At 58.0% G+C, this 112,767-nt stretch carries 94 protein-coding genes; 41 read left to right on the forward strand and 53 right to left on the reverse strand.

The window, feature by feature from the left end:
* Positions 1-246: 246 nt before the first annotated feature.
* The 4 genes from GRPL_RS02670 to GRPL_RS02655 are packed head-to-tail and all read right to left on the reverse strand — an operon-like array spanning position 247 to position 3,222.
* Positions 247-1,008, reverse strand: coding sequence for an amino acid ABC transporter ATP-binding protein (locus tag GRPL_RS02670; RefSeq protein ID WP_032700608.1), 762 nt, complete (start codon positions 1,006-1,008; stop codon positions 247-249).
* Positions 1,001-1,666, reverse strand: a complete 666-nt coding sequence (locus GRPL_RS02665) for an amino acid ABC transporter permease (protein ID WP_032689007.1) — start codon at positions 1,664-1,666, stop codon at positions 1,001-1,003. Before GRPL_RS02665 ends, GRPL_RS02670 begins: the two co-directional genes overlap by 8 nt.
* A gap of 14 nt (positions 1,667-1,680) precedes the next feature.
* Positions 1,681-2,322: an amino acid ABC transporter permease gene (locus GRPL_RS02660; RefSeq protein WP_032689008.1), complete on the reverse strand. Its 642-nt coding sequence runs from the start codon at positions 2,320-2,322 to the stop codon at positions 1,681-1,683.
* A 48-nt stretch (positions 2,323-2,370) separates the two neighbouring features.
* Positions 2,371-3,222, reverse strand: coding sequence for a transporter substrate-binding domain-containing protein (locus GRPL_RS02655; RefSeq protein ID WP_032689009.1), 852 nt, complete (start codon positions 3,220-3,222; stop codon positions 2,371-2,373).
* A gap of 232 nt (positions 3,223-3,454) precedes the next feature.
* On the opposite strand from GRPL_RS02655, the gene pdxR reads away from it, so the two are divergent.
* Positions 3,455-4,921, forward strand: coding sequence for a MocR-like pyridoxine biosynthesis transcription factor PdxR (gene pdxR / locus GRPL_RS02650; protein WP_032689010.1), 1,467 nt, complete (start codon positions 3,455-3,457; stop codon positions 4,919-4,921).
* Between the two features lie 142 nt (positions 4,922-5,063).
* Here the strand turns inward: pdxR and GRPL_RS02645 are convergent, their stop codons facing one another.
* The 7 genes from GRPL_RS02645 to GRPL_RS02615 are packed head-to-tail and all read right to left on the reverse strand — an operon-like array spanning position 5,064 to position 13,113.
* The gene (locus tag GRPL_RS02645; RefSeq protein ID WP_032700609.1) at positions 5,064-6,332 is read right to left on the reverse strand and encodes a Zn-dependent hydrolase; all 1,269 of its coding nucleotides are present in this window, start codon (positions 6,330-6,332) and stop codon (positions 5,064-5,066) included.
* The gene (locus tag GRPL_RS02640; protein WP_032689012.1) at positions 6,322-7,506 is read right to left on the reverse strand and encodes an amidase; all 1,185 of its coding nucleotides are present in this window, start codon (positions 7,504-7,506) and stop codon (positions 6,322-6,324) included. Before GRPL_RS02640 ends, GRPL_RS02645 begins: the two co-directional genes overlap by 11 nt.
* Before the next feature lie 30 nt (positions 7,507-7,536).
* Positions 7,537-8,547: an ABC transporter ATP-binding protein gene (locus GRPL_RS02635; protein WP_032689013.1), complete on the reverse strand. Its 1,011-nt coding sequence runs from the start codon at positions 8,545-8,547 to the stop codon at positions 7,537-7,539.
* Positions 8,537-9,580, reverse strand: coding sequence for an ABC transporter ATP-binding protein (locus GRPL_RS02630; protein WP_032689015.1), 1,044 nt, complete (start codon positions 9,578-9,580; stop codon positions 8,537-8,539). The genes GRPL_RS02635 and GRPL_RS02630 overlap by 11 nt, the downstream gene beginning before the upstream one ends.
* 2 nt (positions 9,581-9,582) lie before the next feature.
* On the reverse strand, positions 9,583-10,476 hold the full coding sequence (locus GRPL_RS02625) for an ABC transporter permease (RefSeq protein WP_032689017.1): 894 nt from the start codon (positions 10,474-10,476) through the stop codon (positions 9,583-9,585).
* A gap of 2 nt (positions 10,477-10,478) precedes the next feature.
* A complete protein-coding gene (locus tag GRPL_RS02620) occupies positions 10,479-11,432 on the reverse strand; it encodes an ABC transporter permease (protein WP_004859222.1) in 954 nt (317 codons plus the stop codon).
* 16 nt (positions 11,433-11,448) lie between these two features.
* Entirely contained in the window at positions 11,449-13,113 is a 1,665-nt protein-coding gene (locus GRPL_RS02615; protein ID WP_032696449.1) for an ABC transporter substrate-binding protein, read from the reverse strand.
* 333 nt (positions 13,114-13,446) lie between these two features.
* Between GRPL_RS02615 and GRPL_RS02610 the strand changes: the two genes are divergently transcribed.
* Both GRPL_RS02610 and GRPL_RS02605 read left to right on the forward strand, forming a co-directional pair.
* Entirely contained in the window at positions 13,447-14,562 is a 1,116-nt protein-coding gene (locus GRPL_RS02610) for a YbdK family carboxylate-amine ligase (RefSeq protein WP_032700610.1), read from the forward strand.
* Positions 14,563-14,639: 77 nt separating this feature from the next.
* Complete coding sequence (locus tag GRPL_RS02605) at positions 14,640-15,368, forward strand: phosphodiester glycosidase family protein (protein WP_032696451.1); 729 nt, start codon at positions 14,640-14,642, stop codon at positions 15,366-15,368.
* Between the two features lie 79 nt (positions 15,369-15,447).
* Here GRPL_RS02605 and GRPL_RS02600 read toward each other — a convergent pair whose 3' ends face one another.
* Genes GRPL_RS02600 through GRPL_RS02590 form a run of 3 tightly spaced genes read right to left on the reverse strand, consistent with a single transcriptional unit; the run spans position 15,448 to position 22,417 of the window.
* Complete coding sequence (locus tag GRPL_RS02600) at positions 15,448-18,540, reverse strand: efflux RND transporter permease subunit (RefSeq protein ID WP_032700611.1); 3,093 nt, start codon at positions 18,538-18,540, stop codon at positions 15,448-15,450.
* 13 nt (positions 18,541-18,553) lie between these two features.
* Positions 18,554-19,633: an efflux RND transporter periplasmic adaptor subunit gene (locus GRPL_RS02595; RefSeq protein WP_032700612.1), complete on the reverse strand. Its 1,080-nt coding sequence runs from the start codon at positions 19,631-19,633 to the stop codon at positions 18,554-18,556.
* A 60-nt stretch (positions 19,634-19,693) separates the two neighbouring features.
* Entirely contained in the window at positions 19,694-22,417 is a 2,724-nt protein-coding gene (locus GRPL_RS02590; protein WP_032696454.1) for a cation-transporting P-type ATPase, read from the reverse strand.
* A gap of 501 nt (positions 22,418-22,918) precedes the next feature.
* Between GRPL_RS02590 and GRPL_RS0126075 the strand changes: the two genes are divergently transcribed.
* Entirely contained in the window at positions 22,919-23,167 is a 249-nt protein-coding gene (locus GRPL_RS0126075) for a DUF1158 domain-containing protein (protein WP_032689025.1), read from the forward strand.
* Here GRPL_RS0126075 and GRPL_RS02585 read toward each other — a convergent pair.
* Positions 23,096-24,718 carry an alpha/beta hydrolase-fold protein gene (locus GRPL_RS02585; protein WP_032700613.1) on the reverse strand — a complete coding sequence of 541 codons (1,623 nt, stop codon included), beginning with the start codon at positions 24,716-24,718 and terminating at the stop codon, positions 23,096-23,098. The genes GRPL_RS0126075 and GRPL_RS02585 overlap by 72 nt on opposite strands.
* A 154-nt stretch (positions 24,719-24,872) precedes the next feature.
* Between GRPL_RS02585 and GRPL_RS02580 the strand changes: the two genes are divergently transcribed.
* Positions 24,873-27,014: a TonB-dependent siderophore receptor gene (locus tag GRPL_RS02580; RefSeq protein WP_032689164.1), complete on the forward strand. Its 2,142-nt coding sequence runs from the start codon at positions 24,873-24,875 to the stop codon at positions 27,012-27,014.
* 42 nt (positions 27,015-27,056) lie between these two features.
* Here the strand turns inward: GRPL_RS02580 and GRPL_RS02575 are convergent, their stop codons facing one another.
* Together GRPL_RS02575 and GRPL_RS02570 are read right to left on the reverse strand one after the other, a co-directional pair.
* The gene (locus GRPL_RS02575) at positions 27,057-27,398 is read right to left on the reverse strand and encodes a RamA family antibiotic efflux transcriptional regulator (protein WP_004859189.1); all 342 of its coding nucleotides are present in this window, start codon (positions 27,396-27,398) and stop codon (positions 27,057-27,059) included.
* Between the two features lie 30 nt (positions 27,399-27,428).
* The gene (locus GRPL_RS02570) at positions 27,429-28,529 is read right to left on the reverse strand and encodes an MBL fold metallo-hydrolase (RefSeq protein ID WP_032689029.1); all 1,101 of its coding nucleotides are present in this window, start codon (positions 28,527-28,529) and stop codon (positions 27,429-27,431) included.
* Positions 28,530-28,719: 190 nt separating this feature from the next.
* On the opposite strand from GRPL_RS02570, the gene GRPL_RS02565 reads away from it, so the two are divergent.
* The 3 genes from GRPL_RS02565 (at position 28,720) to nfsB (ending at position 30,463) form a co-directional block, all read left to right on the forward strand.
* Positions 28,720-29,301: a TetR/AcrR family transcriptional regulator gene (locus GRPL_RS02565; protein ID WP_032689030.1), complete on the forward strand. Its 582-nt coding sequence runs from the start codon at positions 28,720-28,722 to the stop codon at positions 29,299-29,301.
* The gene (locus GRPL_RS02560) at positions 29,301-29,681 is read left to right on the forward strand and encodes an MmcQ/YjbR family DNA-binding protein (protein ID WP_032689032.1); all 381 of its coding nucleotides are present in this window, start codon (positions 29,301-29,303) and stop codon (positions 29,679-29,681) included. Before GRPL_RS02565 ends, GRPL_RS02560 begins: the two co-directional genes overlap by 1 nt.
* A 128-nt stretch (positions 29,682-29,809) precedes the next feature.
* Positions 29,810-30,463: an oxygen-insensitive NAD(P)H nitroreductase gene (gene nfsB, locus GRPL_RS02555; protein ID WP_032689034.1), complete on the forward strand. Its 654-nt coding sequence runs from the start codon at positions 29,810-29,812 to the stop codon at positions 30,461-30,463.
* On the opposite strand, the gene GRPL_RS02550 is transcribed toward nfsB, so the two are convergent.
* Together GRPL_RS02550 and GRPL_RS02545 are read right to left on the reverse strand one after the other, a co-directional pair.
* Positions 30,460-31,503, reverse strand: coding sequence for a hypothetical protein (locus GRPL_RS02550; protein ID WP_032700614.1), 1,044 nt, complete (start codon positions 31,501-31,503; stop codon positions 30,460-30,462). The genes nfsB and GRPL_RS02550 overlap by 4 nt on opposite strands.
* Positions 31,504-31,518: 15 nt before the next feature.
* Positions 31,519-32,400, reverse strand: a complete 882-nt coding sequence (locus GRPL_RS02545) for a helix-turn-helix transcriptional regulator (protein ID WP_032689038.1) — start codon at positions 32,398-32,400, stop codon at positions 31,519-31,521.
* A 109-nt stretch (positions 32,401-32,509) separates the two neighbouring features.
* Between GRPL_RS02545 and GRPL_RS02540 the strand changes: the two genes are divergently transcribed.
* Positions 32,510-33,934 carry an MFS transporter gene (locus tag GRPL_RS02540; RefSeq protein WP_032696459.1) on the forward strand — a complete coding sequence of 475 codons (1,425 nt, stop codon included), beginning with the start codon at positions 32,510-32,512 and terminating at the stop codon, positions 33,932-33,934.
* A 77-nt stretch (positions 33,935-34,011) separates the two neighbouring features.
* A complete protein-coding gene (locus GRPL_RS02535; RefSeq protein WP_032689040.1) occupies positions 34,012-35,256 on the forward strand; it encodes a mechanosensitive ion channel family protein in 1,245 nt (414 codons plus the stop codon).
* A gap of 3 nt (positions 35,257-35,259) precedes the next feature.
* On the opposite strand, the gene GRPL_RS02530 is transcribed toward GRPL_RS02535, so the two are convergent.
* Positions 35,260-36,240, reverse strand: a complete 981-nt coding sequence (locus tag GRPL_RS02530; RefSeq protein WP_032689042.1) for a LacI family DNA-binding transcriptional regulator — start codon at positions 36,238-36,240, stop codon at positions 35,260-35,262.
* A gap of 244 nt (positions 36,241-36,484) precedes the next feature.
* Between GRPL_RS02530 and GRPL_RS02525 the strand changes: the two genes are divergently transcribed.
* Complete coding sequence (locus tag GRPL_RS02525) at positions 36,485-36,901, forward strand: Exc2 family lipoprotein (RefSeq protein ID WP_032689043.1); 417 nt, start codon at positions 36,485-36,487, stop codon at positions 36,899-36,901.
* Positions 36,902-36,939: 38 nt separating this feature from the next.
* Here GRPL_RS02525 and GRPL_RS02520 read toward each other — a convergent pair whose 3' ends face one another.
* From GRPL_RS02520 to GRPL_RS02490, 7 genes are all read right to left on the reverse strand, one after another.
* Positions 36,940-38,091 (reverse strand): Gfo/Idh/MocA family protein, encoded by a 1,152-nt coding sequence (locus tag GRPL_RS02520; protein ID WP_032700615.1) that lies wholly within the window; start codon positions 38,089-38,091, stop codon positions 36,940-36,942.
* A complete protein-coding gene (locus tag GRPL_RS02515; RefSeq protein ID WP_032700616.1) occupies positions 38,088-39,116 on the reverse strand; it encodes a sugar phosphate isomerase/epimerase family protein in 1,029 nt (342 codons plus the stop codon). Before GRPL_RS02515 ends, GRPL_RS02520 begins: the two co-directional genes overlap by 4 nt.
* A 15-nt stretch (positions 39,117-39,131) precedes the next feature.
* Positions 39,132-40,373, reverse strand: coding sequence for an MFS transporter (locus GRPL_RS02510; RefSeq protein WP_032696461.1), 1,242 nt, complete (start codon positions 40,371-40,373; stop codon positions 39,132-39,134).
* A gap of 152 nt (positions 40,374-40,525) precedes the next feature.
* On the reverse strand, positions 40,526-41,902 hold the full coding sequence (gene pheP / locus GRPL_RS02505; protein ID WP_032689048.1) for a phenylalanine transporter: 1,377 nt from the start codon (positions 41,900-41,902) through the stop codon (positions 40,526-40,528).
* Positions 41,903-42,065: 163 nt separating this feature from the next.
* Positions 42,066-44,261, reverse strand: coding sequence for a TonB-dependent receptor (locus tag GRPL_RS02500; RefSeq protein WP_032700617.1), 2,196 nt, complete (start codon positions 44,259-44,261; stop codon positions 42,066-42,068).
* Between the two features lie 57 nt (positions 44,262-44,318).
* Positions 44,319-45,401 carry a YncE family protein gene (locus GRPL_RS02495; RefSeq protein WP_032689050.1) on the reverse strand — a complete coding sequence of 361 codons (1,083 nt, stop codon included), beginning with the start codon at positions 45,399-45,401 and terminating at the stop codon, positions 44,319-44,321.
* Positions 45,402-45,808: 407 nt separating this feature from the next.
* Complete coding sequence (locus GRPL_RS02490) at positions 45,809-47,302, reverse strand: aldehyde dehydrogenase family protein (RefSeq protein WP_162180124.1); 1,494 nt, start codon at positions 47,300-47,302, stop codon at positions 45,809-45,811.
* 150 nt (positions 47,303-47,452) lie between these two features.
* Between GRPL_RS02490 and GRPL_RS02485 the strand changes: the two genes are divergently transcribed.
* From GRPL_RS02485 to GRPL_RS02470, 4 genes are all read left to right on the forward strand, one after another.
* Positions 47,453-48,754, forward strand: a complete 1,302-nt coding sequence (locus GRPL_RS02485) for an NAD(P)/FAD-dependent oxidoreductase (RefSeq protein ID WP_032689053.1) — start codon at positions 47,453-47,455, stop codon at positions 48,752-48,754.
* Positions 48,755-48,767: 13 nt separating this feature from the next.
* Positions 48,768-49,133 (forward strand): cupin domain-containing protein, encoded by a 366-nt coding sequence (locus GRPL_RS02480; protein ID WP_032689054.1) that lies wholly within the window; start codon positions 48,768-48,770, stop codon positions 49,131-49,133.
* A gap of 191 nt (positions 49,134-49,324) precedes the next feature.
* Positions 49,325-50,824 carry an APC family permease gene (locus tag GRPL_RS02475; RefSeq protein WP_032700620.1) on the forward strand — a complete coding sequence of 500 codons (1,500 nt, stop codon included), beginning with the start codon at positions 49,325-49,327 and terminating at the stop codon, positions 50,822-50,824.
* Complete coding sequence (locus GRPL_RS02470) at positions 50,802-51,359, forward strand: DUF3156 family protein (RefSeq protein WP_032700621.1); 558 nt, start codon at positions 50,802-50,804, stop codon at positions 51,357-51,359. The genes GRPL_RS02475 and GRPL_RS02470 overlap by 23 nt, the downstream gene beginning before the upstream one ends.
* Before the next feature lie 76 nt (positions 51,360-51,435).
* On the opposite strand, the gene GRPL_RS02465 is transcribed toward GRPL_RS02470, so the two are convergent.
* The 3 genes from GRPL_RS02465 to GRPL_RS02455 all read right to left on the reverse strand — a co-directional run bounded on the left by GRPL_RS02465 (position 51,436) and on the right by GRPL_RS02455 (position 54,541).
* Positions 51,436-52,551: a class II histone deacetylase gene (locus GRPL_RS02465; protein ID WP_032700622.1), complete on the reverse strand. Its 1,116-nt coding sequence runs from the start codon at positions 52,549-52,551 to the stop codon at positions 51,436-51,438.
* 1 nt (position 52,552) lies between these two features.
* Entirely contained in the window at positions 52,553-53,740 is a 1,188-nt protein-coding gene (locus tag GRPL_RS02460) for an MFS transporter (RefSeq protein ID WP_032700623.1), read from the reverse strand.
* A 117-nt stretch (positions 53,741-53,857) separates the two neighbouring features.
* The gene (locus GRPL_RS02455; RefSeq protein WP_032689061.1) at positions 53,858-54,541 is read right to left on the reverse strand and encodes a helix-turn-helix transcriptional regulator; all 684 of its coding nucleotides are present in this window, start codon (positions 54,539-54,541) and stop codon (positions 53,858-53,860) included.
* A gap of 478 nt (positions 54,542-55,019) precedes the next feature.
* On the opposite strand from GRPL_RS02455, the gene GRPL_RS02450 reads away from it, so the two are divergent.
* From GRPL_RS02450 to GRPL_RS02435, 4 genes are all read left to right on the forward strand, one after another.
* Complete coding sequence (locus tag GRPL_RS02450; protein WP_032700624.1) at positions 55,020-56,207, forward strand: anaerobic sulfatase maturase; 1,188 nt, start codon at positions 55,020-55,022, stop codon at positions 56,205-56,207.
* Positions 56,208-56,283: 76 nt separating this feature from the next.
* Positions 56,284-58,017, forward strand: coding sequence for an arylsulfatase (locus GRPL_RS02445; protein WP_032700625.1), 1,734 nt, complete (start codon positions 56,284-56,286; stop codon positions 58,015-58,017).
* Positions 58,018-58,102: 85 nt separating this feature from the next.
* The gene (locus tag GRPL_RS02440) at positions 58,103-58,879 is read left to right on the forward strand and encodes an SDR family NAD(P)-dependent oxidoreductase (protein ID WP_032700626.1); all 777 of its coding nucleotides are present in this window, start codon (positions 58,103-58,105) and stop codon (positions 58,877-58,879) included.
* Between the two features lie 25 nt (positions 58,880-58,904).
* Positions 58,905-59,696, forward strand: a complete 792-nt coding sequence (locus GRPL_RS02435) for a MoaF C-terminal domain-containing protein (protein WP_032700627.1) — start codon at positions 58,905-58,907, stop codon at positions 59,694-59,696.
* Positions 59,697-59,736: 40 nt separating this feature from the next.
* Here GRPL_RS02435 and GRPL_RS02430 read toward each other — a convergent pair whose 3' ends face one another.
* From GRPL_RS02430 to GRPL_RS02420, 3 genes are all read right to left on the reverse strand, one after another.
* Complete coding sequence (locus GRPL_RS02430) at positions 59,737-60,690, reverse strand: aldo/keto reductase (protein ID WP_032689070.1); 954 nt, start codon at positions 60,688-60,690, stop codon at positions 59,737-59,739.
* A gap of 132 nt (positions 60,691-60,822) precedes the next feature.
* A complete protein-coding gene (locus tag GRPL_RS02425; protein WP_032689073.1) occupies positions 60,823-61,599 on the reverse strand; it encodes an ABC transporter substrate-binding protein in 777 nt (258 codons plus the stop codon).
* A gap of 19 nt (positions 61,600-61,618) precedes the next feature.
* A complete protein-coding gene (locus GRPL_RS02420; RefSeq protein ID WP_032689075.1) occupies positions 61,619-62,797 on the reverse strand; it encodes a M20 aminoacylase family protein in 1,179 nt (392 codons plus the stop codon).
* Positions 62,798-63,370: 573 nt separating this feature from the next.
* On the opposite strand from GRPL_RS02420, the gene GRPL_RS02415 reads away from it, so the two are divergent.
* Positions 63,371-63,961, forward strand: coding sequence for a lipid-binding SYLF domain-containing protein (locus tag GRPL_RS02415; protein ID WP_032689076.1), 591 nt, complete (start codon positions 63,371-63,373; stop codon positions 63,959-63,961).
* Between the two features lie 99 nt (positions 63,962-64,060).
* Here GRPL_RS02415 and GRPL_RS02410 read toward each other — a convergent pair whose 3' ends face one another.
* Complete coding sequence (locus tag GRPL_RS02410) at positions 64,061-64,576, reverse strand: RcnB family protein (protein WP_032689077.1); 516 nt, start codon at positions 64,574-64,576, stop codon at positions 64,061-64,063.
* A gap of 200 nt (positions 64,577-64,776) precedes the next feature.
* Complete coding sequence (locus GRPL_RS02405) at positions 64,777-65,166, reverse strand: hypothetical protein (protein WP_032689078.1); 390 nt, start codon at positions 65,164-65,166, stop codon at positions 64,777-64,779.
* A 366-nt stretch (positions 65,167-65,532) separates the two neighbouring features.
* Between GRPL_RS02405 and cscK the strand changes: the two genes are divergently transcribed.
* The 5 genes from cscK (at position 65,533) to GRPL_RS02380 (ending at position 72,082) form a co-directional block, all read left to right on the forward strand.
* Positions 65,533-66,456 carry a fructokinase gene (cscK, locus tag GRPL_RS02400; protein WP_032700628.1) on the forward strand — a complete coding sequence of 308 codons (924 nt, stop codon included), beginning with the start codon at positions 65,533-65,535 and terminating at the stop codon, positions 66,454-66,456.
* A gap of 166 nt (positions 66,457-66,622) precedes the next feature.
* Positions 66,623-68,140: a carbohydrate porin gene (locus GRPL_RS02395; RefSeq protein WP_032696475.1), complete on the forward strand. Its 1,518-nt coding sequence runs from the start codon at positions 66,623-66,625 to the stop codon at positions 68,138-68,140.
* Positions 68,141-68,276: 136 nt separating this feature from the next.
* Positions 68,277-69,647: a sucrose-specific PTS transporter subunit IIBC gene (locus tag GRPL_RS02390; protein WP_032689082.1), complete on the forward strand. Its 1,371-nt coding sequence runs from the start codon at positions 68,277-68,279 to the stop codon at positions 69,645-69,647.
* The gene (locus tag GRPL_RS02385) at positions 69,647-71,047 is read left to right on the forward strand and encodes a sucrose-6-phosphate hydrolase (protein ID WP_032700629.1); all 1,401 of its coding nucleotides are present in this window, start codon (positions 69,647-69,649) and stop codon (positions 71,045-71,047) included. Before GRPL_RS02390 ends, GRPL_RS02385 begins: the two co-directional genes overlap by 1 nt.
* 30 nt (positions 71,048-71,077) lie before the next feature.
* Positions 71,078-72,082: a LacI family DNA-binding transcriptional regulator gene (locus GRPL_RS02380; protein ID WP_032696477.1), complete on the forward strand. Its 1,005-nt coding sequence runs from the start codon at positions 71,078-71,080 to the stop codon at positions 72,080-72,082.
* Between the two features lie 276 nt (positions 72,083-72,358).
* On the opposite strand, the gene licT is transcribed toward GRPL_RS02380, so the two are convergent.
* From licT to GRPL_RS02360, 4 genes are all read right to left on the reverse strand, one after another.
* Positions 72,359-73,198 carry a BglG family transcription antiterminator LicT gene (gene licT / locus GRPL_RS02375; protein WP_032689086.1) on the reverse strand — a complete coding sequence of 280 codons (840 nt, stop codon included), beginning with the start codon at positions 73,196-73,198 and terminating at the stop codon, positions 72,359-72,361.
* The gene (locus tag GRPL_RS02370) at positions 73,195-74,619 is read right to left on the reverse strand and encodes a glycoside hydrolase family 1 protein (protein ID WP_032696479.1); all 1,425 of its coding nucleotides are present in this window, start codon (positions 74,617-74,619) and stop codon (positions 73,195-73,197) included. Before GRPL_RS02370 ends, licT begins: the two co-directional genes overlap by 4 nt.
* On the reverse strand, positions 74,616-76,496 hold the full coding sequence (locus GRPL_RS02365; RefSeq protein ID WP_032700630.1) for a beta-glucoside-specific PTS transporter subunit IIABC: 1,881 nt from the start codon (positions 76,494-76,496) through the stop codon (positions 74,616-74,618). Before GRPL_RS02365 ends, GRPL_RS02370 begins: the two co-directional genes overlap by 4 nt.
* 211 nt (positions 76,497-76,707) lie before the next feature.
* The gene (locus GRPL_RS02360; protein WP_032689091.1) at positions 76,708-77,637 is read right to left on the reverse strand and encodes a LysR substrate-binding domain-containing protein; all 930 of its coding nucleotides are present in this window, start codon (positions 77,635-77,637) and stop codon (positions 76,708-76,710) included.
* 171 nt (positions 77,638-77,808) lie between these two features.
* On the opposite strand from GRPL_RS02360, the gene GRPL_RS02355 reads away from it, so the two are divergent.
* From GRPL_RS02355 to GRPL_RS02320, 8 genes are all read left to right on the forward strand, one after another.
* Positions 77,809-78,759: a branched-chain amino acid ABC transporter permease gene (locus GRPL_RS02355; protein ID WP_032689093.1), complete on the forward strand. Its 951-nt coding sequence runs from the start codon at positions 77,809-77,811 to the stop codon at positions 78,757-78,759.
* A 10-nt stretch (positions 78,760-78,769) separates the two neighbouring features.
* Positions 78,770-79,876, forward strand: coding sequence for a branched-chain amino acid ABC transporter permease (locus tag GRPL_RS02350; RefSeq protein ID WP_032696481.1), 1,107 nt, complete (start codon positions 78,770-78,772; stop codon positions 79,874-79,876).
* Positions 79,873-80,640, forward strand: a complete 768-nt coding sequence (locus GRPL_RS02345) for an ABC transporter ATP-binding protein (protein ID WP_032689098.1) — start codon at positions 79,873-79,875, stop codon at positions 80,638-80,640. Before GRPL_RS02350 ends, GRPL_RS02345 begins: the two co-directional genes overlap by 4 nt.
* Positions 80,633-81,352, forward strand: a complete 720-nt coding sequence (locus GRPL_RS02340; protein ID WP_032700631.1) for an ABC transporter ATP-binding protein — start codon at positions 80,633-80,635, stop codon at positions 81,350-81,352. Before GRPL_RS02345 ends, GRPL_RS02340 begins: the two co-directional genes overlap by 8 nt.
* A gap of 25 nt (positions 81,353-81,377) precedes the next feature.
* A complete protein-coding gene (locus GRPL_RS02335; protein ID WP_032689101.1) occupies positions 81,378-82,535 on the forward strand; it encodes a branched-chain amino acid ABC transporter substrate-binding protein in 1,158 nt (385 codons plus the stop codon).
* Between the two features lie 17 nt (positions 82,536-82,552).
* Positions 82,553-83,035, forward strand: a complete 483-nt coding sequence (locus tag GRPL_RS02330; RefSeq protein WP_032689103.1) for an L-2-amino-thiazoline-4-carboxylic acid hydrolase — start codon at positions 82,553-82,555, stop codon at positions 83,033-83,035.
* Positions 83,032-84,258: a Zn-dependent hydrolase gene (locus GRPL_RS02325; protein ID WP_032696484.1), complete on the forward strand. Its 1,227-nt coding sequence runs from the start codon at positions 83,032-83,034 to the stop codon at positions 84,256-84,258. The genes GRPL_RS02330 and GRPL_RS02325 overlap by 4 nt, the downstream gene beginning before the upstream one ends.
* A 308-nt stretch (positions 84,259-84,566) precedes the next feature.
* A complete protein-coding gene (locus GRPL_RS02320; RefSeq protein WP_032700632.1) occupies positions 84,567-86,264 on the forward strand; it encodes a GGDEF domain-containing protein in 1,698 nt (565 codons plus the stop codon).
* A gap of 97 nt (positions 86,265-86,361) precedes the next feature.
* Here the strand turns inward: GRPL_RS02320 and GRPL_RS02315 are convergent, their stop codons facing one another.
* The 6 genes from GRPL_RS02315 to GRPL_RS02290 form a co-directional block, all read right to left on the reverse strand.
* Positions 86,362-87,384, reverse strand: coding sequence for an ABC transporter permease (locus GRPL_RS02315; RefSeq protein ID WP_172619965.1), 1,023 nt, complete (start codon positions 87,382-87,384; stop codon positions 86,362-86,364).
* Between the two features lie 19 nt (positions 87,385-87,403).
* On the reverse strand, positions 87,404-88,888 hold the full coding sequence (locus tag GRPL_RS02310; protein ID WP_032689108.1) for a sugar ABC transporter ATP-binding protein: 1,485 nt from the start codon (positions 88,886-88,888) through the stop codon (positions 87,404-87,406).
* Positions 88,889-88,921: 33 nt separating this feature from the next.
* Entirely contained in the window at positions 88,922-89,845 is a 924-nt protein-coding gene (locus GRPL_RS02305) for a sugar ABC transporter substrate-binding protein (protein WP_004858977.1), read from the reverse strand.
* A 763-nt stretch (positions 89,846-90,608) separates the two neighbouring features.
* Positions 90,609-91,022 (reverse strand): DNA breaking-rejoining protein, encoded by a 414-nt coding sequence (locus GRPL_RS02300; protein ID WP_032689111.1) that lies wholly within the window; start codon positions 91,020-91,022, stop codon positions 90,609-90,611.
* A 62-nt stretch (positions 91,023-91,084) separates the two neighbouring features.
* Positions 91,085-92,044: a LysR substrate-binding domain-containing protein gene (locus GRPL_RS02295; RefSeq protein ID WP_032696486.1), complete on the reverse strand. Its 960-nt coding sequence runs from the start codon at positions 92,042-92,044 to the stop codon at positions 91,085-91,087.
* Between the two features lie 156 nt (positions 92,045-92,200).
* Positions 92,201-92,695, reverse strand: a complete 495-nt coding sequence (locus GRPL_RS02290; protein ID WP_032689114.1) for a DUF1097 domain-containing protein — start codon at positions 92,693-92,695, stop codon at positions 92,201-92,203.
* A 257-nt stretch (positions 92,696-92,952) separates the two neighbouring features.
* Here GRPL_RS02290 and GRPL_RS02285 point away from each other — a divergent pair, with 257 nt between their 5' ends.
* The 6 genes from GRPL_RS02285 to GRPL_RS02260 all read left to right on the forward strand — a co-directional run bounded on the left by GRPL_RS02285 (position 92,953) and on the right by GRPL_RS02260 (position 99,887).
* On the forward strand, positions 92,953-93,558 hold the full coding sequence (locus GRPL_RS02285; RefSeq protein ID WP_032700633.1) for an ankyrin repeat domain-containing protein: 606 nt from the start codon (positions 92,953-92,955) through the stop codon (positions 93,556-93,558).
* A gap of 39 nt (positions 93,559-93,597) precedes the next feature.
* Positions 93,598-94,461, forward strand: coding sequence for an oxamate carbamoyltransferase subunit AllH family protein (locus GRPL_RS02280; RefSeq protein ID WP_032700634.1), 864 nt, complete (start codon positions 93,598-93,600; stop codon positions 94,459-94,461).
* Positions 94,451-95,998 (forward strand): acyl-CoA synthetase FdrA, encoded by a 1,548-nt coding sequence (gene fdrA / locus GRPL_RS02275; protein ID WP_032700635.1) that lies wholly within the window; start codon positions 94,451-94,453, stop codon positions 95,996-95,998. Before GRPL_RS02280 ends, fdrA begins: the two co-directional genes overlap by 11 nt.
* Positions 95,998-97,416, forward strand: coding sequence for a YlbE family protein (locus GRPL_RS02270; RefSeq protein WP_032700636.1), 1,419 nt, complete (start codon positions 95,998-96,000; stop codon positions 97,414-97,416). The genes fdrA and GRPL_RS02270 overlap by 1 nt, the downstream gene beginning before the upstream one ends.
* Before the next feature lie 100 nt (positions 97,417-97,516).
* A complete protein-coding gene (locus GRPL_RS02265; RefSeq protein ID WP_032700637.1) occupies positions 97,517-98,467 on the forward strand; it encodes a carbamate kinase family protein in 951 nt (316 codons plus the stop codon).
* A gap of 31 nt (positions 98,468-98,498) precedes the next feature.
* Positions 98,499-99,887: an amidohydrolase family protein gene (locus tag GRPL_RS02260; RefSeq protein ID WP_032700638.1), complete on the forward strand. Its 1,389-nt coding sequence runs from the start codon at positions 98,499-98,501 to the stop codon at positions 99,885-99,887.
* Between the two features lie 512 nt (positions 99,888-100,399).
* Here GRPL_RS02260 and lysS read toward each other — a convergent pair.
* From lysS to cadC, 5 genes are all read right to left on the reverse strand, one after another.
* Positions 100,400-101,917: a lysine--tRNA ligase gene (gene lysS, locus GRPL_RS02255; RefSeq protein ID WP_032689122.1), complete on the reverse strand. Its 1,518-nt coding sequence runs from the start codon at positions 101,915-101,917 to the stop codon at positions 100,400-100,402.
* A gap of 348 nt (positions 101,918-102,265) precedes the next feature.
* On the reverse strand, positions 102,266-103,741 hold the full coding sequence (gene dtpD / locus GRPL_RS02250; RefSeq protein ID WP_032689124.1) for a dipeptide permease DtpD: 1,476 nt from the start codon (positions 103,739-103,741) through the stop codon (positions 102,266-102,268).
* A gap of 57 nt (positions 103,742-103,798) precedes the next feature.
* Entirely contained in the window at positions 103,799-105,946 is a 2,148-nt protein-coding gene (cadA, locus tag GRPL_RS02245) for a lysine decarboxylase CadA (protein ID WP_004858936.1), read from the reverse strand.
* An 82-nt stretch (positions 105,947-106,028) separates the two neighbouring features.
* The gene (cadB, locus tag GRPL_RS02240; RefSeq protein WP_004858934.1) at positions 106,029-107,366 is read right to left on the reverse strand and encodes a cadaverine/lysine antiporter; all 1,338 of its coding nucleotides are present in this window, start codon (positions 107,364-107,366) and stop codon (positions 106,029-106,031) included.
* A 365-nt stretch (positions 107,367-107,731) separates the two neighbouring features.
* Positions 107,732-109,267 carry a lysine decarboxylation/transport transcriptional activator CadC gene (cadC, locus tag GRPL_RS02235; protein ID WP_032700642.1) on the reverse strand — a complete coding sequence of 512 codons (1,536 nt, stop codon included), beginning with the start codon at positions 109,265-109,267 and terminating at the stop codon, positions 107,732-107,734.
* A 313-nt stretch (positions 109,268-109,580) separates the two neighbouring features.
* Here cadC and GRPL_RS02230 point away from each other — a divergent pair, with 313 nt between their 5' ends.
* The gene (locus GRPL_RS02230) at positions 109,581-109,763 is read left to right on the forward strand and encodes a hypothetical protein (protein ID WP_032700639.1); all 183 of its coding nucleotides are present in this window, start codon (positions 109,581-109,583) and stop codon (positions 109,761-109,763) included.
* A 42-nt stretch (positions 109,764-109,805) separates the two neighbouring features.
* Here the strand turns inward: GRPL_RS02230 and GRPL_RS02225 are convergent, their stop codons facing one another.
* Complete coding sequence (locus GRPL_RS02225) at positions 109,806-110,444, reverse strand: CatB-related O-acetyltransferase (RefSeq protein WP_032700640.1); 639 nt, start codon at positions 110,442-110,444, stop codon at positions 109,806-109,808.
* A 261-nt stretch (positions 110,445-110,705) separates the two neighbouring features.
* Between GRPL_RS02225 and GRPL_RS27915 the strand changes: the two genes are divergently transcribed.
* Positions 110,706-110,873 carry a hypothetical protein gene (locus tag GRPL_RS27915; protein ID WP_155274645.1) on the forward strand — a complete coding sequence of 56 codons (168 nt, stop codon included), beginning with the start codon at positions 110,706-110,708 and terminating at the stop codon, positions 110,871-110,873.
* Between the two features lie 40 nt (positions 110,874-110,913).
* Here the strand turns inward: GRPL_RS27915 and GRPL_RS02220 are convergent, their stop codons facing one another.
* On the reverse strand, positions 110,914-112,323 hold the full coding sequence (locus GRPL_RS02220) for an amino acid permease (protein WP_032696496.1): 1,410 nt from the start codon (positions 112,321-112,323) through the stop codon (positions 110,914-110,916).
* 11 nt (positions 112,324-112,334) lie between these two features.
* Positions 112,335-112,767 (reverse strand): aminotransferase class I/II-fold pyridoxal phosphate-dependent enzyme (locus tag GRPL_RS02215; RefSeq protein WP_032700641.1); only part of this gene is annotated, 433 nt, incomplete at its 5' end.

Raw genomic sequence — 112,767 nt, forward strand, 5'->3', positions numbered from 1 at the left:
CCGCATGCCCCCGTAGCCCCGGTAAGCGCAGCGCCAGCGGGGATTTTCCCGGCTAGCGGCACCAGCGCCTTATGCGGGCTACCTGACCGCACGACCCCGTAGCCCCGGTAAGTGCAGCGCCACCGGGGATTTTCCCGGCTAGCGGCACCAGCGCCTTATGCGGTCTATCCGATCGCACGACCCCGTAGCCCCGGTAAGCGCAGCGCCACCGGGGAGAGCGGCAGCAGGCGAGCGGGCCCCCTCTTATTAGCGGCGGCTCTGCAGAAACTGGCGTACGCGTTCAGAGTCGGGGTTGGTGAAAAATTTCTCCGGCGGCGCTTTCTCAATCAACAACCCTTTTTCGAGAAACACCACTTCATCCGATACCTGGCGGGCAAAGTCCATCTCATGAGTCACCACCACCATGGTGTAGCCCTCCGCCGCCAGCGCCTTCATCACCCCCAACACTTCGTTGACCAGTTCGGGATCCAGCGCCGACGTCGGCTCATCAAACAGAATCACCTCCGGCGACATCGCCAGCGAACGGGCTATCGCCACCCGCTGCTTCTGCCCGCCGGAGAGGGTAATCGGCCAGGCGTCGGCTTTGTGCGCCATCCCGACCTTTTCCAGCTGCTGTATGGCTATTACAGAGGCTGCATCGCGCTTCATCCCTTTGACGTGGAGCAGCGCTTCGCTGACATTCTGCTGCACGGTCAGGTGCGGCCACAGGTTAAAACTCTGGAACACCATCCCCACCCGCTCACGAATCTTCGACAGCTGGCGGTGGGACATGGCTTTGCCGTTCTGTTCATCAATCCCCAGCCGCTGGCCGCCGATATGAATCTCCCCGCGGTCCGGCTGTTCCAGCCAGTTCATGCAACGCAGCAGCGTCGATTTACCGGAACCTGACGACCCCAGGATACTGACCACCGACCCCTTTTCGACGGTCAGATTGATGTCTCGCAGAACTTCAATATTATCAAACTGTTTAGAGACGTTTTTAATGCTTACTGCGGTGGTATCAGGCATGACTCATTCCTCTTTTAGCTCCGAGGGCGCTCAGTCGCTTAATCAGCAACTCCAGCAAAATGCTGATCGCCCAGTAGAGTGCAATCGCGACGATAAAAGCGTTAAACGGGATGAACCAGGTCGCCTGCACGCTGTTGGCCGCGGCGGTAATTTCCTGAACGGTGATAATGCTGAGAAAAGCGGTATCCTTCAGGCAAATAATCAGCTGGTTGCCGAGCAGCGGCAGCGCCGATGAGACGATATTCGGCAAAATAATCCGCCGGTATATCTGGTAGCGAGAAAAACCCTGCGCCACCGCGGCCTCGATATATCCGGCGGAGAAGACCCGGCGCTGGCTGCGCAGGATTTCAAAGAAATAGGCGCCGTGGTAGATCATCAGCGCTACCAGACCTGCGCTCCAGGCGTCCATACTGATCCCCACTTCCGGCAGGCCGTAATAGAGCAGATAGGCGAGGATTAAGAACGGAATTGCACGCATCAGGCTGACAAAACCGATAATCACGCGGTTAAGCCAGCGCTTTTGATATTCGGTCAAATAGCACAGCACAATGCCAATGGCTAACCCCACAACGGCGGCCACAATGAATAGCTCAAGAGTGGCAATCAGGCCGGCAATAAAGCTGTCGCGCGCTGACCAGATAATGGCCCACTGATTCATAGATCCTCCTGTTGTTATCGTGCCAGGCGTTTTGCTTTACGTTCCGCCAGTCCCTGCAGCTTCAGCAGCATGCCGATGATCACGACATAAAGCAGACCCGCCGCGAGAATCGGCGACAGGGGCTCATAGGTGACGGATGAGATACGGTTGGTCACGCGGGTCAAATCGACCACGCCGATCACCGCAATCGCCGGGCTGCCTTTAATCAGGAAAGACATTTCGTTCACCAGCGCCGGCAGGCTTTCGATCCACATTTGCGGCAGCATGATGTAGCGAAAATAGGTCCAGCGGCGCATCCCCACGGATTCTGCCGCCTCGCGCTGCTCGCGCGGGAAGGTGCGAAACGCATTGCGCCAGATTTCGGCGTTAAAAGCCGAGGTGTTGAGGGTCAGCGCCACGATTGCCGCCACGTTTTTATCAAGATTAATCCCCACCGTGGGCAGCGAGAGAAACAGAAACAGCACCAGCGTCACCAGCGGCGTGGCGCGCGCCAGGCTGATATAGACCACCAGCAGCTGGTCGACAATCGGGAGACGCAGCATCCTCACCAGCGCGATCAGCAGGCCAATCACCACCCCAAAGGCGATAGCGATAGCCGAAATCCAGAGGGTCGTCCATGCGCCTTCAATCAATAACTGCCAGGAAATTGCATCCATATGGCCCTCCTGTGGATTAAAAACGCGGCGGTGACCCGCCGCAAACTGTTACAAACCAGCCAGTTTATGGAACTGTTCCGGGCTGGTAATCGCTTCCGTCGGGAGGTTATCGTAGGTTTCGCCAAACCATTTTTTCTGCAGCTCCGCAAGCTTGCCGGTTTCACGCATATGGTTGATAAACTTGGTCATGTAGGCCAAAAGCTGCGGGGAGTTTTTCGGAATCGGCCACGCCATATAGCCCGGACCGGACACCGCCAGCCCTTTGGCAAAGACCTTCGGTTTGGCTTTCGCCAGGTCGTTGACTGAAATCACCACGTTAATCACGTAATCGAGGCGCTTATTGGCAAGGTCGGCGTAGGCTTCCGGGTAGGAGGGATACTCCACCACCGGCCCGAGCTTGCCGCCGGTTTTTTCCAGCATCGCTTTCAGCTCAGGCAGTCGCGCCAGCAGCGCGCTGCCCGCCTGGACGCCCACTTTTTTGCCGCTCAGGTCGGCGATGGTATCGAGTGAATTATCCCCGGCGCGTTTTACGAAGTAGTGCTGCGCCGAAGCCCATGGCGGCGTGAAGTCAAAGACCTTCAGACGGTCATCGGTGATCACCGCGCCGGTTAACGCCATATCGTACTGGCCGGTGGAGACCGCCGCTAACAGGCCGGTCCACGGCAGGATGCTCTGGTCGACGTGGAATTTCGCATACTTGCGTAGCTCCTCCAGCATATCTTTGTTAAAGCCATCGGCCTGGCCGTTACTCATAAAGTTAAACGGCGCGTAATCATCTTCGGTCGCGACTTTCAGGGTGCCGGATTTTTCAATTTCCGGGAGATCTGCTGCCGCTGCGTGATAAGAGAAAGCCAGTGCCATAACGGCGCCCAGACACATTGAAGCCAACGATTTGTTCATCAAGCCACCCCTAATTAATTCGCCAGACGTGTTCATTCCCGAACATGAAAAGGTTTTGCAAAACTTGTGCCGACGGAAGTTCCGTTCCGCGACTGATGAATGCGTTTTTACTGTAGGGAGCGTTTTTGTTTTCCGGATAGAGCCAGTTTCGTTGCGTCCGTGTGTCAGACTTTTTCAGGGTGGTATGGAATTTGCTGCAAGGTAGTCAGAGTATTCACCTAAGGAGCCCCGCATGATCCGTCACCTTTTGCACGTCGAGTTCGACCAACGTCGCGGTTTACAGGAACAGGTGCGGGAGACGTTGGTTAACGCCATTCTGAGCGGTATCTTTTCCGCCGACACGCCGCTGCCATCCTGTCGTCAGCTGGCCAGCCAGCTGCGGGTGTCGCGCAATACCACGGCGCTGGTTTTTGAGAGTCTGGTCAGCGAAGGGTATCTCATCAGCCGCCCGCGCAGCGGATACTATCTGCATCCCGACTATCAGCATTCCGCCGCGACGGTTGCCGTGCAGGGTGCACCGGATGACGAGCGTACTGCACCACGCTGGGGCGCACGACTGCAAATCACCCCCAGCCAGCAGGAGTCGATACTGAAACCCGCCGGCTGGATGAACTATCGCTATCCGTTTATCTATGGCCAGCCGGATACCCGCCAGTTCCCGCTGACCACCTGGCGTTCGGCGGCCAACTGGCTGCACGGCGGCGTGCGCGATCCGGCCTGGGTCGTCGATCATATCGACCAGGACGTCCCGATGCTGATTGAGCAGATCCGCACCCGGGTTCTGCCCAAGCGCGGCATCGTCGCCGCAGCGGATGAGATCCTGATTACGCTCGGCTCGCAGAACGCGCTCTACCTGCTCACCCGCCTGCTGATGTCGTCCAGAACCCGGGTCGGCGTGGAGAATCCCTGCTTCCGCGAAGCGATTAATACCTTCCTGCTGGCGGACGCCGACATCGTGCCGCACCCGGTGGACGAAGAAGGGATCGTGCTCGACGATGCTCCCTGCGATTACTACTACGTCACCCCCGGCCACCAGGTGCCGACGGGGGTGGCGATGAGCCAGGCGCGGCGCAGCCAGCTGCTGGAACATGCGGCCCGCTACGATGCGGTGATCGTTGAAGATGATTACGACTCGGAAAGTAACTTTACCCTCAACCCGCTACCGGCACTGAAAGCCAGCGACCGTAGCGGGCGGGTGATTTACGTCAGCAGCCTGTCGAAGGCGCTCTCTCCCGGCCTGCGGCTGGGATTTATGGTGGCCGACCCGGACCTGATTGATGAAGCCCGCGCGCTGCGGCGGCTGATTTACCGCCACCCGCCCACCAATATTCAGTATCAGATGGCCCATTTTCTCGCCCAGGGGCACTATGAAACCCACCTGCGCCGCTACCACTATGACTCCGCCCAGCGCTGGGAGCGGCTGAATAATGCGCTGCACCGCTACCTGCCGGAGTGCCGAATTATTCCCGGGAGCGAACATGCCAATGCTTTCTGGCTGTCGACACCGAAACAGATCAATACGCAGCAGCTGACCTGGCGTGCCGCCCATGCCGGGGTGCTGATTGAACCCGGCGCGCGCCATTTCCTCAACGCCACGCCGCCGGAAAACTTTTTCCGCATGGGCTTTCACGCCATCAATCCCGATGCGATTGCGCCCGGCGTCGAAGTGCTGTGCCACCAGCTGGCGCAGCTGGAATAGGCAGGCTCCATGGCCTGCCCTCCCCCGGGTAGCGCCGCTTACGCCTTATCCGGGCTACCATCCCCACCGGTCCGTGGTCTGGGGCAGCACAACGCCGTAGCCCGGCTAAGCGTAGCGCCAGCCGGGGAATCCCGCTTCCGGGTTACGCCACCTGCGCGTATTGCAGCATGACCTGCAGCAGCACGTTTGCGCCGGCAGCAACGTGTTCCGGCGAGGCATATTCGATTTCGTTATGGCTAATCCCGTCTTTGCAGGGAATAAAGATCATTCCCGTCGGCGCCAGATAGCTCATATACACCGCATCATGCCCGGCACCGGAGACAATCTCCCGCGATGGATAGCCAAGCTGTGCCGCCGCCTCGGCAATGGCCTGCCGGCAATCGGGATGAAACGGCGCCGCCGGATAGTGGCTGACCTCTTTCAACTGTACCGTCAGCCCGCTCTCCTGCTGCACGCGCGCGATAAAGGCGCGCAGCTGGCGATCCATATCATCCACTGCCGCGTCGCTGAGATTGCGCATATCAATAGAGAACGTCACCTCGCCCGGCACCACGTTGCGACTATTGGGATAGACCTGCACCATCCCGACGGTGCCGCGGCCCTCTTCGCTCCGCCCGGCAATCGCCACCACCTCCTGCATAATCCGCGTCGCCACCTGCAAGGCATCCTGACGCAGACGCATCGGCGTCGGCCCGGCATGTGACTCCTGCCCCGTCACCACGCAATCGTACCAGCGGATCCCCAGCACGCCCTGCACCACGCCGATGATTTTCTCTTCATCTTCAAGGATCGGTCCCTGCTCGATATGGGCTTCAAAGTAGGCGCCGATCGGATGATCGCCGGGAGTCTGGCTGCCGATATAGCCGATACGCGCCAGCTCCTCGCCCACCGTTTTTCCCTGCGCATCCTGCGCGGCATAGATGGTTTCCAGCGGGAATACGCCGGCAAAAACGCCGGACCCCATCATCACCGGCACAAAACGCGAACCTTCTTCATTGGTCCAGAACACCACTTCAATCGGCGCTTCGGTTTCAATATCGAGGTCGTTCAGCGTACGCACGACCTCCAGCGCCGCCAGCACCCCGTAGTTGCCGTCAAATTTCCCGCCGGTAGGCTGAGTATCGATATGGCTGCCGGAGACAATCGGCGGCAGCAGCGGATTGCGCCCTTCCCGGCGCATAAACACGTTACCGATTTTATCAACGGTAACGCTCATCCCCGCCGCTTGCGCCCAGCCGATGACTAAATCTCGTCCCTGTCGGTCGAGATCGGTGAGCGTCAGGCGACAGCAGCCTCCTTTCGGCGTCGCGCCGATTTCCGCCAGCGCCATCAATGAATCCCATAACCGCTCACCGTTAATACGCCAACCCGTCGCCTCGGCAACCGGGGTGAAAAGAATCTCACTGCTCATTTTTGTCTCCTTGCGCGAAGGCAACGGCCAGCTCCACCAGCAGACGATCGCTGCCGCGCGGCCCTAAAAAAGAGATGCCCAGCGGCAGACCGCCGGCCTGGGCGACCGGCAGCGTCACCTGCGGGCGCCGGGTCATCACCGAAATCAACAATAAATCGTGGGAAAGGCGCCGGGTGGTCTCAATCTCCTCAGCCTGCGCCGTCAACAGCGGCGCGCCGTCGGGCACGGTGGGCAGAACCAGTATCGCGTCGCCCAACAGCGCATCCCACCAGTGGGTAACGTGCTCCCGCCGCTGGCAGGCGGCCTCATACTGCGCCGGCGTCACCGCTTTTCCCCATAAGAAGCGTTCACGCACATCCGGTCCCAACTGCAGGCCATAGCGTTCTATCGTCTCCCCCTGCGCCTGCCAGGCCTCGAATCCCTGAATCTGCCGGAAGGCGAGATAGATCTCATCGATGTCCGGCAGCGGCGCATTCAGCGGCGTGATGGCGCCAAACGCGCGCTCAAGCCGCTGCCGAACGGGCAACAATGCCTGCTGGCTGCGCAACGGCAGGCGGGAAAAGAGGGTGTCATGGCACGCCAGCGCCACGCCGGCAATTGCCGGAGGCTTCGCGTCCAGCAGGCAATCAGCGACCGCCCGAAAGACCTCCGGCGTTTGGGCGAAGAAACCGCAGGTGTCCATCGTGGCACACAGCGGCTGGCAGCCGTCGAGCGAAATGCGCCCGTGCGTGGGGCGCAGACCAAACAAGCCGCAGTAGCTTGCCGGGGTACGCACCGAACCGCCGGTATCGGTACCCAGCGCAAAATCGCACACGCCGTTCGACACCGCCGACGCCGACCCGGATGACGAGCCGCCGGGAATATGGTTCGGCGCGGCGCCGTTGCGCGGCGTCCCGTAATGCACATTGTGGCCGCTCATCGAGTAGGCCAGCTCGCTGGTGTGGGTTTTACCGATAAAACGTGCGCCGTTATCCAGCAGGCGCTGCACCACCGGAGCAGTGCGGCGTTTAATGCCGGAGAGCGCCAGTAAATGCGGGTTACCGCCGCCGGTGGGATAGCCCGCAACATCAAACAGATCTTTGACGGCAAAGGTCATCCCGCTGAGCGGCCCGCTCAGCGCGTGAGGTACCGGCTGCGGCGGGTAAGGCATAAATGCGTGATTATCATCCTGCATGCGTATCACCTCTTTTATTCGGCCGACCGTTCAGGCATACAGCGCCGGCTTTTCGACGGCCGTCGTCAGTTCTCGCCAGCGATGACAACTCACCACATGACGCTGGCCAACCTGTTCGGTCACAGGTTGAGTTTGCGTACAAACGGCTCTCGCATGCGGGCAACGGTCGGCGAACGCGCAGCCCGGCGGCAAGCGGGAAAGATCCGGCGGCGAACCGGGAATGCAGTGCAGCGCGTCGCCTTTTTTCAAGCCGTCTTTGGGACGACTGCCCAGCAGCACCTGGGTATAGGGATGGCGAGGACGGGACAAAATATCCGTCATCGAGGCCTCTTCGACGATCCGCCCGGCGTACATCACCGCCACCCGGTCGGCTATCTCCACCGCGGCGCCAATATCATGAGTCACAAAGATAATCGCCAGGTCGCGCTGCTTTTGCTGTTCGCGCAGCAGGATCAGAATCTGGATCTGCACCGTGGCGTCCAGCGCGGTCGTCGGTTCATCCGCCAGCAGCAGCTGGGGATTACACGACAGCGCCAGGGCAATCATCGCCCGCTGACGCATCCCGCCGGACATCTCATGCGGATAGGCGTCCAGCCGCCGTTCCGGGCTGGGGATCCGCACCTGGCGCAGCGCTTCCAGCGCCCGTTCTTTTGCCGCCTGACGCGATAGCCCTTCGTGGCGACGCAACCCTTCGACGATCTGCTGACCGACGGTATACACCGGGTCAAACGCCAACAGCGGCTCCTGGAAAATCATCGCGCAGCGGGCGCCGCGATAGGCCCGCAGCCGGGAAGCGCTCATCTTCAGCACCTCCTCATCGCCGACGCGTAGCGTCCCCGAGAGCACGCTGCTTGTTGGCGGATGCAGGCGCATCAGCGCCCTCAACGTGACGCTTTTACCGGACCCCGACTCACCGATCAGCGCCATCACTTCGCCTTTATGGACATCAAAAGAGACGCCGTTAACCGCATTCACCGTCTGGCCATCGCGGCGAAATTCCACCCGCAGATCGCGAATATGGACAAAAGCCTCATGCGACATGACTCACCTCCTGAATGGCGATGTTCTGATGCCAGGGCGACGACGGCTGGGCCATCAGGCAGGCGCTTTGATGCCCCTCGCCGACGCTTTCGAGCTTCGGTTTCACCTCGGAGCACACCGCTCTGGCGTGCGGACAGCGGGTATGAAACCGACAGCCCGCAGGCGGTGATATCGGGCTCGGCGGATCGCCGTTCAGTGGCGAGGTCAGGGTGCGGTTTTGCGGGTCCATCGATGGCATCGAGCTGAGCAATGCGCGGGTATAAGGATGAGCGGAGCGGGTAAACAACTGTTCCGCCGGCCCAATTTCCACCACCTCGCCGAGATACATCACCAGAATGCGATCCGACAACCAGCGCACCACGTGCAGATCGTGGCTGATAAACACATAGGTCAGCTCAAGGGTGCGCTTGAGCTCCTGCAACAGCTGCAGAACCTGCGCCTCTACCGATTTATCCAGCGCCGACACCGCCTCGTCGAGAATCACCAGCCGCGGCTTCATTGCCAGAGCGCGGGCGATGTTGACGCGCTGACGCTGGCCGCCGGAGAGCGCATGTGGATAGCGGTGAGCAAAACGTTCGGGTTCGAGGCCAACGTGGGCCAGCAGATAGCGCGCATATTCGCTGGCATCTTTGGCGCTCACTCCGTGTACGCGCTGGCCGAAAGCGATACTCTCCTCCATCGTCATACGCGGATTGAGCGAAGCATAGCTATCCTGAAACACCATCTGTACCTGACGACGATACTCTTTCATCGGCAGGCGCGAGGAGCCCACCGTCAGGCCATCAAAGATCAGCTCGCCGCTGTCCTGATTAAGCAGCTGCATCAGCAGGCGCGCCGTCGTCGATTTGCCGCAGCCGGACTCCCCTACCACGCCCAGCGTTTCACCTTTCATCACCGTAAAGCTGACGTTATCCACCGCCTGCACCACTTCACGGCTTTTTGCGCCACCGGCACGAAAATACTTCAACAGCTGATTGACCTTCAGCAGCGGCTGAGCCGGGCCGCCAAGGTCGATATTGATAAAAGGTTGCATCGTTACTCCTTAATCGCCATCGCTGTGCGCAGGCGGTCAGCGAGGATGTTGAACGAAATGGAGGTGATAAAAATCATCAGTCCCGGCAGGGCCGCCACCCACGGCTGGGTGTAGATGGCCGTGCGTAAGGTGTTGAGCATCAATCCCCATTCTGGCTCCGGCGGCCGCACGCCCAGGCCAAGAAAAGAGAGGCCGGAGGCGAGGATCATGCACACCGAAATCAGGCCGGTGGAGAAGACAAAAATCGGCCCCAGCACGTTGCCGAGGACCTGGACGCGAATAATGGTAAAGGCGCTGGCCCCGGTAGCGCGGGCGGCCTCGATATAGTCCATATGGCGGACCTGGGCGGTGACGCTTTCCGCAATCCGCGCCACCTGCGGCACGAACACCAGCGTCAGCGACAGCAGCGCATTGCCAATCCCCGCCCCCAGCGCACCGGAGAGCGCAATCGCCAGCAGCACTGAAGGGAAAGCGTAAAACACGTCGACGGTGCGCATAATCAGGGTATTGGTTTTCCCCCCCGTATAGCCGGCGATAATGCCGATGGCGCCGCCGATGAAAAAGGCGAACACCACCGGAACAATGCCCATAAACAGCGACAGCCGGGCGCCGAGAATCAGGCGCGACAGCATATCGCGGCCGAGTTCATCAGAACCCAGTACAAAGCCGTCGCTGCCGATAGGTTTAAGGCGTAAAAACATCGAGGTCTGATAAGGGTCTTTGACTATCAGCCACGGGCCAAACAGCGCCAGCGCCAGCAGCAGCAAAATGATGGCGCCGACGATCAGGCCGCCGGGATCGCGCAGCAGGCGGCGAAATACGCCGCGCCAGTAGCCCTGCCGGGCAGCCAGAACCGGAGAAACCGGCGCCATTTTCGTCGTCGCGGTATCCACCATAGTCAGCTCCTCTTAATTCGCGGATCGAGGGTGGTTTGCAGAATATCCACCAGCAGATTGAGCAGCACAAAAAACAGCGCCAGCACCCAGATGGTGCCCTGCAGCAACGGCAGGTCGCGCTGGAAAATCGCCGTATTCAGCAGCAGACCGGTCCCCGGCCAGGAGAAGACCGTTTCAACGAGAATCGAGCCGCCCATCAAATACCCCACCTGCAGCCCCATCACCGCCAGCGCGGTCGGCGCGGCGTTTTTCACCACGTGGAGGAAGATGCGCGATTCGTTCAGCCCGCGGGCGCGCAGGCCGACGATAAACTCCTGACTAAGAATGTCCGCCACCTGCGAACGCACGGTGCGGGCGATAATCCCGGTCGGGATCACCGACAGCGTAATCGCCGGCAGCAGCATGAACTGCAGATGCTCCCGGTCCCACTGCCAGCCAATCTCGCCAATCGGTCCGCCGCCGGTGGCCGGCAGCAGGGAGAATTTGACGCTGAAGACGATGACCAGCAGCATTCCCAGCCAGTAATGCGGCACGCTGACGCCGAAAACCGACAGCAGTGACGCCAGGCGGTCAACGATGCTGTTACGAAAATAGCCGGCGACAAAACCAAACAGGCTGCCCAGCACAAAGCCGATAATGGTTGCCAGCAGCGCCAGACGCAGCGAATAGCTGACCGCCGTCAGCACTTCGCCCAGCACCGGCCGGCCCGTCGCCACCGACATGCCTAAATCCCCATGCAGCGCCCGCCATAGCCAGTGCACGAACTGCAGCGGCAGCGGTTTATCAAAGCCATAGGCCTGCATTAATGTCTGGCGCAGCGCCTCGGAGGCATCCGGCGGCATCACCGAAACCAGCGGGTCGCCCGGGGCGATCTGCACCAGCATAAAACAGATCAGCGCCACGCCGAGCATCGTCGGGATGGCCAGCAGAATGCGGTATAGCAGCGTATTGATCATCTGTTCCCCCTGTGGGTTACTCTTTCTTACTCACCAGGCTGAGATCGATAAACCAGCTTTGTGGCTGGACCACCCCGGTCACCGCGGGCGATATGGCGCGCGGCCCGACGTCATGGGCGACAAACAGGAACGGCACCTGATCCACCAGCGCCGCGTGCAGCTCTCCGGCGGCTTTATCCATCTCCGCCGGGGTAAAGGCATGCTTCACCGCCGTCGCCAGTTTTTCCGTCTCCGGCGTCGAGAAGTAGCCCCAGTTGGTGGCGACCGGCGGGAAAGCTTTGGCGGTCGAGAAGCGGATCAGGCCGAAGTAAGGATCGTTGACCGCGGCGCTGACGTTGATCGCATCGATCCCCTTCGCCGAGGGATCTTTTGCCCCCAGACGCCAGTTGGTAAACAGGGTGTTCCATTCCGTCACTTTGATATCGACATTGAAGAAGCAGCTTTTCAGGCTCTGCTGGATATATTCATTCATCGGCAGCGGCTGCATCTGCCCGGAGCCGGAAGCGGAAGTCGCCACCGTGACGTGCAGCGGTTTTGCGGCGCTAAATCCGGCCTCGGTCATCAGTTTGCGGGCGCTGTCCGGGTCGTATTTGATCTGGAAAGTGGGTTTGCCGTGCCACGGACTGTCGGCTTCATAGACACCGGTCGCTTCGGTCATGTAGCCGCCGAGATAGCTTTTGAGTTCGGCGCGGTTAAGACACAGGTTGGCGGCTTTGCGCACGCGAATATCTTTCCACGGCGAGCCTTCTGCAAAGGAGAACTGCCACGGCCACAGGTGCGGCTGGGTGTTGGCGTAGATTTTAAACCCCTGGGCTTTAATCTGATCGACCGAATCCGGCGCCGGGGCTTCAATCCAGTCCACCTGTTTTGACAGCAGCGCGGCGGTACGAGCATTGGCCTCCGGCAGCGGGATCAGCACCACTTTATCGACCCGCGGAATGCGCGCTTTATTCCAGTAATCCGGGTTTTTATCGAGAATCAGCTGCTGGCGCGGAACCAGTTTTTCCATTTTAAAGGGACCGCTGCCCACCGCCTGAGCAGCGAACGCCGTCCACGCCTGCTTGCTGCGGGCCGCCGCATCGCCGATGCTGGCCGGCACCGCGTCATACTGTTTTTGCCAGGCCGTCGGCGAGACAATAAACAGGTTGGTGATGTTGTACGGCAGCAGCGCATCCGGCTCGGAGGTGGTCAGCGCGACCGTATATTGATCGATTTTTTCCGCGCCGATCAGCGTCGGCATACGGGACAGCGTGTTGCCAATCTGCCCCGGCGCATATTGCGGCGCAGCTTTGTTCAGCACCTTATCGACGTTCCAGACGATAGCGTCGGCGTTCACCTCGCTGCCATCATGAAACTTCACGCCGGGTCGCAGGGTAAAAATCCAGCGACTTTGATTCTGCGGGTCAACGTGCCACTCCGTCGCCAGACCCGGAACCAGGCCACTGGGCTTTTCGCCCTGCGAAAGATCCCACTCGACCAGGGCATCGTACAGCGGGATACCGGTGAAGCGGTTGCCTTCATATCCTTGATCGGGCTGCCCAAGCGTCAGGGGGATATCGGCGGCGGTCATGGCGATCCGCAGAGTAGAGGCACTGGACTGCAGGGAGGCAAAGAGCGCCAGCGCGCCGCTTACAGCAACGGCAAGATGACGTTTGCGCAAAAGTACGGTGTTATTTAGCATCACATTGTCCCTGTTAAATAAAAGTCGTTATTTAACAGGCAAGATGCATACCAGTTTATCAGTGCGAAAAATAAGTATGAAAGCGCTTATAAAATAAGAGCAACCTATTATATCCAAATGATTTTAATTGAAAAAATAAACAACTCTTATCTTTACGCACCACCAGAGTGAAAGAGGTTGCACAATTGCACCAGCCTGTTTATTGCCGCACGGGCGAAGCCGGATAATCACTTAGCCTCACGTTTTATAAAATAAATTCATCATTTCCGCGCGGTTATCAGCCCGCAGCGAAGCCATCTATACTTCGTTTATCGCGCTAATCAGGGAGTCACCATGCCGCTACCCGACTTTCACCGCTCCGCCCCCTTCACCCTCGGGATTGAACTGGAGCTTCAGGTGGTCAATCCGCCTGGCTACGACCTGAGCCAGGACTCCTCGCTGCTTATCGACGACGTGAAGAGCGGACTGAGCGTCGGTGAGGCTAAACATGACATCACCGAAAGCATGCTGGAAATCGCCACCGGAGTTTGTCGCGATATCCACCAGGCTGCGACGCAGCTGGGCGCCATCCAGCAGGCGGTTTTACGCGCGGCCGCCCGGCACCATCTGCAAATCTGCGGCGGCGGCACCCACCCTTTCCAGACCTGGCAGCGCCAGCAAATCAGCGATAATCCGCGCTATCTGAAAACCGTGGAGCACTTCGGCTATCTGGCGCAGCAGGCCACGATATTCGGCCAGCACGTCCATGTTGGCTGCCAGAACGGCGATGATGCGATTTATCTTTTGCATGGGCTGTCGCGCTTCGTTCCGCATTGTATTGCGCTGAATGCGGCCTCGCCGTGGCTCGACGGTGCCGACAGCGGTTTTGCCTGTTCGCGTCTGAATCTGTTCGCCGCGTATCCTGACAACGGGCCGATGCCGTGGGTCAACAGCTGGCAGGAGTTTACCCGCCTGTTCCGGCGTCTCAGCTATACCAGCATGATCGACAGTATGAAGGATCTGCACTGGGATATTCGCCCCAGCCCCCGTTTTGGCACCGTAGAAGTACGGGTGATGGATACCCCGCTCACTCTCGCGCAGGCCATCAATGCCGCCGGATTCATCCAGACTCTCGCCTGCTGGCTGCTGACGGAGAGGCCGTTTAAAGCGCACCCCGATGACTATCTGCTGTACCCTTTTAACCGCTACCAGGCCTGTCGCTACGGGCTGGAGGGCATTAATACCGATGTGCACAGCGGCGAGCAGCGCCAGCTTCGCGAGGAGATTTTACAGCTGATCCCCCGCCTCATGCCCTACGCCGATCGCCTCAATGCCGCCAGCGCCCTTGAGGCAATCGGGCGCCAGCTGCAGCAGGAGAAGAGCGAAGCCCGGCAGATGCGTGAGTTTGTCGCCGGCGGCGGCTCGCTGATCGGTCTGGTGCAAAAGCACTGCGAAATCTGGGCGGCATAGTCCGGCAAAAAGGTATACTGCGGCCAATATTGATTTCGCCGCCCCGCCTCTTCCTGCGGCATACCTGGAACGTTCTCATGACTTTTCGCCTCCTGCCGCTGCTGCCAGCGCTGCTGCTTCCCCTCTCCGCGTTGGCCAGCGGAAAATGCACCCTCACCGACCCGTCGCTGACGCTACAAAGCTATAGCGTCAATCCGCAGCGCGAGCGCATCGCGATGTACTGGAAAAAAACGGATGGCGAGGCCTTCGGATCGCTACGGGCGCTGCTGGCGGATATCAATCAGGATGGGCGCGTGCAGATGGCGATGAACGGCGGTATTTACGCCAGGAGCTACGCGCCGCTGGGGCTGTATATCGAAAAGGGGGTGCAGAAGGTTCCGCTTAATCGCGCTTCCGGCGGCGGCAACTTTTTTATCCGCCCCGGCGGGGTGTTTTATCTGCAAGGCGAGCGGGCGAGAATCGTCAGTATCGACAAATTTAAGCCGACGCCGGGTATTGATTACGCCGTACAGTCCGGCCCAATGCTGATTGAAAACGGCACAATAAACTGGCGCCTGAAACCGTCTGCCGGCTCACGCAAGCTGCGCAATGGCGTCGGTATCACCCGGCAGGGCCAGGTGATTTTTATGCTCAGCGATCGCGAAACCAACTTCTACGATTTCGCCTGCTACGCGCAGTCAAAGCTCAACGTGCGGCAGATGCTCTATCTCGACGGCACCATTTCAAAGATGTACCGACAAGGCGGCAGCATACCGTGGCAGTATCACCCGTTCGTCACCATGATTGCGGTGGAGACGAAACAGTAAATGAACCCGGCCCGGTCAGAGCCCCGGGCCGCGGCGTCAATGTCTGACTCCAGACCGCACAACGCCAGCCACGGAGCGCCTACATCCGGCGATGGCCCCACTCGCGTAAACGCTGGAACAGCACGAACAGCGACGGAATAAACACAATCCCGATCGCCGTCGCCACCAGCATGCCGCTGAACACCGTGGTGCCGATAATCCGGCGACTCTGCGCCCCGGCGCCGGTGGCCAGCATCATCGGCATAATACCGATAATAAAGGAGACGGCGGTCATCAACACCGCCCGAAAACGCCGGGTGGCCCCCTCGCGGGCAGCATCCACAACCGACATCCCCTCTTCCCGTCTGGCCCGGGCAAACTCGACGATTAATATCGCGTTTTTCGCCGCCAGCGCGATTAACAACACCAGCCCTATCTGCACATACACATCGTTGGCATAGCCGGCTATCCATAGCCACAGCAGCGCCCCGGCGATAGCAAACAGCACCGACAGCATCACGCTGGCCGGCAACGTCCAGCTTTCATACTGGGCGACGAGGAACAACCACGCCATCGCCACCGCCGCCAGGACTATCCAGATGGCCTGGTTGCCGGTCTGCTGCTCCTGCCAGGAGATGCCGCTCCACGCGTAATCATACCCCTGCGGCAAATTCGTCAGCAGAATGTGCTCCATCACCGCCATCGCCGTGCGGCTGCTGACGCCCTGCGCCGCAGAGCCGCTCACCGACACCGACGGGAACTGGTTGTACTGCTGAATAAACGGCGCGCCGACGGTGGGGGTCACGGTCACCAGATTACTCAGTCGAATCCGCTCGCCGTGATGACTTCGCACGTACAGCTCGCCGATCTGTTCCGCCCGCTCGCGCCACTGCATCTCGTTTTGCACCACCACCGGGTAGACGCGATTGTTGATGCTGAAATCTCCGGCGCGCGTCCCGCCAAACGCCGTTTGCAGACTATTGAAGATCCGCGATACCGGCACATCCAGCCGCGACGCCTGGTCACGGTCGACCTTGAGCGTCAGCTGCGGCACGTTGCTACTCCAGGTGGTAAACACCTGGCTCAGCTGCGGATGCTGGTTCGCCATCCGCAGCACCTGACGCGTTACCTGCTCCAGCTCGGCTGAGGATTGCCCGGCCTGTGCCAGGATGCGTAAATTGAACCCGGACGCATTGCCCAGTCCCGGCAACGTGGGCGGCGCAAAGGCCATAATGGTCGCCTCTGGCAGGCCCATCAGCTGCCCCTGCAATTTGCCCATCACCTCATTCAGCGGCGGCCGCTGATGCCACTCTTTCAGCATCACCGAGATAAAGCCGCCGTTGGAGGCGCTGGTACCGTTGAGAATATTAAAGCCGGACACCTGAATCACATCCTCAACCGCAGAATTGGCCAGCAGCAGCTCGCGCGCCTGGGCCATCACCGCTTCGGTACGCTCCAGCGACGCCGCCTCCGGCAGCTGTACGCTGGCAAAGAAATAGCCCTGATCCTCCTGCGGCAGAAAGCCTTTCGGCATCTGGCTAAAGCTGAAGGCCACCAGACCGGCGGCGGCGAGCGTCGCCACCAGCGCCAGCCACAGACGACGGTTCATCCATTCGACCAACGCACCGTAGCCGTCACGCAGCGTCGCCAGGGCGCAGTTAAAAGCCCGCCAGATGGCGGCAGGCTGCGCGGGACGCGGGCGCAGCAGCAGCGCGCACAGCGCAGGCGTCAGGGTGAGCGCGACGATGCTCGACACCGTCACCGCCGTCGACAGCGTGACGGCAAACTGGCGATACAGCTCACCGACAATCCCCGGCAGGAGCGCCACCGGAACAAACACCGCCAGCAGCACCAGCGTTGTGGCGATCACCGGCCCGGCGATTTGCCGTAGCGCCAGCGCGGTCGCCTCCGCGCGCCCCACGCCTTCGGCGAGATGGGTTTCTACGCTCTCGACCACCACGATGGCATCATCGACCACCATGGTCAGGGCGAGAATAATGGCGAATAAACTCAGCGTATTGGCGCTATAGCCCAGCAGATAAAGCACGGCAAAGCTGCCAATCAGCGACACCGGGATCGCCAGAGTGACAATCAGCGTGGCCCGCCAGCTTTGCAGAAACAGCGATACCACCGCCACCACCGCCAGCAGGGTCAGCGCCAGCGAAACGCCAATCTCTTTAATCGTCGCCGCCACAAAGCGCGTCGTATCGAACTTCACCTCCCAGGTCAGATCCGCCGGAAAGCGGCTGTGCAGGCGGGTCAGTTCGGCGCGCACCGCATTGGCGACCTGCAGGGCGTTGGCGGTTGGCGTCGGATAGATACCGAGATAGGCGGAATCTTTGCCGTTCAGCTGCGCGCCGGAACTGTAGCTGCGCGCCCCCAGTTCAATAGTGGCCACTTCGGCGAGGCGAACCAGCTGACCGTGTTCCCCGCTGCGGATCGCTATCTGGCTGAAGCTTTCCGCATCGCTCAAGCGGCCGATGCCGTTGATGGTCAGCGTCTGCTGCTGACCGTTGAACACCGGCGGCGTGCCTACCTGCCCCGCCGCCCCCTGCACGTTCTGCTCCCGCAGCGCCTGAGCGATATCGTCGGTCGTCACATTCAGCGCGTTCATGCGATCGGGGCGCAGCCAGACGCGCATGCTGTAATCACGGGCGCCGAACATCTGCACTTCGCCGACGCCCGGCAGACGGGCCAGCGCCTCGCGCACCTGGGTGCTGGCGTAGTTGCTGACGAACAGCGGAGAGAGCGTCTCCAGCGGCGAGTACAGGCTGACGCCCATCAGCAGGTTGCTCGCCCGCTTGCGCACCTGTACGCCGTTCTGCTGTGCATCGACGGGGAGTTGCGCCACCGCCTGCGATACCCGGTTTTGCACGTCAATCGCCGCCAAATCGGCATCGGTGCCTGCCGCAAAGGTCAGGCTCAGGCTGTAGATACCGTCATCGGAACTGGTGGACTCCATATACAACATATGGTCAACGCCGTTGAGCTGGGTCTCCAGCGGCGCAGCGATAGCCTCGGCGACGTCCGCCGCGCTGGCCCCCGGCCAGCTGGCGCTGACGTTGACCACCGGCGGCGTAATCTGCGGATATTGCTCCACCGGAATCAGCTTCAGCGATACCGCGCCGATAAAGGTCAGCAGCAGCGCAATCACCATCGCAAAACGCGGGCGACGAATAAAAAACGTCAGCATCCCTTCTCCTTCCTTATTTCAGCAACTGAACGGCTGCGCCGTCATGCAGACGCTGCGCGCCGTCGGTCACCACGCGCTCGCCCGCTTGCAGACCGTTCGCCACAACAAACTGCTGCCCCTGCTGGCCGCCCGATATCAAACGGCGCAGCGCAACGGTGTTATGTTCCGTCACCACCCAGCTATAAAACCCCTGCGCATCCTGCTGGACGGCGGCAACCGGGATCATCAGACTCTCCTGCGCCTGTCGCGGGCGAAGAATGACCGGCACGTTGCCGCCCGGCAGCAGGCGATGCTGCGGATTGGCGAATTCGGCGCGCAGCACTACGCTGGCGGTGCGGGTATCAATCCGGTTATCGACCGAGGTCAACACCCCGTCTTCCCGCCTGCCGTCGGGTTCAATCTGCGCCAGCCACGCCTGCTTCAGCGCGCCGATATCGGCATGCTGCCCGGCTTTACTGTAAAAGGCGGCTTCATCTAAGGCGAAAGAGACGCGAATCGGGTCGAGCTGGACGATATCCACCAGCATGCCGCTGGTCGGCCCCACCAGGCTGCCGACGTGAAAGCGGCTGTGGCCAATGCGTCCGCTGACCGGGGAGTCGATGCGCGTATACTCCAGCGTAATTTGCTGCGTGGTGACGCGCGCCTTCGCCTGCTCCACGGCGGCGGCGGCCACATCGCGCTGCATCCGGGCGTTATCGACATCGTTGCGGCTGATGGAGTGATTGTTTTTCAGCTGTTGATAGCGGGTCAGCAGCTGCTGGGCCTGACGCAGCGAAGCCTGCGCGCTTTTCAGCTCGGCCTCGGCCAGCGCCAGCGCAGCCCGGGGTTGGGCATCATCGAGGGTGAACAGCCGATCGCCTTTCCTGACGTACTGCCCGTCCTGAAAGTGGCGCTGCACAATGGTTCCCTCCGTGCGCGCGCGGATCTCCACGTCATGAATCGCTTCAATACGGCCGGGAAGCGGACGTTCAGCCACATGCGGCAGCAGCTGAACGACGGTCGCGCGTACCGGGATGGCGGGCGCGGCGGTGGCCGTCAGGGCGCAGCCTGCCAGGCCAAAGGTCAGGAAGACCAGGCGCAAAATGTTTCTCATCAGGATTCCTTGCTGGCGGTGCGGCGTCCCTCCCCTGAACGGAGAGGGACGCCGGGCGGATCAGGCGGTTTTACGTAACGGGCGGGTCAGACGCTTCTCGACTTCCACCACCAGGAACATCACGATGGCAATCGCCAGGGTGATAAACCAGTAGCGCAGCGGCAGCGACTCGGTGCCAAACATCGTCTGCATAAACGGCAGGTAGATAATCGCCAGCTGCAGGAGCAGCAGCACGCCGCTGACCAGCCAGATGCCTTTGTTGCGCAGCAGGCCGGTATTTAATGAGAAGCCCTCGCTACGGCGGCAGTTAATCATGTACACCCACTGCGCGGTCACCAGCATCTGTAACAGCACGGTGCGGATAAACTCGGCGCTATGGCCGCGCGGCGCCAGCCAGGCTTCAAGAATAAAGGCGGCGACGGCAATCATGGTTCCGACGAAGGCGACGCGCCAGATGGCAAAGCCATCCATGACGTGCTGGCCGGTTTTCCGCGGCGGACGGTTCATGACGTTGCGCTCCGCGGCTTCGAAAGCGAGACCGAAAGAGAGCGTGGCGGAGGTCGCCATGTTCATCCACAGAATCAACACCGGCGTCAGCGGAATAATGTTCCCCGCCAGCAGAGCAATGATAATCAGCAGCCCCTGCGCCAGGTTAGTGGGCATAATAAACAGAATCGTTTTCTTCAGGTTGTCGTAGACGCGACGTCCCTCTTTCACCGAGCTGGCAATGGTGGCGAAGTTGTCGTCCGTCAGCACCATGTCGGCCGCCTCTTTGGTGACTTCAGTGCCTTTGATCCCCATCGCAATACCGACGTCGGCCTGACGCAGCGCCGGGGCATCGTTTACGCCGTCACCGGTCATGCCGACGACTTCACCGGTATCCTGCAGCGCTTTGACCAGCCGCAGCTTATGCTCCGGACTGGTACGGGCAAAAATGTCGTACTCCACGGCGGCTTTCGCCAGTTCGCCATCATCCATGTGCTCCAGCTGATAGCCGGTCATCGCCTGATGGCTGTTGGTGATCCCCAGCATCTGGCCGATGCTCATTGCCGTCTGCGGGTGATCGCCGGTGATCATTTTCACGCGGATCCCTGCGGTCTGGCAGGCGTGAATCGCATCAATGGCCTCCGGACGTGGCGGATCCATCATCCCGGCGATGCCGAGGAACACCAGGCCCTCGCGCAGATCGTCGTGGGTCAGCGTCGTGCTGCCGGCCCGCGCCGGTTTACAGGCGGCGGCAACCATGCGCAGCCCCTGGCTGGCGAAGCGAGAGATCTCATCCTCCCAGTACTGGCGATCGAACGGCGCCGTGCCCTGCCTGGTCATCTGCTCGCGGCACATCGCGAAAATCACATCCGGGGCGCCGGTGATCAGCACGCGCTCAGCGGTGTCGATTCTCTGCTGCGTCGCCATGTACTTATACTGTGAATCAAACGGAATTTTGGCAATCAGCTGCGTTTCAACCGACGGCAGCTTTGCCTTCGCCGCCAGCACTTTTAACGCCCCTTCGGTCGGCCCGCCGGTGATGCCCCACAGGCCGCGCGCATCCTGCACCAGTTGGCTATCGTTGCACAGGTCAATGGTGCGCAGATACGTTTCCAGCACGCTTCCGGCATGAACCTGTACCGGCTCATCGCTGCCTTCCAGATAGATATTGCCCTGTGGCTCATAGCTGTCCCCCTCAACCCGGTAGCAGCAGTCGGCCGTGATAATCGCTTTGACCGTCATTTCATTCATGGTCAGCGTTCCGGTTTTATCCGAACAGACCACGGTCATCGCGCCCAGCGTTTCTACCGTCGGGAGCTTGCGAATAATGGCGTGTTTGCGCGCCATCGCCTGCACCCCGAGGGAGAGAATGATCGAGATAATCGCCGGCAGACCTTCCGGGACCGCCGCGACGGCCAGGCTAATCAGGGAGAGCAGCAGCTCCCCCATGGGGATATCACGCAGGGCCAGGCTGAAGACGAACAGCGCCGCCATCATGGCGAGGATAATGACGAAAATGGCTTTACCCAGCTTATCCATCTGCACCAGCAGCGGCGTGCGATGCTTCTCGATACCGGCCATCATCTGGTTGATGTGCCCAAGCTCCGTATCCTGCCCGGTCGCCGTCACGACGCCGACGCCACCGCCGGCGCTGATGGTAGTACCGGAAAACACCATGTTGGTCCGGTCGCCCAGCGGCAGCTCGCCTTGTAGCGCATCGGTGATTTTATCCACCACCGTTGATTCGCCGGTCAGGATCGCCTCTTCTACGCGCAGGTTATGGGTTTCGATAAGGCGCATATCCGCCGGAACGCGGTCACCCGCCCGCAGAATAACGATATCTCCCGGCACCAGGTCGCGAGTGGGCAGGGTTTCGTGTTTACCATTGCGCTGCACCCGGGCGTTGCTGGAGAGCATATTGCGGATCCCCTGCAGGGATTTCTCGGCGTTGCTCTCCTGCACGTGGCCGATCAGGGCGTTAATGACCGTGACGCCGAGGATAACCAGGGTATCGACCCAGTGCCCCATCACCGCCGTCAGCGCCGCCGCGGCCAGCAGGACGAAAATCAGCACGTCGTTAAAGTGGGCCAGGAAACGCAGCCAGGCCGGCTTGCTTTTCTTTTCCGGCAGCGCGTTAGGGCCAAAGGAGGCCAGGCGCTCCGCAGCCTCGGCGGAGCGCAATCCCTCGGCGCGACTGTTTTTCTGCGCCAGTACCTGTTCAACGGTCTGCCGGTAGGCTGGCTGCGGTGCAGTGTCTCCCGCAGGAGGCGAATTATGGGGGTGATAGATTTTGGTCAAATTAAATTTTCCTTATAAATTCCGTTATTCGGAAAGCCTGAAATCATTTCTGGCCAATGAATAAATATGATTTTATATAGCGCGATAAAAGTTGATCCAGGACAATTTACAACCCCTCGCAAAATTTAAAATCCGTGATAAGTTAATTCTTCAAACAACTATTACAGAATATTAATAAACATATATTAAACGAGGTCAATTATGTTTGGAATCTACCGCGGACGCCGCCTGGCGCTGTACATTCTGCTGGCTATCATTATTGCCACGCTGGTGGGATATAGCACCTATAGTTTTGTAAAGTACATGCTTTAGCAGTGACATTAATTGACATTAAAATGCCATTAATTTAATTACAAATAATACCAACAATATTAACAGAAGGAATAAAAAGCATAATATTAGTGCTACGCATAATGGCGTAAAACAATCACTCAGGAAAGTATATTGCGTAAAATGTCATTTTACCTGACAATATGTTTTTTAACTGATGATTAACAAGTAATGAAACATCCGCTCGAAACGCTGATCGCCGCCGCAGGCATTTTATTGTTGGCCCTGATCTCTTGTTTACTGCTGCCAGCGCCATCCCTTGGGTTAACGCTGGCGCAAAAACTGGTCGATACCTTCCATCTGATGGATCTCAACCAGTTTTATACCCTGCTCTTTTGCCTGTGGTTCTTAGCGCTGGGCACGGTAGAATATGTGGTGTTGCGCTGGGTCTGGCGCCGCTGGTTTTCCCTTGAGCGCTAACCCGGTAAAGTCACGCATTCCCACCACCAGCGCCTCGCACCAGGCGGCATAATCATGGCCGCTTGATGAGGGATGGAAGCTAACGCGATAGCCTTTATCGCGTAGCGCCTGTTCAAATGCGAGGGTATTGCTGTAGATTCCGCCATCAGCTCCCGAGGTTTCAAACCGGCCCGCCTGGAGCCAGAAACGTAGCGGATAGCGCGGCGACTGCTGATACTGGCGCGTCAGCCAGCCGGCTTCCTCGCCTTTGGGCGCCCACCAGTAAGAGCCCGACAGGCTGAGAACATTGGCAAACAGCCGCGGATAGCGCAGCGCGACCCACGATGCGGCCAGGCCACCGTAGCTGGAGCCGGCGACAACGGTTTTTTGGCGGATGGCATCCAGCCCCTGTTGTCGCAGCCAGGGCAGCAGCTCATGGGCCATAAAATCGGCAAAGAAGGGATTGGGCGGCAGCTCTTTCGCCCGCCGCGAGTGATCGAGACTATCAATAAATACCACGTTGATCGGCGGCAACGCATGGCTGGCGATCAGGCTGTCCAGCACGTTGGCAAAGCGGTATTCATCCTGGTAGGTTTTGCCATCAAACAACATCAGCGTCCAGCGCGCGGGCTGCGGCAGGCGCGGGCGGTAGATCATCACTTCCCGGGTATTATGCAAAAAATCGCTGCGCAGCTGATGGCGGGTCAAGGTGCCATAGCGCAGCGGCTGCGCCATCCGCTGCGGCGTGCAGTAGCGCGCCGGATTGAGCGCCAGCAGCGAATAGCGGTTCCAGCGATCGCTGGCGCGGTTGACGCTGTGCGGGTTCAGCGGATCGGCCTGAGCGCTGACCAGAATCGCACGCCGCTGCTCGTGTCCGACGCCGTCGACCTGCGGGACATCCGGCGCCAGCTTATATTGCATCAGCGTATCTGCCGGTACCACGTAGCTGCGAAACCAGACATCGGAATGGCCAAGCCGAAACAGCGGATCGTGATCGCCCGCCGGGGATCCCAGCAGGAAGACGTTTTTTCTCGCCCCGCGCCACAGGAAGGTGACGCGCTGGTGTCCGGCATCCACCGGTTCGACCATCGGCGTCCCTTCCTGTTCGCGCTCCTGCCAGAAACGCGCCGTAGAACCGCCCGCCGCCAGTTCCTGCATCAGCTGCTGCAAACGAGGACTGACGGGATCCAGTGCCTGGGTTTTCGCCAGCGCGGTGGTCTCCTTCATCCGCCAGCGGAAACGCCAGCGGGCGCCTTCTTCGCCGTGGAGCACCAGCGCAGAAGCGCGGTTCACCGGCAGGGAGAACAGCAGCGTTTGCTCGCCATCCGGCGGCCCTCCCGCCAGCAGCGTGCGCAGCCGACGGTTATTTTCATCCAGCAGGCGGGCATCCGTTACCCCGGAAATCGTCGCCGAGACGTAGTTTTCCCCTAACGTCGGCAGATCAAAACAGACTTCGCCGCTGGCATCGAATTTTCCCTGCAGCTCTCCCTGCCGCGAAGAAGATTCGCAGTTCATTGCCACCGCCGGTAGCGCACTCATACCGATCAGCAGACCACCCCATGCCATTTTCATCGCCCGATTTATCCCTGTAAAAATTTGTTACTAACGCTAATGCAAATGGTAATGATTTGCAATAACATCAATTCCGCTCGTTCAGGCCATTAGATTTTTCTGATGGGGGAAAGGGATGATTATGGCAATTTCAACCAAGGACATAGCGAAAAAAATGTTTAAATATAATAAGATAACTAAACTCTGGGTCACGGGTCTTGCCGTGGCAACACTCGCCGGACAGGCGCTGGCGGAGGAGACGCTGGTGGTCACCGCCAGCAGTAGCGAAGATCCCACGGCTCCGGTCAAAGGTATCGTGGCGACGAAAACCCTTTCCGCCACGAAAACCGCCGCCGGGCTGGTGAAAACCCCGCAGTCGGTCTCGGTCATCACCCGCGATCAGATGGCGGCGCTGGACGTGACGTCGGTGTCACAGGCTCTGCGCTATAGCGCCGGGGTGTTCACCGAGTATCGCGGGTCGTCCAACCGCAATGACGAAGTCTTCGTGCGCGGCTTCAGCTATGTACCGAAGTATCTCGACGGCCTGAGCTATGGCGCCACCGCTTCGTCGCAAACCGGCACGATGGATCCGTGGCTGCTGGAGCGCGTCGAGCTGGTACGCGGCCCGGCCTCGGTGCTGTTTGGCCAGGTCAACCCCGGCGGGCTTATCAGCATGACCAGCAAGCGTCCCACCAGCCAGCCGGTGCATGAAATCCAGTTCCGTACCGGCAACGACAATCTGGCGGAAGGCGCGTTTGATCTCGGCGGGCCGTTAAGCGACGACGGCCACCTGCTCTATCGCCTCAACGGTATCGCCCGCAGCCAGAACAGCCAGGTCGAGGATTATAAAGAGACGCGCGTCGCCATTGCGCCGGCGCTGACGTGGTATCCCAACGATGCCACTCGCTTCACGTTGCTGACCAGCTATCAAAAAGATCCCGACGCCGGTTATCGCAACTTTCTGCCGCGCTACGGCACCGTCAACAACGTCGATGGCAGCTATATTCCGCGCGACTTTAACGTCAGCGACCCCAGCTACAATCAATCCTGGCGCGAACAGACGCTAATCGGTTATGAATTTGAGCATCAGCTCAACGATATGCTGACCCTACGGCAGAACGCGCGCTATGGGACGATAAAGCAGAAATATCGCTATCTGGTCTATTCCAGCAGTGAAGCCAATAGCTCCGTGCTCTCGCGCCGCGCCCAGCATGAGGAGCGGCAAACCGATGAGTTCGGTATTGATAACCAGCTTGAGGCGCAGTTCGCGACCGGTCAACTGGCGCACACCGTTCTCAGCGGCCTGGACTACAAAACCAGCAAGGATAAGCAGTACCTCGGTCGCGCCGGCGGTTCGCAGTACGATCTCGACTGGCGTGCCCCGGTCTATGGTGTAAAGGTCGATGAAAGCACCTTCCGTACCGCCAGCGATGAACAGCAGAATCTCGACCAGGTTGGCCTCTACCTGCAGGATCAGCTGAGCCTGGAAAACTGGGAGCTGCTGCTTTCCGGCCGCTATGACTGGGCGGAAGTGCGTACCACCGACTTTACCGACAGCAGTCGCAGCCAGAAAAACGACAGCAAGTTTACCTGGCGTACCGGTCTGCTGTACGCCTTTGACTTTGGCCTGTCGCCCTATATCAGCTACAGCACCTCCTTCGAGCCCAACCTGCAAACCAACCGGGCGCCGGGCGTCGCTCCGTTCGATCCCAGCGAAGGGAAACAGCTGGAAGTGGGCGTGAAATATCAGCCTACGCCGACGGCGTTGATGACTCTGGCGATGTACAACCTGACCCAAAGCAACGTCGCGACCTGGAACAGCGCGGCGGGATGGTATGAGAACAGCGGCAAGGTCCGCTCGAAGGGGGTGGAAGCCGAAGCGCACGCCACCTTCTTTGATAACCTCAACCTGATTGCTTCATACACCTGGACCGATGCGGAAACCGTGAATACCACCGTCGCCGGCACCGAAGGGAAAACCCCGGCGCGTATTCCGACCCATATGGCCTCGGCGTTCACCAGCTACACCCTGCCCAATGGCGCGCTAAAAAGCCTGACCGCTGGGGTTGGCGTGCGTTATATCGGCACCAGCTACGGCGATGCGAAAAACACCTTCAAGGTACCGGCGGTGGATCTGTATGACGCGATGGTCAGCTATGAGTTAGGCGAATTGAGCTCGAGCCTGAAAGGGGCGAAAGCGCAGTTCAACATCAACAATATTGCCGACACCAAATATGTTGCCTCGTGCGCCGGCGATAGCGCCTGTTTCTATGGCGTGGGTCGTACGGTTACGATGACGGTAAACTACGCCTGGTAGAAAGACAAAAACGCGTCCGCCGGTTTCCCCGACGGACGCGCCTCAGTGGGCGCGATTGTGATTCTCTTTACGGTAGGCACCCGGCGGCTGATGAAAGGTGCGGGTGAAAATGCGGGTAAACGTCTGCTGAGAATCAAAGCCGTATTTCAGGCAAATATCATAAACCCGCTGATCGGTATCGCGCAGATCGCGCGCCGCCAGCCGCAGTTTACGTTCGCGGATATAGCGCCCCAGACTCTCCCCTTTGTACTGCAAAAAGAGTCGTTGCAGATGCCATTTCGAATAACCAGAGTGGCGAGCAATATCATCAATACGCAGCGGCTGATGCAAATTGTCATCAATCCACCCAACGATAGTCTCAATCACCTGAGCGGAAATAGTCATAAGTCCTCTCCTCTTGAATCAAACCCGTATTTATCGCCACCAGCGATTAAATGATTGCGTCTTATCGGCAACCCAAACCGGCTCGCCAAGCATCGGCGTTAACAACCGCCACGGTCGTTGCTCGCTGGCCGCAGCCAGCCGCTTATAGGGATCGTCCCAGCTGTGTTTCGCCAGCACGAAGCGCCCCGCATGTCCCGGCAACACCGCGCGCGTACGGAGATCGTCGGCGGCCTGGGCGGTCTCGTCAGGCATCATGTGAATGTATTTCCAGTCCTGGTCGTACTGACCGTTCTCCATAATCGCCAGATCCACGGCGCCAAACTGTTCGCCGATGGCTTTGAAGTGCGGGCCGTAACCGCTATCGCCGCTGTAGTAAATCTTCTGCTGCGGCGTGACGAACATAAAGCTGGCCCACAGCGTCTGATTACGCTTCAGCCCCCGACCGGAGAAATGACGGGCCGGCAGGACATGCACGGTCAGTTCGTCGCTGATCTGCACCGCCTGATTCCAGTCCGCTTCGCTGATGATGGCGCTCTCCATGCCCCAGTAGCGCAGATGCGATCCCACGCCGAGCGGCGTCACCACGCGCTTGATTTTTGGCATCAGCGCTTTGATGGTGGCGTAATCCAGATGGTCGTAGTGATCGTGCGAAATAATCAGCAGGTCTATCTCCGGCATACGCTCTGCACGCCACGGATAGTCACCCGGGAAAGCTTTATTAATAAATGAGAACGGCGCGGCATAGTCGCTGAAGACCGGGTCGATCAGGATACGTTTCCCCGCCAGTTGCAAATACCAGGAGGAGTGGCCGAGCCACACCATCGTATCCTGCCCGAGAGGCAGGCTGGCGAGATCGGTATTGACCAGCGGCAGCGGCTGCGCGGGACGGGCATTTTCGCGTTTAGTCACCAGAAACTCCCACCAGGCGGCCAGCATATTTTTCTGCCCGGTGAAGCCCGGCGTGGGGAGCTGATTATGAAACTGGCCATCGCGATAGTGCGGCGACTGTTCCACCAGACTGAGCTGCGCACCCTGCGGCGCCCGGCCAAACCCGGCATTTAAGACAAACGGCAAAGCGGTTGCTGAGGCTAATAACATAATGGCGACCACGCTGAAAGTGACACGGTTCATAACCTGACCAGATGAAACTCCCTATTATGAGAGTTTAGTGATATAACTTGATTATGAGTGAGTAAGCACTCATTATTAAGATGAATATGAAAGTCGTCAAGACGATTTTCAATTTTTTAACATCCACCGTTGCAGTGCCCTGACATGGCATGTTTAGATCGGGGTTTGATTTCGCGTGAGGTAAAATGTAGTGGCTCGTCCTAAGAGTGAAGATAAAAAACAAGCGTTGCTGGAGGCCGCAACGGCCGCCTTTGCCCAGTCGGGTGTCGCCGCCTCAACGTCGGCCATTGCCCGTAGCGCCGGAGTTGCCGAGGGGACGCTGTTCCGCTATTTCGCCACCAAGGATGAGTTACTCAACGAACTGTACCTCTCTATCAAATCGGGTTTAGTTAAAGCGATGGTTTCCGGACTGACGCCAAACGAAAAACGGCCGAAAGAGAACGCCCGCAATATCTGGGACGGCTATATCGACTGGAGTATTCGCCACCCGATGGAGCACAAGGCGATTCGCCGGATGGCGCTCAGCGAACGCATCACCGATGAAACCCGAACCCGCGTAAGAGAGATGTTTCCCGAGCTCAACGAAATGTGCCAGCTGTCGGTCAAGCCGGTCTTCCTGAGCGATGCCTACAGCGCCTTTGGCGACGCCCTGTTTCTGTCGCTGGCGGAAACCACTATCGAATTTGCCAGCCACGATCCGCAGCGCGCCCCCGAGCTGATCGCCCTCGGTTTTGAGACCATGTGGCAGGCGCTTCACGAGAACGACGCCTGATGGACCGCGCTTCGCTGCACGCCAGCGCCCACCGGATTGCGCTCGCCTATCCGTTTACCGAACACTGCTGGCCGTTCGGCCCCGAGTATGATGTGTTCAAAGTTGGCGGGCGCATTTTTATGCTCACCATGACCATTCGCGGTCGGGCGCTGGTGAATCTGAAAGCCGATCCGCAAAAATCCCTGCTCAATCGGGAGATTTACCGCAGTATTGAGCCGGGATATCACATGAACAAAAAACACTGGATTACCGTGGTTCCTGGCGAGGATATCAGCGAGAGTCTGCTGGCCGAACTTATCGATGATTCCTGGAATCAGGTGGTGAATAAACTGGCAAAAAAAGATCGGCTGCGGCTACGTCCGGCGGGATTTTCAGGCTAGCGCGATAAGTGTTATCGCATTTTTGTCTCTTATCATTTCCCCGCCTTCGCTGTACTCTTCTCCCACTAAACGCCCCGTAAGGGGCTGTAAACTCGAATTATCTTGAGCATAAACCGTGAGGAAGAGTTATGGATATCGTCTCCGTTGCCTTAAAGCGCCACTCCACGAAAGCCTTCGATGCCACAAAAAAACTGACTGCTGAAGAAGCCGAAAAGCTGAAAACGTTGCTGCAATACAGCCCGTCAAGCACCAACTCTCAGCCGTGGCACTTTATCGTTGCCAGCACGGATGAAGGGAAAGCCCGCGTGGCGAAAGCCGCCAGCGGCACCTATGTTTTCAACGAACGTAAAATTCTTGATGCTTCTCATGTCGTGGTTTTCTGTGCCAAAACGGCCATGGACGACGCCTGGCTGGAGCGCGTGGTGGACCAGGAAGAGGCCGACGGACGCTTCGCCACCCCGGAAGCCAAAGCCGCTAACCACAAAGGCCGCCTTTTCTTTGCCGATATGCACCGCAAAGATCTGCATGACGATAACCACTGGATGGCGAAGCAGGTTTACCTCAACGTCGGCAACTTCCTGCTCGGTGTCGCGGCGATGGGGCTGGATGCGGTGCCGATCGAAGGCGTCGATTTCACGATCCTCGATGCGGAATTCGACCTGAAAGCGCAGGGCTATACCAGCCTGGTGGTTGTTCCGGTCGGCCACCACAGCGTAGAAGATTTCAACGCCGGGCTGCCGAAATCGCGCCTGCCGCAGGCAACGACCATCACCGAGATTTAATCTTCCCGCGCACGCCGCTCGCCGGCGTGCCAGATTCGTTCGGCATAGCGGCCAATCACCGCCAGCGAAACGGCCAGAATCAGGAAGAACACCACCTTGTGCATCCCGTCCCAGAAAAACTCGAAGAAACGCGTATAGAGATTGATAGCCAGGAAGGTCAGGCCAAAACCGCGCAGCATTCCGTCATCCGTTTTCAGACTGATATAAATACAGATGCCCGCCGCGACGCCGAATAGCAGCGCCCACGGCAGCTGCTGCAGCGGTGAAATACTGTACCAGGCGTCGAGATCCCGATAGCCAAAAATCGACAGAATCCACAGCGCAATAAACAGATACGTCAGGCCCATGGCCTTACTGACGGTAAACAGCCGGCGCTGAAGCAGCCACTTTTGCAGCATAAAACAGAGCGCCAGCAGCACGCCGCCAAACAGCACAAAACGAATCGGATAGTTCATGCCCAGCCAATAGGCCCCCCACCCCGACACGTAGCCGGTTTCCGCGCCGAACCAGTTGCCCAGCGCCAGCAGGAAGAACAGCCACACCAGCCCGGAACGGGCCGCCAGGCCGATAGCGCCATAGATAGCGCAGCCGACCAGAAACAGTGGCGCAATATGGCCGCTGCCGTCATCCAGCCGCTCGCCGAGCTGCCACAGCGCCAGCGCGGTAAACACCACGCCGACAAACAGAATCGCCTCGGTACTGTAGTGCCAGTAGGCGGCCCGCCGCTGGCGGCGGAATCCCCACAGGTAGCAAACCAGCGCCACCGCCGCAGGCAGCGCAATCCGCGCCAGCGCCGAGTCGCTGAACAGGCTCACCAGCCAGGCGATCAGTTCGCTATCGGCAAGCACGCTGCCCAGCGCGATCAGCAGGCAGGCCAGCGCCGTCCAGAAGGCGTAGCGGCTCAGGCGCTGCCAGTCAAAGGCGCTCACTCGCAAGGTGGCCGCCAGCCGCTGGTTTTCCGCGTGACTCAACGCCCCCGCGGCCTGCCATTCGTCCAGCGCGCGCTGAATCACCCGCTGTTGTTTCCTGGTCACGTTCATCTGCGTTCCCTGTCGTTATGAGTAGAGAGAATCCTGTTTATCCAGCCACGCCAGCGCCTGCTCGCCGGCTTCGTCCATCGGCAGGTACACCAGCAGCCGTGAGCCATTACGCGGGGCGGAATACCAGTACATCTGCTGCAGACTAAAGCGCCCGAGCTGAGGATGGTTGAAATTCTTCACCTGATTTTCCACGCCGCGAACGTCATAGCGCTGATGCCACAGCGTTTCAAACTCGGCGGAGGCGGCAAAAAAGCGCGCCAGCTTATTTTCCCACAGCGGGTCGCCCCGGTGTTCGGCCATGGCCGCGCGGAAATAGGAGACAAACGTCGGCAGCACATCGCGGTTCTCGATGCGGCTACGCCAGGTGTCGTGGGTGAGATAGAGATAAATACAGTTACGGTTTTCTTCGGGGAGCGCGGCAAAATCGACGCCCATCAGCCGACAAAAACTGTCGTTCCACGCCACGATATCGAAATTGGGTTTCTGGATACTGGCCGGCTGCGGCATCAGGCTATCGAGCATTCGCCGGGTCCCCGGAGCAATCCCCTCGCATATGCTCACCTGCGTCGTTTCCGGCGGCGTTAGCCCGGCGAGCACGAACAGATGGCGCGTCTCCAGCGGGCTGCACTGCAGCGCATTCGCGACGCCCATCAGCACCGATTCCGACGGATTGACCTCCCGTCCCTGCTCCAGCCAGGTGTACCAGGTCACGCCGACATCGGCCAGCATCGCGACCTCTTCCCGACGCAGCCCCGGCGTGCGTCGCCGGCCCACTCGCGGCAGGCCGAGACGCTGCGGGTCAAGGCTTTCACGCCGGGAGCGCAGAAAGGCGCCCAGCTGCTTACGGCTATCGTCGGGCGCTATCGGCACCGTTTCACGTTGCGGCATTCCCGTCATATTGACTCCAGCATGGTAGTACCAATACCAGTATAGACAGGAACTGGTACCCGTTTAATTTATCGGTAATGCTACGGCTATCCGCTGAATGACGCAATGGAGAGATCCGATGAATTCGTCTGCTGTTTCACCCGGCCGCGCCGGTTTACTGCTTCTGTTGACCGGCCAGATGCTGCCGCTGATCGACACCTCAATTACCAACGTGGCGCTGGACTCCATTACTCATTCACTGGATGCCAGCGCCACCCAGCTGGAGCTGATCGTCGCCCTCTACGGCGTCTCTTTTGCGGTGTGCCTGGCGATGGGCAGCAAGCTGGGCGATAACTACGGCCGCCGCCGTCTGTTTATGTGGGGGGTCGCGCTTTTTGGCCTCGCCTCTTTGCTGTGCGGCATGGCCAACTCCATCGGCGGACTGCTGGCGGCCCGCACGCTGCAAGGCGCAGGCGCGGCGCTGATCGTGCCGCAAATCCTCACCACCCTGCATGTGACGTTGAAAGGCAGCGCCCATGCGCGCGCGATCAGTCTGTATGGCGGGATTGGCGGGATTGCTTTTATCGTCGGGCAGATGGGCGGCGGCTGGCTGGTCTCGGCGGATATCGCCGGCCTGGGCTGGCGCAACGCGTTCTTTATCAATGTCCCGATCTGCCTGCTGGTGCTGGCGTTTAGCCGCCGTTATGTCCCGGAAACCCGCCGCGAAGCCCATTCGGCTATCGACTGGCAGGGCACCTTCAGCCTGGCGCTGATCCTCTGCTGCCTGCTGTTTCCGATGGCGCTGGGGCCGGAACTTCACTGGCCGTGGACGCTCCAGCTTTTGCTGGTGGCCATACTGCCGCTGCTGGCCTGGATGCGGACCAGCGCGTTGCGTAAGCAGCAGCGCGGCGAACAGCCTCTGCTGCCGCCCCGGCTGCTGAAGCTCACCAGTATTCGCTTTGGCATGGCTATCGCCCTGCTGTTCTTCAGCGCCTGGTCCGGCTTCATGTTCTGCATGGCGCTGACCATGCAGGCCGGTCTCGGTATGGCGCCATGGCAGTCAGGCAACAGCTTTATTGCCCTCGGCGTGGCCTATTTTGTCTCCGCGCTGTACGCGCCGAGGCTAATTGCCCGCTTCAGCATGGGACGCATTCTGCTGATTGGGCTGGCGGTGCAGATAGCCGGCCTGCTGCTGCTGATGGCCACCTTCGGTCACTTCGGCGCGCAAACCTCGTCGCTGGCGATGGTGCCCTCTACCGCGCTTATCGGCTACGGCCAGGCGCTGATCGTTAACAGTTTCTATCGCATTGGCATGCGCGATATCAGCGCCAGCGATGCCGGTGCCGGGAGCGCCATTCTCAGCACCCTGCAACAGGCGACGCTGGGATTAGGTCCGGCAATTCTCGGCTCGCTGTTTTTAACCCTCGCCCGAGGCGGCGGCACCTATCCGCAGGCGCTGATCGATTTCCTGGCCGTGGAGGTGGCAATGATGCTGCTCTTAGGCGCGATTGCCCTGTGGCTGCGCCATCATCTCAATATTCGTCCGGTGGCGACCGCCTCATAATTCAAAATGGCATGACGCCTGATTTGCATAATATACATCCAGCGGTCATCATTACCGCTGGATGTACAGGAGACGTTATGCAGGAATTAATCTCACACATTGCCGCATTAGGCATCGAAATTACCCCCACCACTTCGCTCATTATTATCTTCGGCATTATTTTACTGACGGCCATTGTCGTTCATTTTATTTTGCATAAAGGCGTGCTGCGCGCCTTCGAAAAACGCGCGCAGGCCAGCAGCCATTTGTGGCTGCAAATCATCACCCAGAACAAACTGTTTCACCGGTTGGCCTTTACCCTGCAAGGGATTATCGTCAATGTGCAGGCGGTTTTGTGGCTGCAAAAAGGCAGTGAAGCCGCCAATATATTAACCACCTGCGCCCAGCTGTGGGTCATGATCTATGCCCTGCTGTCTTTCTTTTCGCTGCTCGATGTGGTCTTCAATTTATCGCAGAAATTCGCCACCGCATCCCAGCTGCCGCTGAAGGGGATATTCCAGGGCATTAAGCTGGTCAGCGCGATTATTATTGGCATCCTGGTTATCTCATTACTGATAGGCCAGTCGCCGGCGATATTGATCAGCGGCCTCGGCGCCATGGCCGCGGTACTGATGCTGGTATTTAAAGACCCGATCCTTGGCCTGGTTGCCGGCATTCAGCTTTCCGCCAACGACATGCTGAAGCTCGGTGACTGGCTGGAAATGCCGAAATACGGCGCCGACGGCGCGGTCATTGATATTGGCCTTACCACGGTGAAAGTGCGCAACTGGGACAATACCATCACCACGATCCCCACCTGGTCGCTGGTATCCGACTCCTTTAAAAACTGGAGCGGGATGTCCGCCTCCGGCGGGCGCCGCATTAAACGCAGCCTGAATATTGATACCACCAGTATCCATTTTCTCGATGAGCAGGAGCAGCAGCGCTTAATTCAGGCCCGGCTGCTTAAGCCCTATATGGACTCGCGTTATCAGGAAATTAGCGAGTGGAACCAACAAAATGCCGCCGACCATTCGGTGCTGAACCTGCGCAAGATGACCAATATCGGCACCTTTCGCGCCTATTTACAGGAGTATCTGCGCAACCACCCGCGACTGCGCAAAGATATGACGATGATGGTGCGCCAGCTGGCGCCAGACGCCAACGGCCTGCCGATTGAGATCTACTGCTTCACCAGCACCGTAGTATGGGCAGAATATGAAAGCATCCAGGCTGATATTTTCGACCATATTTTCGCCGTGGTTGACGAATTCGGGCTGCGTATTCACCAGTCACCGACCGGCAACGATATTCGTTCGCTGGCGGCAGCACATCACGGGTAATACTCAGGCACTGGCGCGGGCAATGATGCGCCAGTCCATCATCACCCGTTCGGCGGTGGCATCCGGGTTGTCGATTTTCTTCAGCAGCAGGGTCACCGCCGTGCGGCCAATGTCGCGCGACGGCTGTTCCACGGTGGTCAGCTGCGGCGAGACCATCTCCGCCAGCTCCGTGCCATCAAACCCCATGACCGCAATATCGTCCGGAACCCGCAGTCCGGCCTGCGCAATCGCGCGCAGGGCGCCTGCCGCCAGCGAGTCGGCGACGGCAAATACCGCATCCGGCCGCTCTTTGGAGGCCAGCAGCGTTTCCATTGCCGCTTTACCGGCGGCAGCGCTGAGGTCGCTGGCATAGGCCACCTGCTGCCAGGCGAGCTCACGCACATGGAGCACGTTTTTATAGCCGCGCTCGCGCAGGCGGGCATAGCGATAGCTCAGATCGTGGTTAATCAGGGCAATGCGCCGATAACCGCTCTCCGCCAGCCGCGACACCGCCCCCTGCGCCGCATCGATGTCGTTTATGCCGACGCAGGAGATACTGCCGGCATCGGCATACTCGGCGCACTGCACCCACGGCGCATCGCCGATCATCATCGTCAGTTCCGGTAGGCTGGAGAGCGCGTTCATCGTAATAATCCCGTCGACCACTTTCCCCGACAGCAGCCGCAGCCCGGAAGTCGAGCGCGCCAGATCGGACCCGGAATTACACAGTAATATACGGTAGCCGTGCTGTTCCGCCTCCTCTTCGATGCCCTTCACCACTTCCGCACAAAACGGGTTCGCAATATTCGACACCATCACCAGAATCATGTAGCTCCGTGCCGTCCGCAGCTGGCGGGCCAGCAGGTTAGGCTGATAGTTGCTCTCTTTAATCGCCTGCAGCACGCGTTCGCGGTTCTTCGGTTTGACGGTATCGCTGTTATTCAGCACCCGCGATACGGTTGCCACTGAGACACCCGCCAGACGGGCGATTTTCTGAATTGACATAAAGGCGGCACTTCCTGGGATAAGGGGGATAATGCGCAGGCTACCATAAACGGGCCGTCGGTGTGCAGCGGGAGCGCGCGCAAGCCCGCTGATGCCCCTGCATATCGCCATGGAAAACTATTAATTATCAGGGCTATTTTCCCCGGGCGTTAAGCGCGATGATTTTGCGGGTAAAATAAACACCGCGCTCGGGTGCCGAAAATTATAAAAGCTTATTATCAATACGTTAGGGATGATGTCATCAATGAAGATTCAAGTCGCACTGCTTGTCCTCGGCGGATCTCTCGCCGCCCTCACCGGCTGCACCGCCTCAAAATCATCGCCGGAGCGCCACGCGTACTATTTTGTCGCCCATCGTTCTGATTTTGTCGGCGGTAATTTTGCCGTAAATCGTCAGGAAAATTACCGCTTAAATCTGCCGACCTTCACCGGGATGTATAACCGCGGCAAACAGGACCGGACCGCCGGCGTCAGCGAAAGCGATGCCCGACGCAACGCCGATGCCATTAAGCAACAGGTCGCGAAGGGTACCCGGTCACAACACACCTTTACCGGTAATGCCAGCGATAGCTGGAATAATGACATGGAGAATAAAGACGCGGTGCTGTTCGGCAACGAGCTTTCCGCCGCCTATCTGGACGGGTATCTTGGCGTGAAATAAGCCATTGCGCGCCACCGACGTGGCGCACAACCTGCCGGCTATCGCCTGACGCTGACCCAGCGCTGCTGCCGATGGCTTTGCAAAATCGCCTCAACGATATACATCACATCCGCCCCTTCATAAAATGAGGCGAAACGCCGCTCGTCGGCGGCCGGCATCTTCCCGGCGCGTACCGCCTGATAGAAGCTCAACATCATATTCTTGAAAGCGTCCGGCCACCCCTCATTATGCCCGCCGGGGAAGTGGGCGCTGGCGGAGACGTCCGGCTGCATCAGGCTCGGATCATCGCTGAGCAGCTGATTTGGCTGCGCGCGCTGGCCAATCCACAGCCGCTGCGGAAGTTCCTGATCCCACGCCAGCGAACAGCGGCTGCCGTTAATTTCAACCGCCAGGCGGTTCTTTCTCCCGGCGCTGACCTGCGAAACGGTAAAACAGCCTTTGCTACCGTCATCAAAGCGAAACAGCACGGACCCCATATCTTCCGTATCCACCTCGCGCACCTCAAAACGCTGAGATTCACCCGTCTGGCTGAAGGTGGACTCGCCGGAAACGGCCGCGTGGCGCGTCGGCCAGACGATAGAAAGATCCGCCATGACCTCGGTGATGCGCCTGCCGGTCATAAACTGCACCATGTCGCACCAATGGGAGCCGATATCCGCCACCGCCCGCGAGGCGCCGCCCAGCGCCGATTCCACCCGCCAGTTGTAGTCACTTTGCTGCACCATCCAGTCCTGCAGATAGCTGCCGTGCGCCGAAAACAGCCGCCCGACCTGCCCGGCACGCATCATGCTGGCGGCCTGCTGGACCATCGCGAACTGGCGATAAACGAAGCTTACGCCGTGCACCACCCCCGCCTTCTCCGCCAGCGCGACCAGTTCGCGCGCCTCATCCGGAAGCATGCACAGCGGTTTTTCCGAGAACAGATGCAGCCCGGCGCGCAGCGCCTGGCGGTTAATCTCCGCATGCAGGTGGTTCGGCGTGCAGTTATGTACCACCTGTAAGCCGGGATGTGCCAGCAGCGCCTCAACCTGACCATAAGCCTGCGCTACATTGAGCTGCCGCGCTTTTTGCTGCGCCTGCGCCAGATTGCTGTCGCACAGCGCCACCACCTCGATGTCGCCGACCCGGCGCAGCGCTTCAATATGCGCCGGACCAATAAATCCTGTCCCAATAATGCCGACCTGAATCATGCTTGCCCCTCGCGACCGCTGGCAAAATCATCAAACGCCCGTTCGGAGACGGGAATAATATGGCGGCGGATAAATTCGCTGCCCTCGCGCGCGCCGGCCTCCGCCTCCTTCAGGCAACACTCCCACTCCAGCACCGCCCAGCCGTCAAAGTCGTATTCGGTCAGCTTGCTGAAAATGCTCTTGAAATCAATTTGCCCATCCCCGGGCGAGCGAAAGCGCCCCGCCCGCTGCAGCCAGGGCTGATATCCCCCGTATACCCCGCTGCGGCCGTCGCGACGAAACTCGGCATCTTTGACATGAAAGGCTTTGATCCGCGAATGGTAGATATCGATATACGCCAGGTAGTCCATCTGCTGGAGGTGCAAATGGCTGGGATCGTAGAGCATATTGCAGCGCGGATGGTTATCTACCCGCTGCAGAAAGCGTTCAAAGGTCACGCCATCGTGCAGGTCCTCACCCGGATGAATTTCATAGCAAAGGTCAATCCCCTGCTCATCGTAGAGATCGAGGAGCGGACGCCAGCGCCGCGCCAGTTCATCAAACGCCTCATCAATCCGTGACGGATTATGCGGCGGCCAGGGGTAAAACAGCGGCCACGCCAGCGATCCGGAAAATGTCGCATGGGCCTGCAGGCCTAAGCGCGCCGATGCCACCGCCGCCTGGCGCACTTTTTCCACCGCCCACTGCTGGCGCGCCTGCGGATTTCCGCGCAGTGCGGCGGGAGCAAAGGCGTCGAACGTTTGGTCATAGGCCGGATGAACCGCCACCAGTTGCCCTTCCAGATGGGTTGAGAGCTCGCTGATGGTCAGGCCATGTTCCGCCAGCCGCCCGCGAATGTCATCGCAGTAGGTCTGGCTCGTCGCCGCCCGTTCAACATCAAAAATAGCCGGATGATTACACGGGATCTGTAGCGCCTGATAGCCCAGTCCGGCGGCCCAGGCGGCGATCCCGTCCAGGGTGTTAAACGGCGCCTGGGCGCCGATAAACTGTGCCAGAAAAATCCCCGGTCCCTTCATCGTTTTCATACCCCCTCCTGATAGTTAATGCTGTTCTTTCTCACGGTACTGGAAAGAGAAAAGGAAAATCAGCGCAATAACCGCCGCGGCCACCGCCGGAATCCACCAGAAGGTGACCCACGCCTGCGGCACGCTCTGCCCGGCCACCAGCTGGTTATACAGCGCGCCGGAAATTTGCGATCCCAGCAGCATCCCGATGCCGTAGGTGAACATGACGATCATGCTTTGCGCCTGGCCTTTGACCTTCTCCCCCGCCACGCGGTCGGTATAGATAAAGCCGACAACAAAAAAGAAGTCGTAGCACACGCCGTGCAGCAGGATGCCGAGATAGAGCAGGAAGCGCCCCTCTTCACTCACCCCAAGGGCAAAGAAGGCATAGCGCACAAACCACGCCGCCATCCCGACCAGCAGCATGTACTTGACCCCGAGGCGGCGAAACAGCAGCGGGATCACCAGCATAAACGCGATTTCCGACATCTGCCCAAATGACATCGCGGTGCTGACATCCGCCACGCCGGCATCCGCCAGATAGGAGGCGGTGTAGGCATAGTAGGTACCCAGCGGAATCGAGATCAGCGTGGCGCAGAGTGAGAAAATAAAGAAATGGCGCGTCTTGAGCAGCGCAAACGCATCGGCGCAGAGCAGGTCGCGAAACTTCAGCGGAATGCCTTTCGCCGCTGCCGGCGTATGTGGCAAAGTCAGGCTGTAGAGGGCCAGTAAGACCGAACACAGCGCCGCCAGATTAAAGATAGCCGTGGTATCGGAAATTCCGCTCACGCCAATACAAATCCCGGCAATAATCCAGCCGATGGTGCCAAAGACGCGGACCACCGGGAAGGTTTTATCGACATTATTCAGGCTGTGGAAAGCGATATTGTTGGTCAGCGCCAGCGTCGGCATATAGCACAGCGTATAGCCAAACAGCAGGCCGATAAGCAGCGCGCCATTGTGCGCGACCAGCGCCTGGGGAACGAACCACAGGATCGCGGCCCCCGCCAGATGCATCACCGCCATCACTTTCTGCGAAGCAAAGAAGCGATCGACCAGCATCCCCAGCACAAACGGCGATAAAATCGAGGCGATAGGCCCGGCAGAGAACGCATCGCCAATCAGCAGCGCCATATCGTAGCGCGTCATCACCAGCCCCAGGGTCACCGACCAGCTTCCCCAGATAAAGAACTGCATAAACATCATTAACGCCAGGCGCGGCACCAGAAACCGGTGCTGTACGCCAACGCTTTCACGCCCTTCCGTCGTTGATACCATTTTGTCCGCCCTCAAAAAGTAATCGATTACAAAACGTCACCAGATGGAAAGTAATCGATTACAAAAAGAAGATCCTGCGCAAAATACGCTAAGCGCGAAGACGATCACAATAATAGGCAGATCGCCCCGGCGAACGCCGGGGCAAGGAGGCATTACGCCGGACGGCGCAGCAGCTTAAAGACCATAAACAGGAACAGGATCCATACCGGCAGCAGAATGGCCGACAGGCGCATGCCGTCGATGGTGCACATCAGCACCAGAATCAGCGCGAGGAAGGCAATACAGAGGTAGTTGCCGCCCGGCGCCAGCAGCGCTTTGAACTTCGGCTCCCGCCCTTTTCGACGCTGGGCCGCGCGGAACTTGAGGTGCGCCATGCAGATCATTATCCAGTTCAGCAGCAGCGTTGCCACCACCAGCGCCATCAGCAGACCCAGCGCTTTCTGCGGCAGCAGATAGTTCAGCAGCACCACCAGCGAGGTAATGACCCCGGAGAGGATCAGCGAATTGACCGGCACGCCGCGTTTGCTGACGCGGGCCAGAAACTTCGGCGCATTGCCCTGGACCGACAGACCGAACAGCATGCGGCTGTTGGAGTAAACGCCGCTGTTGTAGACCGACAGCGATGCCACCAGAATGACGAAATTCAGCGCAGAGGCTACGACATTACTGTCAAGATTATGAAAAATCATCACAAACGGACTGCTGTCGGACTTAATTTCCACCCACGGATAGAGCGCCAGCAGCACCACCAGCGAACCGATATAAAACAGCAGAATACGGTACACCACCTGGTTGACCGCTTTCGGAATGCTCTTTTGCGGATTTTGCGCTTCGGCGGCGGTAATACCAATCAGCTCCAGACCGCCAAAAGAGAACATAATCACCGCCAGGGACATCACCAGGCCATGCCAGCCGGTGGCGAAGAAACCACCGTGGCGCCACAGGTTATCAAATCCGGCTTTGCTGCCGCCGTGGCCGCCAAACAGCATCCACAGGCCAAAGCCAATCATGCCGATAATCGCCAGCACTTTAATTAAGGCAAACCAGAACTCCGCCTCGCCATACAGGCGAACGTTAACGAGGTTAACGGCATTGATGATGACAAAGAAGGCCGCCGCCCAGACCCAGGTCGGCACATCCGGAAGCCAGTACTGCATATAGATACCGGCGGCGGTGAGCTCAGCCATCCCCACCAGCACAAACATCACCCAGTAGTTCCAGCCGGAGAGAAAACCGGCAAACGGACCCCAGTATTTATATGCGAAGTGGGCAAAGGAGCCGGAGACGGGCTCTTCGACCACCATTTCGCCAAGCTGGCGCATGATCAGAAAAGCGACGATCCCGGCGACGGCATAGCCGATCAGGACCGCCGGGCCGGCCATCTGAATCGCCGGTCCGATACCGAGAAACAGGCCGGTACCGATAGCGCCGCCGAGGGCAATGAGCTGAATATGTCGGTTCTGTAAACCGCGATGAAGCGTCGGGCCGCTCTCCGCTGTGGCATCTGACTGCGTTGACGCGTCTTTCACGTCTTTCCCCTGTGAGTTTTTATGAAGGGGCACCTTTTAACACTTCTGCTCGCCCGACTTCAAGCTGCAGATGCGTTGATTGCGCGGCAATGGATGGTGACGGGCGGCGAAAAAGGGATAAACAGAAGGGGCGAGCGGCGTTGGCCCACCCCGGATTTTACCATCAGAAATCGTAGCTCATCGATACCTTAACGGTACGAGGCTGCCCCTGGAACAGATAGGTGCCGGTATCATCAATACCTGACCAGTAGTTCTCATTGGTCACGTTATCCACCCCGGCACGCAGGACCATCTGGTTTTGATTCTGATTCAGCGCCAGACGGTAGCGTATGCCCAAATCGAGGGTCGTATAGCTGTCGAGCTTTTTGCTGTTCGCCGCGTCGGCATACTGTGAACCGGTGTGGTTCACCCGCGCGGTGGCCGTCAGCCCGTCAACCGGCTTGATGTCATACTCCGCACCTAACACCGCGTAGAAGCGAGAAACGCCGATGGCATCTTTACCCTCGTTGATACCCTGCGCCGTTTTGGTTTGCTTCGGATCCAGCCACTGCACGCTGCCGTTCAGGCGCAGGCCCAGCGTCGGCTCGCCGAAGACGTTCAGTTCGGCACCGCGGTTACGCTGCTCGCCATCCAGACCGTAGTAGCCGTTAGCATCGGAGATGGCGTTAGGCTTTTTAATTTCAAACAGCGCCAGCGACCCCCCCAGGGTGCCATAATCAATTTTCACCCCCACCTCATCCTGTTTCGAATGAGCGATCCCGGTACTCTGCCCGGCATTTGTCGCGGTATTCGGCGCCACGCTCCCCGGCTGCAGCGCCTCGGTGTGGTTGGCATACAGCGACAGCGTCTCCCACGGCTTGTAGACCAGGCCGACCGTCGGCGTCCAGCGGCTCTGGGTATAGCGGGAAGAGGTATCTTCCAGACCGGTTTGATTACTGTAGTTACGCACCACCACTTTCTGATGACGCGCGGCGGCGGTAAGCAGAAGGCTGTTATCAAAGAAACCTAGCGTGTCGCTCAGCAGCCAGCCCTGGGTACGGCTGCGTGAGGTGGTGAGCGGGTCGAAGTAGTTGCCGCCAAAATAAGCGTTATTCGGCATCGCCACATCATGGTTGTCATAGATATTGGTGGTCGGGTTTTTCGCCGACATACGCCACGCGGTGGCATCGGTTCTGACCTGGGCGGCATAGCCGACGTTGACCTGATGAGAGATAACACCGGTGTTGAAATTACCCCGCACACCGCCCATTCCGCTGATCGAGTCGATGATGCGGTTGGTATCCAGACGCCCGACGGTCGCATCGCCGTTCTCGTCAACCAGCTTCGGCGCGCTGTAGGTGCCGGTTTCATGCGAGTGCTGGCCGCCGAGGGCGCTGTACAGCGTCCAGCTGTTGGTCAGGTCATACTCGGCTTTGGCCATACCGAATTCGCTTTCGATATCGCTATAGCCCCACTTCTGGCTGTAGTTTTTGCTGTTATCCGGCAGCGCAGGAACAAAATCGATGCCGCTGATATTGATTCCCATCGTTCCGCCATGGAACGTCTTTTTCTGATAGCCGAAATCAAGAGAGGAGCGGAAACGGTCGCCGCGATAATCCAGCCCCAGCGACGCCAGCGTCGTGCGGCGCTTGTCATTATCAACCGCCCCCTCACCTTCGCGGTGAACCAGGTTCACCCGGGCGCCAAACTGATTATCCTCGCCAAAGCGACGACCAAGGTCGAGGCTGCCGCCGACCTGAGAATCGGCGGTATAGTCCACGCCAACGCGGGTGGTCGGTATATCATCCGCACGTTTCGGTTCGAGGTTGATCATCCCGCCGACGCCGCTGCTGGCGACGCCATTGAGCAGACCGTTAGCCCCTTTGAAGACTTCAACGCGCTCCAGCATCTGGGTATCCATCACCTGACGCGGCACCACGCCCGCCAGACCGCCCATGGTCATATCATCGCCATCCAGCTTAAACCCGCGAATGCGATAGGTTTCGGCAAAGTTACCGTAGCCCTGCACCGCCTGAACGCCGGCGTCATTACTGACCACGTCGGCGATAGTTTGCGCCTGCTGATCCTGAATCAGTTTCGAGGTATAGCCGATAACGTTAAACGGCACGTCCATCGCTTTTTGTTCGCCAAGCATACCAATACGGCCGCCGTGGGCAATTTGTCCGTCAAGGAAGGCCGGTACCACCAGGTCGCCGCCGGCTTTAAAATCGCTGCCTTCGGTCGCCTGAACGAGCATAACCTCTTCGTTTTTGGGGCTATCTGCGGTGTTGTCTGCTGCCGCAGCGCTATGGGTAATGGCGCCAATGGTTAACGCCAGCAGCGTTTTGCGCAGCGGGAATGGGGAAGACGTGATGTGCATAATGAGTCCGTGATGAAGATAAATGAAACAAATGGCCCGCTGCCGGGCCAGAATTTTTTATTGCGCGTTCAGGTCGATGCGGACAACGCTGTCCGGACCTTTGGTGGAGTGATCTTTGTTGAACGGTTGTTTAACGGTCACAAACAGCGTCTGCCCCTCGGCATCGAGCAGCAGGCTATTTGGATTCGCAGGGATATCCCACTGTTTTTTCAGCGCATAAGTGGTGCCATCGAGGCTGATAACCTTGCCGGATTCACGCTGGGAGATATAAATTTCATTGCGTTTCGGGTTGAACAGCACCGCCAAAGAGTCCCCCACCTCCAGCTGCTTAATCACTTTGCCGCTGTGAATATCCAGCACCAGGGTGGTTTTCGCCTTCGAGTTATCGGTCACAAACAGGCGCCCGGTCTCGCTGTCTTCGGCGATGTTCAGCAGCAGAGCCGGTTTGTCGCCCAGCGGTTTCCAGCGTTGTTCAATCCGGTTGCTGCGCGGATTAATCACCAGGATCTCGCCGCTGCCGTTGGCGGCGTACAGGCGGCCGGTTTGCGTGGAATAGTGCAGGCCAGTCATCCACTTGCCGGTATTTTTAATCCGCGTTTTCAGCTTCAGCGTGGTCGCGTCAACGACCCAGATTTGCGCCGGGTCGGCGACGGCGCCGACGTACAGGGTATTGTCCAGCAGCAGGATCTGGCGCGCGCCGTAGGGCATCCCTTTCTCATTACGCTCGCTAAACAGCAGGCGTTTTTTGACCTTCCCGGTCGCGGTGTCGATGGCGCTGATGCCGCCGTCCAGCGAATGAGTAACGAACAGCGTTTTGCCGTCCGGCGTCATCTGTACGGCAAAGTTTTTCAGGTCGGTATGGCTCAGGCCGATGGTTTTCAGCGTTTTCGGGTCAAGCCTGTAGACAGCGCCGCCCTGCACATCTTTAAACCCTTCGGCGCTGGCCACGTACAACGCATCGCCCTGCGGGCTGAGCGCCATTTCGTACAGCCCCTCAGCCAGTTCACGTTTGAGCGGCTGTATGACGGTAACGGCGTTTTTCTCGGCGACCGGCGGGGTTACCCTCGTGGAAGGGGGGGTGGCGCAGCCGCTTAAGACGGCAGAAATGACCAGAGCTAATACCGGAATGGTGTATTTCATCATTGAAATCCTTAACAAAATCAATAAACCGGTGGTAGCTCTGCGCCGATATTATGTTGTTCCGGCATAGCAAGTCTGAACCCCACCCTACGCCTTCGCTGTTTCCTTGTGAGCGACTCACTGGCGCAGGTTAGTCCATTCTTAGCCTGCAAACAAAAAGAAGAATGAGAACTATACTCATTATCTTGTAGCGTGCAAGTCTAATCACGACCGACCCGCGCAAAAGCGATAATCGGCTGAAAACAAGGCATTCTTATGTGGGGGAGCGGCTCTCACGAGCGGGGGGAGAGAACAACAGACCCCGCGCGCTGACCGTGCGGGGTAAGGGGAAGAAGCGGGCCGCCGCCTGCCAATCGCACGGCCCGATATACGCTCACCGCAGAACAATAGCGGCCGGTGACGGCAGATTAATAGCGCACCATCACCGATTTTAGTTCGGTGTAATCATCGATAAAGGCGCTGCCGAACTCGCGGCCAATCCCCGACCCTTTCATGCCGCCAAACGGCACCGCCGGGTCGAGGAATGTGTGCATATTCACCCAGACAATTCCGGCGTTAATCGCGTCGGAATAGCGCAGCGCCTTGCGGATATTCTCCGACCAGACGCTGGCGGCCAGGCCAAACGGCGAAGCGTTAATGCGGGACAGCGCCTCCTCTTCGCTTTGGTAGCCAATAAAACTGCATACCGGACCGAAGGTCTCCTCCTGCATCAGCGTGCTGTTTTCGCTCCGGACCTTCACCGCCGTCGGTAAGACAAAATAGCCGTCGCCGGGCAGCGCTTCGCCGCCGCAGACAATGGTGTCGCCCTCTTCCCGCGCTTTCTCAATCAGCTGCAGCACTTTCTCAAACTGCGCCCGATTGGCCAGCGGCCCCATCAGCGTCTGCTCATCCAGCGGTGAGCCGGGGCGCAGCGCAGACAGGCGCTGCTTCAGTATTTCCAGCACCGCATCCAGCTTGCCCTGCGGCAGATAAAAACGCTCGGCGGCGGCGCAAATTTGCCCCTGATTCAGATAGCCCGCTTCAATAATGCCGTCCGTCATCGTCTCGGGGGTGAGATCGTCGAGAAACAGCGCGGCGTTTTTGCCCCCCAGTTCGAGGGTGACGCGTTTTCCGGCGCCGGTCGCCGCCTGCTGGACTTTCTCGCCGGTCGCCACCGAACCGGTGAAGCTGACCTTCGCGCAGGCCGGGTGGGCAATCAGGCGCTGGGCGATTTCACCGCCCGCGCCGTTCACCACGTTAATCACCCCGTCTGGGATCCCCGCCTCTTTCGCCAGCTCAGCAACCCGCAGCAGCGTCAGCGGCGTATACTCGCTCGGCTTAATCACGATGGTACAGCCGCACACCAGCGCCGCCGCCAGCTTCCAGATGGCGATCATTATCGAAAAGTTCCACGGCACGATCCCAACCACCACGCCAACCGGCTGACGACGGGTAAAGGCCGTGTACTGCTCTCCCGCCATCGACGGGAGCGAGACGTCCAGCGTTTCGCCGGTGACCTTGCCCGCCCAGCCGGCAAAGTAGCGCAGGAACGCCACCGACTGATCCAGCTCAAGCATTCGCGCCAGGCCGATGGTTTTCCCGGAGCACAGGCTCTCCAGCTGCGCCAGCTCCTCACGGTGGCTGGCCAGAAGATCGGCCAGCCTGAGCAGCAGCGTGCCGCGCTGCAGTGTCGGCATCGCGCGCCAGGAGTCAAACGCCTGGCTGGCGCTGGCCATCGCCAAATCCGCCTGCCCGACATCCGCCGCCGTCACTTCGGCAATCGCTTTGCCAGTGGCGGGGTTTATCACCGCCAGCGTCGGTCCGTTGCCGGGCACAGCCTCTCCGGCAATAAACTGCCCGTGCGGTTGGCGTAAAAAAGCTGCTACTTCAGCAAGTAAGGTCACGTCGCTCATCGGTGGCATCCGTTTTTTCAGGAAATGTTCCTCATCACATCACGCCGGAAACAGGCTGCCTATCGTTCTAAAGAACGTCATTCTTTCGGACGATATTCAGCGCCCCGCCGCCGTGCTGTGATGGGGGTCTTAGCCAGGCGAGACAGACAGGGTAACGCTATGAATATCAAAATCGATGCGCTGAACTACTACGGCGCCACCAAAAAATATCAGCTGCATTTTCCGGCGCTGCAGGATGATATTGCCGCCGACGTGGTGATCATCGGCGGCGGCTTTTCCGGTATCAACACTGCACTGGAACTGGCCGAACAGGGCATCACCAACGTAGTCGTACTCGAAGCCCGTCATTTAGGCTACGGCGGCACCGGTCGCAACGGCGGCCAGGTCATGGCCGGCATTGGTCACGATATCGAAGCGGTGAAAAAACACGTGGGCAAAGAGGGGCTGGAGACGCTGTTTAAAATCTCGAACCTTGGCGCAGGAATCATTCGCGAACGGATTAAGAAATACAATATCGATGCCGACTTTGTTCCGGGCTACGGTTATCTGGCCTATAACCAGCGTCAGTTGAAGACCCTGCGCCAGTGGGAAAAAGAGTTTAAGGCCGCCACTCCGGATGAGGATATCGCGCTCTATACCGGCAGCGATGTGCAGCAAATTGTCGGCTCCGACGTCTACTGCGGCGCGCTCAAGCATATGGGCGGCGGGCAGATTCACTCCCTGAATATGCTGCTGGGCTCGGCAAAAGCGGCGCATTCATTAGGGGTGAAAATTTTCGAATCCTCTCCGGTCGTTGAGGTGAATTACGGCAAAGAGGTGCGGGTTCGCACGGCGATGGGCAGCGTGAAGGCGGCTAAACTGCTGTGGGCCTGCGACAGCTTCCTCAATAATCTGGAGCCGGAGATCTATAACAAGACGCTGGTCACCTACTCTTATCAGGTCTCAACGGAACCCCTTTCCGATGAGCTGATCGAACGCATCAGCCCGCTGCGCGGCGCCTTCAGCGATATTCGCCCGGTCATCAACTACTACCGTATTACGCGGGAAAACCGCCTGCTGTTCGGCAGCGCCACGCGCTACCTTGAATATACGCCGAACGATTTTGCCGCCTGGAATCGTACGCTGCTGGCGGAAGTGTTCCCCTATCTTAAGGATGTCAAAATCGACTTTGCCTGGGGCGGCCCGATGGCCTGTAGCGCGAACCTGTTCCCGCAAATCGGCACTCTGCGCGACCACAATAACGTTTTCTACGTTCAGGGTTATTCCGGGTTTGGCGTCACCCCCTCGCATATCGTGTGCAAAATTCTCGCCGAAGGAATTAACGGCGGCTCAGATCGTTACCGCCTGATGAGCAGTATTCCTCACGCAACAATCCACGGTCGTGACAGCCTGCGTCTGCTGCTGGTCAGCGCCGGAAAACTCATGCATCAAACCGCCGGTTACTGGAAAGGCCGGAGTTAACCAGGAGAACATCATGCAAGCATTTAAACTCGATCAACCGGTTCCTGAACTGCAGCCTATCGGCAGCGTCAGCCTGCTGGGGGCAACGCCGACCGAAGGCGATCCGCAGGTGGCGGGCGCTATGGTTTACGGCGAACCGCAGGACGCCTTTACCTGCGGTCTGTTTTCGTCCACGCAGGGGAGTTTCACCATGACCTACCCGTTTACCGAACACGCCACCGTGCTGGAAGGCGAAGTTGAGCTGACCGTGTCGGGCGGCGAGCCGCAGCGCTTCGCGCCGGGCGACAGTTGGTTCGTCAAGCAGGGCACCGAAGTGGAGTGGAAAATCCTCACCCCACGCTTCGTCAAACACTACCTGGCGAACGTCGAAAGCCGCTAACCCACGCAGACAATCCCCGGTGCCCGGCGGCGGGGATTGTATTCATGCACCTGGTCACAGATTCAACCGCCGTTCTCCACCTTCAGGACGATATTCATTGAGCCGGATGCCAACCTAAATTATGACTATCCGGAATGGCTATTCACTTCCAGCCACTCCCTGCCCTTACCTATCTTGTGCAGAGGTTGACTATGTTCAGTAAAAGACTCGCCGGCCATCTCGAACGCGGCGTCGTCGGCTTTCCAACTACCCTCGCCAGCTCCGTCGGACTGATTATGGCCAGCCCGGTGATCCTGACCGTGACCAGCGGTTTTGGCATGGGCGGCGATACCTTCGCGCTGGCGGTACTGCTGGCGTTTATCATGATGCAGGCACAGGTCACCACCTTTGCCGAAGCGGCGACGCTGATCCCCACTACCGGCTCGGTATATGACTATATCGCCTGTGGGATGGGGCGCTTTTTCGCCATTACCGGCGCGCTGTGCGCCTATCTGATCGTGCATATTTTTGCCGGCACCGCGGAAACCATCCTGGCCGGGGTGATGGCGCTGGTGAACTTTGAGTCCATCAGCAGCCAGATGGCCGTCCACCAGAATACCTGGATGGTCGGCGTCGGGATGGTGGTGGTGTTCGGCCTGCTGAACGCCATTGGCGTCGAGATCTTCGGAAAGGTCGAAGTCGTACTGACCTTCGGGATGTGGAGCACGCTGACCATCTTCGGCCTGTGCGGGATTTTTATGGCGCCGGTGACCCATCTCTCCGGCTGGTTCGGCACGCCGCTGAATGTCAGCGATCTTTCAGGTCTGTTCGGCTATATCGGCATGGCGATGTTTATGTTCGTCGGCTGTGAACTGGTGACCCCCATGGCCCCGGAAATTAAACAAGCGCACCGGACCATTCCTCGCGCGATGGCGCTCGGCCTGCTGGGCGTCGCAAGCTGCATGTTTATCTATGGCGCGGCCATTAACCGTCAGGTCGAGAACGTGATGCTGGACGCGGCCAACAACGTCCATCTGCTGGATACGCCGATGGCTATTCCGGCCTTCGCTGAACGGGTGATGGGTCACGCGGGACAGTACTGGCTGGGCGTCGGCCTGCTGCTGGCGGGCTGCGCAACCATTAATACTCTGATGGCCGCCGTACCGCGGATTATCTACGGCATGGCGCTGGATGGCGCGCTCCCGCGCTTCCTGACCTGGCTGCACCCTCGCTTCAAGACGCCGGTTATCGCCATTGCCATTGGCGTGGCGATTCCCTGCCTGCACGCCTGGTATCTGAACGGCAATATCGATCGTATCGTGCCGCTGATCCTCGCCGCCGTCTGCGCCTGGGGCGTCGCCTATCTGCTGGTGACCCTCTCGGTGGTACTGCTGCGTATTCGTCGTCCGGATCTGCCCCGCGCCTACCGTTCGCCGTGGTTCCCGCTGCCGCAGATTATCTCCAGCGTCGGGATTATTATCGCCATCATCAATATCACCCCGCCGGGGATGGACAGCCGCGAAGTGCTGGTGCCATTCGGCATCATGCTCGGCCTGACCGCCGCCTATGCCCTTTTCTGGACGGTGTGCGTCCAGCGGGTCAACCCGTTCCGTCCGGTGCCGGTTGAAGAGGTGGTGGAACGCGCGATTGGCAACTATGAGAAACAGAACCAAGGGGAGATGACGCCAGATGCCCTCCGCCCCCTCATTTAGTACGCCGCTGATGAATGCGGTGCAGCGCGATCTGGCCGGCTGGGATAGCGAAAAGCTCAGCGAGCGCAGCGCGGTGCTGCACCTGAACGCCACCACCGATGTCATCTTCAGCGTTCGCCAGAAACGGCTGTTTATGGCCAGCATTCACAGCTGCGAATTTGTCGTCGAGGGGCCGGTCACCCGGCCCGCTCAGGGGAGAATTCGCGCCCATCAATCCGGCTGGCTTAAACGCCAGCCGGTGACCTTTCGGGCGGCAAAACCGGCCGCCGACCTCGCTCATTACCTCAACCGTTTTCCGCGTTTACAGCAGACATTGAGCGAGCTGGACTACCGCCGCTTCTCCTTAACCATCGATAACCAGCGCTGGCGCTGCTGCATTGAGCCGTGGGCCGCCAGCGAAGTGGTCTGCAAAATGCCGCCGCTGCGCCGCTATCTGCGCCTCGAAAAACACCAGCGGATGCTGCTGTTAAGCGTTATGAATATGCTGCATCAGGCGATCGGTCAGTGGATGGCGCAGACGGCGACAGAGAAGTGACATCAAAGAGACAGTGAAAAAGAGCACCGCACAGGAGAGCGCTTCTCCGCCTTCATAGCGGAGAAGCGAACGGACATTACTTCAGCCCAAACCGGTGCGCCAGTTCATCAATCGCCTGACGCTGAAAGCGGGTAAAGGCTTCACGCGGTTGCTGTTGCTGAATAAACGCCAGCAGCGGATCCTCAACCTCGGTTTTCACGCCGCTCAACGCCTCCATCACCGCCAGCCCGCAGAACGGTACATAGGATTCGGCATAGCCCCCTTCATGAACCAGCACCAGCTTACCGCCGCACAGGCGATCGGCGGCCTCCTGCACCCGTTCGGTCATGGCGCGGAAACTATCGCTGTGGAGCAGCATTCGCGCCAGCGGATCCATCGCGTTGGCATCGTAACCGCAGGCGACGATAATCAGCTCCGGTTCAAAGCGCGCCAGCGCCGGCAGAACGATCGTTTCCAGCGCATAGCGCCAGCCGTCGTCCCCCGCGCCGGCCATCAGCGGAACATTGATGTTGTAACCTTCGCCGGCGCCGGTGCCGCGATCTTCCTCTCCGGCATAGCCTGGCGGAAAACAGCCGTCCTGGTGCAGCGAGATAGTCAGCACATCGTCACGATGCAGATAGATATGTTGCGTACCGTTGCCGTGGTGCACATCCCAGTCGAGGATCGCCACTTTACCCAGCCCGAGCCGCGCCTTCGCCCGCTCCACGGCAATGGGAATGTTGGCAAGAAAACAGAAGCCCATCGATTGATCCGGCAGGCAGTGGTGACCCGGCGGCCGCGACAGAGAGTAGGCATTATCCAGCTCGCCGCTCAGCACCGCCTCTACCGCGGCACAGGCCAGTCCGGCAGAAAGGCAGGCGATTTCATAGCTGCCCGGTCCCAGCGGCGCCTCTTTGCCCAGCAGACCGCCGCCGCTATCGCTGATCGCCTTAAAGCGCTCCAGATAATGGGCCGGGTGAATGCGGCGCAGATCCTCCTCGCTGGCGGCCGCGCCGCCGCGTAGCTGAAGCTGCGAAGTCAGCCCCGCGACATCCATCAGGTTTTTCATCCGACGTTTGGTTTCCGGCGATTCCGCATGGCCCCCCCCTGCCGGAGGCTGTACCCAGCCACCGACCGGTAGCGTCACCGCATGCAGGCCGGTACTGTGCCAGAAACAACGTTCATCAAAGAAGAAACCGGTTTTTCTTTTCACTCTATCCTCCCGTTGGCTCACTCTTTCCGGCGGACGATGCCGCCAGAATTAATCCTGCTGAGATCAGCGCGCAGCCGCCTGCCGCCGCAAGCAGCGCATCGGCGCTGGAAAAACGTTGTAGCAGCGCCCCGGCCAGCGCCGGACCGGCCGCCATTCCGCCGCCAATCACCAGATTGATGCTGTTCATCAGGCGACCGTTGTTATCCAGCCCGGCAACGCGCGCGAGAATAAAAGGCAGAACAAAGGTCCAGGTGAATTTGAACAGCAGCGCGGCCAGCGCGAAGCGCACCAGCAGCGGATGGCTGACCAGCAGCACTATGCTGAGGATCAGCAGACCGTAGCCCAGCCAGACCGCTATCCGGTCCGGACGCCGCGTGCCGCGCAAAGCCGCCCCACCCGCGCCGATAATGCCGAATACCGTCGCGGCCGCCAGCACCATACCAATTTGCGCGGCGGTCAATCCCGCCGCGCTGCCGATGGTGCCGATAAAGGTCCACACCGCGCTGAGGCTGATATAAAACGTCAGCACCGCCAGCACGGCTAATAGCTTACGCAGCGGGGCCACCGACGGCCGCAGGCGGGAGGCGGGCATCGGCTGAAAACGTTGGGGAAAAGCCGGGACCAGCGGCAGACAGCAGAGCATGATAGCGGCGAGGATCAGGTACACCACCTTCAGGCCAAAGCTGGCAAACAGCGCGGGTAACACCAGCAGTCCCACCATTCCCAGCAGCAGCTGTCCCAGCACCCAGAAGGCATACACCCGGGAAGGATTGGCCGTCCCGGCCGCACAGCTGATACACAGAATCATCAGGGTGCCCCCCGCCAGCGAGGCGATGAAGCGGGCGATCAGCAGCGTTTCGTACTGACTGACCGCCGCCGAAACAAGATTGGCGACGAGAAATACCGCGCAGGCGCACAGGGCCACGCGGCGCCAGTTCAGACGACTCATCCACCACCATGCCGGCAGCGTCGCCAGGCTCATGGCGCCGAGTTCGGCGGAGAAAAGATAGCCAATCTCCGCCGGCGTCAGCTGCCATTCGCTGGCCAGCTGCGCCGCGACCGCTGGCGCGGTCATCAGAATCCCCGGCGCAACGGCAGCGAAAATGACGATGGCCGCCAGCAGGCGGGCGGTAAAAACCAGCCCTGACGGCTGGGATAAAGGCTTTTCAGCAACAGGCATACTCGACATCGTGGTGCGTGCTCCAGTCAAAAAAGTCTCCCCCCGGGCAGCAGTCCAGGGAGTGATACCGTCAGGCATCAGGAAAACGCCGCGGTCGGCGGCGCGCGCGGGATGCGATGAGTCAGATTACAGATGCAGCGTGCGCTGAGCGGATGGCATCCAGGTTCGGGAAACGAGCTCGGTACGATTGACCACTTCGGTCTTGGCAAAAATATTGCGTAAGTGGGTTTTCACCGTGGAGAGAGAAATATCCAGCTGACGGGCAATTAGCTTATTACTGGCCCCTTCACGGACCATGCCCACAATTTCACGCTCTTTCGCCGTCAGCATCGCCGGCAGGTCATCCTCTTCCCGGAGACAATCGTGGATTGCCAGCTCCACCAGCGGCAGCACCGCCTGGGCGCGCAGACGCTCTTCGCTGGAGAAAGCGACGTCGCGCATTAGGGAGATGCCGGCAATAATCCGTCGGTCGCGGCGAATAAAGACCTCCGTCATGTCGCGAACATTATTCGGCAACATAAACTCATGATAGTAATGACGGTTACGGTCACAGACGCCTGGCGTCATCGCCGCCATGGTAATCGCCTGATGGCTAAAGCGGGACGGCAGCAGCGGATCTAACGGCTGAAAACACTCCAGATATTGCTGGTGCGTATTCGCAGAAATATTATGCAAAATATAGTGTTCTGGTTTTAAACGATGATTAACCCGATAAAACACCGCCGACGACAGTGGAATTAACTGTGAAATAGTCTGTAAACAACGGGCAATTATCGCATCATTACGACTGGCTTTTAATAAAGCAGACATGATCCCCTCCCGTCGAGGTGAAAGTGCGTGAAACGCGGATGACCAACGATACAGGAAGCATACATTTCACATTTAAGTAACACAATCATTAACATATTAACAATGTGATATTGGTTGCAAAATTTTATTTAATTAATTGTTATTTAAGGAATTGTTATTCCGCATATCGTTGGGTTATCGACATAACATTAAAACATAAACAAAAGTTATTAACTTTATTCGCGGGCGTCGCACGGTTCACATTCTCACGCTTTTCAGCGCCAATCTCGTCCTTTAGAACGAGTGTCTTTTTAAACGACTCCTCTATACCTGATAAATATCACTCAGGTCATTTTCATCAGGCGCTTAACTTTGCAAGGAAGCGCAGGTTTTTCTGCTGCCCAAACAGGGCCGCAGGCAGAAAGAATTAACCGGGGACCGAGTACGGCCTCGCGCCAGAATGGCCAATAAAATAACCTCACCGGACAGGATCAAAACGATGCTGAATATCGCCGCATTACGCCAGCAGCAAATTCCGCTGGCTATGGAGCCCCGGGCAACGGTGCCCTTTCATCTTTTGATCAAACCCATTGGCCCGGCCTGCAACCTCGCCTGCCGCTACTGTTATTACCCGCAGGGCGAGACCCCGGTGCGGAAAATGGACGATGCGACGCTGGAGTCGTTTATCCGCCGCTATATTGCCGCCCAGCCCGCCGGCGCCCGGGAGATTAATTTCGTCTGGCAAGGCGGCGAACCGTTGCTGGCCGGACTGCGCTTTTATCAGAAGGCGCTGGCGCTGCAGCAGCGCTATGCCCCCGCGGGCGTCACCATCAGCAACAGCCTGCAAACCAACGCCACGCTCATCAACGATGCGTGGTGCCGCCTGTTCCGTGAACATCATTTCACGGTCGGCGTCAGTCTGGAAGGCAGTGAAACGCTGCAAAACCACCACCGTCCGGATAAACGCGGCCAGGCCAGCTACCCAGCGGCGCTGCGCGGTATCGCCCTGCTGCACCGGCATCAGGTGGAATTTAATTTACTGGTGGTGGTCCACGACGAGATGACCCGGCACGCCGCTTCTGTTTACGACCACGTCGTGAGCCTTGGCGCCCGCTACCTGCAGTTTCAGCCGCTGATGAGCGAGGGCGATGCCCAGGCGCAGGGCTATCGGCTCAGCGCCGATAACTGGGGGCGCTTTATGGTCGCTATCTGGCGCCAGTGGCGTAAACGCGGCGATATCGGGCGGGTTTTTGTGATGAATATTGAGCAGGCGTGGGGGCAATATTTTACCCACACCAGCGCCACCTGCGTCCATGCCGCCCGCTGCGGCAGCAACCTGGTGATGGAGCCCGACGGCCGTCTCTACGCCTGCGATCACCTGATTAACGACCGGCATCATCTCGGCCAGCTCGACGACCGCCCGCTGGCTCAGGCGGTGGATAGCGCGACCCGTCTGCCCTTCGGCAGCGAAAAAAGCCGACGCCGGGAGTGCCAGCAGTGCGCGGTAAAAATCGTCTGCCAGGGCGGCTGTCCGGCCCATCTTAACGACGCAGGCTACAACCGGCTGTGCGCTGGCTACTTCCATTTTTTTAGCGAAATTCTTGCTCCGCTGCGCCCCTACTCCCGCGATCTGAAGGGGCTGCGCGCCTGGCGTGCCCGCTTTATCGACAGCCGGGTGACGCGCTAACCGATATTTTTCCATGGTCGCGCCGCCTTCATCTTCGGGCGCGATGCATCCCCGAGCCTGAACAGGAGACCCGGTAGTGAATAAAAAAACAGTGGCCGCCGCGCTGAGCATGATCCTCTCCGGCGCAGCGCACAGCGCGCAAACCGAGCGCCCCAACATCATCGTGATTATCGCCGACGATATGGGGTATTCCGATATCAGCCCCTTCGGCGGCGAAATCCCGACGCCTAACCTGCAGGCGATGGCCGAACAGGGCGTGCGCATGAGCCAGTACTACACGTCGCCGATGTCAGCCCCTGCCCGTTCGATGCTGTTGACCGGGAATACTAACCAGCAGGCCGGCATGGGCGGAATGTGGTGGTATGACAGTATCCTTGGCAAAGAGGGGTATGAACTGCGCCTCACCGATCGCGTCACCACTATGGCCGAACGATTTAAAGATGCCGGCTATAACACGCTGATGACCGGGAAATGGCACCTCGGCTTTGTGCCCGGCGCCACGCCAAAGGATCGCGGCTTTCGCCACTCGTTCGCCTTTATGGGCGGCGGCACCAGCCATTTTGACGATGCGATACCGCTGGGTACCGTCGAAGCCTTCCACACCTACTACACCCGCGACGGCCAGCGGGTTTCGCTCCCCGCCGACTTTTACTCCAGCGAGGCCTACGCCGCCCAGATGAACCAGTGGATCAAAGAGACACCGCCGCAACAGCCGGTTTTTGCCTGGCTGGCCTTTACCGCCCCCCACGACCCGCTGCAGGCGCCGGATGAATGGATTGCCCGTTTTAAAGGTCAGTACGAGCAAGGTTATGGCGAGGTTTATCGCCAGCGAATTGCCCGCCTGAAGGCGTCAGGGATCCTCCATGACGACACGCCGCTCCCTGGGTTGGATCTCGATAAAGAGTGGGCGGCGTTGACGCCGGAGCAGCAAAAATACACCGCGAAAGTGATGCAGGTATACGCCGCGATGATCGCCAACATGGATGCGCAGATCGGTACGGTGATGGAAACGTTGAAGCAAACCGGGCGTGATAAAAATACCCTGCTGATCTTTTTAACCGATAACGGCGCCAACCCGGCAGAAGGCTTTTACTACGAATCCGAACCCACGTTCTGGCAGCAGTTCGACAATCGCTACGAGAATATTGGCCGCAAAGGTTCGTTCGTCTCCTACGGCCCGCACTGGGCGAACGTCAGCAACGCCCCGTACGCGCGCTACCACAAAACCACCAGCGGCCAGGGCGGCATCAATACCGACTTTATGATTGCCGGGCCCGGGATTGTCCATCGCGGCAAAATCGACGCCACCACCATGGCGGTGTATGACGTCGCGCCCACCCTCTATGAGTTCGCCGGTATCGATGCCACCAAAGCGCTGGCGAAAAAACCGGTCCTGCCGATGGTCGGCGTCAGCTTTAAACGCTATCTGACCGGCGAAACCTTACAGCCGCCGCGCTCCCGCTACGGCGTCGAGCTGCATAACCAGGCGGCCTGGATTGACGGCGACTGGAAGCTGCGGCGGCTGGTAAAAACCTTCCCGCAGGCGGGGGACGCGCCGTGGGGGCTGTTCAATCTTAAGCAGGACCCGCTGGAAACCCATGATCTCGCCACGCAATATCCACAGCGGGTGCAGACCATGAGTCAGGATTACGCGGCGTTTGCCGGACGCACCATGGTGGTTCACGCCGATGGCAAAGCCATCGACTATGTCGGCATCGACGCGAAAACCGGCCGCTACCTCGCGGTGGATCCGCAGACCATGAAACCCGTTGCCGCGCCGCAGGCGATACCGGCGCCGCAGCACGATTGATTCCTCCGGCGCTCGTTCTTTCGGGCGATAGCCGGGAGCGCATCCCCTTTCTAAGGTACAAAGCAGGCGTTCCGGGAGAGAAACAATGAGTAGAGTGGTAGTGATTACCGGCGGCGGCACCGGGATTGGCGCCGCCTGTGCACGACTGATGGCGGCGGCGGGCGAGACGGTGTTCATTACCGGTCGCCGTCTCGCTCCTTTGCAAGCGCTGGCGGAAGAGACCGGCGCCGTGGCGCTGGCTGGCGATGCCGCCAGCGGCGATGAGTGGCAGTCTCATCTGCTGCCGACGATTCTCGAACGCGCGGGCCATATCGACGTTTTAATCTGTAGCGCGGGCGGCATGGGCAACGGCGCCGTCGTGGAGACCAGCGACCGGCAGTGGCGTGCGGCGCTGGAAAGCAATCTCAACAGCGCGTTTGCCAGCGTCCGCGCCTGCCTGCCATCGCTGATTGCCCGGCGCGGCAACGTGCTGTTTGTCGCCTCGATCGCTTCCCTCGCCGCCGGGCCGCAGGCCTGCGGTTACGTCACCGCCAAGCATGCAGTGATTGGCCTGATGCGTTCGGTCGCGCGGGACTATGGCCCACAAGGGGTACGCGCCAACGCCATTTGCCCCGGCTGGGTGACCACGCCGATGGCCGATGAGGAGATGCAGCCGCTGATGGACGCGCAGGGTATCAGCCTTGAGCAGGCCTATCAGCAGGTGTGTCGCGACGTCCCGCTGCGCCGCCCGGCCAGCGCGCAGGAGATTGCGCTCGCCTGCCAGTTCCTCTGTTCCCCGCAGGCGTCGATTATCAGCGGTGCGACGCTGGTTGCCGACGGCGGCGCCAGTTCGGTTGATGTCCCGACGCTGGCGTTTGCTTAACGTTCTTACACAACAAGGATCTCACATGACTTCAGAAGCCGTATTTATTCAGGTCGGCGCGCTCGCGGACGGCTTTGCGCCTCACGGCAACGTCCTGCCGGTGACCTCTTTGCCTGACGGAAATCCCCTGACCTTTTATTTGGCCGATGGCGCCCGTCATCAGTTGACGATGGCCGATACCCACACCCTGCTGTGGGACGGCCAGCCCGTTTCCGGGCGCGTGACCGCCATTCGCCCCGATGTGCTGTTTATCGATTTTCTCGATCCCGGCAAGGAGAACGCCAGCATCAGCGCGGTGTGCAACCTGGCGCAAAATAACGCCACCCTGGTGTACGGTCAGCTGCCGACGGAGCAGGCCGCACGCCTCGATGCGTTCAGCCGCGTCGAGCAGGGTCTGCCGCTGACGGCAGTCGAAGTCCACTTCCATTTTGCCCGTCTGAACCGCGAGCCGGGGCCGCTGCCGACCTTCACCCGCGCGCTGGTGGGGATGCGTAACCAGTACACCTACAGCCCGACCGAACGCTACGAGCATATTTATCTCAACGATAACTTCTATGCCTGGCAGTGTCTGGACGGTGTCGAGAAAGGTCTGGCGGATGTCGATCGCTGTCACTATGTGCAGGTGGCCGACGATCTGACGCTGTTCGTCTGGCGCGAGAAAATCATTCCGACGCTGGGCGTGATCCTTATCGATCTGCAGCAGATGCGCACCGACGGCAAGATTCTCGGCTATCAGGGAAGTGATTTTGCCGCGCTGAGCAATTTCCCGGTCGGGGCCAGCGCGCAGATTCTGAATGTGACGAACCCTTCGTCCTGAGCGTAACGCCGGAGCCCGACGGCTCCGGCACACGCCGCCGTCAGGCGCTGGCAATCTCCAGCCGCGCCAGCTGGGCGGCATTCAGCGTCAGCTGAGCAGCACGAGCAAAGCTCTCGACCTGGGCCACGCTGGTGGCGCTGGCAATCGGCGCGGTCACCCCTTCCCGGCCCATCAGCCAGGCCAGCGCCACTTCGCCAGGTTTCGCATGGTGCTGAGCGGCAACCTCTTCCAGGGTATCGATTATGCGCATTCCGCGCGGATTAAGGTATTTCCCGATGCCGCTGCCGCGCTGGCTTTGCGCCAGATCGGACGGTTGACGGTATTTACCGGTCAGGAAACCGGAGGCGAGGCTGTAGTAGGTGACGACGCCTATTTCCCGGCTGATGCACAGGTCGCACAGCGCCCCCTCAAAAGCGGAGCGGTGATAGAGGTTGTATTCCGGTTGCAGCACCTGCCAGGCCGGCAGCCCCTCTTTCCGCGCCACTTCCAGCGCCGAGGAAAGCTGCTGGGCATCCAGGTTAGAAGCCCCCGTCGCGCGGATTTTCCCCGCCTGCTGCAGCGCGTGAAAAGCGCTCAGCGTCTCGGCAATGGGGGTTTCCGGGTCCGGCCAGTGGGCGAAATAGAGATCGATATAATCGGTGTTCAGACGGCGCAGCGAGTTTTCCACGGCCTGCTGGATCCAGGCTTTCTTCAACCCTTTTTGCCCGGGTAGCCCTAAATCAGAGCCCACTTTGGTGAAGATTTTTACCTTATCACGCATCCCCGGACGCGCCTGTAGCCAGCGGCCAATCAGGGTTTCCGACTCACCGCCCTGATTGCCATCCGCCCAGCGGGAGTAGACATCGGCGGTATCAATGGCGTCAAAGCCGTGGTCGACAAAAGCATCAAGAATGGCAAAACTGGTTTTTTCATCGCAGGTCCAGCCAAACACGTTGCCGCCGAAGACCAGCGGCGCGATGGAAAATCCGGTTTTACCCAATGGACGTGTATTCATGCCGTTCACTCCTTATCGCTTATATTCTGCATCCTTCGCCAGGCCGCAAGGGGCGGGAAAGAACCATGAGTGGAGAGTCAGAAAAGGAATCTTGCGGCGGGCCCATCCGTGCCCGCCGGACGCATCACAACATTATGTCCCGGAATAGACGTCAAAGCTAAAATATTTACCCGACAGTTTTTTATAGGTTCCGTCGGCGAGAATCTGCGCGATCGCGCGGTTAATTTCCTGACGCAGCGCGTCATCCTCTTTACGCAGGCCAATCGCCGCGCCGGCGCCGAACAGCTTATTATCCTGCAAACTTCCGCCGACAAAGGCGAAATCTTTACCCTGCGGCTGCTGCAGGAAGCTGTAGTCCGCCATCATTCCGGAGAGCACCGCGCCATCAATACGCCCGGATTCCAGATCCCGCACCACGCTGTCAGCGCCCTGATAGGCCACGATATTAATTCCCGCCGGACGCCAGTGCTGATTGACGTACGTCTCCTGCGCCGAGCCCTGCTCCACGCCGATCGTTTTGCCTTTGAGCTGCTCCGGCGTATTGCCGGTCAGCGTATTTTTGCGCGCCACGAGGAACACCGGGCCGTTATACAGCTTGTCGCTAAAGCCAATCTGCTCTTTGCGTTTCTCGGTCATATACATGCCGGAGAGAATCGCATCGAATTTACGCGCCTTCAGCGCCGGAATAATGCCGTCGAAATTGCTTTCCACCCACACGCATTTCGCCTGCAGCTGCTGGCAGATGGCGTTGCCTAAATCAATATCGAAACCCGCCAGCTTGCCCTGCGGGTCTTTCCATTCAAACGGCGCAAAAGTGGGATCGACGCCAAAACGAATTTCTTTTTGTTCTGCGGCCAGCGTCGATGCGGACGCCATCAGCGCGACCCACAGCAGTAGTGATTTTTTCATTATTTACGAGCTCCAGAGATCAACGGCAGTGTGTTTCAACTAACCGGGCGAAAAACGACGCCCCGGTGGTAATAATGTCATCGTTAAAGTCATAGCCAGGGTTATGCACCATGCAGCCGCCTTTATCGCCCTTCTCGCCGTTACCCAGCAGGAAATAGCAGCCCGGACGCGCCTGCAGCATAAAGGCAAAATCCTCGCTGGCGTTCATCGGTGAAATGGATTCCAGCACCTGTTCGTTGCCAAAGACTTCCGTCGCTAATGCTTTGGCGAATGCAGTCTCCTCCACGCTATTGGTCAGCACCGGGTAGGAGTCGTAGACCTCAATCTCGCTGGTAGCGCCGTAGCTTTTGGCGGTAAATTCGGTGATGTCGTGAATCCGTTTAATCAGCAGGTCGCGTACTTCCTGCTTCATCGCCCGCACGGTCAGTTCCATCACCGCGCTTTCCGGGATCACGTTGGAGGCGATGCCCGACTGGAAGGTGCCGACGGTGACAACGGCGGTTTCCCCCGGCGGCACGTTACGAGCGACAATACTTTGCAGGGCCATCACCAGCGCCGAGCCGGCGAGAATGGGATCGACCGCGCGCTCCGGGTGGGCGCCGTGGCCGCCGTAGCCGTGAATGGTTATCTTGACGGTATCCGCCGACGCCATAAAGTTGCCGGCGTAGAAGCCCAGCTTGCCGACCGGTAGCCCCGGCATATTGTGCAGCGCAAACACGCAATCGCAGGGAAAGCGCTCAAACAGCCCGTCTTTTATCATCAGGTCTGCGCCGCCAATCGCCTCTTCCGCTGGCTGGAAAATCACATGCACCGTGCCGTTAAACTGGCAGGCCGGCGAGGCAATATATTTTGCCGCCGCCAGCAGAATAGTGGTGTGACCGTCGTGGCCGCAGGCGTGCATTTTCCCCGCAACGGTGCTGGCCCAGGGTAATTCCGTGGTTTCAAAAATAGGCAGGGCGTCCATATCGGCGCGCAGCCCAATCGTGCGCGCTGAATGCCCTTTCGTTAGCGATCCCACCAGCCCGGTTTTCCCCAGCTCGCGGGTCACCGCATAACCCCACTCCGCCAGTTTTTCCGCTACCAGTTCGCTGGTATTAAACTCTTCCAGACTTAATTCCGGATGGGCATGTAAATAATGCCGGATCGCAATCATTTCTTCTTCAGCTGCTTTAATTTCTGGAATCACAAAATTGCTCATGCCGGTCTCCGGGAAATAAAAAATAGATATTCTGCTTCATTCAGGCTTCAGGTAAACGGTTGTCGAAAAGTGGGAGGCCAGAACCCCAAAACGTGAAGTATGAAGAATAAACTCAGACTCAATAACTTATCTGGATAAGCGTTTAATGCAAGCAAGATTTCTGATTTCCGGCGTGCGCTTCATCTCGTTTACTAATGATTATTCAGAAGGTTACCGGTAATGTGAAAAAAAGTGGGACGTTCAACAGAATGTAAAAAAGGCCAGCACCACTCTGCTAATAAACCTTATTATAATAGTGATTAAGACCATAAATAAGGCAAAATTTAAATATAAACTTTTAATTATTGGATTATTACCGCGTTTTTATTCTACGATCGCCACGCTTAAATCAGCTTATTAAATACCTGCAGATTTCCTCAGGCGGCGCCATGTTGTGGGCAGCAAGCTCGCCGGTAGCGCACGCAGCGCAATCACCCGGGCATCCCTGAAGATGATTCGCGACGCCTCCTCTGGAACCAACGGAAAAATAAACGCGCGCCATAAGATGGACGCAGAATAGCGTAGAACTCAAACATGAAATATCAGGCTCTTTTCCTGGCGTCAGCGCTGGCGCTGGCCGGCTGTAGCGCCCAGGGTGATACCGCCAGCCAGCAGCGCGCCAGTATCCAAAAAATACGCAGCGAAACGCTGAGCAAACTCTATTCGCTCTACCCGGAAGCCCGTAGCGATATCCAGCACGCCGATGGCTATGCCGTATTTGCCAGCAACAGCAGCAAAATTCTGGTATTAGGATTTGGCAGCGGCTACGGCGTGGTTAGAGACCTGCGCACCGGCAAAGATACCTATATGAAAATGGCCCAGGGCGGCGCGGGGCTGGGGATGGGCGTGAAGCAGCAGCGTACCGTACTGGTGTTCCACGATAAAGCGGCACTTCATACCTTTATTACCCAGGGCTATATGGTTGGCGCAGACGCTAATGCCGCGGCGAAATATGATGATAAAGGTGTCGCGCCGGTCGCTGCCTCAGCAAGCGGCGTTGCCAAGGATACCTCTTCGCTGCCGTCGAAAGTGAACGTTTATGAAATTACCGAGAAAGGGCTGGCCGCTCAGGCGATGCTCAATGGCTATAAGTACTGGCCGGATGAGGAGCTGAATAAAAGATAGACCTCACGGAATAAACAGGTCACCCGGCGGTAATCCCCTCTCCCTGAGCGGGAGAGGGTTTGCCGTGGGCCGATTCGCCCCCGCGGCATCGGTGCGACATTAATGTGAAAGGACGCCGTTCACCAGAATAGACGTAATGATGCCGGTGGCCGCCGCAATCAGGACATAGTTGCCGTTAATATACGACCAGTGCTGCCCCTGCGGAGGCGGCGGCAGGCCGCGATCGTTCCAGTTGCTGACCCGATAATCATTACCGCGGTAACGCTCCGGCGCAGGCTGCCCCTTACGGAAGTCATGCCCGTTCCACGCAAAGTGGTCTTGTTCATGGCGTTCCTGATGCGACTTTCCTTGCGCATGATTATTGCCGCGATTGTCGCCGGGGTTGTTACGTTCCGGGCCGCGATTATCCGCGCCCTGACGATGGCTGTCGCCGTTGCCCTGAGGACCATTATTACCCGGTCCCTGCTGGCGATTACCGTCCGGACTACCGTGACCAGAACCGTTTTGCCACACCTGCTGTTGGCCTGGGTTACCGTTGCCGTTCGGGCCGTCGGCCCAGGCTAACGAGCTTAATGCGCAGGACAACATAACGGCCAGAGAAATCATTTTTTTCATCGTACACCTCCTGATATGCCTCCTTTTTACCGTCGGAATGTGGAGAAAAAGTGAGTATCAGGATATCCAGGACAATTCCTGGCATTCTCGTTTCGCGTCATAACCGCGAGGGCATCACCGTAGCGTCATATCCATCGCCGCAGATGGGGCGCAAAAAAAAGGCCGCTTTCGCGACCTTATGTTATGCAACGCTACCGGGATTATTCGGTGACTTTATTTTTCAGCTCTTCCGCACCCTGCTTGGTTTTATCCCAGCCTTTTTCGGTGGCGGCTTTAGTCTTATTCCAGCCTTTTTCCGTCCCTTCTTTGGTCTTATCCCAACCCTTCTCCGTTCCTTCTTTGGTCTTATTCCAGGTTTTTTGAGCGCCTTCGCTCACCTGGCTGCCTACGCTGTCGCTTTTACCTTGCGCCGCGTGTTCGGATTTCAGCTTCTGCTCTTCGCCCTCGTTCTGGGCCTGGTGCAGTTTTTCTTTCGCCGTGTTCGCCCCTTCATGGGCCGCCGCGACGGTATCATCAGTTGCGTGTGTTGTCGCAGCAAAAACAGGGGCTGCTACCAGAATCGCAGATAACGCAATCATTGCTTTTTTCATCATTTCCTCTCTAACGTGCTTAATGTTATGAGTCATCAACAGCATGGCATAACATTCCGCTCATGACTTTAGGGATAGTTCTTAAAACCAGATCCGGGCGTTTATCCCCATTTTCAGACCAACCGTTCCTCAGACGCCTGCTACCGCCAGAGAGCGAGACGGAGGCCATCTGCCTGCGGCGCCAGCCAGGCATCGGGGGGTGAAGGAACCCGGTCCCGCTTACCGACGGACAAAAACAGCGCGCCGGCCGCGCCGTTTTTTTGCCCTGCTTCTCACTTTATCTATTGCAGCGTTTCGTTCATCAGCGGGCTATGCTTAAATAAGCTAAACCGGTTTAATTAAGTTTAGCATTGAGGTGGAAACAGTATGAATGCAAAAGTATGGGTGCTTGGGGATGCGGTAGTGGATCTGCTGCCGGAAAGCGGCGGTCGCCTGTTGCAGTGTCCCGGCGGCGCGCCGGCCAATGTGGCGGTAGGTATCGCCCGCCTGGGTGGCAACAGCGGGTTTATCGGCCGCGTCGGCGACGATCCTTTTGGCCGCTTTATGCAGCACACTCTGCGCGAGGAACAGGTGGATACCCGCTACATGCGCAGCGATCCGCAGCACCGGACCTCTACCGTGGTGGTCGATCTCGACGGCGAGGGAGAAAGAACCTTTACCTTTATGGTTCGCCCCAGCGCGGACCTGTTTTTACAGCCGGAAGACCTTCCGCCCTTCGCCGCCAACGAATGGCTGCACGTCTGCTCCATTGCGCTCAGCGCCGAACCCAGCCGCAGCACCACCTTCGCGGCGATGGAGAGAATAAAATTAGCCGGCGGTCGGGTCAGCTTTGACCCCAATATCCGCGCGGACCTCTGGCAGGACCCGGAGCTGCTGCACGCCTGCCTCGATCGCGCCCTGCGTCTGGCGAACGTGGTAAAACTGTCCGAAGAAGAACTGGCGTTGATCGCCGGCAGAGAGGATGTAGCCGAAGGGGTAACCGCCCTGACCCAGCGCTATCAGCCTGAGCTACTGCTGGTCACTCAGGGTAAAGCCGGGGTGCTCGCCGCTTTTCAGCAGCAGTGCACCCACTTCTCCGCACAGCCGGTGGTCAGCGTCGATACCACCGGCGCAGGCGATGCGTTTGTCGCCGGACTGCTTGCCAGCCTTGCCGCTAAGGGAATGCCAACGGATCCCACGGCGCTGGAACCGGCAATCATGCAGGCGCAAACCTGCGGGGCGCTGGCCACTACCGCCAAAGGGGCGATGACCGCCCTGCCCTACCTGCACGATCTTAACCCCTCATTTTGATCCTTCCGGGCTGCCCTCGCAGCCCACTTTGTTGCATCCATCACATTTATTAAATCGGTTTAGCAATTTATATTCCCAGATGTTAAAGGTCATGTTTAACATAGCGCCTAAACCGGTTTAGCAAAAAACACAATAATGTCAATTTTACGTTTGGGATGCGACCTACATGTATAAAAAAAGCACACTCGCGGTTGTTATTACTTTGCTAACCGGCGCGGCCTCAGCTCATGCGCAAACGGACCTCAGCAGTATCGAAGCCCGTTTGATCGCCCTGGAAAAACGCCTGCAGGATGCGGAAAACAGGGCTCAAACCGCGGAAAACCGCGCCGAGTCGGCGGAGAAAAAAGTCCAGCAGCTCACCACGCAGCAGCAAAAAACGCAGGACACGACCCAGCAGGTCGTTCAACGCACCGCTAACCTGGAGAAAAAAGCCGATGAAAAAAGCGGGTTTGAGTTCCACGGCTACGCCCGTTCCGGCGTCATAATGAATGACTCCGCCGCCAGTACCAAATCCGGCGCCTATATGACACCGGCGGGGGAAACCGGCGGAGCCATCGGCCGCCTGGGGAACCAGGCCGACACCTATGTCGAAATGAATCTCGAACATAAGCAGACCCTGGATAACGGGGCAACAACGCGCTTCAAGGTGATGGTGGCCGACGGTCAAACCACCTACAACGACTGGACGGCAAGCAGCAGCGATTTGAACGTGCGCCAGGCCTTCGTCGAGCTGGGCAATCTGCCCACCTTCGAGGGTCCCTTCAAAGGTTCAACCCTATGGGCCGGGAAACGTTTCGACCGCGACAACTTTGATATTCACTGGGTCGACTCCGACGTGGTATTCCTCGCCGGGACCGGCGGCGGTATCTATGACGTGAAGTGGAACGACAGCCTGCGGAGTAACTTCTCATTATACGGACGCAACTTCGGCGATATTGATGATTCGAGCAATAGCGTGCAGAACTACATCCTCAGCATGAACAACTTCATCGGCCCGGTGCAGGTGATGGTCAGCGGGATGCGGGCGAAAGATAATGACGAGCGTAAAGATACCAACGGTAATCTGGTCAAAGGCGATGCGGCGAATACCGGGGTGCATACGCTGCTCGGTTTGCACAACGACAGCTTTTACGGCCTGCGTGAAGGGCTCAGCAAAACCGCCCTGCTCTATGGCCACGGGCTAGGTGCCGAAGTGAAAGGCGTCGGTTCCGACGGCGGGTTGCGCCCGGGAGCAAATACCTGGCGCTTCGCCAGCTACGGCACCACGCCGCTCAGCGAGAACTGGTTTATCGCCCCGGCGGTACTGGCGCAGAGCAGTAAAGATCGCTATGTCGATGGCGACAGCTACCAGTGGGCGACGCTCAACCTGCGTTTAATTCAGGAGATCACTCAGAACTTTGCCCTGGCTTACGAAGGTACCTACCAGTACATGGATCTCAAACCCGAAGGCTACAACGACCGCCATGCGGTGAACGGTAGCTTCTATAAACTCACCTTCGCCCCCACCTTTAAGGTCGGTAGCATCGGCGATTTCTTCAGCCGCCCGGAGATCCGTCTCTACACCTCGTGGATGGACTGGAGCAAAAAACTGGATAATTACGCCAGCGATGATGCGTTAGGCAGCAGCGGTTTTAAATCCGGCGGCGAATGGTCGTTCGGTATGCAAATGGAAACCTGGTTCTGACGGTTAACGCCTGATGCCAGAAAAACCGGGGCGGCGGCATGCCGGCCCTCGTCCCGGACACAATAACGACGCAGAGACTGCGCCCCCGTAAACCCGGGACCACAACACGAAAATTATTACGCATTCAGAGGGTACTATGGATTTTGAACAGATTTCCCGCTCGCTGCTTCCGCTTCTGGGAGGCAAGGAAAATATCGCCAGCGCCGCGCACTGCGCCACGCGCCTGCGTCTGGTGCTGGTCGATGATGCGCTCGCCGACCAGCAGGCTATCGGCAAAATTGAAGGCGTAAAAGGATGTTTTCGCAACGCCGGACAGATGCAGATTATTTTTGGCACCGGGGTGGTGAACAAAGTGTACGCCGCTTTTATTCAGGCCGCTGGCGTCGGCGAATCCAGCAAGTCGGAAGCCGCCAATATCGCGGCGAAAAAGCTTAATCCGTTCCAACGTATTGCCCGCCTGCTGTCGAATATCTTCGTACCGATTATTCCGGCTATCGTTGCCTCCGGTCTGCTGATGGGCCTGCTCGGCATGGTAAAAACCTACGGCTGGGTCGACCCGAGCAACGCTATCTACATTATCCTGGATATGTGCAGCTCCGCGGCGTTTATTATTCTGCCGATCCTGATTGGCTTTACCGCCGCCCGCGAATTTGGCGGCAACCCTTACCTCGGTGCGACGCTCGGCGGCATTCTGACCCACCCGGCGCTCACCAACGCCTGGGGCGTGGCCGCCGGTTTCCATACCATGAACTTCTTCGGCCTTGAGATTGCGATGATCGGCTATCAGGGTACGGTGTTCCCGGTGCTGCTGGCGGTGTGGTTTATGAGCATTGTTGAGAAGCAGCTGCGCCGCGTGATCCCCGACGCGCTGGACCTGATCCTGACCCCGTTCCTGACGGTGATTATTTCCGGTTTTATCGCCCTGCTGATTATCGGTCCGGCGGGCCGCGCGCTGGGCGACGGCATTTCATTCGTGCTCAGCACGCTGATTACCCACGCCGGCTGGCTGGCCGGACTGCTGTTTGGTGGTCTCTATTCGGTTATCGTGATTACCGGTATTCACCACAGCTTCCACGCTATCGAAGCCGGACTGCTGGGTAACCCGTCCATCGGCGTCAACTTCCTGCTGCCGATTTGGGCGATGGCCAACGTCGCTCAGGGCGGAGCCTGTCTGGCGGTGTGGTTTAAAACCAAAGATGCCAAAATCAAAGCCATTACCCTGCCATCGGCGTTTTCCGCCATGCTGGGCATCACCGAAGCGGCGATTTTTGGTATCAACTTACGCTTTGTGAAACCGTTTATTGCAGCGCTGATCGGCGGCGCGGCGGGCGGCGCGTGGGTGGTCTCCATGCATGTCTACATGACTGCGGTCGGCCTGACGGCCATTCCCGGGATGGCAATCGTGCAGGCCAGTTCACTGCTGAACTACATTATCGGGATGGTCATCGCCTTCGGCGTTGCCTTTGTCGTCTCCCTACTGCTGAAATACAAAACGGACGCGGAATAATGTCACTTCCATCACGCCTGCCTGCGATTTTGCAGGCCGTAATGCAGGGCCAGCCGCGTGCGCTGGCCGATAGCCACTATCCCCGCTGGCACCATGCGCCGGTCACCGGGCTGATGAACGACCCCAACGGCTTTATCGAATTTGCCGGGCGCTACCACCTGTTCTATCAGTGGAATCCGCTCGCCTGCGATCATACCTTCAAGTGCTGGGCGCACTGGAGCTCGGCCGATCTGCTGCACTGGCGGCATGAACCGATTGCGCTGATGCCGGACGAAGAGTATGACCGCAACGGCTGCTACTCCGGCAGCGCGGTGGATAACAACGGGACGCTGACTCTGTGCTACACCGGCAACGTCAAGTTTGCAGACGGCAGCCGGACCGCCTGGCAGTGCCTGGCGACGGAAAATGCCGACGGCACCTTCAGCAAAACCGGCCCGGTCCTGCCGCTGCCGGAGGGCTATACCGGCCACGTGCGCGACCCGAAAGTGTGGCGGCATGAAGACCGCTGGTACATGGTTTTAGGCGCACAGGATCGGCAAAAATGCGGCAAGGTGCTGCTGTTCAGCTCTGCGGACCTCTCTCAATGGACCAACGAAGGCGAAATCGCCGGCGCCGGTATCAACGGATTGCACGATGCCGGTTACATGTGGGAGTGTCCGGACCTGTTCCCGCTTGGCGACCAGCATATTCTGATTTGCTGCCCGCAGGGGATTACCCGCGAGAAAGAGCGCTACCTCAACACTTATCCGGCGGTGTGGATGGCCGGCGGCTTCGACTACGCCAGCGCCGCCTTCACGCACGGCGAGTTGCACGAGCTGGATGCCGGGTTTGAGTTCTACGCCCCGCAAACCATGCAGACAACCGACGGCCGCCGGCTGCTGGTTGGCTGGATGGGCGTCCCGGACGGCGAGGAGATGCGCCAGCCGACGCGGGCCAACGGCTGGATCCACCAGATGACCTGCCTGCGCGAACTGGAGTGGGTGGACGGCAAACTCTATCAGCGCCCGCTGCGCGAACTGAGCGCCCTGCGCGGCGAAGTCCGCGGCTGGCAGGGCAACGTTCTGCCGCTGGCGCCGCTGGAGATAGCCCTCGATACCGCCGGTGACGACGCGTTTAGCCTCGATTTCGGCGGCGCGTTGACCCTCGAGCGCGATACCCGCGGCCTTCGTCTGGCGCGGCGCAGCCTCGCCAGCGACGACATGCTCTATCGCTACTGGCGCGGCGAGGTTCGCTCGCTGCGGATCTTCGTCGACCGGTCGAGCGTGGAGATTTTCATTAACGACGGCGAAGGGGTAATGAGCAGCCGCTTCTTCCCGGACTATCCGGCACAGCTGATTTTCAGCGGCGCGACGCCGGTAACATTCTGCTACTGGTCGCTGGAGCCATGCATGGTAGAATAAGCGTTTTAAATTCAGGCGCATGTTGTCGTGATGAAAACCAAACGCGTTACCATTAAAGATATCGCCGAGCTGGCGGGTGTCTCGAAAGCCACCGCCAGCCTGGTGCTGAACGGTCGTGGCAAAGAGCTACGCGTGGCGCAGGATACCCGCGAGCGCGTGCTGGCGATTGCGCGCGAACAACATTATCAGCCCAGTATTCACGCCCGCTCGCTGCGCGATAACCGCAGCCACACCATCGGTCTGGTGGTGCCTGAAATCACCAACTACGGATTTGCCGTCTTCTCTCATGAGCTGGAAATGCTCTGCCGCGAGGCGGGCGTTCAACTGCTGATCTCCTGTACCGACGAAAACCCCGGCCAGGAAACCATGGTGGTCAATAATATGATTGCCCGCCAGGTTGACGGGCTGATCGTCGCCTCCTGTATGCACAACGACGCCGATTACCTCAAGCTCAGCGAACAGCTGCCGGTGGTGCTGTTTGACCGCTGTCCCAGCGACAGCACGCTGCCGCTGGTGATGACCGACTCCATCAGCCCGACGGCGGATCTGATTTCCCGCATCGCGCCTCAGCATCGCGACGAGTTCTGGTTTCTCGGCGGGCAGCCGCGTCTGTCGCCCTCCCGCGATCGTCTGGCAGGATTTACTCAGGGGCTGGCAAACGCCGGTGTCGAACTGCGTCCCGAGTGGGTGATTAACGGCAACTATCATCCGAGCTCCGGCTACGAGATGTTCGCCGCCCTCTGCGCGCGTCTCGGGCGGCCGCCAAAGGCGCTGTTCACCGCCGCCTGCGGTCTGCTGGAAGGGGTGCTGCGCTATATGAGTCAGCACCATTTACTGGATTGCGATATTCATCTGGCGAGCTTTGACGATCACTATCTCTACGATTCGCTGTCGCTGCGTATCGACACCGTCCAGCAGGATAACCGTCAGCTGGCCTGGCACTGCTACGATCTGATAAGCCAGCTGATCGACGGCAACACGCCTGAGCCGCTACGGCGCTACCTGCCCGCGACGCTGCAGATTCGGCATCGTTGAAATGACGCGGCATCGGATGTGTCGAAGCGACGACTTTCGTCGTCTGAGACTGATGACCAACCCGTTTTAGACACCGTGCTCGCATTTTTGCCGGGTGGCGGCTAGCGCCTTACCCGGCCTACAAAACCCCTAATATCCGCAGGCTATGCGTTTTCCGTAGGCCCACGCAAGCCACGCGCCGCCGGGCGATTCCGGAAAAGCGCATGTTGTCAGCCATCGGCGACGACTTTCGTCGTAAGGACAAAAAAGGTAATGCGCCCTATTCATCGAACACACTTACGCATCGAGGCCGCTAATCCGCACCAGATGCACGGTGAGCCACAGCAGCTCGTTGCCGCCGAGGGTGATATCGAGCTGGGCCTTAACGTAATCGCGGATCCGCAGCGCGCAGCGGTAAGCGTCCGGATACTCCTTAATCACCTGCACCAGCAGAAAACTGTCCCGCGCGCCGTCCAGCTCCCCCTCCTGTAAACGCTGGAGGAAAAACTGCATATGGATCAGAAAGCGCGAGTAGTTAATCGACCCGGTGTCTATCTGCTGCTTAAAGTGGTACTGCACGAGATTAAAAATATCCTTCAGCATCTTCACCGACTGCATGGTCTGCGCCACGTCGTCGCCCTCGCTCTGGCCGTTAACCAGATGAAACGCGATATTCCCGGCCTCCTCTTCCGGCAGTTCAATCCCGTACTGCTGGCGAATAATCGTCACCGCTTCGCTGGCGACGCGGAACTGCTGCGGATAGAAACGCCTCACTTCCGGCAGCAGACGGTTTTGAATGGCGATCCCTTTGCGGCTGCGCTCAATGGCGAAGGTCAGGTGGTCGGCGAGGGTCAAGAAAATCTGCTCGCGAACCTTGCTGGCAAGCTGCATATTGGCGCGGGAAATAATCATCGCCGCCATTTCGATGACCTCGTCCGGGATGGCGGAGAGCGCCTCGAGATAGCCGCTGCGCGCGCCGAGCGCCTGGGTCACGAATAGCTTCTCAATCTTCTCCGCGGCAATCTCATCCCCGGGTCGGCTGTTGAAGCCAATACCTTTCCCCATGACGATAACCTCCCTGCTATCGTCATCCATAGAGAGCACGAGGCTATTATTGAGCACCTTCTGAACAATCATCTCTGCGACTCATCGTGGTTGCCGTTTTGCGCGATGACATCCTTATACCACCAGAAGCTGCGTTTGCGGATCCTTTGCAGGCTCTTCAGGTCATCCTCACCGCGATCGACATAAATAAAACCGTAGCGCTTGGCGTATCCCTGATGGGTGCTGACCACATCAATTGCCGCCCACGGGCAGTAGCCCATCAGCTCGACGCCGTCGGCAATCGCCAGCCGCATTTGCTCAATATGCGCCTGTAAGAAGGCGATGCGGTAATCGTCATTCACCGTCCCGTCATGCTCGAGCTTATCCGGCGCGCCCATGCCGTTTTCGCTAATCAGAATTGGCAGGCCGTAGCGCTCGCACACTTTGCGCAGCGTCAGGCGCAGCCCCACCGGGTCGACGACCCAGCCGTAGGGGGTTTTGCCAACCCACGGGTTTTCCGCCGGGCGATAAACCCCCTCTTCGCCCAGCATAATTTGCTGGTCACCCGCGCGGGGCGCAACGTCTGCGCCATCGCCCCGACTGGCGGCAATGGTGGCGGTGGAGTAGTAGTTAATGGCGATAAAGTCCGGCCGCCCCTGCTGCAAAATCAGCGCATCTTCTGGCTGCAGTTCCGGCGCGAGGCCGCGGTCCTGCATGTAGGCCCACGCCAGGGCGTTGTAGCGGCCATGCACCGCCACATCCAGAAAGCTCCAGCAGCGCAGCGTCTCCCAGTTATGCGCGGCGATGGCATCCTCCGGTTTACAGCTTTCGGCGTACATCGAAGTGGTGTTTATCGCCGGGCCGATGCGCAGCCCGGGGAACTCGCGGTGGCACAGGGCGAAGATCTGCGCCTGGGCCAGCATCATATGATGATTCTGCTGGTACAGCGCCTTCTTATCCGGCAGTTCACGATCGGCGGGCACGCCAATCGCCCCGGGATGGAGGATCATGGTGTTCTGTTCGTTGATGGTCAGCCAGAGCGGAACTTTGGCGGCAAATTCACTGAACAGCAGCCTGGCATAGCGCACGAACGCCTCCCCGGTTTTGCGGTTCAGCCAGCCGCCTTTGAGCTCCAGCGCCCACGGCAGGTCGAAGTGGTAGAGCGTCACGATGGGGGTGATCCCGTGGCGGGTCAGGGCGTCGATCAGGCGGTGATAAAAGGCCAGCCCGCCCGGATTCACCGGGCCGTCGCCGTCAGGTATCACCCGCGACCAGGCCAGCGAAAAGCGGTAGGCCTTCAGCCCCATTTGCGCCATCAGCGCGACGTCCTCTTCCACGCGATGATAATGGTCGCTGGCGATGCGGAAGTCCGCCGTTCCCGGCGGATGGCTGAGCATGTCGACCACCGACGGTCCTTTACCGTCTTCATTCCACGCGCCCTCAACCTGATAGGCCGAGGTGGACGCGCCCCACAGAAAACCGTCCGGGAACCGGGCCTGCTGTTGATAGATCATGCCTGCGCCTCCTTAGCGGATTGCACCATCAGCGGTTCGCCGTAATCCACCTGCGCGGCGGCGGTGAGGCGCAGAGCGTGCTGTTCATCGCCGTTGACCACAATCACCGGCGTAATCAGGTCATACCCGGCCTGTTCGATGGCGGGAATATCAAAGCGGATCAGCGCCTGCCCCGACTCTACTCTATCGCCGACCTTCAGCGTCGAGCTAAAGTGCTGGCCGTTAAGATTAACGGTATCAATACCGATATGGATCAGCAGCTCAAGACCGCTGTCGCTCCGCAGACCAACGGCGTGGCAGGAAGGCAGAAACATCATCACCGTGCCGCTAAACGGCGCGCGCAGGACTCCTTCCTCAGGACGAATCGCCAGCCCCTCGCCCAGCAGACCGCCGGAGAAAACGTCATCGTTCACTTCACTGAGCGCCACCACCTGACCGCGCAGCGGGCTTAATACTTCAGTTTCCCCCTCGCTTTTGGCGCTGACCGCAGGCTGCGGCGCCTCGCCCACCTCTTCTTGTTCCTCAGGAACATCTTTGAAGGCGATAAACCAGGTCAGGGTAAAGGTCACCACGATGGAAATCGCGCAGGTCACCAGCGCATGGACGATGTTCATCGGGTTTTCGCCGATAAACGCCGGCAGCGCCGCAAGACCTGGCGAGACAAAGGCGTAGCGCACCAGCCCGCTCACCCCGGCATAGACCCCGGCGCAGCCGCCGCCGATCATCGCGGCAATCAGCACCCGGCGGAACTTGAGCAGCACCCCGTACAGCGCCGGTTCGGTGATCCCCAGCAGCGCGGTAAAGCCCGATGAAGAGGCCAGCTGGCGCAGGTTGCTATTTTTGGTTTTCAGCGCCACGCACAGCGTCGCCGCGCCCATCGCCACGTTTGAGGCCAGCATCCCCGGGCCGTTAATCATCTCGTAACCGCTTTTACTCAGCTGACCGGTGGCGATCGGCGTCATCGCCCACGCGGTACCGGTAATAATCAGGAAGGGCTGCAGGGTGCCCATCAGCATCGGGATCAACCAGCTGGCGTGGCGGTCGATAGCGCCCGCCCCGGCGGCGACCAGGTCGTTAAGCAAAATGCCCGCCGGGCCGACCACCACCAGCGCCAGCGGCGCGGTAATCAGCAGAATCAGCATCGGCTTAACGAAGAATTTGATAATCGATGGCGACACTTTTTCGGCAAAACGCTCCACCCACGACATCAGCCACACGGTCAGAATGATCGGCAGCACCGAACCGGCATAATCGGAAAGCAGGACGTTGATACCGACAAAATCGACCGCTTTACCGGCCGCCAGCATCTGGCCGATGCCCGGATGCAGCAGCACGCCGGCGAGGGTCATCGCCAGAATCGGATTGCATTCAAACTTCAGCGACGCGCCGTAGGCCAGCAGTACCGGCAGGAAGAAGAAGGCGGCATCGGCAATAATATTCAGCAGCTGATACGTCGAGCTGGTTTCGCTAATCACCCCCGTGAGCTTGAGAATGGCCAACAGCGCTTTAATCATCCCCGCGCCGGTAATCGCCGGGATCACCGGGGTGAAGGTGGTCGAAATGACGCTGATAACCCGCGCGACGATGCCGGCCGGCCTGGCGTTTTTGTCGCCGCTGGTCGGGTTTTTCTTCTCCGGCAGGGCCTTATGGAGCAGGCGATAAACCTGCTGCACCTCATTGCCGATAACAATCTGGAACTGGCCGCCCTTCTCCACCACGCTGATCACGCCGGGGATAGTGCCAATCTGCGCATCGTTAACCCTGGCGCGGTCGTTGAACTCCATGCGTAGCCGGGTCGCGCAATGGGTGAGCATGCGGATATTCTCCGCACCGCCCACCGCGTGGAGGATTTTGTCTGCTGTTTGGTTATAGTTCATAGTGTTCTCTGGTGTTGGGGCAAAAAAAAAGACCAAAACAGAGACGCTCCCCTTGGCGGGAGAGCATTTCTATTTTGGTCTTGCCTGCTTTCGCAGTAGCACGCCATCATAAAAATGGGTTATTTCGGCGGATTATCTAAGCGTCCCTGCTCAATGACAACGGCGAGCGGGCAAAAGTGTGAGCTGGATTAAGTAAATTCTTAAGTGAAGATCACCCAAGGGCCTGCTGACGCAGCCAGCTCTGTAAGAGCTTGCCGTTGGGGGTCATCTCGCTATCCTGACGCACGCAGAGGTAGTAATCCCGGCCATCATCTATTGCCGCAGCGAAGATTTTCACCAGCTCGCCGCTCTTCAGATAGGGAGCGATCAGCGGCTCGCGCATCAGCGCACAGCCCAGCCCGGCCTGTACCCCCGCCAGGGTCAGCAGGCCATCTTCAAACAGCGGCCCCGTCGAGCGCGGCGGGCGTTTAACCCCCTGCTGCACAAACCACTGGTTCCATGTCGTGCGCTCCTCGTCGTGCAGCAGCGGCATCTGCAACAGCTGCTCCGGGGTATCAATATGCCCATGCAGGCGCAAAAAAGCCTGGCTGCATACCGGCACCATTTTGCCGGAAATCAGCTTTTCGCTTTGATAGCCCACCCAGTGACCGTTGCCAAAGCGGATCGACATATCGGAAGCATCGCTAAGGTAGTTGCGGTGGTTGGCGTAAACCACGTTGATTTCGGTATGCGGATTGGCGTGCATGAACGACGGCAGACGGGGAATAAACCAGCCCATACCAAACAGCGGGATCAGGCTGATCGTCACCTGCTGGGTTTGCACCTGATCGACCAGATGTTCGGTGGCCTGGCGCAGCACGTTAAACGCCGCGCGGATCGAGCGATAATACTCCCGCCCCTGCTGGCTGAGGGTCAGCCGCCGCCCCTGGCGTTCGGTAAGCGGGATCTGCAAATAGCCTTCCAGCACCTTCAGCTGGTGGCTGACCGCCGAGGGCGAAATCGCCAGCTCCTGCGCCGCCAGGGTCACGCTGCCGAGGCGTGCGATCGCCTCGAAGGCGCGCACCGCCCGCAGCGGCGGATCGTTGGCTAACGTACTCTCCGACCAGCTAACCGGCCCCTCTGACTGTTCTGTTTTTTTCATATGTTGATTTTCTTAGCGTATTTCACGACTCGATGCTTTATTTAATTATATTAAAAATCATAAAGATAGTTAAAAACGCATTTATCATAAGAAAGAATATATGCGTATTTTACAATTTAATTCATTTGTTGGATGGTAGCTATTATTTGAGCATCTTGTCGGAAGAACCAGTTGGACACACTCATACAACAAATAATCAACGGGGTCATGCTCGGCAGCATCTACGCCCTGATCGCGCTCGGCTACACCATGGTGTATGGCATTCTGCGCATTATTAACTTTGCCCACGGCGATATTCTGATGGTCGGCGCGTTAACCACCCTCTCCGGGATGAACGCGCTGAATGCCCATTTCCCCAATCTGCCGCCGCTGGCGCAGCTGGGGCTGGCGCTGCTGCTGGCCATGGCGGTGTGCGCCCTGCTGGCGATGGCGATCGAGCGCTTTGCCTACCGCCGCCTGCGCAACGCCCCGCGCCTGGCGCCGCTGATCTCCGGGATCGGCGTCTCGGTACTGCTGCAAACCGTGGCGATGATCGTCTGGTCGCGTAATCCGCTGATGTTCCCGCAGATCCTGCCCATGGATCCGATCGCCGTGACCCACGGCAGCGCAGCGCATCCTCCGGCTCTCGTTACCGTCACCGGTATCGTCACCGTCGCGCTGGCCCTCGCGGTGATGCTCGGCCTGTGGCTGCTGGTGGAGTACACCCGCTTAGGTCGCGGTATGCGCGCGGTAGCGGAAAATCCACGCATTGCCACGCTGATGGGGGTTAACCCCAACGCGATTATCATCCTGACTTTCGCCATCGGCGGCGTATTCGCCGCGCTGGCTGGCGTGATGATGGCCAGCAACTACGGCAGCGCCGGCTTCTCTATGGGCTTTCTGCCCGGCATTAAGGCTTTTACCGCCGCGGTGCTCGGCGGCATCGGTAATATTCGCGGCGCGATGGTCGGCGGCCTGCTACTGGGCCTGATCGAATCCCTGGGGGCCGGCTATCTCGGCGACCTGACCCACGGCGTCTTTGGCAGCAACTACCAGGATATCTTCGCCTTTATGGTACTGATTCTGGTGCTGGTCTTCCGCCCGGCTGGTTTGCTCGGCGAACGCGTCGCGCACCGGGCCTAGGAGAAACATGATGACAACAGCACAACTCGATACGCCCGTCGTCTCCCGCCGCTTCTGGTCCGGGATGACGCTGTTCGTCTGCGCACTGCTGGTAGCGCCGATGGTCGCCAGCCAGCTCGGCGGCAACTACTGGGTGCGGGTCATCGACTTCGCCCTGCTCTACATCATGCTGGCGCTGGGGCTGAATATCGTGGTCGGCTACACCGGTCTGCTGGATATGGGCTTTATCGCTTTTTACGCCGTCGGCGCGTATCTGGCGGCGCTTTTGGCCTCACCGCATCTGCTGGAGGTATTCCCGATTTTAAATAGCTGGTTCCCGGACGGCCTGCACACTTCATGGCTGGTGATTATTCCGCTCGCTGCGCTGGTGGCGGCGGGCTGCGGTATCGTACTGGGCGCGCCAACGCTGAAGCTGCGCGGCGACTATCTGGCGATTGTCACTCTCGGGTTCGGCGAAATTATCCGCATCCTGATGCGTAACCTCGACCGTCCGGTCAACATCACCAACGGCGCAAAAGGCATTTCCGGGGTCGATTCGCTGAATCTGTTCGGGCTGAAATTTAGCGGCGTCTATCACTGGTTTGGTTTTAAAGTCCCGGCGCTGTGGCTGTGGTACTACCTGCTGATGCTGGTGATTGTGGCGATTATTTTCGTCTGCCTGCGGCTACAGCATTCACGCATTGGCCGGGCCTGGCACGCCATCCGCGAGGACGAAGACGTCGCCCGCGCAATGGGCATCAACCTGCGTAACTACAAACTGCTGGCTTTCGCTATCGGCGCTTCATTCGGCGGCGTGGCGGGGGCGCTGTTCGGCGCATTTCAGGGCTTCGTTTCGCCGGAATCCTTCACGCTACAGGAGTCAATTGCGGTACTGGCGATGGTGGTGCTCGGCGGCATGGGCCATATCCCCGGGGTGATCCTCGGCGCGGTGCTGCTGACCGCGCTGCCGGAGCTGCTGCGCAGCCAGGCGGCGCCGCTGCAGCAGGCGCTGTTTGGCGAAGTGCTGATTGACCCGGAAGTGCTGCGCCAGCTGTTCTACGGCCTGGCGCTGGTGCTGGTTATGCTGCTGCGCCCTCAGGGTATCTGGCCCGCACGTCATCAGGGAGTCAAAGCATGAGCCTGTTAAGCGTACGCCACATGTCAAAGCGCTTTGGCGGCCTGACGGCGGTCGATAACGTCTCGCTGACCATTAACGAAGGTGAAATCTACGGCCTGATCGGCCCCAACGGCGCGGGGAAAACCACCTGCTTTAACCTGATTACCGGGCTTTACCCGGCGGACAGCGGCGAGTTCGCTATCGCCGGCCAGCCCTATTTCCCGAAAAATATCGAGAAGGTCACCGCCGCCGGCATCGCCCGTACCTTCCAGAACGTGCGGCTGTTTAACGACATGTCGGTGCTGGAAAACGTGATGGTCGGCCGCCACGTACGCACCCGCAACGGTCTGTGGGCCGCGCTTACCCGGCATAAACGCGCCCGCGCCGAAGAGGCGCAGACCCGCGAGCTGGCGTGGCACTGGCTGGACTATACCGGCATTGCGCAGTTCGCCCACTACCGCGCCTGCGACCTCGCTTACGGCCACCAGCGGCGACTGGAGATTGCCCGCGCGCTGGCTACCGATCCGCGCCTGCTGGCGCTGGATGAACCGGCGGCCGGGATGAACGCCGCCGAGAAGATGGCCCTTGGCGAACTGCTGCTGCGCATTCGCGATGATGGCAAGACGCTGCTGATGATTGAGCACGACGTCAAGCTGGTGATGGGGATTTGCGATCGCCTGATGGTGCTGGATTACGGCAAAACATTAACCAGCGGCACGCCGGAAACCGTACGCCGCGATCCGGCGGTGATCGCCGCCTGGCTGGGAGGAAACACCCATGTCTGATCTGTTAACCGTGACCGGCCTCAGCGTGCACTACGGCGGCATCCAGGCGGTACGCGACGTCTCATTCAGCGTGCAAGCGGGTGAGCAGGCGACTTTGATCGGCGCCAACGGCGCAGGCAAAAGCTCCACCGTCCGCGCCATTACCGGGCTGGAACCCTTTAGCGGCGAGATTCTTTTCAACGGTAAAGCGGTACGTCGACGCAAAGCGGAGTCGCTGCTGCGCGAAGGGCTGGTGATGGTACCGGAAGGCCGCGGCATCTTTACCCGCATGACGGTACTGGAAAACCTGCAGATGGGCGCCTGGCTGCGTCGCGATAGCGCGGCGGTCCGGCAGGAGATGGCGGAAATCTTCGCCAACTTCCCGCGCCTGGCGGAACGGCAGCATCAGCTGGCCGGGCTGCTCTCCGGCGGCGAACAGCAGCTGCTGGCGCTGAACCGCGCCCTCCTCAGCCAGCCGCGCCTGCTGATCCTCGACGAGCCCTCGATGGGCCTGGCGCCGCTAATGGTCGAGAACGTTTTTCGCGTGATCGCCACGCTCCGTCAGCGCGGCGTGGCGCTGCTGCTGATTGAGCAGAACGCGCGCCTGGCGCTGGAGGCCACCGACAGCGCGTGGGTGATGGACAGCGGCAGTATTGTGGAACGTGGCGCCTCGCAGGCGCTGCTGGCCGACGACCGTATCGCACAGATTTATTTGGGCGAAGTGCCCGCTTAACACTAACCAGCATCAGGGAAAAACAATGAAAACAGTCAAAATCAGTGCCCTCAGCGCCGCTATTGTGCTCAGCGGCTTTGCCTCATCCGCCGCATGGTCTGCGGCCAGCGAAACCGTGATTATCGGCCTGGCGGGTCCGCTGACCGGCCCTTCTGCGCGTATCGGCAAGGACCTCGAAAACGGCGCGCAGCTGGCGATTGACGATATCAACAAGCAGCACCCGACCATCGGCGGCAAGGCGGTAACCTTTAAGCTGCAATCGGAAGACGACCAGTCCGACCCGCGTACCGCCGTTGCCGTCGCTCAGCGTCTGGTGGATAGCGGCGTCGCCGGCGTCGTCGGCCACTGGAACACCGGCACCAGCATTCCCGCAGCACGGGTTTACCACGATGCGGGCATCGCCCAGGTCGCGCCGGTCGCCACCGGGCACGCCTATACCAGACAGGGCTTCGACACCAGCTTCCGCGTGATGGGCCACGACGATGACGGCGGCCAGTTTGCCGGACAGTATGCGGTACAAACCCTGAAAGCGAAACGCATCGCGGTTATCGATGACCGTACCGCCTTTGGTCAGGGGCTGGCGGACGAGTTTATTAAGTCGCTGGACGCACAGGGGATCAAAATCGTTGACCGCCAGTACGTCGATGATAAAACCGTCGACTTCAGCGCCGTGCTGACCGCGATCCGCAGTAAAAATGCCGATCTGATCTTCTTCGGCGGCGTCGATAGCCAGGCGGCTCCGCTGGCGCGGCGCATCAAACAGCTGGGTATGAACGCCACCCTGATGGGCGCCGGCGGTTTTGTCAGCCAGACCTTCCTGCAGCTGGCGCAGAAAGAGGGTAACGGCGTGGTGGCGCTGGAGCCGGGACTGCCGGTCGAACAGATGCCGGGCGGTAAAGCCTTTGAGCAGGCCTACCAGGCGCGCTATCACACCCATATCGAGCTGCATGCCCCGTTCGCCTATGACGCCACCCGCGTGCTGGTGGCGGCGATGGAAAAAGCTGACTCCGTCGATCCGGCCGACTATCTGCCCGCCCTGCGCGCCATTAACTACGCCGGCGTCACCGGACAAATCGCCTTTGATAAAGAGGGCAACCTGAAATCGCCAACCTTTACCGTTTACAAAGTCGTCGACGGCAAATGGCAGCCGCAAACCGTACTCGGCGGCGCAACAACGAAGTAACGCAGTGAGGCAATGTGATGAGTGATAATAATGAGCTGGGCATTCTCGCCCGCCGCAAAATTGAAGCCGAAATTATTAAGCCGATTTATGACATCCTGGTGCGCGAAATAGGTAAAGCTCGCGCCCAGGCGGTCATCGGCGAAGCCATTGAAAACGCTGCGATTGAGGCGGGAAAAGCCTTTGCCAGCAAAGAGCCGGACGGCGCGAACATCCAGAGCTTCGTCGCCCTGCAATATCTGTGGGAAAAAGATAACGCCCTCGAGGTCAAGGTGCTGGACGCCGATGACCAGCAGTATAACTACAACGTCAACCGCTGCCGCTACGCCGAGATGTACCACGAGATGGGCCTCGGCGAAATTGGCCACCTGCTCTCCTGCGCCCGCGACGACAAGTTTATCGTCGGCTACGCGCCGGAGGTAGAGCTGACCCGCACCACCACTATTATGGAGGGCGGAAAGTGCTGCGACTTCCGCTATCGCGTGAAGAAGGACAAGTCATGATAGCCATTAACGCTGAACGTCTGTGGTCAACTCTTAACGAGATGGCGAGGATAGGGGCAACGCCGGCCGGCGGTGTCACCCGGCTGACGCTGAGCGACGAGGACCGCCAGGCGCGCGACCTGCTGCGCCAGTGGGCGCAGGAAGCCGGTTTTCCCTGCGAAGTCGATAGCATGGGCAATATGTTTATCCGCCGCGCCGGAAAAAATCCGCAGCTGGCCCCGGTATTGACCGGTTCGCACGTCGATTCTCAGCCGCTCGGCGGCCGCTATGACGGGATTTACGGCGTGCTCGCCGGGCTGGAGGCGCTACGCACGCTGAATGAACGCGGCATTGAGACCGAGCGCGATATCGTGCTGGTCAACTGGACCAATGAAGAGGGGGCGCGCTTCGCCCCGGCGATGCTGGCATCCGGCGTGTGGGCCGGGCAGTTCAGCGAAGCTTTCGCGCTGACCCGCGAAGATCGCGACGGCATCAGCGTCGGCGCGGCGCTGGAGGCCATCGGCTACCGCGGCGATCGTCCGACGGCCGCATTCCCGGTTCATGCCTGTTATGAGGTCCATATCGAACAGGGGCCGATTCTGGAAGAAGAAGGGGTTGATATCGGCCTCGTCCACGCGGCAATGGGCCAGCGCTGGTTCAACGTCGCGCTGGAGGGTTTTTCCGCCCACGCCGGCACCACGCCGATGGGCAGCCGTCGCGATGCGTTGACCGCTTTCGCCGAACTGGCGCTGGCGGTGGAGCAAATCGGCATCGCTCATCATCCCGACGGACGGGCGACCATCGGCATGGTGCAGGTGATACCGGGATCGCGCAACGTGGTGCCGGGTCGCGTCGAATGCAGCGTGGAATTCCGCCATCCGCAGAGCAGCGCGCTGGAGGCGATGGAGCAGGCATTGCATCGCGCCGCAGCCGAACTGGCCGGGCGCGGCGTCCCGGCCGAAGTTGAACGGATTTTTGACTACGCCCCGATCGCTTTCGACGCGCAGTGTCTGGCGCGCAGCGAGCGGGCGGTTCAGACGCTCGGCTACAGCGCCAGACGCATGGTCTCCGGCGCCGGGCATGATACCTGCTATATCAGCAAGGTCGCGCCCGCCAGCATGATTTTCATCCCCTGCGAGAAGGGAATTAGCCATAACGAGGCGGAGAATATTCTGCCCACCTGGGCAGAAAAAGGGGCGAACGTGCTGCTGCATAGCGTACTGCTCGCCGCCGGAGAAAAGTAAGCGCCCTTCTGTCGGTCGTTCTGGCGCCGCGCGCGCCAGTACGACCGCTCACCGCCGTAACGGTCCGCCTGCCCCCTCCCGGAAAAGAGGGAACAACATGAATAAACAAATTAAAACAATATCTTACATTATTTAACCGCGCGGACAAAAAGCCATTTTCTTCTGGATTATCTGCTAAAATCAGCCAACAGATCGCATACAGCAGGCAAATATGCGGACATAACGGCATCGAATTCCGTTATATTTCAGTTCAATTCCACTCAATGATTTTCGAATCGCTTCTTTTTACTGCTGACGCCAGGGGACGTGTGAAAACGAAAAAGAGATCCTCAGCATCGTCTAATATTCTCCGCTATATCTGGGGATCCGCGCTGGCGACGATTTTTTTAACCACCATTCTCTCCTTCTGGCTGCTTTCCGGCTCATGGGAAACGTGGAAAAGCGCGTATAACAATGTTATCCAGTTCGATATTTTCTACCGGGTACTACAGGTCTCTAATGACCTGGCCGGTGAGCGCGCCTTCGTTAACGAGCTGATATTAAGTTCACCTGAGGATAAAGAGTCGCGCTGGCAGGTGCTGGTCGCTCATCGCGACATCACCGATCGTGACATGCAGAAGATCCCGAAAAACCTACTCTCTCCGGCGCTGATGAGCGAAATGATGCAGCAGCTGGATCATTCCCGGCGCATTGCCAACGGCTTTCGTACCGAGGTGCTGAGCGACCCGAAGCTCGCCGACCAGGCGATTCACGATATGGTGGTGGCAACGGATTTCTATCATAAGGCGCTGTTCAAGCGCACCAATGAGTTTCTGCTGCTGCAGCCCAGTGCGCTGGGGCCCATTCTGCGCGCGCTGGCGTTGGGCGAGTTGCGCGATGCTGCGGGCCGACTCGGTCCGCAGGTGCTGATTCCGCTGGCCACACACACGCCGATACCGCAAGCCAACCGGGAAGGATTGATTCGCGGTATCGAACGGATTAATACCGCGTGGTGGCTGCTGCAAACGCAGGGAGATGAGGTCGCCTGGCTTCCCCACTTCCAGAGAACGCTGGAAAACACGCGCCGGGACTTTGAACACCAGGGGATTGCGCTAATCAATCGGTTAAGCGCGGAGAGCGACAGCGGTAAGTCCTACAGCGTGAGCGCCGAACAGTTTGCCGTCGCCTATCACGCCAGCCTCGGTTCGTTTGACAATCTCCTGAACACCTATATGACCGGAGTTAAGGAGCACTACACTGCCGTTGAACATCGGGCCTTAAAGAATTTCCTGTTACGGCTGGTCGTGCTTGGGCTGGTGTATGCCCTGACCATTGCGCTGATTTTCTATATTCGCTCTCGCGTTTTACGCCCCATTGTGCGCTTAAATGAGCTCGCCGCGGCGCTAATTGCCGGAAAACAGCTCCATGTCCAAATCGATGACGATACGGCAGAAGAGGTGCAGGGCCTGTTTTCATCCCTGGGTACCCTCGGGAAAAAGCTCCGTGAAGATGCCCGCATCAGCCGCCAGTATCAGCGCCAGTCGGAAGAGGATCCGCTGACCCATCTGTTTAATCGCCGGGCATTTAGCACCCGGGCTGATGCGCTATTAAGTCAGTCCAGCGAGGCGCTTCCGGCCTGGTTAGTGATGCTCGACGTTGACCGCTTTAAGTCGATAAATGATAACTGGGGACACCCAATGGGTGACGAGGTGCTGGTTGCCCTTGCCAAAACCCTGAACAGGTTGAGCCGTCCGGAAGATGTGGTAGGCCGCCTCGGCGGAGAAGAGTTCGCGGTCCTGTTTCTGGCCGCTTCATCAGACGAAGTCGCCAGCTATACCGCACGGATTCAGCAGGAAATCCGCAAGCTGACCTTCCATACGACTGGCGATATCACCTTTAAGATCACCGCCAGTTTCGGGGTATCCAAAGGCTGGCAGTGCCCGCTGCCGGAACTGATGTCGCGGGCCGATAGCGAGCTGTATCACGCCAAGAACAGCGGGCGTGACCGGATTTGCGGTCTCTCCTGAGTTCACCGGCGCCAGCGTACCTTGCCATTTTCATCATGCTGTCGTTTAACAGCGCGAAGAGATAACCCTGATATCGCTTCAGGGTTATCTCTTCCGCTTAGTGCTTCTTACGGTTACGGCGCATGTCTATCGTCACCGCCGCAACAATAATAATCCCTTTGATAATATCCTGAACGTAAGCATCGACGCCGACGAAGGTGAAGCCGCTTTTGATTAAGCCGAGGATCATCGCACCAATCAGGGTGCCGGTGATGCGGCCGACGCCGCCCATCAGGCTGCTGCCGCCGATAACGGCCGCTGCGATAGCATCCAGTTCGTAGGACATCCCCATACTGGACTGCCCGCTGCTGACGCGCGCCGCCAGCACAACCCCGGCCAGCCCCGACAGCGCGCCGGCGATGGTGTAGACGATAACCAGATACTTATTCACATTGATGCCGGACACTTTTGCCGAGGTCATGTTGCCGCCGATGGCGTAAACATATTTCCCGTAGCGAGTGTGTTTCAGCGCAATGTGAAACAGAGCGGCAATCACGAAGAAAATAATCACCGGCATCGCCCCCTGACCAATCGACGTAAAGCTGTCGGACAAGAAGCTGATGGGATTTCCCTGGGTGTAATATTGCGCCAGGCCGCGGGCGGAGACCATCATCCCGAGGGTGGCGATAAACGGTGGGATCCCGGTACGGGTGACCAAAAAGCCGTTGGTTAATCCGCAGATCAGCCCGACGCCAATTCCGGCGCAAATGGGAATGACCGCCGGCAGGTTAACCAGCGACGGGAACATCGGCGACAGGCTATCCGAGGTTTGCGCCAGGCTTGCCGCTACCACCGCGGCAAGGGCAATGACCGATCCGGAGGAGAGGTCAATCCCGGTGGTGATAATGACCTGCGTGACGCCGACGGCGATAATCCCGATAATGGCGACCTGCAGGACAATCAACACCAGGCGGTTAGTGTTCATCAGGAAAGACTGGTCGCGGACAAACCAGCCGGCAATTTCAAATGTCAGGGCGATGACCACCATAACAATAAAGATACCGGTATCTTTCGGTAATTTATGCCGTAAATTACCGAAGAAAGAGGATCGCTCATTTGCTGCTGTTGCGGTCAGTTTCATATTGCTCATTCTCTACACCTCAGTGGGATGCCAACGACAAAATGGTTTCCTGATCGGCCTCGTCTTTGTCGAGGATGCCGGTAATACGTCCTTCGTGCATGACCATAACGCGATCGCTCATGCCCAGAATTTCCGGCAGTTCAGAAGAGACCATAATCACTGCGACGCCACGGTTCGCCAGTTCGCTAATCAGATGATAAATTTCAGCCTTCGCCCCCACGTCAATCCCGCGAGTTGGTTCATCAAGAATTAATATTTTGGGCTGCGCTAAAAGCCAGCGGGCAATTAAGACCTTTTGCTGATTACCGCCGCTCAGGTTATTAATAATCTGATCCATGGTCGGGGTTTTAATATTCAGACGCCGGATCTGTTCCATACAGTCTTCCGCCATCTTCATATGTTTGACAAACCCGCTCTTGCCGATATATTCCGGCATATTGACGATGCTCATGTTTTCCATCACCGAAAGCACGAGGAACAGTCCGGACTTTTTGCGGTCTTCGGTCAGCAGCGCCATCCCTTTTTCGATGGCCACGGAAGGCGAGTCGATCGTCACCGGCTGGCCGTCAATCAGGACTTCGCCACTGTCAAAGCGCTCCATCCCGAACAGGCTCTCCATCACTTCGCTGCGCCCGGCGCCGACCAGGCCCGCAACGCCGAGAATTTCACCGCGACGGACGCTGAAATTCACCTCCTCGAAATAGCCTTTGCGCGACAGATTGCGGACCGTCAACACCTCTTCGCCAATCGTATTATTGAATTTCGGGAACAGCTGAGTTAATTCGCGGCCCACCATCTGGGTAATAAGCGACTGACGAGTAAATTCGCCCGTCTGCCGACTGCCCACCCAGGTCCCGTCGCGAAAGACGCTAATCTCATCGGTAATCGCGAAAATCTCATCCATCTTGTGGCTGATATAAATAATGGCTTTACCCTGCTCGCGTAAATCGCGAATGATGGTGAACAGGTGAGCCACTTCACTTTCCGTCAGCGCCGAGGTGGGTTCATCCATAATGACAATATCCGCGTTCCACGATACCGCTTTGGCTATTTCCACCATTTGCTGGGCGGCAATGCTAAGATCGCCCACCAGGCGGTCGGCGGATAAACGGATATTCAGTTTATTGAGCAGTGTCTGAGTCTGGCGGGCCAACTGTCGATGGTCGACAAAGCCGTATTTCATCGGCTCGCGCCCCAGCCAGATATTTTCTGCCACCGTCATATGCGGCACCAGGTTCAGCTCCTGATGGATCATGGAGATCCCCGCGCGCAGCGCATCCATCGTATCCTGGAACTGCACCGGTTCGCCCTTCACCCGGATCGCGCCCTTATCGGGACGGTAAATCCCGATAAGGCACTTCATTAACGTCGACTTTCCCGCGCCATTTTCCCCCATCAGGGCGTGCACCGTCCCCGGGCGCACGCGTAATGAGACATTATCGAGCGCCTTCACGCCAGGAAAGAACTTACTGATACCTTCGGCTTCAAGTGCAAAAGCGTTCATACATCCCCCTCCGTACCGCTGAGCCAGAAATGATTATTTTTGATTACGGCTGACAAATTCAGACATATTCTCTTTGGTAATCAGCTGGTAAGGGACATCGATGACTTTTTCGACTTTTTCCCCGTTAGCCAGTTTGACGGCCGCATCCACCGCCCCTTCCCCCTGCCCTTTAGCATCCTGGAAAATGGTGGCGATCATCTTGCCGTTTTTCAGCATCTGCAGAGCGTCAGGGGTCCCATCGACACCGGCAATCAGAATGTGCTTCGGGTTGCTTCCCAGCGCCTGCAGCGCGCCAATCGCCATTTCATCGTTATTGGAGGCGATCGCCTGAATATCTTCCCCGCTGGTCATCCAGTTACTCACCACATCCACGGCATCGTTACGCATGAATTTCGCCGTCTGCTTCTGGACGATCTTGATATCCGGGTATTTCGCGACGACTTCTTCCACGCCTTTGGTGCGATCGCGGGTTGACTCGTTCGCCAGGTCGCCCAGCAGAATCGCCACGTTGCCTTTGCCGTTCATCGCCTTCGCCAGCGCTTCCATCTGCAGACGGCCGGCCAGTACCGAATCCGAACCAACGTAGGCCATTTTGTCGGTCAGCGTAATCTGCGGGCGGCGGTTCACGAAGACCAGCGGAATACCGGCTTTGGTCGCCTGATCGATAATCGGCTTCACGGCATTGGTATCGACCGGGTTGACGATGATGGCATCGACGCCCTGACCAATAAAGTTTTGCACCTGCTGCAGCTGCTGCGCGACATCACCCTTGGCATCCTCAACCTGCGATTTCACCCCCTCTTTTTGCATCTCTTTTTGCATGGCGGTACGCAGGATAGTCAGGAAGTTGTCGTCGAAAAGCGCCATGGAAACGCCGACGGAGAGATCTTTTGCCATCACCGCAGCGGGCAACATACAGACTAACAAAGAGGCAACAATCGTTTTCTTGATGTTCATAGTTGTTCCTTGGGGTTCAGTGATATGCCAGTTCATTGAGATGAAATGAAAAATTCATTTCGTAAATGCGTCTTGCTGCTAGCTGCCGGATCGCCGGCCAAAAGTCTCGCTTCTGACCGCGCTGTTTTTGCACATGTTTAGCAAAACCACCTAATCCAGTGGTTTTTTAGTGAATTATTAAAACAGCAGTTCATAAATCATACGATTTATCACCCGGTCAATTTCAGACGTTTTGTTTCATTAGCAACTCATATGAAACTTTTATAATTAAATAACTGAAATGAAAATTTTAAAACCACCTGGTAACAGAACTTTGACAGATCTCTAACATTGCGGCATAAACGCGCAAAAAATGAGAGGCGCTCAGCAGTTTGCAGACAAGTCACCGGCCTGACGCTGGCAATCCGCCAGAGAAGATTTTCCGCCTTAAAAAGAGGGGGATTTGAAACGTCAGCGGCATTTTCCGGCGTCTGAGATCGTGCGAGCGCTTGTTATTGCCCATGGGCGCGGCATGACGGGGGCGATAAAAGAGGCGCTAAAGGCCCGCCCGCAGAGGATGAAATATATTGCGGGCACGGGGCAGCATGGCGGGTGGATGACCAAAATCACATCCAGCACGATCGGATGAGGGGTGTTGATGGGGAGATGGTTGAAACCGGGTCATTGCACTCGGCCCCGGCCACCAAAACGCAAAATAGTGACAAAGGCCGCCCCTCACGTGGCCGCAGCATAACGTGAGAACGGCGGCTCTATACAGGCAAAGCTAGTCCGTGACTTTCAAAGCCAGCTCATAGGCACTGGTTTTTCCTTCATCGCGCGCGCCGCCCATCTGATACACGCGGACGGTATATTTTCCGTTGGTTGCCAGGCGCTGCTCAAAAGCACCTTCTGTCATCGAGCCATTAAAAATGGTTTCGTTCGCGGGGTTGATCACGTTGAAATAAGGATGAGGCCATTTGCTCTTCAGGGTGACGTGCATTAGCTGGCCCGCTTTTGCCACCAGCGTGTAATCTTTCACATCGGCGCCGCTCAGGGCATTTGTAATGGTGGTTCCGCTGGTGCCTTTATCGAAATGAACCGGGATCGTGTTTATCTTATAACCCGCCATGACAGATAATGGTGCCAATAAACAACCTGCACAGATCAAGCTACCAACAATTAACTTTAAATTTTTCATTTAATTAACACCTTATGTTTTTATATCTGGTGTTATAGCACATAAGGTATTCCAGAAAAATTTCAGGAAATAGATTGAAACGATTTCACCGTCATCTCGCGGTGAAGTAAATCACTATAGATAGCGGTTAATATCCCACCGGGGCGAAACTCTTTCTTTATCCACTGCGTCACCTGTCCACTGGCCGCGTGCTGGGTCGCCAGCAGCATTCCTGAATCCTGGCGAGGGTTATGAATCTGGCGGGTAATCAGCCGGTTTTCCGCCATGGCCTCACGAACCATATAATCCGGCAGAAAACCAATGCCTTCACCGAGGATCTGGCACTGGCATTTGGTATTAAAGTCCGGCACCAGAATCGCCTCCTGCCCGTGCAGTAACCAACCCACTTTCTTATTAATCGTGCTGGCGGTGTCCTCCACCATAATATTGGGGTAAAGCCGTAGCTGGCTTTCTGCTATCGGTTCCGGCATAAACGCCAGCGGATGATCCGGAGCAATGGCGAAGACCCAACGAATGGCGCCAATTTCAGTGTAGTCAATGCCGCCACCGTCGAGCAGCGTATCCGGTGCACCAATCGCGATATTAGCCTGCTGATTAATCATCGAATCCCAGACGCCGTTATACACCTCCGTGGTAACGGTAATTTGGCAGGTTGGAAACTGTTTTTTGAGCACCTGCAACAGACGCGCCGTATGTCGCGGCGTATAAAGCAGCTGGTTGATGCAGATACGGACCCGGGCCTCAATGCCCTGGGCGATGGTATCGATGCTGCGCTTGATGGCGTGGAAATCATTGAGTAAATCCGTGGCCTTACGGAAAAGATAGTAGCCGGACTCCGTCAGCTCGATGCTACGGGTATTGCGGGTAAACAGCACCACGTCCAGCCCCGTTTCCATGCGCTTGATGGTGTAGCTGATGGCTGATGTCGTTAGCCCCAGCTCGTCTGCAGCTTTGCTGAAACTACCAAAGCGCGCCGCCGTGGTAAACGCCAGCAGATTTTCTTCAGTAAAAATTGAGTTCATTCGCCCGCTCCTGCTTTCGTCAACCGCCCATTAGCCCTACCCTGCAATCGACTCTATTTCCTGTCCCTGTCATCGGGCAATCATTTTTGAATATCTTTTAACACCATGCGCAAGGTCCGCCCACGCGGGCCGCGAAATTCTCCGCGGCGCCATGGTTCAACGCGGGCTTTTTGAGGTTGCCTCGCTCAGTTTTCGACCGGTATATTCGGAAATCAGCCCTACGCCGTTGCCGGCCAAAAAACCCAGCAGCGTCACCGGCCAGTTCATCCCGGAGGCGAAAAACAGCGTCATGCCAAGAAAACCGCCGGGAATAAACGCGGTGAGGGAAAAGCGCCCTTGCCAGACAATCACCGCGGAGAACGGCACCGTGGTGATAACGCTGGCCCAGAAGGATGACATCCCGGTGGCCGCAGTAAGTCCACCCGCAGCCATCGCCGCCAGAAATGCCCAGACGACGCCGGTGTAGTTAACAAAAAGACTCTTCACAAACCCCTCTTTACCGCCGCCTGCCGCATAAAAACTGCAAAAAGCGACAAAGCCGATCGTGCCCAGCAATCCCCAGCTCGGATCAAGCCCAACCTGCGAGGAGATCAGCTGCCAGATCCCGGCACAAAGGCCGACAGTAATCCCCGTTGCGGTGAGTCCGTTCATCTCTTCCCCCTCGTGATATTGGTCGTGGAAATGGGTTTCGTTCGGGAACTATATAGAAATAATCCCTTCTTGAATTACGGGAAATCGCCTGCAAGAAACAAACATTGCACTGCCGCACAGTCTGCATCCATTATTAAAAAATATTCAACAATCAGTGGGGTTATCGCGAATAAAATTTAAGCGGGTTCTTTTATCTATTTTTGGTTGCTATGCTCAAGCCATCAAATAGTTTCAGCCGCAACAACAGGAGCAAGATGATGACCACGGAAAATATTAGTGCTGAATATCTTTTGGCCGCGGAGCAAGGTGATGTCGAACAATTAAAAGCCTGTTTAGCGCGCGGCGTCGATATTAATGTCAGCAATCGCCAGGGGCGAACCGCTATTACTCTGGCCAGCCTGAATAAACATTATGCCTGCGTTTCTGTACTCATTGCCGCTGGTGTCGATATTGATAAGCAGGACCAGACCTGTTTTAACCCGTTCTTACTGAGCTGCCTGAATAATGACGTCGAGCTGCTGCGCTTAATTTTGCCAGCTAAACCTGACCTTGCGCGTTTAAGCCGTTTCGGCGGCGTCGGTCTGACGCCGGCCTGCGAAAAAGGCCATCTTGAGATCGTTAAAATTCTGCTGACCGAAACCGATATTAACGTCAACCACACCAACTTTGTCGGCTGGACACCGCTGCTGGAAGCGATTGTCTTAAACGACGGCGGCGCAACGCAGCAAGCGATCGTTAAGCTGCTGCTGAACCACGGCGCCAATCCACATATGACCGATAAATATGGCAAATCGCCGCTGGAACTGGCATGGGATAAGGGCTTTGCTGAAATCGCCCACCTGCTGGTCGCCGCCGGTGCCTGAAGAAGGAGAATTGCCATCGACACCACCTCACGGCGGTGTGTGCAAGCGCTAACTGCGGATGAGAGCTTTCTCACTCAACGCGGCGGCGGACGGGTCGAGCAGGTCTTCTCGCGTGCGGTCAACCTGCTAGTCCCCGATAAGCCAGGGCTCCTGACGCTGCTGTGCGCCGCATATGACAACGCGCCCAACAGCTGTAGGTTAGCACTCACCTACTTTGACAACCTGTTCCGGCCAGGGGAAAGCGTCCGGTTCACCGATTCAGGGATTTACATTGGCCATGATAAATGGATAGACATCCACCGCTGTGAGCGCTGGCAAATGCCAGGGGCCGTATTAAGCGCGGCAGCATTTACCCGGATAGCCTGGCGACGATGGCAAAACATTATCATTGAGCAACTGCATGAGGACGACACGTTATTTCTTTATCGCGGTGACAATCCGTTTTATAAAGCGATGGGGCGAGAATTACAGCATCGACGGGAAATATTATTTAATGCGCTTCGGCAAAATAAAAACATCAGTGCCGCCATTGCTAATATGCTCGGCCTGGGTATTGGCCTGACGCCCTCGGCGGATGATTACCTGGTAGGACTTAGCGTTATTTTATTTATTCATGGACACCCGGCCAATCAATACCGGAATGAATTTTTAGCGGCGCTGCAATGTGCCAGGCATAACACCACGCCGCTCAGCGCGATTACGCTGGAGGCAGCGATTAATCAGCGCTATCGCGAAAGTATCGCCGGGTTGATAAATATCATAATTAATCAACCCACAATCTTTTCTATTGAGGCAATTGCCGATATTAAAAATATTGGCTCAAGTTCCGGCAGCGACATGCTATTGGGCATGGCGGATGCCTGCGCGCTGAGCCAAACGTATGGAGGGAATTATGTCAGTTAAAATAGTCGTGAAGAAGAATACCTATTTTGATTCCGTCTCATTAATGTCGATATCCACCCGCGCCAATAAGATCGACGGCGTAGAGCAGGCATTTGTAGCGATGGCGACCGAAATGAACAAAGGGGTTCTGCATAACCTGGGACTGCTGACGCCGCAGCTGGAAGCGGCGAAAAACGGCGACCTGATGATCGTCATAAATGGCAAAGACGGCGCCGATAACGAGCAAATTCTGGCCGAGATCGAAACGCTATTTAGCAAAAAAGCGGAAAGCGGCCAGCACGAAGCGCGCTATGCCACCCTCGCCAGCGCTAAAAAGCATCTTCCGGACAGCAATATGGCGGTTATCTCAGTCAACGGCCTGTTCGCCGCCCGCGAAGCACGACAGGCGTTACAAAGCGGCCTCAACGTGATGCTGTTTTCCGATAACGTCTCTCTCGAGGACGAACTGGCGCTGAAACAGCTGGCCCACGAGAAAGGTTTGCTGCTGATGGGGCCAGACTGCGGGACCGCCATCATTAACGGCACCGGTCTGTGCTTCGCGAATGCGGTACGTCGCGGCAACATTGGTATTATCGGCGCCTCTGGCACCGGTAGCCAGGAGCTGAGCGTGCGTATTCACGAGTTCGGCGGCGGCGTATCGCAGCTTATCGGTACCGGCGGTCGCGACCTGAGTGAAAAAATCGGCGGCATGATGATGCTCGATGCCCTTCAGATGCTGGAAGCGGATCCGCAAACGGAAATTATCGCCCTCGTCTCCAAGCCGCCTGCCCCGACAGTGGCGAAAAAAGTGCTGGAGCGCGCCCGCGCCTGCCGTAAACCGGTGGTCGTGTGCTTCCTGGGCCGCGCCGAACCAGCGGCCGACGAGCAAGGTCTGCAGTTTGCCCGCGGCACCAGAGAAGCGGCGCTGAAGGCGGTGCTGCTGAGCGGCGTTAAGCAAGAAAATCTCGATTTACCCCCGCTGAACCCGGCATTGATTGCTGACGTGCGTGCGCAGCTCGCACCGCAGCAGAAATACATTCGCGGCCTGTTCTGCGGCGGTACTCTGTGCGACGAAACCATGTTCGCCGTTCTGGAAAAACACGCCGAAGTTTACAGCAACATTCAGCCGGATCCGGCTTATCGCCTGAACGATATCAACCACAGCATCAAGCACACCTTCCTCGATTTCGGCGATGACGACTTCACCAATGGTAAGCCACACCCGATGATCGACCCCATCAACCGCATCAGCCGCCTGCTGCAGGAAGCGCGCGATCCTGAGGTTGCGGTGATCGTGATGGATTTCGTGCTGGGCTTTGGCTCGCACGACGATCCGGTCGGTTCGACGATCGAGGCGATCAAAGAGGCAAAAGCCATTGCCGCCGCCGATGGCCGTCGGCTGACGATCCTCGCTTACGTTTTAGGCACCGATATCGATACGCCATCACGGGAGCAACAGCGCCTGATGCTTAGCGAGGCAGGCGTCATTCTGGCCAACAGCAGTACCGAGACCGGCCTGCTGGCACGTGAACTTATCTGCAAAGGGGAGAACGCCTGATGAATCAGTCACTATTCAGCCAGCCGCTGAACGTTATTAACGTCGGGATCGCGATGTTCAGCGATGATCTGAAAAAACAGCATACGGCGGTGACTCAGCTCGACTGGACGCCGCCAGGCCAGGGCAATATGCGGGTGGTCAATGCCCTCGACGCGCTTGCCGATTCAGCGCTGGCGGATAAAATCGCCGCCGCCAACCAGCAGGCGCTGGAACGCATTATCCAGTCGCATCCGGTGCTGACGGGCTTCGACCAGGCCATCAACGTGGTGCCTGGGATGACGGAAAAAACCATTCTCCACGCCGGGCCGCCGGTCACGTGGGAAAAGATGTGCGGGGCGATGAAAGGTGCGGTCACCGGCGCGCTGGTATTTGAAGGGCTGGCAAAAGATCTTGCTGATGCCGCCGAACTGGCCGCTTCTGGTGAAATCACCTTCTCACCATGCCACGAGCATGACTGCGTCGGGTCCATGGCCGGCGTCACCTCCGCCTCCATGTTTATGCATATTGTCGAGAACAAAACCTACGGCAACATCGCTTATACCAACATGAGCGAGCAGATGGCGAAGATCCTGCGCATGGGGGCGAACGACCAGAGCGTTATCGACCGTCTGAACTGGATGCGTGACGTCCAGGGACCGATGCTGCGCGACGCCATGAAGGTGATTGGCGAAATCGATCTGCGCCTGATGCTGGCGCAGGCCCTGCATATGGGCGATGAGTGCCACAACCGCAACAATGCCGGTACCACGCTACTGATCCAGGCGCTGACGCCGGGCATTATTCAGGCCGGCTATCCGGTCGAACAACAGCGTGAAGTCTTTGAGTTCGTCGCCAGCAGCGACTATTTCTCCGGCCCGACGTGGATGGCAATGTGTAAAGCCGCGATGGATGCCGCCCATGGCATTGAGTACAGCACCGTTGTTACCACCATGGCGCGTAATGGCGTCGAGTTTGGCCTGCGAGTCAGCGGCTTGCCGGGAGAGTGGTTCACCGGCCCGGCACAACAGGTTATTGGCCCGATGTTTGCCGGTTATAAGCCGGAGGATTCCGGTCTCGATATCGGCGATAGCGCGATTACCGAAACTTACGGCATTGGCGGGTTCGCTATGGCAACGGCGCCGGCCATCGTCGCACTGGTTGGCGGAACGGTGGACGAGGCCATCGATTTCTCCCGCCAGATGCGGGAAATCACCCTCGGTGAAAACCCGAACGTCACTATCCCGCTGCTCGGGTTTATGGGGGTACCGACCGCTATCGATATTACCCGCGTCGGCAGCAGCGGTATCCTGCCGGTGATCAATACCGCCATCGCCCACAAAGATGCAGGCATCGGTATGATCGGCGCCGGCATCGTCCACCCGCCGTTTGCCTGCTTTGAAAAGGCGATTTTGCGCTGGGTCGAACGTTACGGCGCTTAACAAAATCCCCGGCCTGCGGCGAAAGCGCCCTGGCCGGGCTGCCCGTGCAATAAATCGGATAACAATAACTCCATTACCTTCTGTACCGGGAACCTACACGATGAAAGAACTTGTGGTCGTTGCCATTGGCGGCAACAGTATCATCAAAGATAACGCCAGCCAGTCAATTGAACATCAGGCTGAAGCGGTGAAGGCCGTGGCGGATACGGTGCTGGCCATGCTGGCGTCGGACTACAATCTTGTCCTGACCCACGGCAACGGGCCGCAGGTCGGGCTGGATTTACGCCGCGCTGAAATCGCTCATGAGTGCGAAGGTCTGCCGTTGACGCCGCTGGCCAACTGCGTTGCCGATACCCAGGGTGGAATCGGCTATCTGATTCAGCAGGCGTTAAATAACCGTCTGGCCCACCGCGGCGAACAAAAAGCGGTGACCGTCGTTACTCAGGTCGAAGTAGATAAAAATGACCCCGGCTTTACCCACCCGACGAAACCGATTGGCGCATTTTTTAGCGAAGCCCAGCGCGATGATCTCCGGCAGAGGCATCCGGACTGGCACTTTGTCGAAGATGCCGGGCGTGGCTATCGGCGGGTGGTCGCCTCGCCGGAGCCAAAGCGCATCGTGGAAGCCGAAGCTATTAAAGCGCTGACCCGGCAAGGGTTTGTGGTGATCGGCGCTGGCGGCGGCGGCATCCCGGTAGTCCGCAGCGCGCAGGGGGATTATCAGAGCGTTGATGCGGTGATTGATAAGGATCTCTCAACCGCGCTGCTGGCACGGGAAATTCACGCCGATATTCTGGCTATCACCACCGGCGTTGAAAAAGTGTGCATTCACTTTGGACAACCTCGGCAGCAGGCGCTGGGGACGGTCAATATCAGCGACATGACCCGCTATATGCAGGAAGGCCACTTTCCGGCCGGCAGCATGTTGCCCAAAATTGTCGCCAGCCTCGCGTTTTTAAAGCACGGCGGCAAGCGGGTGATTATCACCACCCCAGAGTGCTTACCCGCAGCGCTACGCGGGGAGACCGGCACCCATCTTGTGCACGACTGAGCAAATAAAGAACAAAGAAAAAGGAAGATCCATGAATAAAGACAATAGCCGTCGCGAATTTCTCAGCCAGAGCGGAAAAATGGTCACCGCCGCCGCCCTGTTTGCCGCCGCCGCTCCCGTCGTTTACGCCGGCGAGCGCTCGATATCCACGACGTCCTGCGACAACCACAAGGTCATCAGCCCCGACGACACGCACTACTATCTCGATAATGTCCTGCTGGAAAGCGGTTTTGAGTATGAAAATGGCGTAGTGGTACACACTCGCACCGAGCGGCAAACCCTCGAGATTGCCGACGGTAAAATCATCGCGCTACACAACAATCAGAGCCACCCTGATGCCTCCCTGCCCCGCTATGATGCCGGCGGTAAGCTGATGCTCCCGGCGATGCGCGATATGCATATCCATCTGGATAAAACCTTTTACGGCGGCCCGTGGCGTTCACTCAACCGTCCGGCGGGCACCACGATTCAGGACATGATTAAGCTTGAGCAGAAGCTGCTGCCTGAGCTCCAGCCGTATACCCGCCAGCATGCCGAAAAACTGATCGACCTGCTCCAGTCAAAAGGGTCAACGATAGCCCGCAGTCACTGCAATATCGAACCCACCTCCGGGTTGAAAAACCTCGAAAATCTGCAGGCGGTCCTGGCGCACCGCCAGCCGGGTTTCGCGTGCGAGATTGTCGCTTTTCCGCAGCACGGACTCCTGCTCTCAAAATCAGAACCGCTGGTACGTGAAGCGATGCAGGCCGGCGCGCACTACGTCGGTGGTCTCGACCCGACTAACGTTGATGGAGCGATGGAGAAATCCCTCGATACCCTGTTTCAGATAGCGCTGGATTATAACAAAGGGGTCGATATTCACCTGCACGAAACCAGCCCAGCGGGCGTCGCGGCGATAAACTATATGGTGGAAACCGTAGAGAAAACCCCGGCGCTAAAAGGCAAGCTGACTATCAGCCACGCTTTTGCGCTGGCGACATTGAACGAACAGCAGGTTGATGCCATTGCCAGCCGCATGGCGGCCCAGCAAATCACCATCGCCTCCACCGTGCCGATCGGTACCTTGCACATGCCGCTGCAGCAGCTGCGGGATCAAGGGGTATTTGTAATGACCGGCACCGACAGTGTGATTGACCATTGGTCGCCATACGGCCTGGGCGACATGCTGGAAAAAGCCAATCTCTACGCCCAGCTCTATATCCGCCCCAACGAACAGACCCTTTCGCGTTCGCTGGCAATTGCCACCGGCAACGTACTGCCGCTCAACGATAAAGGCCAGCGCGTCTGGCCGAAAGAGCAGGATGAGGCCAGCTTTGTGCTGGTCGATGCCTCTTGTTCCGCCGAAGCGGTGGCACGCATTTCACCGCGTACCGCGACCTTCCACAAAGGCAAGATGGTTTGGGGCAGCGTCGGCGCCTGAGCATGAGATAATCCCCCCGGCAAAGCGGCGCTTTCGCCCGGCGGCGCTACGCTTGCACGGGCCTACAGGCCAAATGTGGTCAGTAGGCCAAATGCGATCGGTAAGCCGAATACGGTCGGTAGGCTGAATGCAGACAATAGGCCGAATGTGGGCGGCAGGACGAATACGGTCAGTCGGCCGGGTAAGGCGCAGTGCTTTCGCCCGGCGGCGCTACGCTTGCACGGGCCTACAGGCCGAATGTGGTCAGTAGGCCAAATGCGATCGGTAAGCCGAATACGGTCGGTAGGCTGAATGCAGGCAATAGGCCGAATGTGGGCGGCAGGACGAATACGGTCAGTCGGCCGGGTAAGGCGCAGTGCTTTCGCCCGGCGGCGCTACGCTTGCACGGGCCTACAGGCCAAATGTGGGCGGTAGGACGAATACGGTCAGTAGGCCGGGTAAGGCGCAGCCGCCACCCGGCAAATAAATGCAAAACCCCGACAAGCCGGAGTTTTGCATTTGACAAAGCGCGGTTATTTCTGCGGACGCATCGCCGGGAACAAGATCACGTCGCGAATGGTGTGGCTGTTGGTAAACAGCATCACCATCCGGTCAATCCCAATACCCAGACCGGCGGTCGGCGGCAGACCATATTCCAGCGCGGTGACGTAGTCTTCGTCGTAGAACATCGCTTCGTCATCCCCGGCGGCTTTCGCATTCACCTGGTCCTGGAAGCGCTGCGCCTGGTCTTCCGCGTCGTTCAGCTCGCTGAAGCCGTTACCGATTTCACGGCCGCCGATAAAGAACTCAAAGCGGTCGGTAATTTCCGGATTCACGTCATTACGGCGCGCCAGCGGAGAGACTTCCGCCGGGTATTCGGTGATAAAGGTCGGCTGAATCAGGTGCGCTTCCGCCACTTCATCAAAGATTTCCGTGACGATACGACCCAGGCCCCAGCTCTTCTCAACGTGAATGCCGATGGACTCCGCAAGGGCTTTTGCTGCGTCGAAGTTATCGAGATCCGCCATCTCAGTCTGCGGACGGTATTTCTTGATAGCCTCACGCATGGTCAGCTTTTCAAACGGTTTGCCGAAGTCGAAGATCTGGTCGCCATATGGGACTTCCGTTTTACCCAACACGGTCTGCGCCAGGGTGCGGAACAGGGATTCGGTCAGTTCGATCAGATCCTTGTAATCCGCATACGCCATATAGAGTTCCATCATGGTGAACTCTGGGTTATGACGTACGGAGATGCCTTCGTTACGGAAGTTACGGTTGATTTCGAACACACGTTCGAAGCCGCCCACAACCAGACGCTTCAGATACAGCTCCGGCGCGATACGCAGGTACATATCCATATCCAGCGCATTGTGATGGGTGATGAACGGACGGGCAGACGCGCCGCCGGGGATCACCTGCATCATCGGGGTTTCGACTTCCATAAAGCCGCGGCCCACCATGAACTGGCGCATCGTCGCGAGGATCTGCGAACGGACTTTAAACGTGCGTCGGGATTCGTCATTGGCGATCAGATCCAGGTAGCGCTGACGGTAACGGACTTCCTGATCCTGCAGACCGTGGAATTTGTCCGGCAGCGGGCGCAGCGCTTTGGTCAGCAGACGCAGCTCAGTGCAGTGGATAGAAAGCTCGCCGGTTTGGGTTTTAAACAGCTTACCGCGGGCGGCAATAATGTCGCCAAGGTCCCACTTTTTAAACTGTTCGTTGTAGACGCCTTCCGGCAGATCGTCGCGCGCGACGTACAGCTGAATACGGCCGCCGACGTCCTGCAGAGTGACGAAAGAGGCTTTCCCCATGATGCGACGGGTCATCATACGACCAGCAACAGAGACTTCAACGTTCAAGGAGCTGAGTGCTTCATTATCCTTGTCATCGAATTCAGTGTGCAATTGGTCAGAGGTATGGTCACGACGAAAATCATTCGGGAACGGGATCCCCTGCTCACGAAGCTGAGCCAGCTTTTCACGACGGGCTTTCAGTTCATTATTAAGGTCAATTGCCTCATCGGCACTTTGTGCTTGTTGTTCAGACATGTTGGTTCCTCATAACCCTGCTTTCAAACTTGCTTCGGTAAATTGCGCCAGGCCACTATCCAGCGCAGCCTGGTCAGTGCGGGTCTCTACACCAGTGCGCGGCCGATCGTTGACGTTATCGCCAAAGACCGAACGATAGAATCTTAACGAACCTGACCTTACTTAAGGCTGATCTCACTAAGTGATAGCCAAACTAAAGTTTTTTTCATTGATGGCTTGCCATCTATCCAGAATATCCTCCTCCTGACAGCTAAACGATGCAAGGAGCAGACTGACGCCAGCTCCGGGAAATTCCCCGGTCGCGCTGCGCTGACCGGGACGATGGATTCGTACCGAGCCGGACGGGCGCTACGCGCCCCCTCCGGGGAGTTCACCGGTTGCGGCGCGGCGCTTGCCGACGCTGCAGGCGGCAGCGAAGGCCAGGATGACAATCACCGTTACGCAGCCCAGCGTCCACTCCCCCATCTGGGAGAAGAAATGCTGATACGCGGCGATTGCCGTTTCGCTGATCTGCGACTCGGTGGTCTGCTGCGCGACGATACCCGCCAGCCAGTTGGCCACCGCTCCGGTCGCCAGCATATAAATCCCGGTCAGCACCCCGGTCACGCCCGGCATATTCAGGCGAGTGATCTGCGCCATCGCCACCGGGTCGATAAACAGCTCGGCAAAGCCCATCAGCGCCAGTCCGCCGACCATCAGCCCCATCGAGGCCTGTCCATCGACGGCGCCATGGCGTGCGTTCAGGGCCAGCACAATGAAGCCGCAGCCCATCAGCACCAGGCCAAAAGCAAATTTCAGCCAGACGCGAAGCACCGATCGCGTGCTGCCTTCCGGACGCATCAGCCAGGCCAGCGCCACGCCTGCCGCCATCACGGCGACGGCATTCACCGACTGGAAGAGAGCCGTCGGCACCTCAATGGTGAACAGCCGGCGGTTAACAAAGCGATCGATAAACAGGCTGATAGAGCTGCCGCCCTGCTGCGCCAGAACCCAGAACAGCGTGCCGGTCAGCATCAGCAGTACGATTTGCCACAGCGCGCGACGGTGCTGCGGGGAGTTCACCATAATGCGCGCCACCATTTGGGCGGCGAAGACGCAGACAATAGCCAGCAGATAGCCCGACCAGTTGTTTTCCAGCAGCAGCGTGAAGAACACCGGCGCCACGCAGAGCATAACCACCAGCCAGCCCCAGGTCGGCAGCACAAATTTCACCGCGCACAGCGCCTGTTTGTCGACGCCGCGGGTGTGGCTGAAGTGGCGATGGCCGCTGAGGAAAATCAGCAGCCCGATAAACATGCCGATCCCCGCCAGCGCAAAACCGATATGCCAGCCATACCACTGCGCCGCCAGCCCGCAGGCGATGGGCGCCGCGATCGAGCCGACGTTCCCGGCGGCATACAGCAGCGAGAAACCGCCGTCGCGGCGATGGTCGTCAACGGCGTAGAGCTCGCCCAGCAGGCAGCTGATGTTGGATTTGAACAGGCCGTAGCCGCAGATAATGATCGCCAGCGCGAGGTACAGACTCCAGGTTGCATCAGATTCAACGCCCAGCACGACGTGGCCGAGCGTCATCAACAGCGCGCCGGCAATGACCGCCGTGCGATTGCCGAGCAGGCGGTCGGCAAGCCAGCCGCCGAGAATGGGGGTAACGTACACCAGGGAAGCGTAAGCGCTGAACAGACTGATGGCGTGGCTGTCATCAAAGCCAAGCTGATGGGTGAGGTAGAGGATGAGTAAGGCACGCATGCCGTAAAAGCTGAAATATTCCCAGATTTGGATCGCTACGATGTAATAGATCGCGCGCGGTTGTGAGGGTGTTTTCATGAGGTCTCCTGCAGCGTGAAAAAGGGAAGTGGCACGCCACTTCCCCTGGAGCTTCAATTACTTGTTGTTTTCTTCTTTCAGCACTTTAACGGTGTAGCGACCATCCGCCTGACGATATGCGCCGTGGATATCGGTTTCGAAGCCCGGGTAGTGAGCGCCGATTTCGCACAGCATCTGCAGGAACTCCAGCACCGGCCGGCTCTCTTCGGTGATCATTTCACCCGGCATGACCAGCGGAACTCCCGGAGGATACGGCAGGATCATGTTGGCGTTGACGCGGCCCACCATCTCTTCGAGATAGACCTCTTCAGTCTGACCGTGCAGCTCTTTCTGGAACGCGGCGTACGGCGTGATCATCATGGTCGGCAGCACTTCGAAAGCGCGGAACATCAGATCCGGCAGGTTGTGATGCGCAATCAGTTTGTGAATATTCTGCGCCAGTTCCTGAACACGCATGTTTTCATAGAACTCCGGATCTTCACGATACAGCGACGGCAGCATGTTTTTCACGCGCAGATTCAGGTCGAAAGCACGTTTAAAGTCGGTCAGCGCGCGCAGCAGGCTCAGTGCTTTGGTTTTGTCGATACCGATGCTGAACAGGAACAGCAGGTTGTACGGACCGGTTTTCTCCACCACGATGCCGTGTTCGTCGAGGTATTTCGCCACGATGCTGGCCGGAATACCGAACTCATCCATGGTACCGTCTTTCTTCATCCCCGGAGTCAGCAGGGTGACTTTGATCGGGTCGAGGTACATGTGTTCGTTATCGATGTTTTTGAAACCGTGCCATGCGCTATCGGAACGCAGCGGCCAGCATTCCGGGCCATCGATATGTTCCGGCTGCCAGACGTCGAAGAACCAGCCTTCGGATTCGCCTTTCAGACGTTTGATCTCTTTACGGAACTTAATAGAACGTTCGATAGAGCCATCGATCAGACGCTTACCGGCATTACCTTTCATCATCGCCGCGGCAGTTTCCGTCGAAGCAACCACGCCGTAGTGCGGAGAGGTAGTGGTGTGCATCATGTAGGCTTCGTTAAAGGTCTCTTCGTTAACATCGCCTTTAACGTGAATCATCGAAGCCTGAGAGAACGCCGCCAGCAGTTTGTGCGTGGACTGGGTTTCATAAATCACTTTCCCTTCCACACGGCCACCGCTCATCCCGCATTTACCGGCATAGATTGGAGAGAAGTTGGTGTAAGGCACCCACGCGGAGTCAAAATGGATAGATTTCACATCCAGCGTTTTCTTGATGAAGTCGGTGTTATACAGCAGACCATCGTAGGTGGAGTTGGTGATAACCGCGTGCACCGGCCAGGTTGCGTTCGGCGTCTCTTTGACGCGTTTGGCGATAGTGGCGTGCTGGAATTCGCTCTGTGGAATACCGCCGAGGATGCCGTAGGCGTTACGGGTCGGACGGAAGTAAATCGGCGTAATGTCGCTCATCATCATCAGGTGAGTCAGCGATTTGTGGCAGTTACGGTCAATCAGCACGGTGCTGCCGGCAGGCGCAGAGTACATACCGACGATTTTGTTCGCCGTTGAGGTGCCGTTGGTCACCATGTAGCTGCGTTCGGCGTTAAAGACGCGCGCAATATACTCTTCCGCTTCTTTATGCGGGCCGCTGTGATCCAGCAGGGAACCCAGTTCAGAAACCGAAATCGAGATATCGGATTTCATGGTGTTTGAACCAAAGAAATCATAGAAGATGCTGCCGACCGGGCTTTTCTGGAAGGCGGTACCGCCCATATGGCCTGGAGTACAGAAGGTGTATTTACCTTCACGCACATATTTGAACAGCGCTTTGGTCAGCGGCGGCAGAATGGTATCGATGTATTCATCGGTGTTCTGTTTGATTTTATCGGCGATGTCGTCGGCCGCACCCAGCGCATATTCGAAGAAACGCACCTGCATGCGCAGATCGTTCAGGCTGACGTCCAGCGTGGAGTAGGTGTTAGCGAAAGCGTACAGCGGCATATATTCGTTCAGCTTGCTGATCTCTTCGCACAGTTCAAGATTGTATTTATCCCAGTCGAAGATCACGCCGCACAGACGGGCATTGTTTTCGATCAGTTTCAGTAAATCTTCGCGGTCGTTCGGATAGACAATACGGAAGTCCAGGCGTTCAAGGGCGCGATGCAGTTCACGGATAGGCTCTTCTTTAAAGTAGACGCCCATGTGATTCATGATTGCGATAACGTTCATAGTCGAATCTCCAGATATGGAGAGCCCCTCCCGTCACGTGGTGACAGGTGCAGGAAGGAGCTCCAGGAAAAGGGGTTACGGATTAATGCGCGCTGGCGGCAGAGCTGTCAGTGGTGTCGTTTTCGTGCTGACGCTGATGCATTTTGCGACCGTAGAACATCAGGATAATCAGGCTGACGATAAAGGTACCGGCCAGTTCGAAGGAGCTTGCCCCCATCAGGGCGATGAAGCAGAACGCACAGCCCAGGACGGAACAAATCAGGCTGACAAGGTTGCGAATGTTAATGCCTTCGAAGCGAATCAGGTCAACGCAGGAGTAGAAGTAAGGCAGCATGGTCAGCAGGACGGCGATACCGGTCAGTTCACCGAACAGGTCAGACGCTTTACCGCCGCTGGAGTTCATCAGGGTAATCAGCACCATCAGCGCGGTCATTTTCACCGCCGCCAGCAGCAGGCCTTTTTTCGGAATACCGTTGTTATCCACTTCACCATACACTTTCGGGAAGTTGCCATCGTTGGCGGCGCGAACCCCGGCCTGACCAACCAGCATCATCCAGGAACCCAGAGAAGTCAGGCAGGCAAATGCGGTGAAAGCAGAGACTACCGGCGCAGCCCAGCCGCCAAGAATGGTTGAGGCGCTGATAGCGAACGGCGCGCCGGAGGCAGCCATCTGAGCCGCAGGATACATACCGGCGATAACCTGAGTTGCGGCGATATAGACCACGCCGGCCATCGCGGTTCCCAGCATGGTTGCCAGCGGAACGGTACGTTTCGGGTTTTTCACCATCCCGGTACTGACGGCGGCAGACTCAACGCCGACGAATGCCCACAGGCAGAGCAGAATACTTTTGATTACCGCATGGCTGTCTGGCGTGCTGGACGTGTTCCAGTTTGCCTGATAGGTCGCCGCATCAAACCAGTGCCAGCCGATAACCGCGGTCATCACCACCGGAATTAATACCAGCACCAGGCCAATGGTGGTCAGACGGCTTACCCAGGTACCGCCGAGCATATTCACGAAGGTGAATATCCAGACGATCGCAATACACGCGATACCGGCTGGAATCGGGTTATTCAGAATCGGGAAGAAAGTAGACAAATAAGAAACGGCGGTAATACCGATGGCCAGGTTACCAATCCAGTTGGCATGATAATAAAGGACGCCGGTCTGGAAACCGAATGCGGGAGATATTTCCCCGGCATACGCAATTGGGCCACCCTGCTGTGGGTTCTTGGTTGCCAGTCGGGCATAAACATAAGCCAGAGACATCGCACCAATAATAGAAATAACCCATCCCCAGATAGCAATACCACCGATGCTGGCGAGGTTCGCAGGTAATAATGCAATACCGCTCCCCATCATATTACCAGCGACGACGCCGGTACAGGCAAATAGCCCTATCTTCTTGGCAGAACTCATGTTTGCTTTTCTCCTAAGTTTATTTGGGAGGTACAGATCATGATATAGAACCTTTAATTGACCCGACCAACTGCCAACAAGATTACTGATTCAAAGAAGATAAGTCCTAAAGATAAAGTGAAATAACAACAAACATCAGACAAATGATATTTTGACCTTTTTCAATTAACATATCAGGATGACATGTTGATATCATAAAAAGATAAACATCGTTTAGTTACAGTTACTTGCAAGAAAGATGGCGTGTTGAATTTGTGTTGTATTTCGCCATTCCGGCGTTAAATACATATAACAATCAGGGTGCTCATGAGAAACATAAATTTAACCTCACCATACTCAATATCCTGAGTATGGTGAGGGTTTACTTATTCTGAAGAGAGGAAATTATCGAGGTAAGGGACCACCCGGGTGACCGAGGTCTGGAATACTGCATTTTCAATCCAGTAAAAGGTGTTCTCGCCCGGGCGCAAATTAAATGCCGTCAGATAAGCATCCGCAGCTTCCCGGTTCTGCCCTTTCATCTCGTAGACTTTACCCAGCAGCACGTAATTCATCCACGACATCTCGAGGTCGATCCCGGTATTAATCGCGTTATACGCCTCATCGACTTTACCCTGGCCCAACAAATCCACTGTTTTAATTTGGTAAAATACCGCCGTATCTTTGATTCCCGGCATATCACCGACCCGGGTGATTTCAGCGTACAGCGCGTTGAGCTGCTCTTTATTTAACGGCTGCTGCGAATGACGTAATACATCCACCAGCGTTTTTTCCGCATAGGCGTAAGAAAACTCAGGCGAGTCTTTAATCACTTCATCGAGCAGCGCGCTGGCCTTACCTAAGGAGTCGACATCACCGTTCATTAATAACTGATGCGACTCGTAGAAATGCGTCAGCGCCGTGCTGTGCGACGGCTGATACTGTTTCAGCATCGTCTGCATGCGTTCCGACCACGGCTGCTTTAAGGCCTCCGATAAGCTGCTCAGCAGATCGTTTTGAATCGCCAGCTGGTTGTCGCTGGTGATGAAATAACGTTTGTCCATCATCGTTGAACCGTCGGCGTTATCCACCATCTGCACGGACATAAAGCACTGCTGCGCGCGATAGTGGCGCTGGTTGACGAACTCAATCGTCAGCGTTTTACCTGAACTGCTTGGCTCATTAATGTTGTAGTTGGTTTTGTCATGCACCATAAAGGTCGAGAAGGTGTTGAGCGACGTCGTCACCAGGCTGCCCAGGCCCACCGCATACGAGTGCTGCGATGCCCAGTTGGTGCAGGAATTACCTTTCAGCAGATGGATATCGATATCGCGCGGGTTCAGCAGCAAGCGCGCTTTATTCACCGGTGGCCGCGACTCGATCGATGACAGCGCAACCAGCGCCACGCAGGAACCCAGCGCCAGCAGGAACAGGATCCATACCCAGAAGGTAGTAATACGTCGGCGCTTCTCCGGTTTCACGGCCAGCGTCTGGTCTGGCTCAACCTCGCCGGCAGAGCGCGTCGGGTCGGGCATCAGTTCAGGCGTCGCAGCGGAGACCGCTGGGGGGATCGCCATCGCGGGCTCTTCCCCTTCTTCCGTACACCAGATGACCGGCACCGTAAGCTTATAACCGCGCTTGGGTACCGTCGCAATATATTCGAGGCTATTATCGTTGCCATCTTTCAACGACTTACGTAGCTCGGAAATACTCTGCGTGACGACGTGGCTGGTGACCACGTTACGTGTCCAGACATTATCAATAAGCTCGTCCCTGCTGAGCACTTCACCAGGGTGACGGGCAAAGAAGACCAATAGATCGATTAAGCGCGGTTCCAGAGTAAGCTGACGCCCCTTCCGGCTGATTTGGTTAACAGAAGGTGTAACCAGCCATTCTCCCACGCGAACAACAGGTTGTTGCATAAAAAAGAGCCCAAAACGAAAAGGGAAAGGCGCGATGATAACACATTTCCCCTCCCTATTTATGATAGGGGTCATTACCTTGATCGCGTTATATCATTCTGCACTTATTTCACTTAGCCAGTTTTTATTTCTAAACAAAACCGGTCATAGTTTATTAACATCTGAATAATTTCTGCAGAAAAAGTGAATACCTGTTCTGCTCTATCGCCTCGATAAGCGCCCGCACGGCCAGGCGATTCAGGATGCTATTCCCCCTGTTCTCTACCGACATGGCCCAGGAACAAGCGGATGATGACGCCCCAATGACCCGCTCATGCGCCGGCACAAGCCACATCGCCGCACCGACAGAGCAGTATTCCGGCCCGCGCAGCGACTGATTTTCCGCAGGACGCCGAACTATTCCGGGAAACATCCGCTTGCGCGGGCGCAGTCAGAGGCATTCTTCGGCGGCGGTAAAGCCGGTTATCCGCACTATCCCGCCGTCGCCGCGCAGTAGCTCCGCGGCCCCGGCTGGGACGAGCGCCTGCGTTCTGGTGGATTAAGCGCGCCCCTGTCGATGCTGCGCCACCGCCTGCTCCAGTACGCTAATGTCCGGGCTGGAGAGCAGCGGCTGCAGGCTCAACAGCGTCTCTTCCTCTAATTCATAGAGATTCAGCTTCAGCAGTCGCTCCACATCGGGTTCGGGAAAACGATACTTAATAAAGGTAGCCGGATTTCCACCGACGACGCTATACGGCGGAACGTCTTTGGTGACCACCGCCCCCGCCGCCACCACGGCGCCTTCGCCAATTGTGACGCCCGGCATGATCATCGCCCGCATACCAATCCAGCAGCCATCTCCGAGCACGGTATCGCCACGATGCTGGTAGGCCTCGTTCACGCATGACACAAACGGATAGAGGCTGATCCAGTCCATCCGGTGGGTACTGTTGCCGCCCATCAGGATCACCGCTTCTGGCGCGATACAGACAAAATTGCCAATAAAGAGCTTATCGACATGACCTAAGGGCTCCCACCCTTCGCTGACGGGATCGCCGTGCAGGTAGCGCACCACGCAACGTTCAAACCCGCGATCCCAACAGTCGCTATAGTAGCTGTGGCTGCCGCGAATGATCACATTCGGGTTGGTTACCGTCTGGTGCAGGCGTTCGGTGATTGACCAGTGTTTATCGGCCATCGAGGCATTCCTTCTTGCGTTAATATATCCGCTTGCTGACCCGTTATCATAAACCGGAAAAACTCAATACCGGAACAACCACTGCAAGCGTTGCTGGCATCATTATGGCTGACTCAGGGAATATTTTGTTGAGAATAAACTGACAGGAATTATGTTTATTTTCTCGCTACGCCATTATCCATAATTAAACAAAATAGCTCCACCCCGATCATATTCTTAATGATAAAAACGGGCACTTTCCCCACTCTGCCAGGTTTTTCTGTGTCCAGACTTCTTATTCTTACTGTCGTGTTACTGCTGACCTCCTGCGCGGGATATTTTTCGCCGCCGCCAAAAGAGACGAAAGGTGACGACGCCGGCCAGTCGAGTTCGCTCCCTGACTGTCGTAGTCGTCACCACGTTATTATCTGCGACTGGGGGAAAGCGTAACGAATAACCGCTCGCCTGTGGGCAGAGGCGAGCGGTTAGCTTATGGCGCCCGATCGGCTTCCGGCGTAGGAATCGTCGATAAGATCGGCCGGGAACGGCGGCTATAAAAATAGAGTCCGATCAGCAGCAGCGTAAACGGAATGCCAAACCATAGCGTCATGCGGAAGAAATCGGTAAACGCGGTGGAAATCAGCAGCGCCAGCATCAGAGCAGCCCCCAGCAGCGTACTCCAGGGATAACCCCACAAGCGAAATTTCAGCACCGTTTGCCTATGCTGGCGGCGGAAAAACAGGTGCGTGATAAAGATCATCAGCCAGGTAAAACAGGCTCCGTAGACCGAAATAGACATCATCGCGGCAAAGGCCTGCTGCGGGTAGAGCACGCTCAGGACAATAGAGACCATAATGCCGACGCAGGAGATTGCCAACGCATTCACCGGGATCCCGCGAGCGCTGATCCGACCGAACGCGGCCGGCGCCTGCCCGGCACGCGACAGCGAGAACATCATCCGCGTGGTAATATACAGCTGACTGTTCATGGCCGAGAGTGCCGCAATCAGGACGATAAAGTTAAAAATACCGCCGGCATACGGCAAGTGAATCACGTTCATCGCCACCAGGAAGGGGCTTTCGCTGGTGCCGGACTGACGCCACGGCACAATCGCCAGCATCAGCGCAATCGACAGCATATAGAAAATAAACAGGCGCAGGATGGTCCCTTTAAACGCCGACTTCACCGCCACCACCGGGTTTTTCGCTTCTCCTGCCGCCACGGCGATCATTTCAATGCTCAGATAGCTGAAGATAGAAACAATTGTCGCAAACCACATGCCGCGGACCCCAAACGGCATAAACCCACCGCCATCGATAAAATTATGCAGGCCGTAGGTTGGGTTGGCGGAGAAGGCCAGGATCCCCAGACCGATGACGATAAAAGCCACGATTGCCAGAACCTTGATCGTCGATAGCGCATACTCCACCTGCCCGAACCATTTCACGCCAATAACGTTAATCACCATCACCACAGCGGAGAACAACAGCACCCAGGGCCACACCGGCGTATGCGGGAACCAGAACTGCATATACATTCCAATGGCGGTCACCTCGGTACCCACCGCCAGCACCACGCAGGACCAGTAGGAGTAGCGCACCAGGAAGCCGCACAGCGGACTGAGATAAAACTCGGCATAGTCGCCGAATGAGCCGGGAGTCGGATGCTCTGAGGTCATCTCCGCAAGGCAGCCCATTAGCAGCAGCGCAATCACGCCTCCGGTCAGATAGCTCAGCAGCACCGACGGTCCCGCCATCTGAATGGCGTAGGCGCTCCCCAGAAACAGCCCGGTACCAATCGCGCCGCCGATCGCCAACATCGACATTTGCCCGGCGGTAAGCTGTTTCTTCAACCCGCCCTGGCGCTGTGCAATCTCATCAAAACGCTTGCGATCTTTCATTAGTTCCTGCCTTAGCGACGGGCGGTGGTAACATCGAGAATAGCGGCGGTGACATAATCAATGTTGTCACCATTGAGACCGGGCAGACACATCCGTCCCGGCGCCACCAGATAAATGGCATAGCGCTGGCGCAGCTCGCTCACCTGCCATTCGTCCAGGCCGGTATAGCTGAACATCCCGCGCTGATCGCGGATGCGCCGGTAATCCAGCTGAGATCCGCCCTGCTCCAGGCCGGCGGACAGACGCTGGCGCATCTGCTGGATCCTCTGGCGCATGGCCGCCAGCTCTTCCTGCCAGAGCTGACGGAGCTGCGCATCGGCTAGCACCATGTCGACTATCCGGCTGCCGTGGGTCGGCGGACAGGAATAGCTACGGCGTATTAATGTCTTTAAGGCCCCCTGAACGTTAGCGGCGGTCTGCGCGTTGGCGCAGCGCACGGTTAAT

Source organism: Klebsiella planticola ATCC 33531 (assembly GCF_000735435.1).
GTDB classification, from domain to species: domain Bacteria; phylum Pseudomonadota; class Gammaproteobacteria; order Enterobacterales; family Enterobacteriaceae; genus Klebsiella; species Klebsiella planticola.

Bases quoted from the DNA above. Each gene is read 5' to 3' on its own strand.
- GRPL_RS02570 (WP_032689029.1), bottom strand. From the start codon at position 28,529: ATGAACCGTGTCACTTTCAGCGTGGTCGCCATTATGTTATTAGCCTCA.
- GRPL_RS02640 (WP_032689012.1), bottom strand. From the start codon at position 7,506: ATGCAGGATGATAATCACGCATTTATGCCTTACCCGCCGCAGCCGGTA.
- licT (WP_032689086.1), bottom strand. From the start codon at position 73,198: ATGATTGTTCAGAAGGTGCTCAATAATAGCCTCGTGCTCTCTATGGAT.
- GRPL_RS02670 (WP_032700608.1), bottom strand. From the start codon at position 1,008: ATGCCTGATACCACCGCAGTAAGCATTAAAAACGTCTCTAAACAGTTT.
- GRPL_RS02580 (WP_032689164.1), top strand. From the start codon at position 24,873: ATGTTTAAATATAATAAGATAACTAAACTCTGGGTCACGGGTCTTGCC.
- GRPL_RS02340 (WP_032700631.1), top strand. From the start codon at position 80,633: ATGTCTGATCTGTTAACCGTGACCGGCCTCAGCGTGCACTACGGCGGC.
- cscK (WP_032700628.1), top strand. From the start codon at position 65,533: ATGAATGCAAAAGTATGGGTGCTTGGGGATGCGGTAGTGGATCTGCTG.
- GRPL_RS02520 (WP_032700615.1), bottom strand. From the start codon at position 38,091: ATGATTCAGGTCGGCATTATTGGGACAGGATTTATTGGTCCGGCGCAT.
- GRPL_RS02220 (WP_032696496.1), bottom strand. From the start codon at position 112,323: ATGAAAGATCGCAAGCGTTTTGATGAGATTGCACAGCGCCAGGGCGGG.
- GRPL_RS02370 (WP_032696479.1), bottom strand. From the start codon at position 74,619: ATGATCTATCAACAGCAGGCCCGGTTCCCGGACGGTTTTCTGTGGGGC.
- pdxR (WP_032689010.1), top strand. From the start codon at position 3,455: ATGATCCGTCACCTTTTGCACGTCGAGTTCGACCAACGTCGCGGTTTA.
- GRPL_RS02295 (WP_032696486.1), bottom strand. From the start codon at position 92,044: ATGAACTCAATTTTTACTGAAGAAAATCTGCTGGCGTTTACCACGGCG.
- GRPL_RS02450 (WP_032700624.1), top strand. From the start codon at position 55,020: ATGCTGAATATCGCCGCATTACGCCAGCAGCAAATTCCGCTGGCTATG.
- GRPL_RS02390 (WP_032689082.1), top strand. From the start codon at position 68,277: ATGGATTTTGAACAGATTTCCCGCTCGCTGCTTCCGCTTCTGGGAGGC.
- GRPL_RS02345 (WP_032689098.1), top strand. From the start codon at position 79,873: ATGAGCCTGTTAAGCGTACGCCACATGTCAAAGCGCTTTGGCGGCCTG.
- GRPL_RS02325 (WP_032696484.1), top strand. From the start codon at position 83,032: ATGATAGCCATTAACGCTGAACGTCTGTGGTCAACTCTTAACGAGATG.
- GRPL_RS02560 (WP_032689032.1), top strand. From the start codon at position 29,301: ATGGACCGCGCTTCGCTGCACGCCAGCGCCCACCGGATTGCGCTCGCC.
- GRPL_RS02620 (WP_004859222.1), bottom strand. From the start codon at position 11,432: ATGATCAATACGCTGCTATACCGCATTCTGCTGGCCATCCCGACGATG.
- fdrA (WP_032700635.1), top strand. From the start codon at position 94,451: ATGTCAGTTAAAATAGTCGTGAAGAAGAATACCTATTTTGATTCCGTC.
- GRPL_RS02395 (WP_032696475.1), top strand. From the start codon at position 66,623: ATGTATAAAAAAAGCACACTCGCGGTTGTTATTACTTTGCTAACCGGC.
- GRPL_RS02305 (WP_004858977.1), bottom strand. From the start codon at position 89,845: ATGAACATCAAGAAAACGATTGTTGCCTCTTTGTTAGTCTGTATGTTG.
- nfsB (WP_032689034.1), top strand. From the start codon at position 29,810: ATGGATATCGTCTCCGTTGCCTTAAAGCGCCACTCCACGAAAGCCTTC.
- GRPL_RS02360 (WP_032689091.1), bottom strand. From the start codon at position 77,637: ATGAAAAAAACAGAACAGTCAGAGGGGCCGGTTAGCTGGTCGGAGAGT.
- GRPL_RS02515 (WP_032700616.1), bottom strand. From the start codon at position 39,116: ATGAAAACGATGAAGGGACCGGGGATTTTTCTGGCACAGTTTATCGGC.
- GRPL_RS0126075 (WP_032689025.1), top strand. From the start codon at position 22,919: ATGAAACATCCGCTCGAAACGCTGATCGCCGCCGCAGGCATTTTATTG.
- GRPL_RS02440 (WP_032700626.1), top strand. From the start codon at position 58,103: ATGAGTAGAGTGGTAGTGATTACCGGCGGCGGCACCGGGATTGGCGCC.
- GRPL_RS02365 (WP_032700630.1), bottom strand. From the start codon at position 76,496: ATGAACTATAACCAAACAGCAGACAAAATCCTCCACGCGGTGGGCGGT.
- GRPL_RS02410 (WP_032689077.1), bottom strand. From the start codon at position 64,576: ATGAAAAAAATGATTTCTCTGGCCGTTATGTTGTCCTGCGCATTAAGC.
- cadC (WP_032700642.1), bottom strand. From the start codon at position 109,267: ATGCAACAACCTGTTGTTCGCGTGGGAGAATGGCTGGTTACACCTTCT.
- GRPL_RS02585 (WP_032700613.1), bottom strand. From the start codon at position 24,718: ATGAAAATGGCATGGGGTGGTCTGCTGATCGGTATGAGTGCGCTACCG.
- GRPL_RS02595 (WP_032700612.1), bottom strand. From the start codon at position 19,633: ATGAGAAACATTTTGCGCCTGGTCTTCCTGACCTTTGGCCTGGCAGGC.
- GRPL_RS02420 (WP_032689075.1), bottom strand. From the start codon at position 62,797: ATGAGCAATTTTGTGATTCCAGAAATTAAAGCAGCTGAAGAAGAAATG.
- GRPL_RS02230 (WP_032700639.1), top strand. From the start codon at position 109,581: ATGCGCCGGCACAAGCCACATCGCCGCACCGACAGAGCAGTATTCCGG.
- GRPL_RS02665 (WP_032689007.1), bottom strand. From the start codon at position 1,666: ATGAATCAGTGGGCCATTATCTGGTCAGCGCGCGACAGCTTTATTGCC.
- GRPL_RS02430 (WP_032689070.1), bottom strand. From the start codon at position 60,690: ATGAATACACGTCCATTGGGTAAAACCGGATTTTCCATCGCGCCGCTG.
- dtpD (WP_032689124.1), bottom strand. From the start codon at position 103,741: ATGAAAACACCCTCACAACCGCGCGCGATCTATTACATCGTAGCGATC.
- GRPL_RS02635 (WP_032689013.1), bottom strand. From the start codon at position 8,547: ATGTCGCATGAGGCTTTTGTCCATATTCGCGATCTGCGGGTGGAATTT.
- GRPL_RS02330 (WP_032689103.1), top strand. From the start codon at position 82,553: ATGAGTGATAATAATGAGCTGGGCATTCTCGCCCGCCGCAAAATTGAA.
- GRPL_RS02425 (WP_032689073.1), bottom strand. From the start codon at position 61,599: ATGAAAAAATCACTACTGCTGTGGGTCGCGCTGATGGCGTCCGCATCG.
- GRPL_RS02475 (WP_032700620.1), top strand. From the start codon at position 49,325: ATGTTCAGTAAAAGACTCGCCGGCCATCTCGAACGCGGCGTCGTCGGC.
- GRPL_RS02470 (WP_032700621.1), top strand. From the start codon at position 50,802: ATGCCCTCCGCCCCCTCATTTAGTACGCCGCTGATGAATGCGGTGCAG.
- GRPL_RS02385 (WP_032700629.1), top strand. From the start codon at position 69,647: ATGTCACTTCCATCACGCCTGCCTGCGATTTTGCAGGCCGTAATGCAG.
- GRPL_RS02600 (WP_032700611.1), bottom strand. From the start codon at position 18,540: ATGCTGACGTTTTTTATTCGTCGCCCGCGTTTTGCGATGGTGATTGCG.
- GRPL_RS02310 (WP_032689108.1), bottom strand. From the start codon at position 88,888: ATGAACGCTTTTGCACTTGAAGCCGAAGGTATCAGTAAGTTCTTTCCT.
- cadB (WP_004858934.1), bottom strand. From the start codon at position 107,366: ATGAGTTCTGCCAAGAAGATAGGGCTATTTGCCTGTACCGGCGTCGTC.
- GRPL_RS02350 (WP_032696481.1), top strand. From the start codon at position 78,770: ATGACAACAGCACAACTCGATACGCCCGTCGTCTCCCGCCGCTTCTGG.
- GRPL_RS02480 (WP_032689054.1), top strand. From the start codon at position 48,768: ATGCAAGCATTTAAACTCGATCAACCGGTTCCTGAACTGCAGCCTATC.
- GRPL_RS02300 (WP_032689111.1), bottom strand. From the start codon at position 91,022: ATGAAAAATTTAAAGTTAATTGTTGGTAGCTTGATCTGTGCAGGTTGT.
- GRPL_RS02490 (WP_162180124.1), bottom strand. From the start codon at position 47,302: ATGCCACCGATGAGCGACGTGACCTTACTTGCTGAAGTAGCAGCTTTT.
- GRPL_RS02610 (WP_032700610.1), top strand. From the start codon at position 13,447: ATGCCGCTACCCGACTTTCACCGCTCCGCCCCCTTCACCCTCGGGATT.
- GRPL_RS02415 (WP_032689076.1), top strand. From the start codon at position 63,371: ATGAAATATCAGGCTCTTTTCCTGGCGTCAGCGCTGGCGCTGGCCGGC.
- GRPL_RS02550 (WP_032700614.1), bottom strand. From the start codon at position 31,503: ATGAACGTGACCAGGAAACAACAGCGGGTGATTCAGCGCGCGCTGGAC.
- GRPL_RS02630 (WP_032689015.1), bottom strand. From the start codon at position 9,580: ATGCAACCTTTTATCAATATCGACCTTGGCGGCCCGGCTCAGCCGCTG.
- GRPL_RS02405 (WP_032689078.1), bottom strand. From the start codon at position 65,166: ATGAAAAAAGCAATGATTGCGTTATCTGCGATTCTGGTAGCAGCCCCT.
- GRPL_RS02535 (WP_032689040.1), top strand. From the start codon at position 34,012: ATGCAGGAATTAATCTCACACATTGCCGCATTAGGCATCGAAATTACC.
- GRPL_RS02575 (WP_004859189.1), bottom strand. From the start codon at position 27,398: ATGACTATTTCCGCTCAGGTGATTGAGACTATCGTTGGGTGGATTGAT.
- GRPL_RS02460 (WP_032700623.1), bottom strand. From the start codon at position 53,740: ATGTCGAGTATGCCTGTTGCTGAAAAGCCTTTATCCCAGCCGTCAGGG.
- GRPL_RS02290 (WP_032689114.1), bottom strand. From the start codon at position 92,695: ATGAACGGACTCACCGCAACGGGGATTACTGTCGGCCTTTGTGCCGGG.
- GRPL_RS02625 (WP_032689017.1), bottom strand. From the start codon at position 10,476: ATGGTGGATACCGCGACGACGAAAATGGCGCCGGTTTCTCCGGTTCTG.
- GRPL_RS02335 (WP_032689101.1), top strand. From the start codon at position 81,378: ATGAAAACAGTCAAAATCAGTGCCCTCAGCGCCGCTATTGTGCTCAGC.
- lysS (WP_032689122.1), bottom strand. From the start codon at position 101,917: ATGTCTGAACAACAAGCACAAAGTGCCGATGAGGCAATTGACCTTAAT.
- GRPL_RS02525 (WP_032689043.1), top strand. From the start codon at position 36,485: ATGAAGATTCAAGTCGCACTGCTTGTCCTCGGCGGATCTCTCGCCGCC.
- GRPL_RS02510 (WP_032696461.1), bottom strand. From the start codon at position 40,373: ATGGTATCAACGACGGAAGGGCGTGAAAGCGTTGGCGTACAGCACCGG.
- GRPL_RS02605 (WP_032696451.1), top strand. From the start codon at position 14,640: ATGACTTTTCGCCTCCTGCCGCTGCTGCCAGCGCTGCTGCTTCCCCTC.
- GRPL_RS02495 (WP_032689050.1), bottom strand. From the start codon at position 45,401: ATGAAATACACCATTCCGGTATTAGCTCTGGTCATTTCTGCCGTCTTA.
- GRPL_RS02315 (WP_172619965.1), bottom strand. From the start codon at position 87,384: ATGAAACTGACCGCAACAGCAGCAAATGAGCGATCCTCTTTCTTCGGT.
- cadA (WP_004858936.1), bottom strand. From the start codon at position 105,946: ATGAACGTTATCGCAATCATGAATCACATGGGCGTCTACTTTAAAGAA.
- GRPL_RS02645 (WP_032700609.1), bottom strand. From the start codon at position 6,332: ATGAGCAGTGAGATTCTTTTCACCCCGGTTGCCGAGGCGACGGGTTGG.
- GRPL_RS02260 (WP_032700638.1), top strand. From the start codon at position 98,499: ATGAATAAAGACAATAGCCGTCGCGAATTTCTCAGCCAGAGCGGAAAA.
- GRPL_RS02225 (WP_032700640.1), bottom strand. From the start codon at position 110,444: ATGGCCGATAAACACTGGTCAATCACCGAACGCCTGCACCAGACGGTA.
- GRPL_RS02435 (WP_032700627.1), top strand. From the start codon at position 58,905: ATGACTTCAGAAGCCGTATTTATTCAGGTCGGCGCGCTCGCGGACGGC.
- GRPL_RS02660 (WP_032689008.1), bottom strand. From the start codon at position 2,322: ATGGATGCAATTTCCTGGCAGTTATTGATTGAAGGCGCATGGACGACC.
- GRPL_RS02655 (WP_032689009.1), bottom strand. From the start codon at position 3,222: ATGAACAAATCGTTGGCTTCAATGTGTCTGGGCGCCGTTATGGCACTG.
- GRPL_RS02545 (WP_032689038.1), bottom strand. From the start codon at position 32,400: ATGACGGGAATGCCGCAACGTGAAACGGTGCCGATAGCGCCCGACGAT.
- GRPL_RS02270 (WP_032700636.1), top strand. From the start codon at position 95,998: ATGAATCAGTCACTATTCAGCCAGCCGCTGAACGTTATTAACGTCGGG.
- GRPL_RS02265 (WP_032700637.1), top strand. From the start codon at position 97,517: ATGAAAGAACTTGTGGTCGTTGCCATTGGCGGCAACAGTATCATCAAA.
- GRPL_RS02500 (WP_032700617.1), bottom strand. From the start codon at position 44,261: ATGCACATCACGTCTTCCCCATTCCCGCTGCGCAAAACGCTGCTGGCG.
- GRPL_RS02285 (WP_032700633.1), top strand. From the start codon at position 92,953: ATGACCACGGAAAATATTAGTGCTGAATATCTTTTGGCCGCGGAGCAA.
- GRPL_RS02380 (WP_032696477.1), top strand. From the start codon at position 71,078: ATGAAAACCAAACGCGTTACCATTAAAGATATCGCCGAGCTGGCGGGT.
- GRPL_RS02615 (WP_032696449.1), bottom strand. From the start codon at position 13,113: ATGCTAAATAACACCGTACTTTTGCGCAAACGTCATCTTGCCGTTGCT.
- GRPL_RS02540 (WP_032696459.1), top strand. From the start codon at position 32,510: ATGAATTCGTCTGCTGTTTCACCCGGCCGCGCCGGTTTACTGCTTCTG.
- GRPL_RS02530 (WP_032689042.1), bottom strand. From the start codon at position 36,240: ATGTCAATTCAGAAAATCGCCCGTCTGGCGGGTGTCTCAGTGGCAACC.
- GRPL_RS02485 (WP_032689053.1), top strand. From the start codon at position 47,453: ATGAATATCAAAATCGATGCGCTGAACTACTACGGCGCCACCAAAAAA.
- GRPL_RS02455 (WP_032689061.1), bottom strand. From the start codon at position 54,541: ATGTCTGCTTTATTAAAAGCCAGTCGTAATGATGCGATAATTGCCCGT.